The 115,343-nt window shown below is 65.6% G+C and carries 97 protein-coding genes (2 of these 97 only partly in view); 62 read left to right on the top strand and 35 right to left on the bottom strand.

Features of this window, described 5'->3' with window-relative positions:
* Position 1: a 1-nt sliver of an O-linked N-acetylglucosamine transferase, SPINDLY family protein gene (locus KHP16_RS09300; RefSeq protein ID WP_211960047.1), read on the top strand. It extends 2,249 nt beyond the left edge of the window; a 1-nt sliver of its 2,250-nt coding sequence is all that appears in the window; the start codon falls outside the window, past its left edge; only part of the stop codon is in view: it crosses the left edge, with 1 base visible at position 1.
* On the top strand, positions 1–771 hold the 3' portion of the coding sequence (gene rfbF / locus KHP16_RS09295; protein WP_115953400.1) for a glucose-1-phosphate cytidylyltransferase. 3 nt of this gene lie to the left of the window's left edge; only the last 771 of its 774 coding nucleotides appear in the window; the start codon falls outside the window, past its left edge; it ends in the stop codon at positions 769–771. Before KHP16_RS09300 ends, rfbF begins: the two co-directional genes overlap by 4 nt.
* Entirely contained in the window at positions 756–1,847 is a 1,092-nt protein-coding gene (rfbG, locus tag KHP16_RS09290) for a CDP-glucose 4,6-dehydratase (RefSeq protein WP_121491724.1), read from the top strand. Before rfbF ends, rfbG begins: the two co-directional genes overlap by 16 nt.
* Positions 1,844–3,106, top strand: coding sequence for a class I SAM-dependent methyltransferase (locus tag KHP16_RS09285; protein WP_121491725.1), 1,263 nt, complete (start codon positions 1,844–1,846; stop codon positions 3,104–3,106). The genes rfbG and KHP16_RS09285 overlap by 4 nt, the downstream gene beginning before the upstream one ends.
* Positions 3,103–3,663: a dTDP-4-dehydrorhamnose 3,5-epimerase gene (rfbC, locus tag KHP16_RS09280; protein ID WP_115953403.1), complete on the top strand. Its 561-nt coding sequence runs from the start codon at positions 3,103–3,105 to the stop codon at positions 3,661–3,663. Before KHP16_RS09285 ends, rfbC begins: the two co-directional genes overlap by 4 nt.
* A gap of 47 nt (positions 3,664–3,710) precedes the next feature.
* Positions 3,711–4,778: an FkbM family methyltransferase gene (locus KHP16_RS09275; protein WP_211960046.1), complete on the top strand. Its 1,068-nt coding sequence runs from the start codon at positions 3,711–3,713 to the stop codon at positions 4,776–4,778.
* An 8-nt stretch (positions 4,779–4,786) separates the two neighbouring features.
* Positions 4,787–5,596, top strand: coding sequence for an NAD-dependent epimerase/dehydratase family protein (locus KHP16_RS09270; protein ID WP_211960045.1), 810 nt, complete (start codon positions 4,787–4,789; stop codon positions 5,594–5,596).
* On the top strand, positions 5,587–6,240 hold the full coding sequence (locus KHP16_RS09265; protein ID WP_211960044.1) for an LbetaH domain-containing protein: 654 nt from the start codon (positions 5,587–5,589) through the stop codon (positions 6,238–6,240). The genes KHP16_RS09270 and KHP16_RS09265 overlap by 10 nt, the downstream gene beginning before the upstream one ends.
* Before the next feature lie 68 nt (positions 6,241–6,308).
* On the opposite strand, the gene fliE is transcribed toward KHP16_RS09265, so the two are convergent.
* The gene (gene fliE / locus KHP16_RS09260; RefSeq protein WP_109583603.1) at positions 6,309–6,632 is read right to left on the bottom strand and encodes a flagellar hook-basal body complex protein FliE; all 324 of its coding nucleotides are present in this window, start codon (positions 6,630–6,632) and stop codon (positions 6,309–6,311) included.
* 407 nt (positions 6,633–7,039) lie between these two features.
* Here fliE and fliF point away from each other — a divergent pair, with 407 nt between their 5' ends.
* Genes fliF through KHP16_RS09230 form a run of 6 tightly spaced genes read left to right on the top strand, consistent with a single transcriptional unit; the run spans position 7,040 to position 14,092 of the window.
* Positions 7,040–8,722: a flagellar basal-body MS-ring/collar protein FliF gene (fliF, locus tag KHP16_RS09255; protein ID WP_109583604.1), complete on the top strand. Its 1,683-nt coding sequence runs from the start codon at positions 7,040–7,042 to the stop codon at positions 8,720–8,722.
* Positions 8,709–9,722, top strand: coding sequence for a flagellar motor switch protein FliG (fliG, locus tag KHP16_RS09250; RefSeq protein ID WP_109583605.1), 1,014 nt, complete (start codon positions 8,709–8,711; stop codon positions 9,720–9,722). Before fliF ends, fliG begins: the two co-directional genes overlap by 14 nt.
* On the top strand, positions 9,709–10,605 hold the full coding sequence (fliH, locus tag KHP16_RS09245; protein WP_211960043.1) for a flagellar assembly protein FliH: 897 nt from the start codon (positions 9,709–9,711) through the stop codon (positions 10,603–10,605). Before fliG ends, fliH begins: the two co-directional genes overlap by 14 nt.
* The gene (fliI, locus tag KHP16_RS09240; RefSeq protein ID WP_109583607.1) at positions 10,598–12,061 is read left to right on the top strand and encodes a flagellar protein export ATPase FliI; all 1,464 of its coding nucleotides are present in this window, start codon (positions 10,598–10,600) and stop codon (positions 12,059–12,061) included. The genes fliH and fliI overlap by 8 nt, the downstream gene beginning before the upstream one ends.
* Entirely contained in the window at positions 12,054–12,506 is a 453-nt protein-coding gene (gene fliJ / locus KHP16_RS09235; RefSeq protein ID WP_109583608.1) for a flagellar export protein FliJ, read from the top strand. The genes fliI and fliJ overlap by 8 nt, the downstream gene beginning before the upstream one ends.
* 20 nt (positions 12,507–12,526) lie before the next feature.
* Positions 12,527–14,092 (top strand): flagellar hook-length control protein FliK, encoded by a 1,566-nt coding sequence (locus KHP16_RS09230; protein ID WP_115953407.1) that lies wholly within the window; start codon positions 12,527–12,529, stop codon positions 14,090–14,092.
* A gap of 722 nt (positions 14,093–14,814) precedes the next feature.
* On the opposite strand, the gene KHP16_RS28675 is transcribed toward KHP16_RS09230, so the two are convergent.
* The 4 genes from KHP16_RS28675 to KHP16_RS09210 form a co-directional block, all read right to left on the bottom strand.
* Positions 14,815–14,946 (bottom strand): DUF4926 domain-containing protein, encoded by a 132-nt coding sequence (locus KHP16_RS28675; RefSeq protein WP_109583611.1) that lies wholly within the window; start codon positions 14,944–14,946, stop codon positions 14,815–14,817.
* A gap of 344 nt (positions 14,947–15,290) precedes the next feature.
* Positions 15,291–15,638, bottom strand: coding sequence for a hypothetical protein (locus KHP16_RS09220; RefSeq protein WP_109583612.1), 348 nt, complete (start codon positions 15,636–15,638; stop codon positions 15,291–15,293).
* A 444-nt stretch (positions 15,639–16,082) separates the two neighbouring features.
* Positions 16,083–16,481, bottom strand: a complete 399-nt coding sequence (locus KHP16_RS09215; RefSeq protein ID WP_115953409.1) for a hypothetical protein — start codon at positions 16,479–16,481, stop codon at positions 16,083–16,085.
* Positions 16,482–16,765: 284 nt separating this feature from the next.
* Complete coding sequence (locus KHP16_RS09210; RefSeq protein ID WP_146208443.1) at positions 16,766–17,146, bottom strand: hypothetical protein; 381 nt, start codon at positions 17,144–17,146, stop codon at positions 16,766–16,768.
* Positions 17,147–18,551: 1,405 nt separating this feature from the next.
* Between KHP16_RS09210 and KHP16_RS09205 the strand changes: the two genes are divergently transcribed.
* A complete protein-coding gene (locus KHP16_RS09205; protein ID WP_211960042.1) occupies positions 18,552–18,692 on the top strand; it encodes a hypothetical protein in 141 nt (46 codons plus the stop codon).
* Between the two features lie 268 nt (positions 18,693–18,960).
* Here KHP16_RS09205 and KHP16_RS09200 read toward each other — a convergent pair whose 3' ends face one another.
* From KHP16_RS09200 to KHP16_RS09170, 7 genes are all read right to left on the bottom strand, one after another.
* Positions 18,961–26,484, bottom strand: a complete 7,524-nt coding sequence (locus KHP16_RS09200) for a beta strand repeat-containing protein (RefSeq protein ID WP_244835729.1) — start codon at positions 26,482–26,484, stop codon at positions 18,961–18,963.
* Positions 26,485–26,560: 76 nt separating this feature from the next.
* Positions 26,561–27,367 carry a peptidyl-prolyl cis-trans isomerase gene (locus KHP16_RS09195; RefSeq protein ID WP_211960041.1) on the bottom strand — a complete coding sequence of 269 codons (807 nt, stop codon included), beginning with the start codon at positions 27,365–27,367 and terminating at the stop codon, positions 26,561–26,563.
* An 11-nt stretch (positions 27,368–27,378) separates the two neighbouring features.
* A complete protein-coding gene (locus tag KHP16_RS09190; protein ID WP_244835728.1) occupies positions 27,379–29,151 on the bottom strand; it encodes a ShlB/FhaC/HecB family hemolysin secretion/activation protein in 1,773 nt (590 codons plus the stop codon).
* Entirely contained in the window at positions 29,136–31,181 is a 2,046-nt protein-coding gene (locus KHP16_RS09185; protein ID WP_244835727.1) for a filamentous hemagglutinin N-terminal domain-containing protein, read from the bottom strand. The genes KHP16_RS09190 and KHP16_RS09185 overlap by 16 nt, the downstream gene beginning before the upstream one ends.
* A 588-nt stretch (positions 31,182–31,769) precedes the next feature.
* The gene (locus KHP16_RS09180; protein ID WP_109583623.1) at positions 31,770–33,311 is read right to left on the bottom strand and encodes a SpoVR family protein; all 1,542 of its coding nucleotides are present in this window, start codon (positions 33,309–33,311) and stop codon (positions 31,770–31,772) included.
* 39 nt (positions 33,312–33,350) lie between these two features.
* Entirely contained in the window at positions 33,351–34,625 is a 1,275-nt protein-coding gene (locus KHP16_RS09175) for a YeaH/YhbH family protein (protein ID WP_109583624.1), read from the bottom strand.
* Positions 34,626–34,742: 117 nt separating this feature from the next.
* Positions 34,743–36,665, bottom strand: a complete 1,923-nt coding sequence (locus KHP16_RS09170) for a PrkA family serine protein kinase (RefSeq protein ID WP_109583625.1) — start codon at positions 36,663–36,665, stop codon at positions 34,743–34,745.
* Between the two features lie 682 nt (positions 36,666–37,347).
* On the opposite strand from KHP16_RS09170, the gene KHP16_RS09165 reads away from it, so the two are divergent.
* Positions 37,348–38,250: a LysR substrate-binding domain-containing protein gene (locus tag KHP16_RS09165; protein ID WP_211960040.1), complete on the top strand. Its 903-nt coding sequence runs from the start codon at positions 37,348–37,350 to the stop codon at positions 38,248–38,250.
* 36 nt (positions 38,251–38,286) lie between these two features.
* On the opposite strand, the gene KHP16_RS09160 is transcribed toward KHP16_RS09165, so the two are convergent.
* Positions 38,287–39,276, bottom strand: a complete 990-nt coding sequence (locus KHP16_RS09160) for a tripartite tricarboxylate transporter substrate-binding protein (protein ID WP_415831128.1) — start codon at positions 39,274–39,276, stop codon at positions 38,287–38,289.
* A 319-nt stretch (positions 39,277–39,595) separates the two neighbouring features.
* On the opposite strand from KHP16_RS09160, the gene KHP16_RS09155 reads away from it, so the two are divergent.
* The 3 genes from KHP16_RS09155 to KHP16_RS09145 all read left to right on the top strand — a co-directional run bounded on the left by KHP16_RS09155 (position 39,596) and on the right by KHP16_RS09145 (position 43,138).
* Positions 39,596–40,765, top strand: coding sequence for an acyl-CoA dehydrogenase family protein (locus KHP16_RS09155; protein WP_109583627.1), 1,170 nt, complete (start codon positions 39,596–39,598; stop codon positions 40,763–40,765).
* Between the two features lie 21 nt (positions 40,766–40,786).
* On the top strand, positions 40,787–42,175 hold the full coding sequence (locus tag KHP16_RS09150; RefSeq protein WP_109583628.1) for an MmgE/PrpD family protein: 1,389 nt from the start codon (positions 40,787–40,789) through the stop codon (positions 42,173–42,175).
* A 102-nt stretch (positions 42,176–42,277) separates the two neighbouring features.
* Positions 42,278–43,138, top strand: coding sequence for an HTD2 family dehydratase (locus tag KHP16_RS09145; RefSeq protein WP_109583789.1), 861 nt, complete (start codon positions 42,278–42,280; stop codon positions 43,136–43,138).
* 117 nt (positions 43,139–43,255) lie between these two features.
* Here KHP16_RS09145 and KHP16_RS09140 read toward each other — a convergent pair whose 3' ends face one another.
* From KHP16_RS09140 to KHP16_RS09130, 3 genes are all read right to left on the bottom strand, one after another.
* On the bottom strand, positions 43,256–43,501 hold the full coding sequence (locus KHP16_RS09140) for a DUF1272 domain-containing protein (RefSeq protein WP_115953415.1): 246 nt from the start codon (positions 43,499–43,501) through the stop codon (positions 43,256–43,258).
* Between the two features lie 29 nt (positions 43,502–43,530).
* Positions 43,531–45,072: an acetolactate synthase large subunit gene (locus tag KHP16_RS09135; RefSeq protein WP_109583790.1), complete on the bottom strand. Its 1,542-nt coding sequence runs from the start codon at positions 45,070–45,072 to the stop codon at positions 43,531–43,533.
* Between the two features lie 180 nt (positions 45,073–45,252).
* Positions 45,253–46,233: a DUF535 family protein gene (locus KHP16_RS09130; RefSeq protein WP_244835726.1), complete on the bottom strand. Its 981-nt coding sequence runs from the start codon at positions 46,231–46,233 to the stop codon at positions 45,253–45,255.
* Positions 46,234–46,549: 316 nt separating this feature from the next.
* Between KHP16_RS09130 and KHP16_RS09125 the strand changes: the two genes are divergently transcribed.
* Together KHP16_RS09125 and KHP16_RS09120 are read left to right on the top strand one after the other, a co-directional pair.
* The gene (locus tag KHP16_RS09125; protein ID WP_147452842.1) at positions 46,550–46,963 is read left to right on the top strand and encodes a hypothetical protein; all 414 of its coding nucleotides are present in this window, start codon (positions 46,550–46,552) and stop codon (positions 46,961–46,963) included.
* A 124-nt stretch (positions 46,964–47,087) separates the two neighbouring features.
* A complete protein-coding gene (locus KHP16_RS09120) occupies positions 47,088–47,585 on the top strand; it encodes an acyl-CoA thioesterase (protein ID WP_109583631.1) in 498 nt (165 codons plus the stop codon).
* 73 nt (positions 47,586–47,658) lie between these two features.
* Here KHP16_RS09120 and KHP16_RS09115 read toward each other — a convergent pair whose 3' ends face one another.
* The 3 genes from KHP16_RS09115 to KHP16_RS09105 all read right to left on the bottom strand — a co-directional run bounded on the left by KHP16_RS09115 (position 47,659) and on the right by KHP16_RS09105 (position 50,228).
* Positions 47,659–49,086, bottom strand: a complete 1,428-nt coding sequence (locus KHP16_RS09115) for a sensor histidine kinase (protein ID WP_109583632.1) — start codon at positions 49,084–49,086, stop codon at positions 47,659–47,661.
* Positions 49,087–49,400: 314 nt separating this feature from the next.
* Positions 49,401–49,604 carry a CsbD family protein gene (locus KHP16_RS09110; protein ID WP_109583633.1) on the bottom strand — a complete coding sequence of 68 codons (204 nt, stop codon included), beginning with the start codon at positions 49,602–49,604 and terminating at the stop codon, positions 49,401–49,403.
* Positions 49,605–49,658: 54 nt separating this feature from the next.
* Positions 49,659–50,228 (bottom strand): hypothetical protein, encoded by a 570-nt coding sequence (locus KHP16_RS09105; protein ID WP_211960527.1) that lies wholly within the window; start codon positions 50,226–50,228, stop codon positions 49,659–49,661.
* A gap of 285 nt (positions 50,229–50,513) precedes the next feature.
* On the opposite strand from KHP16_RS09105, the gene KHP16_RS09100 reads away from it, so the two are divergent.
* Both KHP16_RS09100 and KHP16_RS09095 read left to right on the top strand, forming a co-directional pair.
* A complete protein-coding gene (locus KHP16_RS09100; RefSeq protein ID WP_109583634.1) occupies positions 50,514–51,035 on the top strand; it encodes a sigma-70 family RNA polymerase sigma factor in 522 nt (173 codons plus the stop codon).
* On the top strand, positions 51,032–51,850 hold the full coding sequence (locus KHP16_RS09095; RefSeq protein ID WP_109583635.1) for an anti-sigma factor: 819 nt from the start codon (positions 51,032–51,034) through the stop codon (positions 51,848–51,850). The genes KHP16_RS09100 and KHP16_RS09095 overlap by 4 nt, the downstream gene beginning before the upstream one ends.
* Before the next feature lie 19 nt (positions 51,851–51,869).
* Here KHP16_RS09095 and KHP16_RS09090 read toward each other — a convergent pair whose 3' ends face one another.
* The 3 genes from KHP16_RS09090 to KHP16_RS09080 all read right to left on the bottom strand — a co-directional run bounded on the left by KHP16_RS09090 (position 51,870) and on the right by KHP16_RS09080 (position 55,509).
* A complete protein-coding gene (locus KHP16_RS09090; protein ID WP_179593983.1) occupies positions 51,870–54,086 on the bottom strand; it encodes a DUF6351 family protein in 2,217 nt (738 codons plus the stop codon).
* A gap of 104 nt (positions 54,087–54,190) precedes the next feature.
* A complete protein-coding gene (locus KHP16_RS09085; protein ID WP_121491747.1) occupies positions 54,191–54,544 on the bottom strand; it encodes a hypothetical protein in 354 nt (117 codons plus the stop codon).
* Between the two features lie 41 nt (positions 54,545–54,585).
* Positions 54,586–55,509: a LysR family transcriptional regulator gene (locus tag KHP16_RS09080; RefSeq protein WP_115953419.1), complete on the bottom strand. Its 924-nt coding sequence runs from the start codon at positions 55,507–55,509 to the stop codon at positions 54,586–54,588.
* A 129-nt stretch (positions 55,510–55,638) separates the two neighbouring features.
* Here KHP16_RS09080 and KHP16_RS09075 point away from each other — a divergent pair, with 129 nt between their 5' ends.
* From KHP16_RS09075 to KHP16_RS09065, 3 genes are all read left to right on the top strand, one after another.
* On the top strand, positions 55,639–56,418 hold the full coding sequence (locus KHP16_RS09075) for an SDR family oxidoreductase (RefSeq protein ID WP_244835725.1): 780 nt from the start codon (positions 55,639–55,641) through the stop codon (positions 56,416–56,418).
* Positions 56,419–56,570: 152 nt separating this feature from the next.
* Positions 56,571–56,810 carry a hypothetical protein gene (locus tag KHP16_RS09070; protein ID WP_244835724.1) on the top strand — a complete coding sequence of 80 codons (240 nt, stop codon included), beginning with the start codon at positions 56,571–56,573 and terminating at the stop codon, positions 56,808–56,810.
* Between the two features lie 3 nt (positions 56,811–56,813).
* Complete coding sequence (locus KHP16_RS09065; RefSeq protein ID WP_211960039.1) at positions 56,814–57,128, top strand: type II toxin-antitoxin system RelE/ParE family toxin; 315 nt, start codon at positions 56,814–56,816, stop codon at positions 57,126–57,128.
* Between the two features lie 83 nt (positions 57,129–57,211).
* Here the strand turns inward: KHP16_RS09065 and KHP16_RS09060 are convergent, their stop codons facing one another.
* Positions 57,212–59,797, bottom strand: coding sequence for a bifunctional aconitate hydratase 2/2-methylisocitrate dehydratase (locus KHP16_RS09060; RefSeq protein WP_211960038.1), 2,586 nt, complete (start codon positions 59,795–59,797; stop codon positions 57,212–57,214).
* 410 nt (positions 59,798–60,207) lie between these two features.
* Here KHP16_RS09060 and fliL point away from each other — a divergent pair, with 410 nt between their 5' ends.
* The 8 genes from fliL (at position 60,208) to KHP16_RS09020 (ending at position 65,529) form a co-directional block, all read left to right on the top strand.
* Entirely contained in the window at positions 60,208–60,693 is a 486-nt protein-coding gene (gene fliL / locus KHP16_RS09055; protein WP_109583641.1) for a flagellar basal body-associated protein FliL, read from the top strand.
* 67 nt (positions 60,694–60,760) lie between these two features.
* Positions 60,761–61,774, top strand: a complete 1,014-nt coding sequence (fliM, locus tag KHP16_RS09050) for a flagellar motor switch protein FliM (RefSeq protein WP_109583642.1) — start codon at positions 60,761–60,763, stop codon at positions 61,772–61,774.
* Entirely contained in the window at positions 61,767–62,216 is a 450-nt protein-coding gene (gene fliN, locus KHP16_RS09045) for a flagellar motor switch protein FliN (RefSeq protein ID WP_109583643.1), read from the top strand. The genes fliM and fliN overlap by 8 nt, the downstream gene beginning before the upstream one ends.
* On the top strand, positions 62,213–62,788 hold the full coding sequence (gene fliO / locus KHP16_RS09040) for a flagellar biosynthetic protein FliO (protein WP_109583644.1): 576 nt from the start codon (positions 62,213–62,215) through the stop codon (positions 62,786–62,788). The genes fliN and fliO overlap by 4 nt, the downstream gene beginning before the upstream one ends.
* On the top strand, positions 62,785–63,597 hold the full coding sequence (gene fliP / locus KHP16_RS09035; protein ID WP_244835723.1) for a flagellar type III secretion system pore protein FliP: 813 nt from the start codon (positions 62,785–62,787) through the stop codon (positions 63,595–63,597). Before fliO ends, fliP begins: the two co-directional genes overlap by 4 nt.
* A gap of 12 nt (positions 63,598–63,609) precedes the next feature.
* Positions 63,610–63,879, top strand: coding sequence for a flagellar biosynthesis protein FliQ (gene fliQ, locus KHP16_RS09030; protein ID WP_109583645.1), 270 nt, complete (start codon positions 63,610–63,612; stop codon positions 63,877–63,879).
* A gap of 9 nt (positions 63,880–63,888) precedes the next feature.
* A complete protein-coding gene (fliR, locus tag KHP16_RS09025) occupies positions 63,889–64,674 on the top strand; it encodes a flagellar biosynthetic protein FliR (RefSeq protein WP_109583646.1) in 786 nt (261 codons plus the stop codon).
* Positions 64,675–64,884: 210 nt separating this feature from the next.
* Positions 64,885–65,529 (top strand): response regulator, encoded by a 645-nt coding sequence (locus tag KHP16_RS09020; RefSeq protein WP_115953422.1) that lies wholly within the window; start codon positions 64,885–64,887, stop codon positions 65,527–65,529.
* On the opposite strand, the gene KHP16_RS09015 is transcribed toward KHP16_RS09020, so the two are convergent.
* Together KHP16_RS09015 and KHP16_RS09010 are read right to left on the bottom strand one after the other, a co-directional pair.
* Positions 65,530–67,107: a phospholipase D family protein gene (locus tag KHP16_RS09015; RefSeq protein ID WP_121491750.1), complete on the bottom strand. Its 1,578-nt coding sequence runs from the start codon at positions 67,105–67,107 to the stop codon at positions 65,530–65,532.
* A 93-nt stretch (positions 67,108–67,200) separates the two neighbouring features.
* A complete protein-coding gene (locus KHP16_RS09010) occupies positions 67,201–68,049 on the bottom strand; it encodes a mechanosensitive ion channel family protein (RefSeq protein ID WP_109583649.1) in 849 nt (282 codons plus the stop codon).
* Positions 68,050–68,226: 177 nt separating this feature from the next.
* On the opposite strand from KHP16_RS09010, the gene KHP16_RS09005 reads away from it, so the two are divergent.
* Positions 68,227–69,438, top strand: coding sequence for a hypothetical protein (locus KHP16_RS09005; RefSeq protein WP_179593984.1), 1,212 nt, complete (start codon positions 68,227–68,229; stop codon positions 69,436–69,438).
* 3 nt (positions 69,439–69,441) lie between these two features.
* On the opposite strand, the gene KHP16_RS09000 is transcribed toward KHP16_RS09005, so the two are convergent.
* Genes KHP16_RS09000 through KHP16_RS08990 form a run of 3 tightly spaced genes read right to left on the bottom strand, consistent with a single transcriptional unit; the run spans position 69,442 to position 73,668 of the window.
* Complete coding sequence (locus KHP16_RS09000; protein ID WP_109583651.1) at positions 69,442–70,926, bottom strand: efflux transporter outer membrane subunit; 1,485 nt, start codon at positions 70,924–70,926, stop codon at positions 69,442–69,444.
* Positions 70,927–70,946: 20 nt separating this feature from the next.
* Positions 70,947–72,530 carry a DHA2 family efflux MFS transporter permease subunit gene (locus KHP16_RS08995; RefSeq protein ID WP_211960037.1) on the bottom strand — a complete coding sequence of 528 codons (1,584 nt, stop codon included), beginning with the start codon at positions 72,528–72,530 and terminating at the stop codon, positions 70,947–70,949.
* Positions 72,523–73,668, bottom strand: a complete 1,146-nt coding sequence (locus KHP16_RS08990) for an HlyD family secretion protein (RefSeq protein ID WP_179593986.1) — start codon at positions 73,666–73,668, stop codon at positions 72,523–72,525. The genes KHP16_RS08995 and KHP16_RS08990 overlap by 8 nt, the downstream gene beginning before the upstream one ends.
* 112 nt (positions 73,669–73,780) lie before the next feature.
* Here KHP16_RS08990 and KHP16_RS08985 point away from each other — a divergent pair, with 112 nt between their 5' ends.
* The gene (locus KHP16_RS08985; RefSeq protein WP_109583654.1) at positions 73,781–74,488 is read left to right on the top strand and encodes a CerR family C-terminal domain-containing protein; all 708 of its coding nucleotides are present in this window, start codon (positions 73,781–73,783) and stop codon (positions 74,486–74,488) included.
* A gap of 3 nt (positions 74,489–74,491) precedes the next feature.
* Here KHP16_RS08985 and KHP16_RS08980 read toward each other — a convergent pair whose 3' ends face one another.
* Positions 74,492–75,142, bottom strand: a complete 651-nt coding sequence (locus KHP16_RS08980; protein ID WP_109583655.1) for a response regulator transcription factor — start codon at positions 75,140–75,142, stop codon at positions 74,492–74,494.
* 341 nt (positions 75,143–75,483) lie between these two features.
* On the opposite strand from KHP16_RS08980, the gene KHP16_RS08975 reads away from it, so the two are divergent.
* The 4 genes from KHP16_RS08975 (at position 75,484) to KHP16_RS08960 (ending at position 78,864) form a co-directional block, all read left to right on the top strand.
* Positions 75,484–76,305 (top strand): alpha/beta fold hydrolase, encoded by an 822-nt coding sequence (locus tag KHP16_RS08975; RefSeq protein WP_109583656.1) that lies wholly within the window; start codon positions 75,484–75,486, stop codon positions 76,303–76,305.
* A 25-nt stretch (positions 76,306–76,330) separates the two neighbouring features.
* Complete coding sequence (locus KHP16_RS08970) at positions 76,331–77,971, top strand: MFS transporter (RefSeq protein WP_211960036.1); 1,641 nt, start codon at positions 76,331–76,333, stop codon at positions 77,969–77,971.
* A 32-nt stretch (positions 77,972–78,003) separates the two neighbouring features.
* Complete coding sequence (locus KHP16_RS08965; RefSeq protein ID WP_109583658.1) at positions 78,004–78,276, top strand: XapX domain-containing protein; 273 nt, start codon at positions 78,004–78,006, stop codon at positions 78,274–78,276.
* 105 nt (positions 78,277–78,381) lie between these two features.
* Complete coding sequence (locus tag KHP16_RS08960; protein WP_309136562.1) at positions 78,382–78,864, top strand: response regulator transcription factor; 483 nt, start codon at positions 78,382–78,384, stop codon at positions 78,862–78,864.
* A gap of 7 nt (positions 78,865–78,871) precedes the next feature.
* Here the strand turns inward: KHP16_RS08960 and KHP16_RS08955 are convergent, their stop codons facing one another.
* Complete coding sequence (locus KHP16_RS08955) at positions 78,872–79,585, bottom strand: YoaK family protein (protein WP_211960035.1); 714 nt, start codon at positions 79,583–79,585, stop codon at positions 78,872–78,874.
* 361 nt (positions 79,586–79,946) lie between these two features.
* Here KHP16_RS08955 and KHP16_RS08950 point away from each other — a divergent pair, with 361 nt between their 5' ends.
* Together KHP16_RS08950 and KHP16_RS08945 are read left to right on the top strand one after the other, a co-directional pair.
* Positions 79,947–83,834 (top strand): protein kinase domain-containing protein, encoded by a 3,888-nt coding sequence (locus KHP16_RS08950; RefSeq protein WP_211960034.1) that lies wholly within the window; start codon positions 79,947–79,949, stop codon positions 83,832–83,834.
* A 10-nt stretch (positions 83,835–83,844) separates the two neighbouring features.
* On the top strand, positions 83,845–84,510 hold the full coding sequence (locus KHP16_RS08945) for a response regulator transcription factor (RefSeq protein ID WP_115953430.1): 666 nt from the start codon (positions 83,845–83,847) through the stop codon (positions 84,508–84,510).
* On the opposite strand, the gene KHP16_RS08940 is transcribed toward KHP16_RS08945, so the two are convergent.
* Both KHP16_RS08940 and KHP16_RS08935 read right to left on the bottom strand, forming a co-directional pair.
* The gene (locus KHP16_RS08940; protein WP_109583796.1) at positions 84,511–85,449 is read right to left on the bottom strand and encodes a helix-turn-helix domain-containing protein; all 939 of its coding nucleotides are present in this window, start codon (positions 85,447–85,449) and stop codon (positions 84,511–84,513) included.
* Positions 85,450–85,506: 57 nt separating this feature from the next.
* A complete protein-coding gene (locus tag KHP16_RS08935; protein WP_211960033.1) occupies positions 85,507–86,160 on the bottom strand; it encodes a histidine kinase dimerization/phospho-acceptor domain-containing protein in 654 nt (217 codons plus the stop codon).
* Positions 86,161–86,411: 251 nt separating this feature from the next.
* Here KHP16_RS08935 and KHP16_RS08930 point away from each other — a divergent pair, with 251 nt between their 5' ends.
* The 7 genes from KHP16_RS08930 to KHP16_RS08900 all read left to right on the top strand — a co-directional run bounded on the left by KHP16_RS08930 (position 86,412) and on the right by KHP16_RS08900 (position 98,682).
* Positions 86,412–87,110 (top strand): hydrolase, encoded by a 699-nt coding sequence (locus tag KHP16_RS08930; RefSeq protein WP_109583664.1) that lies wholly within the window; start codon positions 86,412–86,414, stop codon positions 87,108–87,110.
* 68 nt (positions 87,111–87,178) lie between these two features.
* A complete protein-coding gene (locus tag KHP16_RS08925; RefSeq protein ID WP_179593990.1) occupies positions 87,179–89,047 on the top strand; it encodes an amidohydrolase in 1,869 nt (622 codons plus the stop codon).
* Entirely contained in the window at positions 89,047–89,454 is a 408-nt protein-coding gene (locus KHP16_RS08920; protein ID WP_179593991.1) for a DoxX family protein, read from the top strand. The genes KHP16_RS08925 and KHP16_RS08920 overlap by 1 nt, the downstream gene beginning before the upstream one ends.
* Positions 89,451–90,575, top strand: a complete 1,125-nt coding sequence (locus tag KHP16_RS08915) for a porin (RefSeq protein ID WP_109583667.1) — start codon at positions 89,451–89,453, stop codon at positions 90,573–90,575. Before KHP16_RS08920 ends, KHP16_RS08915 begins: the two co-directional genes overlap by 4 nt.
* 268 nt (positions 90,576–90,843) lie before the next feature.
* Entirely contained in the window at positions 90,844–91,233 is a 390-nt protein-coding gene (locus KHP16_RS08910) for a response regulator transcription factor (RefSeq protein WP_244214621.1), read from the top strand.
* A gap of 16 nt (positions 91,234–91,249) precedes the next feature.
* Positions 91,250–97,033: a trifunctional serine/threonine-protein kinase/ATP-binding protein/sensor histidine kinase gene (locus tag KHP16_RS08905; RefSeq protein ID WP_211960032.1), complete on the top strand. Its 5,784-nt coding sequence runs from the start codon at positions 91,250–91,252 to the stop codon at positions 97,031–97,033.
* A 137-nt stretch (positions 97,034–97,170) separates the two neighbouring features.
* On the top strand, positions 97,171–98,682 hold the full coding sequence (locus tag KHP16_RS08900; RefSeq protein WP_109583670.1) for an MFS transporter: 1,512 nt from the start codon (positions 97,171–97,173) through the stop codon (positions 98,680–98,682).
* Position 98,683: 1 nt separating this feature from the next.
* On the opposite strand, the gene KHP16_RS08895 is transcribed toward KHP16_RS08900, so the two are convergent.
* Positions 98,684–99,877: an HlyD family secretion protein gene (locus KHP16_RS08895; protein ID WP_211960031.1), complete on the bottom strand. Its 1,194-nt coding sequence runs from the start codon at positions 99,875–99,877 to the stop codon at positions 98,684–98,686.
* On the bottom strand, positions 99,874–101,379 hold the full coding sequence (locus KHP16_RS08890) for an efflux transporter outer membrane subunit (protein ID WP_121491758.1): 1,506 nt from the start codon (positions 101,377–101,379) through the stop codon (positions 99,874–99,876). The genes KHP16_RS08895 and KHP16_RS08890 overlap by 4 nt, the downstream gene beginning before the upstream one ends.
* Before the next feature lie 320 nt (positions 101,380–101,699).
* Here KHP16_RS08890 and KHP16_RS08885 point away from each other — a divergent pair, with 320 nt between their 5' ends.
* The 5 genes from KHP16_RS08885 (at position 101,700) to KHP16_RS08865 (ending at position 106,109) form a co-directional block, all read left to right on the top strand.
* A complete protein-coding gene (locus KHP16_RS08885; protein ID WP_115953437.1) occupies positions 101,700–102,032 on the top strand; it encodes a hypothetical protein in 333 nt (110 codons plus the stop codon).
* 17 nt (positions 102,033–102,049) lie between these two features.
* The gene (locus KHP16_RS08880) at positions 102,050–103,225 is read left to right on the top strand and encodes an FAD binding domain-containing protein (RefSeq protein ID WP_211960030.1); all 1,176 of its coding nucleotides are present in this window, start codon (positions 102,050–102,052) and stop codon (positions 103,223–103,225) included.
* Positions 103,226–103,507: 282 nt separating this feature from the next.
* A complete protein-coding gene (locus tag KHP16_RS08875; protein ID WP_109583797.1) occupies positions 103,508–104,413 on the top strand; it encodes a helix-turn-helix domain-containing protein in 906 nt (301 codons plus the stop codon).
* Positions 104,406–104,933, top strand: coding sequence for a DUF3331 domain-containing protein (locus tag KHP16_RS08870; protein WP_109583675.1), 528 nt, complete (start codon positions 104,406–104,408; stop codon positions 104,931–104,933). Before KHP16_RS08875 ends, KHP16_RS08870 begins: the two co-directional genes overlap by 8 nt.
* Positions 104,934–104,957: 24 nt before the next feature.
* Positions 104,958–106,109, top strand: coding sequence for a cytochrome d ubiquinol oxidase subunit II (locus KHP16_RS08865; RefSeq protein WP_211960029.1), 1,152 nt, complete (start codon positions 104,958–104,960; stop codon positions 106,107–106,109).
* 28 nt (positions 106,110–106,137) lie between these two features.
* Here the strand turns inward: KHP16_RS08865 and KHP16_RS08860 are convergent, their stop codons facing one another.
* Positions 106,138–106,614, bottom strand: coding sequence for a Dps family protein (locus KHP16_RS08860; RefSeq protein WP_109583677.1), 477 nt, complete (start codon positions 106,612–106,614; stop codon positions 106,138–106,140).
* A gap of 245 nt (positions 106,615–106,859) precedes the next feature.
* Between KHP16_RS08860 and KHP16_RS08855 the strand changes: the two genes are divergently transcribed.
* From KHP16_RS08855 to KHP16_RS08820, 8 genes are all read left to right on the top strand, one after another.
* Positions 106,860–108,404 carry an ATP-binding protein gene (locus tag KHP16_RS08855; protein WP_115953440.1) on the top strand — a complete coding sequence of 515 codons (1,545 nt, stop codon included), beginning with the start codon at positions 106,860–106,862 and terminating at the stop codon, positions 108,402–108,404.
* A gap of 139 nt (positions 108,405–108,543) precedes the next feature.
* Entirely contained in the window at positions 108,544–109,032 is a 489-nt protein-coding gene (locus KHP16_RS08850) for a VOC family protein (protein WP_115953441.1), read from the top strand.
* Positions 109,029–110,237 carry an FAD binding domain-containing protein gene (locus KHP16_RS08845; RefSeq protein WP_211960028.1) on the top strand — a complete coding sequence of 403 codons (1,209 nt, stop codon included), beginning with the start codon at positions 109,029–109,031 and terminating at the stop codon, positions 110,235–110,237. Before KHP16_RS08850 ends, KHP16_RS08845 begins: the two co-directional genes overlap by 4 nt.
* Positions 110,238–110,262: 25 nt before the next feature.
* A complete protein-coding gene (locus tag KHP16_RS08840; RefSeq protein ID WP_109583681.1) occupies positions 110,263–110,631 on the top strand; it encodes a DUF485 domain-containing protein in 369 nt (122 codons plus the stop codon).
* The gene (locus tag KHP16_RS08835) at positions 110,628–112,199 is read left to right on the top strand and encodes a cation acetate symporter (protein WP_115953443.1); all 1,572 of its coding nucleotides are present in this window, start codon (positions 110,628–110,630) and stop codon (positions 112,197–112,199) included. Before KHP16_RS08840 ends, KHP16_RS08835 begins: the two co-directional genes overlap by 4 nt.
* A 163-nt stretch (positions 112,200–112,362) precedes the next feature.
* Positions 112,363–112,947 (top strand): TetR/AcrR family transcriptional regulator, encoded by a 585-nt coding sequence (locus tag KHP16_RS08830; RefSeq protein ID WP_211960523.1) that lies wholly within the window; start codon positions 112,363–112,365, stop codon positions 112,945–112,947.
* A 4-nt stretch (positions 112,948–112,951) separates the two neighbouring features.
* Complete coding sequence (locus KHP16_RS08825; RefSeq protein WP_109583683.1) at positions 112,952–113,881, top strand: LysR family transcriptional regulator; 930 nt, start codon at positions 112,952–112,954, stop codon at positions 113,879–113,881.
* Positions 113,882–113,980: 99 nt separating this feature from the next.
* Positions 113,981–115,177 carry an MFS transporter gene (locus KHP16_RS08820; protein ID WP_208648239.1) on the top strand — a complete coding sequence of 399 codons (1,197 nt, stop codon included), beginning with the start codon at positions 113,981–113,983 and terminating at the stop codon, positions 115,175–115,177.
* The last annotated feature ends 166 nt before the right edge of the window (positions 115,178–115,343 follow it).

Genomic DNA, 115,343 nt, shown 5'->3' with positions numbered 1-115,343 from the left:
AAAGCCGTCATCCTCGCCGGTGGTCTGGGCACCCGCATCTCCGAAGAATCGCACCTGCGTCCCAAGCCGATGATCGAAATCGGCGGCAAGCCGATCCTGTGGCACATCATGAAGATGTACTCGGCGCACGGCGTGAACGAGTTCGTGATTTGCCTGGGCTACAAGGGCTACGTCATCAAGGAATACTTCGCCAACTACTTCCTGCACATGTCCGACGTGACGTTCGACATGCGCGAAAACCGCATGGCCGTGCATCATCGCAAGGCCGAGCCATGGAGCGTGACGCTGGTCGACACCGGCGAAGACTCGATGACGGGCGGCCGCCTGCGTCGCGTGCGCGAGTATCTGGAGCCGAACGAACCGTTCTGCTTTACGTACGGTGACGGCGTGTCCGACATCGATATCAGCCGGGAGATCGCCTATCACCGCTCGCATGGCCGCAAGGCCACCGTGGCCGCCGTGCAGCCGCCGGGCCGATATGGCGCGCTTGAGCGCACGGGCGAAGACCTCGTCAGCGGCTTCACCGAGAAGCCGCGCGGCGATGGCGCCTGGATCAATGGCGGCTTCTTCGTGCTGCAGCCCGACGTGATCGACCTGATCGAAAGCGACGGCACGTCGTGGGAAGAAGCACCGATGCGCCGGCTCGCCAGCAGCGGCGAGATGGCCGCGTTCGAACATACCGGTTTCTGGCAGCCGATGGACACGCTGCGCGAGAAGAACCTGCTGGAAGATCTCTGGCAGTCGGGTAAGGCGCCATGGAAAATCTGGTGACCACGCCGCTGTCGCCGGACCTGGCCGCCGCTTATCGCGGACGGCGCGTCTTCGTCACCGGGCACACGGGCTTCAAGGGCGCATGGCTTGCCCTGCTGCTTGCGCGTTTCGATGCCCAGGTGAGCGGCTACGCGCTCGCGCCCAACACCCAGCCCAGCCTGTTCGATGTCGCTGGCGTACGCTCGGCGCTGGTCCGGCATACGATCGCCGACGTGCGCGATGCCGGCGCGCTGGTGCGCGCCATGCAGGACGCCCAGCCGGAAATCGTGCTGCACCTTGCCGCGCAGCCGCTGGTGCGCGCGAGCTATCGCGACCCCGCCGAGACGTGGTCGACCAACGTCATGGGCACCGTCAACGTGCTGGATGCCGTGCGCGCCTGCCCATCCGTGCGCGCCGTGATCGTGGTGACCACCGACAAGTGCTACGACAACAAGGAATGGCTGTGGGGCTACCGGGAGACGGATCCGCTCGGCGGCCATGACCCGTACAGCGCCAGCAAGGCCGGTACCGAACTCGTCGCGGCCAGCTATCGCAAGTCGTTCCTGGCGGAGCGCGGCGTGCTACTGGCCACCGCGCGCGCCGGGAACGTCATCGGCGGCGGCGACTGGTCCGAAGACCGCCTGATCCCCGACGCCGCCCGCGCGGCTGCGGCCGGTCGCGCACTCGAAATTCGCAGTCCGCAGGCCACGCGCCCGTGGCAACACGTCCTCGAAGCGCTGCACGGCTACCTGCGGCTGGGTAGCCGCCTGCTGGCCGGTGACGCCGCGCTGGCCGACGCCTTCAACTTCGGTCCGGAACCGCGCGACAACGTGCCGGTGGCCACCGTGCTGCGCGGGCTGCAATCGCAGTGGCCCGAGCTTGAATGGCGGCACTGCCCGCCACCCGGCGCCGCGCCGCACGAGGCCCACAACCTGTACCTCGACGCCGCGCGAGCCCGCACCGTACTGGGGTGGACCCCGCGCTGGTCGCTGGAACAGGCACTGGCCGCCACGGCGCGTTGGTATCGCGCGGTGCAACTGGATCCCGCATCGGCTCGCGCCATCACTGAACAACAGATCGAGCAATTCTGCGCATGAACGCTCAACACCTCGCTAATCACGCCCATGGCGCAAAGTGCCGCGCCTGCGGCTCGCCGCTCGTGCACTCCATGGTGGACCTGGGCCTCTCGCCGGTCTCCAACGCCTTCATCAAGCCCGAGCACATCGCGCAGGGCGAGATGTTCTACCCGCTGCACGCGATGGTTTGCGACAGCTGCTGGCTCGTGCAGTTGCGCGATGCCACGCCGGCCGAGACGCATTTCCACGACGACTACGTCTACTTCTCGTCGTTCTCGACGTCCTGGCTGGAACACGCACGCCGCTACGTCGAGGCGATGACCGCGCGCTTCGGTCTGAGCCGCAGCAGCCGTGTGATGGAGGTGGCCAGCAACGACGGCTACCTGCTGCAGTATTTCCAGCAGGCCGGCGTGCCGTGCCTCGGTATCGAGCCCTCGACCAACACCGGCAAGGCCGCGCGCGCCAAGGGCATCGACAGCCGCGAGCTGTTCTTCGGCGAGCGTACCGCGCGCGCGCTGTGCGTGGAAGGATGGCAGGTGGACCTGCTGCTCGGCAACAACGTGCTCGCGCACGTGCCCGATATCAACGACTTCGTTGCGGGCATGCCCGTCGTCCTGAAGCCGGAAGGCGTGGTCACGCTCGAGTTTCCCCATCTGCTGCGGCTGCTCGAGCAGAACCAGTTCGATACGCTTTATCACGAGCACTACTCCTACCTGTCGCTGACGGCGCTGGTGCCCATCCTCGCGCGCGCCGGCCTGCGCGTCTTCGACATCGAACACCTGCCCACGCATGGCGGCAGCCTGCGCATGTTTGCCTGCCATCAGGGCGCGAAGCACGCCACCACAGCGGCGGTGCAGGCTTGCCTCGACGAGGAGCAGCGGGGTGGTCTGACCTCGGTGGAACGCTACGCGGCATTCGCGGATGGGGTTCGCCGCGCCCGCATCGACCTGCTGGCCTTCCTGATCGACGCGCGCCGTCACGGCAAGCGCGTCGCGGCCTACGGTGCCGCCGCCAAGGGCAACACGCTGCTGAACTACTGCGGCATCGATTCGGATCTGATCGAGTACGTCGTGGATCGCAACCCCGCCAAGCAGAACAAGCTGCTGCCGGGTTCGCGCATTCCGGTGCTGTCGCCGGATGTCATCGACGCGCGCAAGCCGGATTACCTCGTCATCCTGCCGTGGAACATCAAGGACGAAGTCATGACGCAGATGTCCGGCATCCGCACCTGGGGCGGGCGCTTCGTGGTGGCCATTCCCGAGACGGTGGTGCTGCCGTGATCTTCACGCCGGCTCGCATCGCGGGCGCCTGGATCATCGATCCCGAACCGCTCGCCGATGAACGTGGCTTCTTTGCCCGCACCGTCTGCGTGGAGACGTTCGCCGCGCACGGCATCGACGCGCGCTTCGTCCAGCAGAGCGTGTCGCGCAATACGCGCGCGGGCATCCTGCGCGGCATGCACTTCCAGCAAGGCCAGCACGCCGAGGACAAGCTTGTGCGCGTGACGACTGGGGCGGTGCATGACGTCATCCTCGACCTGCGCGCCGGCTCGCCGACGTACCGGCAATGGCAGTCCATCGTGCTCGATGCCGATACGCAGCGCGCCGTTTATATCCCCAAGGGCGTGGCGCACGGCTTCCAGACGCTGACGCCGCTTTCCGAAGTGTTTTACCAAATGACGGTGCCATTCGTGCCTGGCAGCAGTGCCGGCGTGCGCTGGGACGACGCCGACATCGGCATTGTCTGGCCCGACTGCGCGGAGCGTTTGATTTCCGCAAAAGATCTTGCCTTGCCTACGCTGGCCGCGTTGACCGAACTGGCCGCGCGGGCTGGCTGATTTCCGATACAACCTGAACACACTGACTACCCGAAGCGGAGCCACCCATGACGACTGAACATTTGCAGAAGCTTTCCGACGCATTGCGCACGGTGGGCGGCAGCGCCGCCGCCCGCGACAAGCTCATTGCGCTGTGCAAGAACATCGAGCAGGACCTGTCCGGCTACGAAGGCAGCGTGCGCGACGACATCACGGGCCCGATCGTGGATGCGATGTACAACGAGGAGTCGCGCCTGCGCAAGACGCTGGCCGACGGGACCGTGTTCGAGTTTCTCTATCGCACCAAGATCGCGCGCGATTTCCTGATGAGCTCGCCCGCGGCCCCCGATCACGTGTGGGAACCGCAAACCACCAAGCTGCTGGTCAAGCTGTGCGAGCGCGGCGGCCACGCGGTGGTCGGCGGCGCCTACTTCGGCGATCAGGTGATTCTGATGGCGCGCCAGCTGGCGCGCGCCGGCGGCACCTGCCACGCGTTCGAGCCCAACGCCGACCAGCTCGGCATGCTGCGCAAGAACGCCGAGCTAAACAAGGTCGAGAACATCCGCAGCTGGCGCCTGGGCCTGTGGTCCGACAGCACCACGCAACTGCGTTTGGTCGGCCACGACTCGTTCGCGCATGCCGAGCATACCGATCAGGGCGGCGATGACAGCTTCAAGACCGTGACCATCGACGACTACTGCGCGCAGCAGAACGTCGACAAGCTGAGCCTCATCATGCTCGACATCGAAGGCGCGGAACTGAACGTGTTCAAGGGCGCCGCCCGCCAGCTGGCACGCCCCGCCGGCGAAGCGCCGAACCTCGTGTTCGAAGTGCACCGTCATTACGTTGACTGGAGCCGTGGTCTGCAAAACGCCGAGATCATCAAGCTGCTGCAGGGCTATGGCTATCACGTCTACGCCGTGCGCGACTTCAATTCGAACGTCGACATGCAGGGCCGCCCCGTGGAACTGGTACCGGTGGACAACGTCTACCTCGAAGGCCCCGCGCATGGCTTCAACATGGTCGCCGTCAAGCAGCCGGAACTGCTGCAAGGCCAGGGCTTCGCGGTCGTGCCGGGCGTGAGCCCCAAGCTGCTCTGGCACCGCGATCCGGCGCTGCACCACCCGGTCAACTAAGGAACGCGATGCGCTGTACCGTTATCGGCGGCGCCGGTTTCGTCGGCCGCCGTCTGGCCGACACGCTGCGGCGTGCCGGCCATGAAGTCTGGGTGCCCGAGCGCGGCGACAGCGCGCTGTTCAGCCGCGACCTCGGCCACGTCTACTATTGCGCGGGGCTGACCGCCGACTACGCGGCGCGCCCGTACGATACGGTGGCCGCGCACGTCACGCTGCTGTCCGACGTCCTGCGCGCCAATCGGTACGACCATCTGGTCTACCTGTCGTCGACACGGCTCTACGATACATCGCAGCTGCCACAGGGCGACGAAGCCGCGGCGCTGACGCTGCAACCGGCGAACCCGCGCGCGCTATACGACTTCTCGAAGGGGCTCGGGGAAAACCTGTGCCTGACGGTGGCCGCCGGACGTACCGCGGTGGCGCGATTGTCCTGCGTGTTCGACTGGACGCCGGACTCCCCCGGCTTCCTGTCCGAATGGCTCGTGCGCGCCGCCACGGAGCAGGCGTTCCAGCTCGACAGCGACGCGGGCTTCGTGCGCGATTACATCCACCTCGATGACGTCGTGGACGCGTTGATCGGCATCTCCACGCGCGGTGCCGGCGGCATCTTCAATGTGGCCAGCGGTGAGAACGTCTCGAACGGCGAACTGGCCGAACTCTTCAACGCGGCGGGCTGGCACATCACGCTCGCGCGCAAGTCCCCCACGCAACGCGCCGCGGAATGCAGCACCGCCGCCCTGCGTGCGCTGGGTGTCTCGCCCCGTGATGTGCGCACGGTCGTCAACGGCTATCTGGCGGGAGTACGCCCATGGAACTGATCGGACAGACCCGGGAATCGCTGGCCGCCTACACCTGCGCGCAGGTGGCCAACCTCGTGCCGGACGGCCGTCATGACGCCTTGCTGCCCGTGGTGACGCGGCACCTCGACGAGGCGCTGGCGCGCACCGGGCGCTGCATCGATGCCGTCCGCATGTGGCGGCCCGGCCAGTTCAACTATCTGCACTCGTCGCAATACTGCCAGTACCTGTATTACCTGGCGAATACGATCTGGCGCAACGAGCGCGACGGGGAGACGTGCACCAGGCTGTTCCTGCTCAACAAGGCGCTGAACGCGATCGATCTGTTCTACGAGATCGAGATGCCAGAGGTGTTCTTCATCGGCCATTCGGTTGGCATCGTGCTCGCCAGGGCCACCTATGGCAACTACCTTGTGCTGTATCAGAACTCGACGGTGGGCAAGAATCACGGCGTGGCGCCCGTCATCGGCGACGGCGTGGTGATGTATCCCAACACGGCCATCATCGGCCGCAGCCATGTCCGCGACGGATCGGTGATCGCGCAGGGGGTGAGCGTGCTGAATCGCGAGACGCCCGGCCATTGCCTGGTCTACGCCGGCCAGGCGGGCGACCTCGTGTGCAAGCCCGCGCGCGAACGGGCCGCCGAGGAGTATTTCCGCGTTTAAGTTTCGTTACCGGAACGAAGAAAGCCCGCATCGCGGGCTTTCTTACAGCTGCTTCCCTTCACACCGGATCACACCGGCATGTTCATCATTTCCTGATACGCGGCGGCCAGGCGGTTGCGCACCTGCACGGCCGTCTGGAACGACACGTTCGCCTTCTGCAGGTCGATCATCACGTCGTTCAGCGCCACGCCGGGCTTGCCCAGTTCGAACGCTTCGGCCTGCTTGCCGGCATGGTCCTGCGCCGCGTTGACGCGAGCGAGCGAGCGTTGCAGTTCGCCGGCAAAGCCGCTCGTGGTGGCCGCCTGCGCCGAAGCGGCGCCGCCGCCGGCCGCGGTCTGGGCCAGGCCGCGCAGCTGTTGCAGCATGCTTTCGATGGAAGAAATCGTGGTCATGTCGGGAGATCGGTCCAGCAAAGGTTGGAAATCGGGGCAAGACCGTCCGCGCATTGCAATGAAGCGCTCAATTGCGTCCAACGCATCACAAAGGGACGGTTTCCCACCTGTTTCGGCCTTCGCACTGTAGACCCGGCCCGTCTCCATCCAAAGGTTGAAATCACACGAAAAACCTCGCCTATTCAGTCGATTGTGGATCGACCGTTTGGCCGATGATCGCTACCGTGCCGAATCTGGCTTGCGGTCGTGTGTGTGCCAACCGCTCGCCTTGGCGACTATCCATAACCTTCGCGGGGAGTGCGCGTGTTTTTTCAGCAGCGTAATGAGAGCCGTGCCGATATGACTAACGGCAAGACCAGCCTGAGTGGCAAGGGCAGGGTTTCCCCGGCCAATCCGGAGACGCGTGCATGAACGCCGCCGCAGCCCTGCCGGGCGGCTCCGCGCTGCTCGACAAGATCAAGACCAATCCGCGCCTGCCGCTGATGCTCGGCGGCGCGGCGCTGGCCGCCGCCATCGCTGTCGGCGTGATGTGGTCCCGCGCCCCCGACTACAAGGTCCTGTACTCGAATCTGTCCGAGCGTGACGGCGGCTCCGTCATCGCCTCCCTCCAGCAGATGAACGTGCCGTACAAGTTCGCCGAAGGCGGCGGTGCGGTCATGGTGCCGGCGGACAAGGTGCACGAGACCCGCCTGCGGCTGGCTTCGCAGGGCCTGCCGAAAAGCGGTACCGCGGGCATGGAGCTGATGGACAACCAGAAGTTCGGCATCAGCCAGTTCGCCGAGCAGGTCAATTACCAGCGCGGCCTCGAAGGCGAGCTGTCGCGCTCGATCGAATCGATCGCCGCCGTGCAGTCAGCGCGCGTGCATCTCGCCATTCCGAAGCCGACGCTGTTCGTGCGCGAACGTCAAAAGCCGACGGCCTCGATCGTGCTCCAGCTGTACCCGGGCCGCGCCATCGACGAGGGCCAGGTCGCCGCCATCAGCCATCTGGTGTCGTCGAGCGTGCCCGAGCTGACGCCGAAGTCGATCTCGATCGTCGATCAGCACGGCAACCTGCTGTCCGGCAACAACGATCGCTCGCTTGACGCCACGCAGCTCAAGTTCGTGCAGCAGATCGAACAGAACTACGTCAAACGCGTCGAAGCGATCCTCGCGCCGATCGTCGGCAAGGACAACGTTCACGCGCAGGTGACCGCCGACGTGGACTTCTCCACCGTCGAACATACCGACGAAAGCTACAAGCCGAATCAGGACCCGACGCGCGCGGCCATCCGCAGCCAGCAGACCAGCGAGTCGAGCCAGGAAGGCGCGGCAGCGGTAGGCGGTGTGCCGGGCGCGCTGTCGAACCAGCCTCCCGCCGCCGCGCAGGCGCCGGTCGCCAACCCGCAGCCGCCCCGCCAGCCTGGTCAGCCCAATCCTCCGCCGGCGGCCAATCAGGCCTCCACGCAGACCGCGACGGCCGAGAAGACCGGCCCGCGCAGCAACCGTCGCGACGCCACCACCAACTACGAACTCGACCGCACGGTGCGCCATGTGCAACAGGCACCGGGCGGCGTCAAGCGCCTGTCGGTCGCCGTGGTCGTGAACTACCGCCAGAAGGCCGATGCCAAGGGCAAGATGGTCGCCGAGCCGTTGCCGGCCACGATGCTGACGCAGATCGAGAACCTGACCAAGGAAGCGATGGGTTACTCGAACGAGCGTGGCGACTCGCTGAACGTGGTCAACAGCCCGTTCACCGACGACCGCGTGATCGAGCCTGAAGTGCCGCTGTGGAAGCAACCGCAAATGATCGATCTCGCCAAGACCGGCGTCGGCTACCTGCTGCTCGCGATCCTCGCGCTGTTCCTGTGGTTCAAGGTCGCGCGTCCGATCGTCCGCAAGCACACCGCCCCGCCGCTGCCGGCACCCGCAGAGGCCGATACCGCCGCGGAAGCCGTGCTCCTGCCGCCGGAAGAAACCACGAATCCGGAGCTGCTGCGCCTGGCGGCCAAGTACGAAAGCGATCTCGCCCTGGTGCGCGACGCCGCGCAACGCGACCCGCGTCTGGTCGCCAGCGTAATCAAGCAATGGATGGCCAATGACGAACGCTAAGACCACCTCCCCTGACAAGGGTCTGCAGAAGAGCGCCATCCTGATGATGGCGATCGGCGAAGATTCCGCAGCCGAGGTATTCAAGCATCTGTCGCCCCGCGAAGTTCAGGGCCTCGGCTCGGCCATGGCCAGCCTGTCGTCCGTGACCCGCGAGGAAATGGCCGAGGTGCTCGCCGAGTTCCGCGGCGAGACCGAGCAATATCTGGCGCTGAACGTCGATTCGAGCTCGTTCATCAAGAGCGTCCTCAACAAGGCACTGGGCGAGGAACGCGCGCTGTCCGTCATCGAGGACATCCTCGAGTCCCGCGACCCGGGCGGCGGCATCGATTCGCTCAACTGGATGGACGCCACGTCGGTGGCCGAGCTGATCAAGGACGAACACCCGCAGATCATCGCGACGATCCTTATCCACCTGGACCGCCAGAAGTCGTCCGAAGTGCTGGGCTTCTTCACCGATCGCCTGCGCAACGACGTGATCCTGCGTATCGCGACGTTCGGCGGCGTACAGCCGGGCGCGCTGCAGGAACTGACCGACGTGCTGACCAAGCTGCTGGCGGGCCAGAGCCTGAAGCGCAGCCGCATGGGCGGTGTCCGCACGGCGGCCGAGATCATCAACCTGATGAGCACGGCCCACGAGGAAGCGGTCATAGACGGCGTGCGTACCCACGACGCGGACCTCGCGCAGAAGATCATCGACGAGATGTTCCTGTTCGAGAACCTGCTGGAAGTGGACGACCGCGGCATCCAGCGCGTGCTCAAGGAAGTGGCAACCGAGTCGCTCATCGTCGCGCTCAAGGGCGCGCCGCAGGAGCTTCGCGACAAGTTCATCCGCAACATGTCCACGCGTGCCGGGGAAATGCTGCGCGAGGACCTCGACGCGCTCGGACCGGTTCGTGTGTCGCAGGTGGAGGCCGAGCAGAAGGCCATCCTGCAGGTGGTGAGACGCCTGGCGGAAGCCGGCGAAATCCAGATCGGCGGAGGCGACGATGCCTATGTCTGAACGCAGCTTTGCCGCGGGCCGGGGTTTCCCCGGCAGCAAGAATCCGGCCTTCCAGTCGGACCGCGATCTCGATCGTCAATTCGATCGCCCCTTCGATCGCCAAGCAGATCGTCAATCGGACCGGCAGCCCGCCCGGCAGCCGGAGCGCTCGCTGGATCGCGGCGGCGATGGTTTCCAGGCATTCGACGCGCCGCGCGGCGGCTCGCGCGGCCGCGGCGACAGCTGGCAGCGCTGGCAGATGGTGTCGCTGGACCCGCGCGATCGCCTCAAGGCGCTCGAGACCCAGTTGCCCGTCGAGCCGCCGCCTCCGCCGCCGATCGACTTCGAAGCCCTCGATGCGATGCGCGAAGGCGCGCGCAAGGAAGGCTATGCACAAGGCTACAGCCAGGGGCAGACGCAGGGCTATGGCGACGGTCACCGCGAAGGCTATGCGCGCGGGCTGGAATCCGCGCGCAGTGAAGCGGCCCGCCTGCAGGAACTGGCCGGCAACTTCCGCGATGCGATTGGACAGGTCGATGCCGAGATCTCCGACGCGCTGATCTCACTCGCCCTCGATGTGGCGCGCCAGCTCGTGCGCAAGACGATGGAAATCGATCCCGCCGCGCTGCTTCCGGCCGCGCGCGAACTGCTGAAGGCCGAGCCCGCGCTGGCCGGCTCGCCCGCCCTGCTGCTGAACCCGGAAGACGTCCCGCTCGTCGAAACGCATCTGCGCGGCGAACTCGAAGCGGCTGGATGGACCGTTCGCCCGGACCCATCCGTCGCGCGCGGTGGCTGCATCGCCAGCGCCGCCAGCGGCGAACTCGATGCGAGCCTCGCCACCCGCTGGAGCCGCGTCGTCAAGGCGCTTGGCCGCAACGATCCGTGGGAGCCGCCCCATGCATGATGCGCAGGCGAACCCGCAGGGCGCCGCGCCCTCGCCCACCGCTGCCTCGCAGCACACGCGACTCTGGCGCGATGCGCTGACGTCGGCATCGTCCGGCCTCACCGATCTCGACAGCAAGCGCACCTGCGGCCGCCTCACGCGCGCGGCGGGTCTCGTGCTCGAGGCCGTGGGCCTGCGCCTGCCCGTGGGCAGCGACTGCCTGATCGAACTGCCGGCGGGCCAGCATGGCCACGGCGGTCCGCGCACGGCGGAAGCGGAAGTCGTCGGCTTTGGTGCCGACCGCCTGTTTCTGATGCCCCAATCGGACGTCGTCGGCCTCGTGCCGGGCGCCCGTGTGTATCCGCTGGAACCCTCGCCGCTGCCGGCCGGTGTGGCCACGCCGCGCGAGCCCGGTTCCAAGCGCCTGCCCGTCGGTGAGGGCCTGCTGGGCCGCGTGCTCGATGCCGCCGGCCGTCCGCTCGACGGACTGGGCCCGATCACCGCCGCGAGCGAAGTGCCACTGGCCGGCGCGCAGATCAATCCGCTGACGCGCGCGCCGATCGAAACCGTGCTGGACACGGGTGTGCGCGCGATCAACTCGATGCTGACCGTCGGCCGTGGCCAGCGCATGGGCCTGTTCGCGGGCTCCGGCGTCGGCAAGAGCGTGCTGCTCGGCATGATGGCGCGCTATACGAACGCCGAGGTGATCGTCGTTGGCCTGATCGGCGAACGCGGTCGCGAAGTGAAGGAATTCATCGAGAACATCCTCGGCGAAGAAGGCCGCAAGCGTTCGGTCGTGGTCGCCGCGCCGGCGGACACCTCGCCGCTGCTGCGCATGCAGGGCGCCGCCTATGCGACGCGCCTCGCCGAATATTTCCGCGATCAGGGCCGCCATGTGCTGCTGATCATGGATTCGCTGACGCGTTACGCGATGGCGCAGCGCGAGATCGCGCTCGCCATCGGCGAACCGCCCGCCACCAAGGGCTATCCGCCTTCCGTGTTCGCCAAGCTGCCGACGCTCGTCGAGCGTACCGGCAATGGTCCCGAAGGCGGCGGCTCGATTACCGCGTTCTACACGGTGCTGACCGAGGGCGACGATCAGCAGGATCCGATCGCCGACTCGGCCCGCGCGATTCTCGACGGCCACATCGTGCTGTCGCGTAGTCTCGCCGAAGCCGGGCACTATCCGGCCATCGACGTGGAAGCATCCATCAGCCGTGCCATGACGGCATTGATCGACGCGCCGCAGTTTGCCTCCGTACGGCGCTTCAAGCAGCTGATGTCGCGCTACCAGCGCAATCGCGACCTGATCAGCGTCGGGGCGTATGTACCCGGCAGCGATCCGGAAGTGGACCTCGCGATTCGCCTGCATTCGCGCATGGAGGCCTTCCTGCAACAGGACATTCCCGAGCGCGCGGATTACGCGAGCTCGGTTGCCCACCTGCATCAGCTATTCGAGAGGATGGAACATGCCTAAGCCCTCACCGCTGAATACGCTGGCCGATCTGGCCCAGGACAGCACCGACAAGGCCGCGCGAGAGCTCGGCAGACTGCAGGGCCTGCGCACCCAGGCGGAGCAGCAGCTCACCGCACTGACGCAGTACCGCCAGGAATATCGCACGCGCATGCAGGCGATTGCGGCGGAAGGCATGACGTCGAGCCGCTGGCAGGATTTTTCGCGTTTTCTCGACTCGCTCGATCAGGCGATTCGCCACCAGACGAGCGCGCTCGCCAAGGCAGAGGCGGACCTGATCGCGGGCCGCGCCAACTGGCAGCACCAGAAGCGCCGTCAGAACTCGTTCGACACGCTTATCACGCGCGCGGAAGCACGCGAGCAGCAGATCGTCGCGCGTCGCGAGCAGCGCGCCAACGATGAATACGCGGCGCGGATCGCGCGCCAGCCGGCCAACGGCCAGAACTGAACACCCATCACCTGCCAACCATGATCGATATCAGCAAGATTCTCGGCTCGGGCGCCGCCAAGGCTACCGGTACCGCCGGCATCGGCGGCAGCACGATCGACGCTGCTTTCCAGGACGCGCTTTCCCGCGCGCGCGAGCAGGCGCCGCGTCAGCAGAAAAACGCGGCGTCGCAGCCCGTCAATGTCGGCGCGGGCAAGTCGTCGAGCAAAGTTGCCGAGAAGGCGAACCAGAAGGCAAGCGAGAAGCCCGCGGACAAACCGGCCGCGCAGGATGCCAGCAAGTCCGCCGGCAAGTCCTCGACCAATGCGCCGGACAAGTCCGAGCAGGCAGCCGAGAGCAAGACCGCCAAGGCAGACGAAGACAAGAAGGACACTGACACCGCGCAGAGCGCTGAGGACGCCGCCAAGGAGGCCGCCGCAGCAGCAGCCGCGCTGGCGCTTGCGATGCTCGGCCAACCCGCGACGCAGCCGAATACCGTGGCCGGCAATGCGGCCGCCGCGACCGATCCCGCGCTGGCTGGCGTGAACGGTCTGCCCGGCGCCAACGGTGGCACGGCGAACGCCGCGCTGCAGGGTGCCGTCACGAACCAGACCACCGCCACGTCCGCCGCCGCAGCGGCTGCCGCGACGACGGCCGCGACGCAAGCCGATGCCGCGCTCGCGCAGACGGACACGACCGCCGCGCAAACGACGCTGCCGGCCGAGGTCAGCCTCACCAAGTCCACCACGCCGAGCCCGGCGGACACGCTCGCGACCATCGCACAACAACGCGCCGCCGCGCAGGCGACGACGAACGCCGCTGCCGACAAGCCGGCACAGGCGTCGGTCACGCCTTCCGCGCTTGCCGGTCAGGATGCCCGTGGCGGCCAGATGGGCGGCCATTCCAGCGGCCAGCAATCGCAGGCCGGACTGGGGCAATCGGCACAGACCGCGCAACCGCAGGCTGTGGCGAGCACCAACGCTGCCGGCGCCACTAACGCGAGCTACGCCGCGGCGCAAACCAGCGCACGCACGGGCGAAGGCGCCGACACCGGCGCCACGAACCCGAGCAGCGCGGCCACGCTGGCGTCCGCCATCGCCGCCCAGAACCAGACGCCCGCCGCGCAAGCCACCGCCGCTGCCGCCGCGCGCGCATCGATTGCCCCCAACCTCGGCGACAGCCAGTGGTCGCAGGCACTGGGTCAGCATATGGTCCGCATGTCGACCCAAGGCAGCCAGACCGCCGAACTCGACCTCAACCCGCCCAACCTCGGCCCGCTGAAGGTGGTGCTGAACGTGGTGAACGACCAGGCCCAGGCCCAGTTCGTGTCTCCGCATCAAGCCGTCCGCGCGGCAGTGGAATCGGCGCTGCCGCACCTGCGCACGTCGCTGGCGGAAAGCGGCATCCAACTCGGCCACACGTCGGTCGGCGCGGAGAGCTTTGCGGGACAGGCGGGCAACGGCCAACAGCAACAACAACGCCAGTCGTTCGCAGGCGGCCAGAGCGGCGGCTTCGGCCAGACGACGAACTTCGGCAACGAACCGGCCGCACCGGTGGCACGCCCGCAGCGCGTGCTGGCACAAGGCGAAGTGGATACGTTCGCTTGATACCTTCTCGCTGATACTGCCCCACCGAGGGCATGAAGAAAGCCCAGCCTATTTTGGCTGGGCTTTTTTGTTGACCCCTTTTAAGCGTTCGTCGATTTCGCGTCCGCACCGGCCCTGCTACTGTCGCGCTCGCGTCAAAACGTTCCCGTCTTGCGCCGTAGAAATCGAAATGAACGCACGAGATATCGAAGAGGCCTTACTGAAGCGCTGCGCGGCGGCCGCCCGAGACGTAGCGCCGATCGCTCGCGACCAACGCGAAGCCAACGTGTTCCGATTGGCGTCAATGATATTGCGCTCCACGTTGCCAACGGAAGCGAAGAGGCTGATGGTGGCTAGCGAGAGGTATTTCCTAGAGTACCCAGACCAATTTGTGGCGAGCAGCGACATCCTCAGGATCGGATGGGTCCAGAGCCTGCCTCGGTTCAGAGCCATGCTGACTATGGTGCTTCGCTTCGAGAGAGAGCGATGAAGGCGAAGCGCAACGACAGCAGTGGCGAGGGCGCTCGCCAACTTCGCGCAGGGCAATCCCTTCTACGTCTCCGGATACTCCAAGGGGATTCGTCGGGATTCATCTCGCTGACGACCGGCGACAGTTCGTTCGCTTCGAACTGCGGGGCAAGCACGTCGAGGACGACGCCGTGCAAACGATATCCGGCTCGCCACGGGAGTGGTAGCGCCTCCCCAAAAACGACGAACCCGGCCGTAACCGGGTCTGTCTACTCCTAGACTTCCAACAGCGTTAGATCCCGATTCTGGATCACAGCTTGTACGCTCGTTGTGCCGTCAGCATTGGAGAACTCGACTTCGTAGTGGCCATCACCATAGTCTTCGATAACGTATCCGATATCTCCCACGCTAAGTCCGTCCTATGCGTCTTCCCGACCAACATATCGCACGCGGCTGTATATGGAGATATTAATTGACGCCCCCTTCTAAAGCCAAGAGAAAGGTGAATTCAACTTCAGTTAGCCGTTCCAACGAGCAGGACGCGCCCACAGGCTGGCAGATGCGCCAGTCTCGCTATGAAACCAGCGTGCAATTGCAATCGAGTGTGATGCTGTCCATGGAAAGGCCAACTCAGCTATGGGCGCCGGCATCAAGGTTCCCCTATTGGCAGCGGAGCCATCCCGCCTGCGCCACGGCGTTTTGCGCGGCCAGCGGGTCCGTGACCATCCCAACCTCTGCCGCGTTGCATCGCTTACTCAGTCCGAATCAACCACCAGCGGCACTTGATCTCCGGCGCTAAGGTCACGATGGCCTCAGCTTGCGCACCATGAATATCAAAGCACGCGCGCACCCCATCTCCTGATGAGTCTCGGTATAGCTCGATCTTCGTCGTTCGTTCGCTCACGAGGTTGATGACTTCATGCCCTGAGCAATACAGAAGCAACTCGAAAGTCTCTTGGACTGCACTGAACGTGAGCAGCAACTCCAAATCCCGCTCCTCGGATCGCACTTTGTAGCGACATAGCGCCAGGGAAGGATCCTCTTCCATTGGTTCGATACCGAAAGCCTGGAGAAACTGGTTTTTATCTGGGAAAACCATTTCACTTCCCCGTTTGGAATGGAATGATTGTACTGAGCCTTCGACTCCCGTCTGCTGCCTGGCCAGACGGATCGATAAACAGCGAGTTTCGAACCTCGAGGTTCACCTCTGGTTGGAGAACGTACGAGAAATTGCCATACGCCGCTGCGCCAACAGCGATGGCGCCAAGGATCCGCGACAGCCATCGATCCGCCGTATCCAGAGATTGGCCGCTCAGCGTCTGCCCCGTCACCGTCTGGTACAGCATCGCCGCCGAACCATAGTACGGCAACAGAGAAGCGTTTCCTTGACGGCTGGCGACAGTTCGTGCGCTTCGACCTGGACGGCGAGCACGTCGTCGACAACGTGCACACGGTATCCGGACCGTCGCAGGAGCTGTAGAGCAACGCCTGCAGAAGCGAAGAGCCCGGCCGTAGCCGGTTTCTTCCGCGCCACTAATAACAACTACCACCACCGTTCGAACTCTTTGAACTGAAGCGCTACATGGGCAAACGTATCGGTATCAATCGGAGAACGGAACGTGGCAGTAGTAATGGCTCCAGAGATATCAGGCTTCTTCATTTCCCACGCTAGCTCCAAGCGTCCACTGACCACGCCGAGCGTCAACGTGAAGTGGTCACCCATATCAACAAGAGAGACCTTCGTTGTATCAGGCGCCGCGGCCAGCCCCTGAACAAACGCATCCCACGTTGCGCAGTCGAACCATGCATTACCCCTATACGCAAGCTTATGTCCGAACTGCTGCACATCAACTGCGATCTGCATCCTCATTGACGGAACATGTTCATCCGTCTCGACAACGTCAAGGCACAATCGCAAAGGCTTTTCAATATTGACAATCATGGCTTGTATTACTTTCCTGTGGGAAGTGCATGGATAAGACTTGGCATTTTCCCGGGCTGTCGCGGCGGGGCAAACTTCAACTCCTATCTAATGACACCCTCTACACTGTCGTTGTTTGGCACGTCCTGCGCAGCGCGCCCAAGAAGGGCGAGCCGTCTGCCTGCATTAACCCTTTCGCGATAGAAGGCGATCAGGCCAACAGTGAAGCCGTTGGTTCTTAATCGCTGAGGGTTTAAAGTGCTGCGCGGCGTGGATTCTGGCATCTTTGGGCAGCAGACGGTAGCTCAAACAACCTCATACACTTCGTCATCTCTGAATAATACAAACTTTGAAATGCAAGAGATTGACGCAAGTTTATTGCACGTTGTCGCCCTATCCAACGTCCCTGATATCTCGACGGTATCCATATATACGGCAGGCCCACCAACCCAAATAGGAACCAATAACTCCAGTCTTCTCTGCAATCCCGGAAAAAAAATCTCGATGTTGTCATTGGCCGATACATGCGACATGGGCGAGGTGAGATAGCACTCAGCACCTTTGAGTACAAAGGTAGCCTTGATTGTTAAAGTGCTGCCATAGAGATTTTCTAGAGATTTGACGTCACCATCAAATTCAATATAGTCACCCAAAGTCTTACCTCCACGTAAAAATCGCTTGGCCATCACCAACCGGTCTCCGTTAGCTTCAACACTTGCTCGGGCGTCAAGTTGCTCATCTTGGCTAGCGTTGCTGCCGCCTCCACCTGGCGTACCTGAGTACCAGTCAGAGGTATCGCCGCGCGAGAAAACGCCCGGCTAACCAAACGTTGCGAGCCGAACTGTACGCAGGCAGATTTCAATCGCATCGACCTCCTTGGGAGGTCGCATTGTTCAGCGCCTCGTTTTGCGCCGCCAGCGCGGCCGACGTCGCATCCGATCCGAGCAATGCGCCAATCGACCCGCCGATGAGCGAGGAAAGGCCGACCGTGAAGCCCTGACGGATCTTGTCCTCTTCGTAATGGACGACGTTCGTGTCCGCATAAACCCAATCGCGAATCAGCGGTGCCGTCAGGGCACTGGCCGCCCACCAATGGCACCATCTGTGCAGTCACCTGACGACCCCGTGCGACACAGCGACCCATTGCGCAAGGAGTCACTGCCTATTTTTGCGGACGAAACTCGATAGATGAATCTGGGCCCAGTTCCCGCTCAAGTCGCCGACAAAGTTCCAGTCCACGTCGATTATGCTCAATCCGGTCACTATCCGCGGGGAAATGTGAATCTGGAGGGTAATCCTCGCAAAAGGTTTCCTGATACTCTTGATTCCAAGCCGCTAGATCGGCAAGAAGTGATTGGCTTAGCGGTAGCGACTCTGGTTCTACATACCCCATGTTGTCAACATCAGCACAAAAGATTGGCGGCGCGCCATAAACAGCGCCTACGCGAACATTTTTCATTTGACGGCCTTCCACGTACTAACAGGGTTCGTTCGTACGATGTACCCGTTTGAACCAACTCCCACTGAGACTGGCCGCGCCGCCATTGGCACCACCAGCACATCTGCACCCGGTAGCTCTTTTGTCGCGCCAGAAACGACGAACCCGGCCGAAGCCGCGTTCATTTTTCCAGGACGACTACTCAAGCAATCCCATTTCCCCGCCCGCTTGCCGCAATTCTTTCGGATGCGCTATCTGCTGTTTGTCGAGCACAAAGGTTAGTAGCTCGTACGCAACCCCATATTCGCCATGGTCCAAGTACTCGGACACATGCGTTTTATCACGTTCAGATAGGGCGGCGCCGGCCTGATCTAGGGCGCCACGGAGTAGGTTCTCGAGCTTCGCGTAATGGTTGGGGTCTGCGGTCACTTTGGGTTCCTCGGAACGTTTGTTGGAAACGCAGTGACGATTCCTTCCCCCTTGCTTAGGGGCTCGAGCACTACGCGAATGTCAATGCCGTCGCGCGTGCCATCCTTCACGATTCTTCCATTAGGCTGGACGGTACTGGGAATAGACCGATCAGTAGCCATGGTCAACGACGACAATGACGAGGCCGTCCCCTCGTACTTCGCGCGGGGCACCCCATCTACGCCTTGCCCCCCGACACCCCCAAGGGGCTCGTCGAGAAGCGTTTCCACGACGGTCGGCGACAGTTCGTGCGATTCGCCCTGGACGGCCAGCACGTCATCGTCGATGACGTGCAGACGGTATCCGACTCCGCATTGGAACCGTAAAGCAACGCGCCGCAGAAACGACGAACCCGGTCGAGGCCGGGTTCCGCAAATCTATCTTGGGTCTTCACTCTTGGCTGCGTGGACAGCCTTTAGCCAATCGTCCCATTGAGTGGGATCGTTTGTACTACCGTCAGCCCAAATCGTCTGCGCCATCCCGCTCAGCATTACTGCGATGTCATCGCTTCGGCAACCATCCCTCTCGTAGTACCGCTCCAAGAAGATAAACATCGCACGATAGGCTTCATTCACTGTCAACATTTCATTCATTTCATTTACCTGGCCTTGTAGGAGACGCTAACCCGGTTTGAGGATTGAATTGCTTCGGCGTCTCGTTGACCCCGCCATAACTCACTTTTCCACCTCGAATCCCAACCCATGTCTGCGTGCCATCTGGGTTCAACTTTGCCGCCCAAGTAGTCCCATATTTGTCAGTACCCAACATAGCCGAAGGATCATTCGCAATAGTCTCAAGAAGTTGTCGATTCGCCGGAGTATCACTAATGTGCCCCTCCGAATCGCGAAAGATATGCTGTGCCCGAGATTCATCGATACCGATTTTGCTTCCGCCGTTCGCACTGGATCCCGTCGCACCACTATTCGGGTCTTTGTTACTGCTGTCACTAGATAGGTTCGCATTGTCCGGGGCCCCCGGCGCGGCGATCGGAGGCGTCATCACGCACGGCCCACCGGGCGTACACGCTGCCACTGGCGGAGTCACCACGGCACCGCCCGTCGCCGGGGGGTTGCCACCGTTCGTCGCGTCCGCCAGAGGATTTGCTTCTGTCGGCGGCGTCTGCCCTGGCAGCATACCGAGGAACTCCTTGCCCCAACGTGCCAAGTCCCCAAGAGGATCTTTATAGGTCTCCTTGGCCCATTTCGCCACCTTGTCGGACGTGGAGTTGTTCAGTGCCTCATTCTGTGCCGCCAGCGCTGCCGCCGTGGCGTTGGTGCCGAGCAACTGCCCGGCAGAACCGCCGATCAGCGTTGCCAGCGCCACCGTCGCCGCGTTGTAACCCGTATTCTCGTACTTGATAGTCTGCGTGCCGTCACCATTGTCCACAACGGTCTGCGTACCGTCGTACAGCCCGTCCCGGATCAACGGCGCCGCAATCGCACTGGCCGCCCCACCAATGGCACCCCCCGCGCAATCCCCCCCATTCAAGCTCTGCGCCGCACACCCGATCAAGGCGTGCGCCGCGGCGTTGGCGATGATGCTGTCCGTCGTCGCGTCCACCGCGCCAATACCCGGCAGTTTCACACCAGCCGCATTCGCCGCAAGTGCCGCTGCGTCCCGAACGAGGCCGCCGGCGAAGGACTGGCCGAAGCTGCCGCCATATACCGCCGTGCTGATACCCGCGCTGATGGCCGAGCGCACGATGCTCGCCTGTGCGTAGTTTCCAAGTTGACCAGCCGCTTGCGTCCAGTTGCCCTTGGCAAGGTTGTCGCCAATGCTGCCAATGCCAGCATTACTTAGGTCCATTGCACCGAGGGCACCCCGCGTCAATCCCGCTGTCAGGCCCGAAATCGCACCTGCCTTAAGCGCCGCGCCAATATTTAGCGAGCCGGTCGTGATCACTTGGGTCACCATGCTCGACAGCGTGCCTGCAATCAGACCGTCGATTGCCACGGCCAACGCCGCCTGCATCACGCTCATTTCTGCCAGCGCAACGCCCATCAGAGCCGCCCCCGCCCCGGCCGTCATGATCGAGATCGCCACCGCGGCCGCCATCGCCACGATCTGCCCAAGGATCCCGAATCCCTTCTTCTCCTTGATGAACTGCGTATGAATGTCGTCGGCGACTGTGCCTTCGGTGTAGTTCAGCCCAAGGCTCTCCTTGAGTTGGGCGACCAGCGCCGCGCTGGCGTCATCGTCGACCGAGCCGTCGGCGCGGGTCACACGGAACGCATCGTTGATTGCTCGGATGCTGTCGGCCTCGATGTCCATGTGCATCGCCGACAGGAAGCCGCCGGGCTGCACTACAGTGCCCGTGACGACGTTCCAGCCGCCCTGCGCCTTGTACGCATTGGTGCCGATGGACACCACGTTCGGGCTCAGGTCGATGCTCTGGGCCTTCACGGTCAGCGTGTCGCTTGCGACGATCTGGCCGGTGTTACGAAGCTGCCCGTCTACGGCGATCTTGATGTTGTCGCCGCTGATCGTGCCGCCTGTCGGCACCGACAGCGCCTGCGCGTAGCCTTCCGGCAGGTAGACCTGCGGAACCAGCGCGTTGACGCTTGGGCAAACGCTGGTTGCGGCGGTGCATCGCGGATCGGGTACCGCTTGTTCGACGTACCACAGCATCGGCGCATCGAGCGCCTTGACTTGATCGTCGGTCAGCGCCTGACCGAGCGTGATGTGGTTCGTCTTGGCGTACTCGGCCGCGTTGTTGTACAGCGCCAGTTTCTGCTGGTCGTTGACCGACAGATTGTTCTGGCTGTCCCATGCCAATCCGTTGATGAACGTCTGCTGGCCTGTCTGCGCCAGCGCCGCTTGCTGCAGCTGCTGCGATTCGGTGTACGGGTCGTAATAGAAGGACACATTGCCCGGACGAAGCTCGGGCGGAAGCTGCGCGAGCAGGCTGTCCGGCGTCACGCCCGCGAGGACCGCCGTTGCAGCGTTCGGACTCACGTACTGCGCGCCGCCGCCCGGCGTGGTGATAGGCGTACCGGTCGGCTGGGCATTGAAGTGCCAGTCGACGGTCGGCACGGTGCCCGTGACCGGAGCGCTGGGGGCCGCGACGATGACCGGTGTGAACTGCCATGGTTGCGTCGGATCGGCAGTCGCCGTCGTGGCGGGTAGCGATCCCGCGGGCACGGGTGCCGGTCCGAGCGAGATCACCTGCCGTGGCGTCGCCCCCGACGGCGTGGGCTGGTTCGGGCTGGTGATGCCGTTCACGAGAGAAGCGCCCGTCAGGTCGACGTTGGCGCCAAGCAGATTCCCCGTGTTCACGATCTGGCCGCCGGCATTGACCGACAACGCATTGCCAGCCTGAATGCCCGAGGCAATATTGCCGATCGTCGCGCGGCCGCCCGTATCGTGCCAGCGGTCACCGCCGCTGCGCTTCTCCTGCCAGCGGCCGACCCAGTCGGCGTTCAGCGCGATGGCCGTGTTGTCTACTCCACCGCTTGCCTGCACGCTGACGTTGCGGCCGCCGCTGATCAGCGCGCCGTTGTTCGCAACGGACCCGCTCTGAATCGTGACATCGCGCGCGCCCGAGATGACCGCGGCGGGTCCTACAGCCGCGTCTTCCGTGGCCGCGCATTGGCTGTTGCCGTAGCTACCGCCGGGATTGCACCCGCCCGCGTAGGACGGATTCTGGCCACCATAGCTCTTGTGAAGCTGCACCGGGTCCAGCGACTTGTTGACCAGAGAGGCTGCGGTGATGGACACATCGCCGGACAACGATTGGATCGCTCCCGCCTGATTGGTGACCGTACCCCCTGTCGTGATGTCCACCGTACCCTGCGCCGCGAGCGTCGCGCTCAGGTTCTGTACGTTTCCGGCATGGATCGTCAGCGTGTTGCCGGCGGCGATCGTGCTCGGCGTCTGCTTCCACGCCACAGACTGGACCGTCGGTGCGCTGTCGTCCGGGCAATCGCCACCGGGCACGCATCCCTGAGCGGTCGTCACGTTGACTTCGTGCACGCCCTTGTTGGTGAACGTACCAGGCGTCGTGATCTTGATGTTGCCCGCCGCGGCGATATCGCCCGCGTTGGTCAGGTCACCCGTGCCGCTGAGCGACAGATTGCCGCCCGCCGTGATCTGCCCCGCCTTGCCAAGCTGGTGACTCACCGTGGTCTGCGTCGGTGCCACGACCGCGGCCCCGTTGACGTCGGCACCGACGTTCATCTGCGCAGCGGTCTGCGGCGGCGCGCCGCAACTATCGCCCTCACATGTTGGGGGGATGGTCCCGTACATGAGCTGGCTGTAATTCGTCTTGACCCCTGTGTACGGATCGACTTCCCCCAACGCCTTGAGCCGCGCGACAAGCGCATCGAGCTCTGCCTGATTGACGGTATCCGTGACGACGTTGGACAGCGTCGCGGAGCGACTGTTGTCGAGCGTGCCGACCGTCAGTGTGGCATGACGCGCGGCGGAGATAATGCCGCCCCGATTCGATAGCGTCGCGGCCGCGATGTCGAGATTGCCGCCCGTGACGATCTGGCCGGCCACGCCGTCCGTCTGCTGGACGACGGTACGGTCCACCGTGGGCAACGCGATAGGCTGGCCGCTATCGTTGCGCGGCGCAGTACTGGTCGCATCGATCAGATGCCATGCCGGGACATAGGTGTAGCCTTGCTCGCCGCCCGGAGAGTACGGGTAGTAGCCGACTTCGGGCGTAATGGCCGTACCGTCGGCCGTGTGGCGAACGCCGCCGAGCGTGACATTGACCGGCGTGCCCGGCTTCGGCTGCCCGGAACACGTTTCGCAGCCGCTTTGCGAATAATCCCATGGCGCGACACTGCCAATGATCGTCGAGCCGAGCAACGCATCGTTGGTGACCTTGCCGGAGGTGGTGCCTCCATCGACGGGCCCTGTGCGATCGTTGACGATGGCCCCCGCGGCGATATGCATGTCGCCATTGGAGCCGATCACCCCCGCGACGTTGCCCACCGTACCGCCGATGTCGATCTTCAGCGTGCCATTCGCCTGCGTGCGCGCGCCGGTGTTGTCATAGTTGCCGCCGGTAATGGCGAGGTTTCCCAATGCCTCGACAACCCCACGGTTAGTGACGTTGCCATCGAGCGCGAGATCGCCATTGGCGTGCACCGTCCCGGTGTTCGAGAGATTGCCGGCCGATAGCGAAACGCCCGCCCCGCCGACGACCTGACCGGTATTGATCAGCGTGCCGCCCGTGGCAAGCGACAGGTCGCCGGACTTCTGGATCGTTCCGGTATTGGTGATGCCCTGGCTCGCCGTGAGTACTGCCTTGCCGCCAGACACGGACCATGTGCCCGAGTTATGGATGGCTAGCGCATCCAGCGTCAGGGTGCCGTTGGCATCGAGGCTGCCGGTCGTGGCGGCGGACGGATCGAACACTTGATTCGGCGCATGAATCGCGAGGTCATTGCCCGCGAGAATCTGACCTCCGGCGTTGTTGAAGCTGCCATTGGCACCCGATACCGTCAGACCGAGATTGCCAGTGAGCGGCGTTCTGCCGCTGAGATCGCCGGCGAACAGCGTGCCGCCCTGGTTTGCAGCGAGGGAGCCAACGGTGAGCGTCAGCGCCTGTGCGCCCGACAGCAGGCCACCCGCGTTGTCCAGCGCATTGCTGACATTGCCATTCACGATCTGTCCGCCAATGACACCGCGATTGGTGACATTGGCAACGTCGAACGCGACCCTGTTGCCGGCGAGCGTGCCGGCATTGGTCACGTTCCCGCCGTTGACCGACAGTTGCTGAACCGCGACGGTGCCGCCCTGATTGCTGATGCCGGCCGCGGCAAGGCTGACGTTATTGGCGGTCGTATCGCCGGTCAGCGTCAGGCCGCGCGTGGCCGATGCATCCAGCGTACCGCTCACCGCGTTCTGCTTTCCGGCAGGGGCGCCGATGGCAACATCGCCGCCACGCAATGTCGCGTTGCCTCCCACCCACGTCAGGTCCGCGACATCGAGCGTGTTGCCCGCTTTGGCATCGAGGTTACCGCCAACCATCGTGGTGCCGGTAAGCCTCGTGTCCTGCCCCGCCGATACGCTCGCATTGCCGATGGTGGTCAGCGCACCGCTGACGGTCGCCGATCCGCCCGTGGCCGTCACGCTCGAGTTCCCGCCGCTCGACAGACTGCCCGACACCGAAGCGTTGCCGCCCGCTGAAAGCGTCGTGTCGCGGTCCGATGTCACGGCGCCGTTGACCGCCACATTGCCACGCGTCGCGACGATCGAGGTATCGGCGGCACTCTGCACCTTCCCGCCCACGGTCACATCCTGCGCGGCGGACAGCGATACGCCCGCGTTGCTGCCTATTTGCCCCGTCGTCGAAATACTGCCACCGCGTGCGGTAACGTCGAGGCGGCCAGTCGATACGAGCTGTCCTCCGAGCATCGCGTCCTGCCCTGCCGATACCGTCAGCTTGCCTGGCGACACTACGTTGCCCGATGTCGTCACGCTGCCATCCACGCCGGTCAGCGAGACATTGCCAGCGGTGCTGCCTGCCGCGCCCCGAATGGTCAGGTTGCGTTGCGATGCGAGCGCAAGATCGCCGGCGGACACCGCGCTGCCGTCGATGACGGTATCGCGCGCGGCCTGCAGCTGGATCGTCCCCGGCGACATGACATCGCCGCCCAGATGAATATCGCCCTGGCCATCGCGGCCAGCGGCTCTGACGGCGATCGACGCACCACTAAGCGCGCCACCGACATCGACGTTGGTGGCGGCGTCCATCCTGACGGCGTCCTGTGCCTTGACGCCTCCCGTGCCCGTGATTGCGCTCCCCGACGTCACGGAAACCGCACGCCCTGACTCAAGCGAGCCACCGAGCCTGACATCACCGGATGTCGAGATGGTGTAACCCGCTTCCGCGACGCCGTTCCCCGCTGCCTCCAGCGCGCCCGCCGCATTGAGCGCCACACTCTGCTTGCCGTAGGTGCTCCCGACATGGACGTTGCCGGCGGCATCGATCGTCAGGTTCCCTGCGGACGCCGCGAGATTGCCGTCGGCACGCACGCCGACGCCGGCCGCCGTGCTGACGATCCGGATCTGTCCCGCGTTCATCGCACCGAATGCTGTCGCGTCGATCGCCAGGCTACCGGCCGTCGTGTTGCTCGCGCCCGCAGGTGTCGTCGTGAAGGCGTCGCCATCCGGCTTGACGAGCTGGCGGCCCGCGACGAGGTTGATCTGCCGGCCGGCATGGATCGCCGCGTCCACGCCGATCGTTTCGGCGATGAGGTTGATGTTGCCGACCGTGCCTTCGATGCCCGTGCTCGCCGCGCCAGGTGTCGGATTGCCGATCTGTACGCGCCCGCCCTCGACCAGGTAACCAGCAGCCGCTGCCGCATCGAAACTCGTCGGGGCGCCGGTGGACGACAGCCACTGAGGGGCGCCCGTGGTCAGCGTGACCTGCGACGTATTGGTAAAGCCCGCTCCGTTCGTATAGACCCCGCCCGGCGCGGCGATGACGACGCCGGCCGTTGCGCCGAACACCTCGACCGTACCGTTGACCTGCGCGGGCGCGCTGGTCGTCACCTGGTTTACGATCAGCCGCGCGGGCCCGGTGGCGGCAAGATTCGCATTGGCGCTCACCTGACCGCCGAGGAACGTCCCACCGCCCGTCGTGCTGTTGTTGAGGATCAGACCGATCGGATCGACGACGAACGAGCGATACTGGTTCAGCGAGATACCCTGCGCGTTGGGCGTGGTGATGCCGACGACGGGCACGCCTCCCGCAGGGGCGGCCGGTCCCGTCGTGACCGAAATGTTGGGCGTAAAGCGGATCGGTGCGTTGGGATCGGTGATCGGCGCGGCAACGGCCTCCGCTGGGCCGAAACGCAGCACCACCGGCAACTGCGCGAACGCCCAGTCGCGTATCCGCTGCCGTACCGCGCCACCTTGCACGGCAAAGGCATCGATCGGCAGTGCTCCGGCACCGATGGCCCCCGCCGCCTGCTGCGACTGCTGCATCGTGATCGACAGCGGGCCCATCCATATCGTGATGGCGACAAACGCCGACAGCGCCCTGGCGAGCACGCTGCGCCGTCCGCGATCGGCAAGTGAAACGTCCGGAGCGTCAATGTCCGAAGCAGTCGAGGGCACTGGTGCGGGCAGCGTGGCCTGATGGTCGCGTTGCGAAGTCATTGCGGGCAGTCGGTTCTTACAGGGCGAAGGGAATGGGCAGCGGTCACGCGCGCCCGGACGTTGGGAACTGCCGCGACTACTGGGTAATCTTTGCCTTGCTCAGCAGCCCGGTGACGAGCGAGAGCGTCGCGCGCTCCAGTGCCTGCGCCTGCAAGGCCTGGCGGATGCCCGGTGCGGCGGTCTCGAACGACGGGATCTGCGTGGGGCGCACGGCATCCACCTTGATCACGTAGCGGCGATCGCCAAGTGCGACAGGCGCGGGGGTGACGGCACCTTCGGGCAGCGATGCAATCGCCTGCGCAATGGCCAGCGGGAGGTTTTGCGTCTTGCCTTCCTGCACTGGCACCTTGAAGCTGATCCAATCCATCGCACCGCCAGCGGCCTTTGATGGCGCGAGACTCAGTTGTTGCGCAACGTTCCCGAAGTCCTCGCCGGCCTTGATGCGAGAGAGCGCCGCGCTGGCCGCTGCGTCGTTGGCCAGTTCGATCACGCGCGCCTTGAACTCCTTGTCGCCCAGTGACGCCACGATGCCGTCGTAGCGCGCCCGCACTTCAACATCGGTGACGGGCGCAGGCTTGATATGGTCTTTGAGCCATGCTTGCGTCAGGATCTGATTCCGCGCGTCGGCGATCAGCGCCTGAACGTCCGGGCGGCGCTCCAGCGCCTTGTCCTTTGCCGCCTCCTGCCGGAACAACTCCCTGGCGATCAGCTGTTGCTTCACCGCTTCACGTGCCTGCGGGGTGTCGGGCAGCTGCGCCGCGCGCAAACCGTCCGCAATCGTGGCATCGGGAATCGCTACGCCATTGACGGTGGCGGCATGCGCCAGTTGCAGCCCAATGACGGCGGCGACGGCCACTGCCATGCGAGTGAAGTTGGCAATCATCGAATGCACTCCTAGTAAATCCAGTTCAGGGTGGCCAGCACAACGCCGTGCCTGGGTCCAAGGGCGGCGGGCTGCGCAAGCGGCGCGCCCACGAGTATTTCGCTGGTGAAGATCTGTCCGGCCCATTGCGCCGAAAGGCGAACGCCGGCACCGGTGCCGACGACCGCCTGCCATTGCCGCGTCGCGACGTATTGGGTCTCGCCCCCGTCGAGAAACAGGTACGGCTCGACGCGTACGCCCGCGATGAGGGGCGCGTTGGCCCAGGCGATTTCATTGCGCAGATAGGCGCCACGGTCGCCTGCAATCACACCTTCCCGAAAGCCGCGCACCGTGCTCATGCCACCGGCGTAGATCTGCTCGGAGCCAAACAGCGCGACATCGGTCCACTGCCCCACGAGTTGCGCGCGCCATGCCAGCTGCACGCGATCGGCCAGGGCCAGCGGCAGCTGCATCGTGGTGCTGGCGTCGAGCTTGTTGAATTGCGCGTGCGCTTCGTCGCGATGGATGTCGCGGGGGTCCTGCGTCGCGTGAAATGCCGGCAGTCCGCGCGAATATCCGGCTTCCGCCGTGACATATCCCTGCTGCCCGCTCGCCGAGAAGCGCCACAGTCCGCTCCACGCCGCGCGCAGCACGGCCAATCGCTGGGGATCGAGCTGAAGGTCGTTGATCTCGCGCCCACTCTTGCGCCATGTCAGCGTGAGGTCCAGCGCCTGCCGTCCCGTCTGATTGCGCGCGATGACGCGGTTCCAGCCAAACGTATGGCCGACGCTGCGGCCATAGAGCAGCGCGGTGTCGCCGATGGTGTTCTGATACTCGGATACCGATGCCGTATAGCTGAACGTGTCGTATCCGAAAGGAACCGCGACCGACGCGACGGCGGCGTTGGTGTCGACCGTCCCGACATAGCTGACGCCGAACGATTCCTGCAGCCCGAGCGCGTTGTCTGCATCGATCCCCAGCCGCGTGCGGGAGATACCCGTCACCCGGCTGCCATAGTTGTCGACGCCGGCATTGAAGCGAAAGCGGTCACCCGGGTCGTTCGTCAGGGCCACGATCGAACCCCCGGGCGTCTGGCCGGGAAGGATCTGCATCTCGGCACGATTGCGGCGCAGCCGATTGATCTGGTCAACGCCCTGCTCGAGGTCGGCCAGCCGCAGCGTGTCGCCAGGTGGGGGAAACTGCCATACGGTGCCCGCGTCGGTCAGCCACCCGCCTGCCGATGAATCGAACCACCATTGCGACCCCGGACGAAGGGTTCGCCCGTTCAGCTGGAACGACTCGACGCGTCCCGGCACCACGGTGACGCGCAACACGCCGCTGGCAAGGTTCTGCGGGCCGAGGTACGCGCGCGTGGTGATATACCCTTGCGCCACGAACGCTTCCGTGAAGCGGCGCAGCAGCAGGTTGATCCGGTTCGCACCCAGCCGATGGCCAACGAACGACTGGGTGATGGCGGAAAGTTGGGCATCTGAAAGGACGGTGTTGCCCTCCACCTCGATGCGATGGATCTCGAATGTGGTCGCGGTCTCCTCGACATCTTCCACACGGGTGTCGGGGGCCACGGCAACGCGGTTGTCGATCTGCGCCGGCGGCTGGGTAGCCTCCCTCTGCAATTCGCGTTGCCGCTGCTCGCGCAGCAGCCGCTGGGCGGGGTCCTCCGGGGGCAGAGGCCCGGTTGCCGGAACCTGCGCGATCGCCGGTGCGGCGATGACCGTCAGCCACCACGCCACGGCGACCCCGAGACGTGAGAGATGTAGCCCCCACGCGCTCATCGCCACAGCCATGACGTCATGCCAAGGTGGCTTTCCACCGAGACCGGCTCGATCTGACGCGGACGTACGACGAGCGTGTTACCGGCGATGCTGACATCGCCATCAAAGCTGCCGCCGGTCACGACGGCGTCGCCGCCGATGCGGGTGCGTCCGGTCGCCATCCAGCTGCCGCCGATATCCATGGCGTAGAGCCGGGCCCACGTATCGCCAAAGAACGCCTTGAAACCGCGGTCGCGCGCAATGGCGGTATAGCCCGCCACGCCCGTGGCATAGGCGACGGGTGCGTTGACGTTCAGGTCGCCCACCGCCAGCACCCGGCCGCCCACGTTGATGGCAGCCCTGCCGGCGTTGATGTCGATATTGCCGGCCGCGGAGAGGAGGCCGCCCACCACGGACGTATCCGAGGACGACGACGTGCGGCACACGATCATGCACGTACGTGTGAAGTGCGCGGATCCCGTGGTCACACCTTCTGTCCGGAACGTGTCGGCGGCGCGGATCGTGATCGCACCGTCGTTGGCATAGATCTCGCCGCCGATATTGAGGACGTTGCGGCCGCTCAATGTCGTACCGGTTTCGGAAAGGAGATAGGCGCTCTGCCCCGGGCGATCGACGGTGCCGTAATCGACATCGAACGTACTGCGACGCTTCGACAACACCAGCCAGCGCCGCGCCGATGTGGCGGCAACGACTGGATCGCCGCCGGTACCCGCCTGCTTGCCGATCTCGTTGATCAGGTCGCCCGTGGCGGCAATGTCCAGCGCGGCGTTCGACAGAATGCGCGCATGGCGATTGACGACATCGCCTCCCGCACGCACGACAACGTCGTCGCCGGCGCCGAACAGGATGCCTAGATACTGTGGCGTGGATTCGTTGAGAAGCGACGCGCCCGCGCGCACGGTTACGGCGCCAGCCGATGCCTCTGCATCCGCGATCCGACGCTGTCCCTGTATCAGGCCTCCCAGATTCTTCAGGTCGCCGTCCACCTCGATCAGCACGGCACCTCCGTTTGCCACGAGGGTCGATTGGCGGGTGATGGAGGTCAGGCTCGCCGAGGCGGCATGCAGTTCTACGTCGGCGGCGGCCAGCACATCCGCATCCTGTTGCGTCCATGCACCATCTGCCCGCAAACGAATACTTCCGCCAGACGCCGTGATGGCGGCATCGTGCAACGCGATGTTGTTGGCGACCAGCACCACATCACGCGCCGCCTGGATCTTGCCCGAGGCCAGTTCGAGGTTGCCGTTGCCCTGGATGACGAAATCGCCCGCTGTGGCGAACGCCGCGCCGGCGTGCCTGACGCCCGCGCCCTGATCGGTCACGATCAGCTCGACGCGTCCACCGATCAGGCTGCCTGCCGCGGTGATATCGAGTGCCATGGCGGGCGTTGCGGCGCCGTTGCCAGCGCTGTATGCGATCCACGGCGTCAGGTTGTCGTTGGGCGATACGCTGGTGTCGATTTCCGCGTGGCTGTCGCCCAATACCGCACGGATGCGGGAGTTCGGGGAGTCGAAGGTGTTCTCCACCTTGCCCGCCACGCGCAGTCGCTTTGCGACCAGTTCGAGGTTCAGCAGCGTGCCGGAGAGCCCGCCCGCGCCGATGTCGATCGCCCCCTGATTCGTGCTCAGTACGAGATTGCGTTGCAGTTGGCCGTTCGCCGTGAAGTCGTTGAACGACACCTGCCCCGTGGTCAGCGCGAGATTGCCGACATTGCGCACCACCATGCCGTCCACGCTGATGCCGTTCGGGTTGGCGATCACCACGTTGGCGCGCGGCCCGAGCACGCTGAGCGGCCCTTCCAGCAAAGAAGGGTTCGTACCGGTGACCTGATTCAGGATCGTTCGGGCGCGCGCGGTGCTGTTGTCGAGATCAACACCCGCGCGCGGGACATTGAATTCCCGATAATTGTTAGTGGACACGCCACCCACCGCCGCCGCGACGTTGACCGTGATATGCCCACCGGCAGCCGTGGTGACCGTCGTCGCCGTACTGCCATCCGCAACGACACCCGCCGCGAAGCCATGCGCGGCGATGACGCCCAACAGACATCCAACCGCCGCGCCGCGCGCGCGACGACCGACCGCTGGCGCGTGCGGCCGGACACGAACAACCGGAACTCGATACAACGACCCACCCCTCTTCTTCTTTCAACGACGCGGGCCACTATTCGTTTGCTTGTCAGCTTGCGGCGCACGCGTGCCAATTGGCGTAACAACTGCGGCGCAACGATAACAAACGAGAAATTCGTCGAAAAGTGCCGAAGGCTTCGTGTTTGGCATTTGTCAAAATGCCGCGACTTTCGCTACACGACGATTGAAGAGTTTTGGGGATTCATATCGGCCCGATAGGCCGACGGTCGCGCAGGTGTTGGCGCGGAGACGCTCGACAGCGCGGAGGATTAGCGATGGCGCGGCATTCCGGGCGATTCGGAAAAATCGTCTGGCTCAAGACAAGCCATCGCGTGCCGTTATTCTTCGAAGCGGCGTATTTCGCGAAAATCGCTCAAAACCGGTGTCACGCCGGATGCTTCTTATCGATACGGCCGCCGCCTACTGAAGTGGGATTGTCACGATATTGCATCGCGACCGGCACCGCCACAGGAGGCAGCGCCGGCCGCGTCATACGAGTCATCAGGCCGCCTTCCTATGCTGCCCATGCCGCCGTTCCGGCTTGCACTCGTATTTCATTTCCTTGCGGCCATCCTCGTAGCCGACCTCGAGTCGGACGGTGAAGCCCCACAGGCGGGTGACGTGGCGAATGACTTCGTCGAAGTTGGTGGCCAGCGGGCGGCGGTCGTTTTGCATGTGGCGCAGGGTCAGCGAGCGGTCGCCGCCGATGTCCACGCCCGTCACCTGAATGTTGGGCTCCATGTTCGACAGGTCATACTGGTTCGCCAGCAACTGGCGAATCGCGCGGTAGCCTTCGTCGTCGTGGATGGCCGTGACGCGGAGTTTGCCTTCGCGGTCGTCGTCCAGGACGGAGAACAGCTTCAGTTCGCGGATCACGCGCGGCGACAGGAACTGGAGGATGAAGCTCTCGTCCTTGAAATTGCGCATCGCGAAGTCCAGCGTCTCCCGCCAGTTGCTGCCCGCGATCTCGGGTGCCCAGCGGCGGTCTTCGTCGTCCGGGTTCTCGCACATGCGGCGCAGGTCCTGGAAGATCAGGAAGCCAAGCGTGTACGGGTTCAGCCCGCTGTAATAAGGGCTGTGATACGGCGGCTGATAGATGACGTTGGTATGCGCCTGCAGCAGCTCGAGCATGAACGCGTCGTTGACCAGCTTCTCTTCGTACAGCTGATGCAGGATCGTGTAGTGCCAGAACGTGGCCCAGCCCTCGTTCATGACCTTGGTCTGCCGCTGCGGATAGAAGTACTGCGCGATCTTGCGCACGATGCGCACGATCTCCCGCTGCCACGGCTGCAGCTTCGGCGCGTTCTTCTCGATGAAGTACAGCAGGTTCTCCTGCGGCTCCGGCGGAAACGCGACCTCCGGTTCGAAGCTATCTTCCTCCTCGAGCCGCAGATGCGGATGCCGATGCTTCGGCAGCGTGCGCCACAGGTCGTTCACCTGCATCTGGAGGTAGTTCTCGCGCTCGGCCTGCCGCGCGGCTTCCTCGGTAATCGACAGCTTCTTCGGTCGCTTGTACCGATCCACACCGTAGTTCTGCAGCGCATGGCACGAGTCGAGCAACAACTCGACTTCCTGCTCGCCATAGCGTTGCTCGCACTCCGCCACATAGTTCTTCGCGAACAGCAGGTAATCGATGATCGCGTCCGCGTTGGTCCACGTGCGGAACAGGTAGTTGCCCTTGAAGAACGAGTTGTGCCCATAGCAGGCGTGCGCGATCGTCAGCGCCTGCATCGGCATCGTGTTCTCTTCCATGAGATACGCGATGCAAGGGTTCGAGTTGATCACGATCTCGTAAGCCAGCCCCATGTACCCGCGCTGGTAGCTGCGCTCCGACGCGAGGAAGTGCTTGCCATACGACCAGTGGTTGTAGCCGACGGGCAGCCCCGACGACGCATACGCATCGAGCATCTGCTCGGCCGTGATGATCTCGATCTGGTTTGGATACGTGTCCAGACCGAACTCGCCCGCAATGCGGGCAATCTCGCGGTCGTAGCGTTGCACCAGTTCAAAGGTCCATTCGGAACCCGTGGAGAGGTAGGCCATATGCTTCCCCAATGACGACGCCGGCCACGCCGGCGATGACTACCGCGCCGGCCAGGCCGCGCGCTTCTGGAAGAGATCGTGCAGCACCGGATAGATCTCGTCGGCGCCGATAATCCGTTGCATCGCGAAGTGCTCGAACTGGCCCTTCACGGTCATGTACTCCTCCCAGAGGTTCTGTGGTTCCTCCGATGCGACCTCCACGTACGCGTAGTACTGCACCAGCGGCAGGATCGCCTCGCGCAGCAGGCGGCCGCACAGCTCGGAATCGCCTGCCCAGTTGTCGCCGTCCGATGCCTGTGCGCAGTAAATATTCCACTGCCCCGGCGGATAGCGATCGTGGATGACCTCGACCATCAGCTTGAGCGCGCTCGACACCACCGTGCCGCCGGACTCGCGCGAATGGAAGAAGTCTTCCTCGTCGACTTCCTTCGCCACCGTATGGTGACGGATGAATACGACATCGATGCGCTCGTAGTTCCGCTTGAGGAACAGATAGAGCAGCATGAAGAAGCGCTTGGCCAGATCCTTGCGGCTCTCGTCCATCGAGCCGGAGACGTCCATCAGACAGAACATCACCGCCTGGGCCTGCGGACGCTTCTTGAGCACGCGGTTGTTGTAGCGCAGGTCCAGCTTCTCGATGAAGGGCACACGATCCACCTGCGCGCGCAGATGCTTCATCTTCTCCTGCAGCGCCAGCGCATGCTCGGAGTACGGGTCTCCGTTTTCGAGCACCTCGGCGTATTCGAGCTCGAGGTCGCGCAACCGCTTCTGATAAGGACTCGACAGCGCGATTCGCCGCCCCAGCGAACTGCGCATCGTGCGCAGGATCGACAGATTGGACGGCGTGCCATCGATGGAGTACCCCGCGCGCACCTTGCGCACGTCGGTAATCTTGGCGAGGTGACGCTTGGCCAGGTCCGGCAGCGCCATGTCCTCGAAGAAAAAGTTCAGGAAGTCCTCGCGCGATAGCGTGAAGACGAAATCGTCCTCGCCCTCGCCGCTGTCGCTGGCACGGGAACCGCCGCCACCGCTGCCCTGCTGCTGGCGATCGAAGCTGTCGCCGCGGACGAACTTCTTGTTGCCGGGATGGATCCACTCCCGCCGGCCGCCCTGACCGTGATGGAAGATGGGTTCGGAAATGTCCTTGACCGGAATCGAGACCTGACCGCTCTGCTCGATGTCCATGATCTTGCGGCCGGACACCGCCTTCGCCACCGCTTGCCGAATCTGCTCCCGGTACCGCTTGATGAAGCGTTGTTGATTGACGGCGCTTTTATTGCCGCCGTTTTCGCGCCTGTCGATGACCGTAGCCATAAGCCGCCTTTATGGAGACCGTCCGGAAAAGCATCTGGTCTTGTCAGAACTGCTTCGCTTCATTCCCGGACGGTCTCGTGGAAGTGCATTCAAGCCCAATCGCAGTGGGTCAGGAGATCAGGACGATTTCCTGACGCGCAGATACCACTCCACCAGCAATCGCACCTGCTTCGGCGTATATCCCTTCTCAACCATGCGGTTGACGAAGTTCTCGTGCTTGTCCTGATCCTCCCGCGACGACTTGGCATTGAACGAGATCACGGGCAGCAGATCCTCCGTCGTGGAGAACATCCGCTTCTCGATCACCATCCGCAGCTTCTCGTAGCTGGTCCAGACCGGGTTCTTGCCGCCGTTGTTCGCCCGCGCGCGCAGCACGAAGTTGACGATCTCGTTGCGGAAGTCCTTGGGATTGGAAATCCCCGCGGGCTTCTCCACTTTCTCGAGCTCATCGTTCAGCGCGTTGCGGTCAAGGATTTCGCCGGTATTCGGATCGCGGTATTCCTGGTCCTGAATCCAGAGATCGGCAAACACCACGTATCGGTCGAAGATGTTCTGTCCATATTCGGAATAGGACTCCAGATAGGCGGTCTGGATTTCCTTGCCGATGAACTCCACGAACGGCGTGGTGAGGTACTCCTTGATATACGACAGCAGCTTGGCTTCCTGTTCCGGCGGGAACTGCTCGCGCTCGATCTGTTGCTCGAGCACATAGAGCAGGTGCACCGGATTGGCCGCCACTTCGGTATTGTCGAAGTTGAAGACCTTCGAGAGTACCTTGAAGGCGAAACGCGTCGACAAGCCGTTCATGCCCTCGTCGATGCCCGCGTAGTCGCGATACTCCTGATACGACTTCGCTTTTGGATCCACGTCCTTCAGGCTCTCGCCGTCATAGACCCGCATCTTGGAGAAAATGTTCGAGTTCTCGGGCTCCTTGATCCGTGTGAGCACCGCGAACTGCGCCATCATCTTCAGCGTGTTCGGCGCGTTGGGCGCGGCAGATAGCGAACTGCTGCGCAACAGCTTGTCGTAGATCTTCACCTCGTCGGATACGCGCAGGCAGTACGGCACCTTCACGATATAGATCCGGTCGAGGAAAGCCTCGTTGTTCTTGTCGGCCTTGAAGCTCTGCCATTCGGCTTCGTTCGAGTGCGCGAGGATGACGCCGTCGAACGGAATCGCGCCAAAGCCTTCCGTACCCTTGTAGTTGCCTTCCTGCGTGGCAGTCAGCAGCGGGTGCAGGACCTTGATGGGCGCCTTGAACATTTCGACGAACTCGAGCAAGCCCCGGTTGGCCAGGCAAAGTCCGCCGGAATAGGAATAGGCATCCGGATCGTCCTGCGGGAAGTCCTCCAGCTTACGAATGTCAACCTTGCCGACCAGCGAGGAGATATCCTGGTTGTTTTCATCGCCAGGCTCCGTTTTCGCGATCGCGATCTGCGCCAGTACCGAGGGACGCAGCTTCACCACGCGGAACTTCGTGATGTCGCCGTTGAACTCGTGCAAGCGCTTGACCGCCCAGGGCGAAGGAATGGTATTCAGGTAGCGCACCGGAATGCCATAGTCCTCCTCCAGAATCTTGCCGTCTTCATCGGGCGAGAACAACCCGAGCGGCGATTCATGGATGGGCGAGCCCTTGAGCGCGTAGATGGGTACCTCCTCCATCAGCGCCTTGAGCTTTTCGGCCAGCGACGATTTGCCGCCGCCGGGAGGCCCGAGGAGATAGAGGATCTGCTTCCGTTCTTCCAGGCCCTGCGCCGCGTGCTTGAAGAACGAGACGATCTGCTCGATCGTGTCCTCCATGCCATAGAAGTCGCGGAATGCGGGATATACCCGGATGACCTTGTTGAAGAACAGTCGCGACAACCTCGGGTCGTGGTGTGTGTCCACGAGTTCGGGTTGTCCGATTGCGGCGAGCATGCGTTCCGCAGCGGTCGCATAGGCAGAGGGATCCTTCTTGCAGATCTCCAGATATTCCTGGATCGTGTATTCCTCTTCCTTGCGTGCTTCGAACCGCGTGGCGTAGTGGCCAAAAATGTCCATACCTCACTCCCGTCAGAGTCCCACCAGAGTCCACCTCCGAGGCGAAGAAGATGTTCTACCCCCAGCAGACTTCGCGGCAACGCTGACTCCATCACCCCGGCTTGACGGACTTGCCATGTTGCGAAGTCTTTACTTCATCATAGTCAAATAACGGCAGAGGTGAGACCGGAGTTGACGCATGCATCATGACGAAAACACCAACGACATCATGACGACAACACGCATCGGAAAAACCTGACACTCGCGATCCTGACTCGCACGCGACGGGCCATTGACCATGCTTGTGACACACCTTACACCTTTCCGGTACAAGATGCATATCCGGAAAAGGCTAACGGTTTGTAACGTGCCCACTCAAAACGTTCCCCGCCTACAACGCTTGTCAGCCATTTCCCTACAAGCATGATGACCATACGGTGGAACGCGATCATCGTGCGGGCTCGCTCGAATGGCCGAAGGTCGGAGAGATCCGCCTTTGCTGAAACGCACGATGTCTCGCAGCCCGTTGCACCGCTTGCACAACTTGCGGGGCATGCACGCACCGGTAGGGTGCGCGCTCGGCGTCAGGCAGAATCCTGTCTGCGGTACAGCAGATTGCATGCCAAAGGCGCCAGCGACGCTGCAACGCAACATCGCCCTCATGGAGACCCCGGTGCGAAGCCGGGTATAACGTTATCCGCCAATGCATTACGACCTTACCGACCTGCGGCTGTTTCTGAACGTGGGCGAGACCGAGAACCTCACGCGCGCGGCCGAGCGCAGCTTTCTTTCGCTGCCCGCCGCCAGCACCCGTATCAAACAGCTCGAGGAAAATTTCCAGACCCAGCTGCTCATCCGCCAGGTGAAGGGGGTCCGACTGACGCCGGCCGGCGACGAACTGCTGGGACACGCGCGCGAAGTCTTCCGGCAGCTCGAGTGCCTGCACTCGGACCTGCGTCCCTATGCCAAGGGCGTGAAGGGCCGGGTGCGGTTGCTGGCCAACACCACCGCGACCAACTCGTTCCTGGCCAACGCGCTCTCGCGCTTTCTTTCGGAGAACGCCGATGTCGATATCGAGCTCGAGGAACACCTGTCGGCGGAGATCGTCTCCGCGGTGAGTGCGGGCGCGGCGGACCTCGGCATCGTCGCGGGTGAGGTCGCTACCGCCGACCTCGACGTCATGCAGCTATGCAGCGACGAGCTCATCGTGATCGCGCCGGTCAATCACCCGCTGCCGGCGTTCAAGCATCTGCACTTCGCGGATCTGCTCGACACGTGCCGCTTCGTCGGTCTGAATCAGTTCTCGGCGATCCAGAGCTTTCTGGACCGCATCGCGAGCGGCATGGGCAAGCGGATCAGCCTGCGCATCCAGGTGGGCAGCTTCGACGCGGTGTGCCGCATGGTCGAGGCGGGCGCGGGGATCGCCATCGTACCGAACAGTTGCGCCCGGCGTTATGCGAGCCGCAAGGTGCTGCGGTTCATTCAGCTGGAAGACGAATGGGCGCGGCGCGAACTGCGCCTTGTGCGCCGTCCGGGCCGCGAACTGCCGCAGTTCGCGGAGACGCTGGTGAAATATCTGGTGGAAGCGGCGCGCGAACCGGTGTGAGGTCCGCGCGCGAGGACGTGATGGGACGTTTTCCGGTCAGTCTGCTTTCACGCCGGCCGCCTTGATGATGGGCGACCACTTGTCGATCTCCGACGCCAGCCACGTACGCAGCCCTTCCGGCGTCTGCTTGTCTTCCGGCACGATCACCGCACCGAGCTCCTGCATGCGGGACACCACGGCCGGATCTTTCAGCGCGGCCTTGAGCGCGCCGTCGAGCTTGTCGATGACGGCGGGCGGCGTGCCCTTCGGCGCATAGATGCCATGCCAAACCTTGACCTCGAAGTCCTTGAGGCCGCCCTCGCGCAGCGTCGGCGTGTTCGGCAGGGCCGCGATGCGCTGCGCCGTCGTCACGCCGTAAAGCTTCACCTTCTCCGCCTTGATGTGCGGCAGTGTCTGCGTCGTCTGGTCGCACAGCACGTCTACCTGCCCGCCCAGCAGCGCCGTCAGCGCCGGCGCGGTGCCCTGATAGGGGATGGTCTGTAGTTCGACGCCAATGGCCTTCTGGAACAGCATGCCGCATAACTGCGACACCGCGCCCAGACCGGCATTGGCGAGGTTCACCTTGTTCTGGTTCTTCTGGATATAGCTGACGAGCTCGGGCAGCGTGTTGGCGGGCAGGTCGTGCCGGCCCAGCAGCGTCATGGGGACGTCCGCCACCTGGCCGACGAACGAGAAATCGGACAGCGGCTTGTAGGGCAGCTTGGAGTAGAGCGCCGGCGCCGTGGCCATGCCGTTATGGTGGATCAGGATCGTATAGCCATCCGGCGCGGCCTTGGCCACGTACGACGCCGACACCGTGCCGCCCGCCCCTAGCCGGTTCTCCACCACCACGCTCTGGCCCAGCGACTTCGACATGGCGGCCGCGACGGAGCGGGCCACGACGTCGGTCGGGCCGCCCGCGGCGAACGGCACGACCATCGTGATCGGCCGCGAGGGGTACGGGTCGGCGGCATGGCCGATGCCGGGTATGGCGAACGCCGTGGCGGCGAAGGCGAGGGCCATGCGGGGAATGCGCGAGGCGGTCATGAGGTCTCCTGTTGCTGTAATGACGTATGGCGCGAGGGTGGAAGGAATCGCCATGCCGCGCAATTCCGATTTCCGGAAGGGTGCGCACGCCCGCGTGAAAACCAAGGGTTGTCCCCAGAGGCGCCCAAGCCGCCTTAAGGTGTCTCCGAGGGCGTCCCCAAGGGTGTCCCTAGGGGTGTCCCTGGGGGTGCCCCTAAGGGTGTCCCTAAGCCGTGCTTTCGGAAATCCGAATTTCCGGCAAACGGGCGGGCGGGAATAATGGCCGCATCCATCCCTCACCCGTCACGTCGCCGACACCGACACGGATACCCACACAGACATGAACGCAGAACAGGACCACGACCAGATCTATCCCGAAATCCGGGAAGCCGTACGCGACCTCTGCCGGGGCTTCGACTCCGCCTACTGGCAGCGCGTGGAGGAACAAAGTGCGTTCCCCGAGGACTTCGTGCAGGCGCTGACGCAGGCCGGCTGGCTGTCCGCGCTGATCCCGGAGGCCTATGGCGGCTCGGGGCTGCCGCTGACGGCGGCATCGGTGATCATGGAAGAGATCAACCGCAGCGGCGGCAATTCCGGCGCCTGCCACGGCCAGATGTACGTGATGGGCTGCCTGCTGCGGCACGGCTCCGAGGAACAGAAGGCGCGCTGGCTGCCGGGCATCGCATCGGGCGAACTGCGCATGCAGTCGATGGCCGTGACCGAGCCGACGACGGGCACCGACACCACCAAGCTCAAGACCACAGCGGTCCGCAAGGGCGATCGTTACGTCGTCAACGGCCAGAAAGTGTGGATCTCGCGCGTCCAGCATTCGGACCTGATGCTGCTGCTCGCGCGCACGACGCCGCTGGATCAGGTCAAACGCAAGTCGGAGGGGCTGTCGGTCTTTGTCGTGGACCTGCGCGATGCCATCGGCAACGGCCTGACGGTCCAGCCCATCCGCAACATGGTCAATCACGAGACCAATGAACTGTTCTTCGACAATCTCGAGATTCCTGCCGAGAACCTGATCGGCGAGGAAGGCCGCGGGCTCAAGTACATCCTCGACGGCCTCAATGCCGAACGGATCCTGATCGCGGCGGAGTGCATCGGCGACGGCTACTGGTTCGTCGAGCGCGCCAGCGGCTATGCGCGCGAGCGGATCGTCTTCGACCGGCCCATCGGCCAGAATCAGGGCGTGCAGTTCCCGATCGCCCGTTCGTTCGTCAACGTCGAGGCGGCCAGCCTGATGCGCTATCGCGCCGCGCAGTTGTTCGACGCCGGCAAACCCTGTGGCAAGGAGGCCAATATGGCCAAGCTGCTGGCGGCCGACGCGTCGTGGGAAGCCGCCAACGTCTGCCTGCAGACGCACGGCGGCTTCGGTTTTGCCGCGGAATACGACATCGAGCGCAAGTTCCGCGAGACGCGCCTGTATCAGGTGGCGCCTATCTCGACGAACCTGATCCTGTCTTACGTGGCCGAGCACGTGCTCGAGCTGCCGCGCTCGTTCTGAGCTGCCGAGGAGACGCACCCCATGACTTCCAACACCGCCAACGAGACCACTTATCCCACGCGTCAGCTCTGCGAGTTTCTGGCGAACCTGAAGCTGTCCGACGTGCCGGCGCCCGTCGTCGAGCGCACAAAGGACTTATACCTCGACTGGATCGCTTCCGCCATCGCGGGCAAGGACGCGCCGGCGATCCGCCGCCTGCAGGAGTTCGCGGGCGCCATGGGCCCGGGCACCGGCGACGCGGAGGTGCTCGTCGACCGGCGCCGCACCTCGCCCTATTTCGCGGCGCTGATCAATGGCGCGTCGTCCCACGTGGTCGAGCAGGACGACGTGCACAACGGCTCCGTGCTGCATCCGGCCGCCGTCGTGTTCCCAGCCGTGCTCGCCGCCGCGCAGGCGGAAGGCCGGAGCGGCGCGGACGTGTTGCTCGCCTCGATCGCGGGTTACGAAGCTGGCATCCGCATCGGCGAATTCATGGGCCGCTCGCACTACCGCGTGTTCCACACCACCGGGACGGTGGGCACGCTGGCTGCGGCGGCGGGCGTCGCCAAGCTGTTCGGGCTCGATGCCGAAGGCATCAACCAGGCGCTCGGCACGGCTGGCACGCAGGCGGCGGGTTTATGGGAGTTCCTGCGCGACGCCGCCGACTCCAAGCAGTTACACACGGCAAAGGCTGCTGCCGATGGCCTGCAGTCCGCGTGGCTCGCGCGCGCGGGCTTCACGGGCGCGAAGCGCATCCTCGAAGGCGCGCAGGGCATGGCGGCCGGCATGTCGAGCGACGCCAACCCCGCCGCCCTGACCGATGGCCTGGGCACGCGCTGGGCGACGGCGGAAACCTCGTTCAAGTACTTCGCCTCGTGCCGCCATACGCATCCGGCGGCCGACGCACTGGCCGCGCTCGTGCGCCGCGATGGCATTACCGCGGACCAGATTGCACGCGTCACCGCGCATGTGCATCAGGGCGCAATCGACGTACTGGGTCCCGTCGTCAATCCGACGACGATCCATCAGGCCAAATTCTCGATGGGCACGGTGCTGGGGCTTGTGGCCGTGCATGCGCACGCGGGCCTCGGCGAGTTCGAGACCCAGGCCCTGCAGGATGCACGGGTGGCCGCGTTCCGCGACAAGGTGGAGATGGTGCTCGATGAGGAGATCAACGCCGCATATCCGCGCCAGTGGATCGGACGCGTGACCGTGCATACCCATGATGGGCGCACGCTCGAGGCCCGTGTCGATGTGCCGAAGGGCGATCCCGACAACACACTCTCGCGCCCCGAACTCGAGGCCAAGGCCATCCAGCTCGGGGCCTTCCGCCACGGCGCCAGCGAGGCCGAGATGCGCGCCATCATTGCGCGGACGTGGCGGCTCGAGGGCGAAGCGAACGTGCGCGACTGGCTGCCAGCTGCACGATGACGGCCCCGGTACGGAGACGCCGAGACGCCGAGACGCCGAGACGATAGACGATAGACGAACGATAGAGGACAGGGGCCAAAGCCGGCCCTACCCACGATGACCATGACCGAAGACAAAACGCTGGACCATCTGCGCACATGGATCGGCCGCAGCGAGGCGCGCACGGAGACGCTTGCGCCCGAACCCGTGCTATCGCTGGCCGCCACCTTCAACCTCGATGGCGACGCGCTAGCCGCGGGTCCGCTGCCGCCGTTGTGGCACTGGCTCTATTTCCTGCCACGCGCGCCGCAGGAAACGCTGGGCCCCGATGGCCATACACGCCTCGGTGGCTTCCTGCCGCCCGTGCCCCTGCCCCGCCGCATGTGGGCCGGCAGCGAGATCGCATTCCACGCCCCGTTGCGCGTCGGTGATACCGTCACCCGAACCTCAACGATCCGCGATGTCACGCACAAGAGCGGCCGATCGGGCGAGCTGTATTTCGTTACCGTCGATCACGCCTTGACCGTGAACGGCAAGACGGCCATCGACGAGCGCCACGACATCGTCTATCGTGCCGCCGCCGAACCGGGCGCGCCGATGCCGCCGCGTCCCCGGCTCGAACAACGCGCGCGATGGCAGCGTACGCTCCAGGCGGATCCCGTGCTGCTGTTCCGTTACTCGGCGCTGACGTTCAACGGGCATCGCATTCACTACGATCTGGACTACGTGCGCGATGTGGAGGGATATCCGGGCCTGATCGTGCATGGCCCGTTGCAGGCCACGCTGATGCTGGAACTACTGCGCGCGGAGCAGCCCGACGCGCGCGTGAAGACGTTTGGCTTCCGCGGCCTGGCGCCGCTGTTCCATATCGATACGGTCACAGTGGGCGCCGCGCCCGATCCGGCGACGCCCGGCCGCGTGCTGCTGTGGACCGGCGACGATGCCGGCGGTCAGGCGATGCAGGGGTGGGCGACGATCGGTTAAGGCTGCGGGGTTGGGGCCGCAGGTTAGGGCCGCAGGTTAGGGCCGCAGGGTTAGGGCCGCAGGGTTAGGGCCGCTTGGTTGAAGCCTCTCGGTTCAACCCACTGGGTTGCGCCCTCTTCAGGCGGCGCCGCAGCCCGCCGGCTTTAACACACGCTCCGTGGACGCCGGCGACGTCGCGAGCTTGGCGGCGGGCCGGCGCGGCCGCGCCACCAGCTCGCCGCCGCAGTTCGGACAGATTCCGCGCAGCTTGTTCGTCGCGCAATCCGCGCAGAACGTGCACTCGAATGTGCAGATGCGCGCCTCGGTGCTATCGGGTGGCAAGTCCTTGTCACAGCATTCGCAGCCGGGCCGAAGTTGAAGCATGCCTGCCTCCTGTGCTTATCGCTATACCGTCAGATCACGAGTTCGATCAGGAACGGACCCTTCCGCTGGTTGGCCATGCGGAACAGATCGTTGAACGTATCCATATCCGTCGCACGCGCGCCCTCGACGCCCATGCCGTTCGCAAGCTTGACCCAGTCGAGGTCGGGATTGCCGATATCGAGCATGTCGAGCGCGGTCTTGCCCGCGTTCGCGCCCACACCCGCGAGTTCGCCCAGCAGGATCGCGTACTTGCGGTTGGCCAGCAGCACGATGGTCACGTCGAGCTTTTCGCGCGCCATGGTCCAGAGCGACTGCAGCGTGTACATGCCCGAGCCATCGGCCTGCAGCGACACCACGCGGCGTCCCGGCGCGGCGATGGCGGCGCCCGTCGCGAGCGGCAGGCCTTCGCCAATGGCGCCGCCCGTCAGCTGCAGCCAGTCGTGCGGCGCGGCGTGGGCCGTCCCCGGATAGAACGCGCGGCCGAAGCTCACGCTCTCTTCGATCACCACGGCCTGTTCGGGCAGCAGCGCGGTCAGGGACTGCGCCACCGCTTCCGAGGTAATCGCGCCGGAGGCGGGCGAATGCGTCATGGCGGCGGTGGAAGGCAGTTCGGCCTTGCGCGCGCCCAGCTCGTCGGCCAGCCGCGCCAGCGCATCGCCAAGGTCCTGCTCCGGACGCGCCAGCACGTGGATCGTGGCATCTTCCGGATACGGACGCGGCGACTTGCCCGGGTAAGCGAAGAACGTCACGGGCGGCGGCGCGCCGACCAGCACGACATGGCGGATACCCGCCAGCTTCGTGCGCGCGATATCGCCCGAATAAGGAATGCGATCGACCGCCAGCCGGCCGCGGCCCCGCGTGACGCGCGCGTTGGACATCGGCGTGATGAGGCGCGCGTCGGTCGCGGCGGCGATGCGATGCGCATCGGCAAGCGCGCCTTCCAGCAACGCGCTGCCGGCCAGCACGATTAGCGTCGATTGGCCGCTGCGCAGCACGCGCGCGGCGTTCTGGACCGCATCGGGCGACACCTGCGGCACAGGCAGCGGCGGCAGCGGCGCGGCCACCTGACCGCCTTCGTCCCAGCACACGTCGGACGGCAGAATCAGGCTCGCGACGCCGCCGGGTGCGCCCATGGCGGCCTGCACGGCGACGGCGGCATCGGCGCCGACCGAGGCGGCCGAGGTCGCGGTGCGGGTCCAGACGGAAACGGGACGGGCCCAGCCTTCGGTATCGGCCGTGAGGGGCGCGTCGAACGGACGGTGATAGGTGGCCTGGTCGCCGATGATGTTGACGATCGGCGTCTGCGCGCGGCGCGCATTGTGGAGGTTGGCGAGGCCGTTGGCGAGGCCGGGGCCGCAGTGCAGCAGCGTGGCGGCGGGCTTGCCGGCCATGCGCGCGTAACCGTCGGCGGCGCCGGTGACCACGCCCTCGAACAGGCCGAGCACACAGTGCATGCCCGGAATGCGGTCGAGCGCCGCGACAAAGTGCATTTCGCTCGTACCGGGATTGGCGAAGCAGGTATCCACACCGCATGCCAGCAACGTCTTGACGAGGCTCTCCGCCCCGTTCATCGATCCTTGCGTCGCCTCGCGGCCACTAGTCACGCCATCGTTCACACTCACGGTCTTCGTCTCCATTGCGGTGATCCGTCACGGTCGAGGGGAGACGCATAGTGTAGCGGCATCGATGCGCGGCGGGCGCCCCAGTGGAGCGCGCCGCCAGAGGTTTGCGTGCGAATGCCGGACGCGCGCTCAGGCGCTGTCGCGCAACGTGTCGCACACGCGCGCGCGAATCGATTCGGCGACGGCTTGTTTGCGCCGCCAGGCAGAACGCTTCTTCGATGGGATGTCTGCGATGTCGCGCACGGGCTGCAGCACCGGGATCGACATATTGCCGTCGGGCAGGTCCACGGCGTGGGATTCGCGCCAGAATGTTTCGTAGTCCGCCTGGATCTCGCGCGGGGTATTGCGCTGACGGCCGACATGATTGGCGCGCGATACCGCGACGATGCGGCGCGCGCCGATATGGCCCGCGAGCGCGAGCAGCGCTTCCATGACGGCATCCTTCGGACGCACACCCTCGCACGACTTCGTCGAAACACGGATGTATTCGCGGCTTGTCTCGCCCTTTGGACCCTGCAGGCCGCCGATGAACACTGCCGGGCCGTCATATCCGTGGGTGAGATAGAAGCTCAGTTGCGCGAGGCACGTGTCGGTCGCGCTATCGACCCAGTAGAAGGCAAGCTCGCCTTCCTTGGGGTTGGGGCCCGAGTCGCCGAGGCGCAGCGTATAGCGGCCATCGTCACCGAACTGCCATGCGACGCCGCCATCGAGGTAGACGCGCTCGCATAGCGAGAGGGGCAGCGTGGCATGCATGACGCCGTAGTGATCGGCCACGAGACTGGCGCGCTCGTGGAACGTCATGCCCAGTTCGCCGAGCGGCCGATACGGACGCTCGAGCAGCGCCGGCCGCTTCGCGATTACGCGTTGCAGCAATGCGCACGACCCGGCCGCGCGGAGCCACGGGCGGACGGCGCCCTCGCGCAGTGCAGACATTGCCACCATGCGGGCGCGCCGCGTCCAGCAGCGGCGCGTGCCGGCGGGATAGCAGGCTGCCGACACCGTGATCATGGCGCCCAGGTACTTGAGATAACGCAGCGGACCGTGGCCCCACGGACTGCCGCCTTCCCGGACTCGCGTGAGTCCCTGCCACATCGGAAAGAATTCCTGCACGACTGACTGCTCCCCTGTCTTGCCCTGCCGTTATGTCGGCCACTTCCGCTGTCTGCCCGTCTTTGAACCGTCCGCTGAACCGTCCGCTGAACCGTCTGGTGCGCGAGCTAGTAATGATCCGTAACGGATTGAAATAATCCTGCGTTGACAGGGGAAACTAGGATTTTTTGGGCATATAAGGGCACTTATGCACCATAAAGGGCAGCATGCGGCAACCCACACTGGGAAACAACTTGAAACGTGCGCGAGGCGCCTCGGCTGATAATCTGGGTATATACGAGCCCATGTGTCCAATCCGACAAACAGGGAGTCCACGATGCCTCGTTCAGCCGCATGTCTCGCCCTGGCCCGTTGCTGCCTGTCGTGCTGCCTGCCGTGCTGCCTGTTGATGGCCGCTTCCCCGGCGCTGGCGGACGCCCGCGCGCGGGCTACCGCCGAATGCCGGAAGGCGGTCAAGCAGCAGGGTCACGAGAACGCCAGATTCGACGCCATCAATGCGATGGAGGGCCGAACCAGCATGGCCGTGATCGGCGAGATCACGGACGGCGGCAAGCGCTTCGCGTTCCAGTGCAACTTCGACAAGGCGCTGAAGGTCACGGACCTGCCCATGCGCGAACTACCCGCATCCGCCGCACCGAGCGCACCGAGCCCACCTGCGGCGTCGCCAGGCACCCCGCCTACCACGTCGCAGGCCGCTCCGCCGTCTCCCGCCGCGCAAACCCGGAAGTAGCCTCCCCTCCACGGCACGCCCCCGCCGTTTCTCACGTCAAGCCAGAATGCGTCATGCCCCGCACCTTTCCCCGGGGCACGCGCTGGCTGCCGCGTTGCAGCCTGACCCATTCAGGAGCTTTTCCATGTTGATGCGTGACGTGATTCCCCAAGTGCTCAATCGCGGTACCGCCCTGCTCGACCAGGACGCGCTGGAAACCACCCCGCAGAAAACCTTCCACCATGCCATCGATATCTACCTCAAGGACTCCAATGCCTTCATGAACACCTACTTCGCCCGCTATTTCGAATGGCAGGGCATCTGCCGCGAGCGCTGGTTCCACGAATGCATCCACGGCAACCTCCTGGCGGCCGGCGGCGTGTTCGTGACAAAGCGCGCCCATCAGGAATATGTCGAGGAAACGTTCCCGTTCCAACGTGTGGACTGCCACCTCAACACGTTCCAGGTGCGGCAATGTTCGGCGTACCTGCTGTTCCGCTTCAGCGTCGAGGGCCGTCCCGTGTCGCTGGGCTACCAGCAGATCGTCTTCGCGGACAGGGAAAAGCGCATCTCGCGCTTCCCGCGGGAGATCATCGAGCGGGTCAAGGAATACGAGCTCGTGCTGCCGCCGTTCGCAAACTGAGCCGTGACCCAGCTTTGTCGGAATTGTGTAGTTGAGAGGGTCTAGCTGAAATGCGTGCGCGCCGCCGGAGCGGTCAGCCGGCGGCGCGCGTGCGGAAACGCTCGTCGGGCCGATCGCCGAGAGGGTGGAAACGCGGCAGGCGCAGCGTGAAGGTAGTGTGAATACCAGGGCGCGACGCGCATTCGATACGGCCGCCGAACGCCTCCATCACGCGCCGGCAGAAGGCCAGACCAAGACCGTTGCCACGGCCATGCGCCTTCGTCGAGAAGAACGGTTCGAAGATGCGCGGCAGCACGTCGGGGGGAATGCCCGGGCCCGAATCGGTAAAGCGCAGCAGATAGAAGCTGCCCTCGATGCCGCCTTCGATGCGGATCTCTCCACTGCCATGCGTGCGAATGGCGTAGAGGCCGTTCTTGAGCAGATTGAACAACACGTACACGAGCAGCGTGTCGGAGCCCACGAAGCGCCAGTCCGGCTCGAAACCGTGCACGCGCACTCGCTCGCGTTCCTCGGGCTGGAACGGATAGCGCTCGATCGCGGCGTCGACGCAGGCAGCCACGCCATGGGGAGCAAACGTGCTGCGGTCCAGCCGCTCGAGCGTCACGGAAGCAAGCGCCATGTCGATGACGGTGCTCGTGCCGTCGACCTCGCGCGTGATGCCGCCAATCAGCTGGCTCATGCGTTCGATCTGGCCGGGACGCATGCGGTCCTCCATCAGGCCATGATCGACGGCAAGCCGATACCCCTGTAGCAGGCGCGGCCACGCCAGCGCGATTTCCTGCACCTGCATGCGGATGGTCGCAAGCGGCGTGCGTACTTCATGCGCGACCGTCGCCGCCAGCGAATACGGATGCATCAGGTCGTAACGCACCACGCTCAGCGCAAGAATGCCAAGGCTCAGCGCGATGAAGATCGCCCCCGGCGGATAGAACGTCAGGCCGTAGTTCACGCCATAGTCGACCGCGGCCACCGAATACAGCCCCAATGCGAGCAGGCACAGATTGAAACGCCGGCGCCGCTCGGCCGTTGCATTCTTGCGTGCCGTCATCAGCAGCCACGCGCAGCGCAAAGCCAGCACCACCGTCTGCAGCACGTGCAGAGGATGAAGCGGCCCGGCTTTGGGATACTCGCCGAAGAACAGCGTGTAGTAGCCCGATACCACCTGATGCGTCGTCAGCAACAGCACCGACAGGATCAGGCTCATGCCGTACGACACCAGCAGCGCGGGCCGTTCGCCGCGGCACTCGGTCGCTTCGCAGATGAAGTGATAGAACGTCGTCGGCAGGAACAGGATGAACAGATAGCCGACGCGCGCGAGCAGCATCGCCACGTCGGGATGCTCGGCCTGGAACAGGAAAGCCCAGGTGCCCTGCCACGCGAACGTCGTCGCGCACAACAGGAAGAACGACGTCGATACGCGCGTGACGCCCTGGGTCACCAGCACATAGAGGCCGTAACCGAGGAAGATCGACGAGACGAAGGCGGGCAGGATCGCGTACATGCGGCACCACGCCTACGACAGCGCGCGGCCGAGAATGAGTTTGAGACGCCAATGGGAGCCGCAATCTTAAGACGCGATGGAAGCGCGCCGTACTAAATTCGGCGATATTCAGTGCTAATTAATGCTTAATTCGTCACGCAAAGCCATCACAACGGCCGATAACGCGGCGTTTACACCACAATTTGTGGCATTCCGCGTCCCCAAGGCAGAAGAGCTCCCCACTTGAGTCGGGCATTCAAAAAAAGACAAACGGGGCCGAAGCCCCGTTGCCTGCGATGCACCGTCCGCGCATCGACTTTCGCGACGCTGGCGGATTACCAGCGCGTGTCGCGTTCCCAGGCCTTCATTTCTTCCTCGGCGCGCTCCTTGGTGTAGCCGTAGCGCTCCTGGATGCGGCCGGCGAGCTGGTCCCGCTTGCCGTTGATGACCGTCATGTCGTCATCGGTCAGCTTGCCCCATTTTTCCTTGATCTTGCCCTTGGCCTGATCCCACTTGCCTTCGATTTGGTCCCAGTTCATATCGGACTCCTAAAGTTGGTGTCGATGGTGTCGGTTAGCGAGGTTGCGCGCGGATTAGCGTGCGTACTTGGCCTTCACGTTAGCCTGGCACTTGTCCTTGGCGTCGCCGGACATGGCATCGCACTTTTCCTTGTCAGCCTTGTAAGCGGCGTCCGTGGCGTCCTTGCGGGCATCGGCACGCGCTTCGGCCACATCGGTACCGGTGCCCGTGGCGGCAGCCTTGGTCACCTTTGCCGAACCCAGAGCTTGCTCATGGGCGGCCTTGGCCTGCTTCACGCAGACGTCCTTGTCGTTGCCGGACTTGTCGTCGCACATTTCCTTCGCCACGTCGTAGTCGCGATCGGCCTTGGTCTTCAATGCCTTGGCATGTGCCTTTTCGGTGCCGTCGCGCTTGGCTTCGGCGTTGGCCTTGGCCACGTCACGGTCACGCTTGGCCTCGGCCTTGCAGACGTCCTTCGCGTTGTCCTTCAGCGCATCGCACTTGGTGTTCGCGGTCTTGTAGTCGGCGTCGGCCGTCTTCACGGCTGCGTCGTAATCGGCTTTCGAGCCGGCTTGTGCGTAAGCAAAGCCTGCCGGGGCGGCCACCATCATCGAGCACACTGCGGCGCAGAGCAGTTTCTTCATGGTCATGTCGTTGCTCCTTCTCTAAGGGGATTTCTCTTCCGGGCCAGGCGTTTCTTTGCGTGGCCACACCGTAGTTGAAGGTTATGTTTTGGCACCGATATGAAGCAGCGGCCCCCTTCCGAAATGTACGTAAGACAATTCCCACACCTCGCCCACACCTCGCCCACACCCCGTAGTTGGTGTGGCATCGCACGCTCCATCAATTTTTCGCGCACGCGTGGAATAATCGTCCGGGCCGTTCGTCTTCCCTGCAGTTGAACCCGAAAGCCTATCCGGCTGACAGACATGAGCAAGGACTTTACCGATGACGAACTGCGCGAGGTCATTCCGCGGCTGCGCCGTTTCGCGCTGTCTTTGACGCGCCAGGAGTCCAGCGCCGATGACCTCGTGCAGAGTTGCCTCGAGCGCGCGCTCTCGCGACGAGAGACGCGCCGTGACGAGGGCGACCTGCGTGCGTGGCTGTTCTCGATCCTCTACCGCGTGTTTCTCGATGGCCAGCGGCGCGCCAAGCGCTATGCGGGCCTGCTATCGCTGTTCGGCGTGGGTCACGACGAAGATATGGCGCCCTCGACCGAGGACGTCGTGCTGGCGCGGTCGGCACTCGACGGCTTTCATCGACTGCCCGTCGAACAGCGCGCGCTGTTGCTGCTCGTGTCCGTCGAGGGACTCAGCTATCAGGAGGCCGCGGATACGCTCGGCGTGCCCATCGGCACGGTAATGTCCCGCATCTCGCGCGCGCGCAAGGCGCTCCGCGATCTGACCGAAGGCCGGGTCGTCGCTCAACCTTCCCTGCAGGTGATGAAATGAATGCCCTGATGCCCACCGAACCCGAGCTCCACGCGTATGTGGATGGCGAGCTCGACGAGACGCGGCGCAGCCAGATCGATGCCCTCCTCCCGTCGCATCCGGAAATCGCCAGCGAGATCGAGCAGATCCGCCTGGGCGCGCAACGGCTGCGCGCGAGCCTGGAGCCACCGCCGGCCGACACGCCCGCCCGGCTCGACCCGTTCCGCATTCGCCGCACGCTGCGCGATCGCTCGCGCCAGCGCATGTCGATTGCGGCCTCCGTGATGATGGCCCTCGTCGTCGGCGGCTTCGGCGGCTGGCAGTCGCGCGAGTACGCGATGCGGCAGAACTATCTGCCGATGGCCGATGCGGTGCAGGCCTATCGTATGTTCGCTTCCAATGAGGCGCGACCAGTGGCTGCGGGCCCTGACGATCACGCGGTGTCCACCCCCGCGGTGGCGACCGACGACATGATGGCCGATATCCGCACGACCGATCCGCGCCAGCTGCAGGCCTGGCTCGACCACCATTTCGTGCAGCCCGAGCCGTTGCCCGATTTCAGTGCCTACGGCTTCAAACCCGTGAGCGGCCGGCTGATGTCCGCGCAGCAGGGCACGGCCGCGATGGTGCTCTATCGCAACGCGCAGGGGCAATCGATCGTGTTCTACGTGCGTCCCCCTGGCGATGTGTTGCACTTTGCCAATGGCAACCGCAAGGATGGCAACCTGCTCGCGCAGTACTGGCGTCAGGGGCGTTACTTCTATGCGGTGGTGAGCCCGACCGATACGCCGGCCACACGGCCCGTGCAGCAGGCCGTGGAGCCGACGCGAAGCTAGCGCGGTTTGAACGCTGACTTCAGGTCTTGGTGATGTCGTACACCACGTTGACCGGCGATGGGCCGAACGAGCCGTTCGGCACCACGCCGGTCTGGTTGACGCCCGGCTTGCTCCAGTCGCACACGCCATTGGGGAAGATCTGCTGCAGACGCGTCATCTCCGCACCCGAGAACATCACCGTGTAATCGGAAGCGGTAATCGGCTTGAGCGTGCATTTGATGACGTTGGCCGCCACCGGTCCGCCCGCCACGATGCGCGGCGCGGTCCACGACGGGAACAGACCGTTGCACGTTGTGTTGGCGATCGGGCTCAGCGTCTGCGTCTCCGTGACGAACGCGGTGGGGCTCGACCAGCAGCCGTCCACTGCCGCCGCGGGCTTGTACGCCACGACCTTGTCCTTCTGCGCGGTCGTGGTCTTGTCGGCCTTGTACGCGGCCACCCACTGGATAAACGTGCTCCACGCGGTGTCCGCGGGCACCGGGTTGCCGCGCCACATCACGTGGTTCTTGCTATCGCCGTTGGCCTGCACCATGCGCTCGCGCACGGCGAAGTGGAACCACTGGTAGTGATAGCCGGAGTCGTCGTTGTAGATGCCCGTGACGTCGAACACCGGAATGCTGGCGAGACCGCCGTTCGTGCCCAGTTGCAGACCGCTTTGCTGCGCGCGCAGGATCGCGCCCGCATCGCCCACGCTGCGCGCGGTGACGTAGTTCGCATCCTGATCGTAGCCGCCGATCTTCTCGTTGAGATCGAGGAACTGCGTGGTCGTGATCGTGCCCGCATTGAGCGCCGCCAGTCCGTATTGCACGCCGACGTTGTCGAACGGCCGCAGCGCGAATCCCGTTGCGGGGTTCACGCCGTAGATGTTCTTCGATGCGTCGTATACGGTGCCGCGGATACCCGTCGGATTGGATGCCGGGTCGTACCGTAGCGAGGTGGGGACAATCGCGTTGAACGGCGCAGAGACATAACCCGCGTAGTCCACGCGATTCGGTACGGGGTCCGTGCGGCCTGCCTGGTTCGCGGCATCCTCGAACGCCTTGCGGCTCTTGTAGCCCGTGACCGCGGCGATCTGCGCATCGGTGAACGCGGAGGGATTGACCGTGATGTAGTGCGTGATCAAATGCCCATCGGATCCGGAGAAGGCGATGCCGAGCGGATCGGGGAACGTGCACAGCAGCATCACGCCATCGAACAGGCCCGGGATGCGGTCGGCCGGTTGCGCGCTGCCGTAGGAGCCGCCCGAACATCCGGCGCTGACCGTGAAGTCCGGCACGCCGAATGTCTTGATCGTGGCTTCTTTCGACATCATCGCGGCTTCGCTCGCCAGCACGGCATTGCAGTTGTTCGACGCGTGCTGCAGCGTGTTGGCGAACATCGCATACCCTTCCGCGAGGCGCTGCACGTTGAGCAGGCTGAAATCGAAGCCCGCGCTCTGGATGTTGCCCTGCGCGCCGCCCTGCACGTACCACCCGCCGGGGCAACCGAACCCTTCGATCGCGATCATGCGGCGGTTCCAGGCCTTCGGCGGCTTCAGCGGCGTGGGAGCGCCCTCCGTGGTGGGATCGTGCAGCACCGCGTTCTGATAGATGCCGCGGTCGACGGTGCCTGTCTCCACCCGCACGATGAACGGCACCTGCTGCCCCGCGAGCGTGGTGACGGTGGCCACATCGGCGGGCCGCGACGTCGTGCTCGTCATCGGCTTGAGCGTGCCGTCGGTGGTCGACCGGTACATGTACGTGACGCGCGTGGCCGCCGAGCAGTTGGCGTCGAGGGCGGCGCCGAGTGTCGAGCCGTCGGGCAACTGGAAGGTCGAGGTCTGGCAGATGAACGGCTTCTGCCACGGGCCGGAGATCACGGGTCCCGTGATCGGATAGTTCGTCATCGTGATCGTCGATGACGCCTTGCCCACGCTGGCGACTACGCTGTTGAGGCCGTTGGTCAGTCCGGTTACGACCGCTTGCCGATGCGAGCTGTCCGTGGGACTCGGTTGAAACTGTGAGGTGACGTCGTTGCCGTTGAGCGTGATCTGCAAAGGCCGTTTGTCATTGACGGTGGTCGGTACCGCCACGTCGATCAAGGCGGTGCCGCCTGTCACGTAGTCGGGTTGCGACGAAAGCAGCTGGACCGTGGGCGCGACGCCCGGATCGTCATCGTCGCTTCCGCCGCAGGATGCAAGGCCGATAGCCAGCATGCCCGCAAGCGCGGCGCTGCACCATTTTCTGGACGCGTTCATGAGTGTCTCCAATCTCTTTGTGGAACGAATCGCGTGGGCAGGTCGCACAGCCAGCTTAGATCGCGGAGACAGCGATTACCAACCGTATCGATGAAAGGCGTTGTTTATTCGCCGAGCGCGGCGTCGATCATCGCGCCCGCGAGACCGATGAGCAGTGCGATGGCGGAGGCGATGAACCAGCGCACGGTGCGGCGATATTCGGGCACGGCGTCGTCCTCGATACGCAACGCGCGGAACAGCGCGACGATCTGCAACGCGACGGCCAGCAGCAGGCAGAGGCTGGCGAGGATCGATAGCCAACCCCATCGGCCCGGGCTTTCCAATCCCCAGAAGCGCCAGAACGCGAGCGAGAAGCCGAGCAGCACGGTGATCGCGGTGATGATGCCCTGCCGAAAGCCCGACGGCACGGTCGGGGGAGCGGCGGGGGGCGCGGGGCGCTCGTCGGCGGGTTCGGTCATGGTGCGGGCCACGCGGATGGAGTGTGACGAGTATAGATGCCTCAACGCCCGTCAAAACGCCGCGCGATACCGCGCGTGCGAAACGCATCCATCACGAAGTCGATGAACACGCGGGTGCGTGCCGGCAGCAGCGTCTTGTTCGGGTAATACAACGAGATGGGACCGTTGTCGGCACACCAGCCGGGCAACAATCGCTGCAGCGCGCCGGACTCGAGCCACCGCGCCGCGTGCGGCATTGGCAGCAGCGCAATGCCCAGGCCCTGCATCGCGGCGTGCGCCATCGCCTCGGGATCGTCGAAGATCGCCCTTGTGCGATGCACGACAAGCGCTTCCTCGCCCACGGCGCTCCGCAATGTCCACGCACGCACGCGTCCGGTCGAGGCGGACCGCCGGGCAATGCCGTCGAGTTCGGCGAGGTCCGAAGGATGGCGCGGCATCGGCCGGCCCTTCATGTACGCGGGCGAGGCGGTCACGACCACATGCGTGCGCGCGAGCTCGCGCGCGATGACGCCTTCGGTCAGTTCGATGCCGCCGCCGATCGCCGCGTCGAATCCGTCGCGGATGAGATCGACGGCGCGGTTGTCGAAATGCCAGTCCGGCACGATCGCGGGATACCGTTCGAGGAATTCGTTGAGCAGCGGCAATACATGCTCGCGGCCAAATGCGAGACCCATGCCGACCTTGAGCACACCGGTCGGGTTACCGGCGTCCTGGGCGGCGCCGGCGAATGCATCGCGCAGGGTGGCGTAGGGGTCGGACACCTGCCGGAAGAACTGTTCGCCCCCTTGCGTGAGCGTGAGCCGGCGCGTGCTGCGCTGGAACAGCCGCAAACCCAGATGCGATTCGAGCCGTGCCACGTTCTTGCTCACCGCAGCCGGGGTGAGGCCGAGCCGGCGCGCGGCCGCCGAAAAGCTGCCCGTATCGGCGGACTGGACGAAGGATTCGAGGAGGTTCAGGGCTTCCATGATGGCATCGAGCTTATCTCATCTTATACCTTTGGTTGAAAAAGTTTCTGCGCATCGATTACTACCGGTAAGGGAGTTCGCCGACCATACTCCGTTCACCTTCTACTGATTTCCGAACGGGAGTTAAACATGAGCACGAACCAGAACACCGCCTCTAACGCCAACGTGGCCCGCAACCTGACCGGCAAGGTCGCCTTCGTAACCGGCGGCGCCCGCGGCATCGGCGCGGCCATCGTCCGCCGTCTCGCCAGGGAAGGCGCTGTGGTCGCCTTCACGTACCAGCAGTCGGCAGCGGGCGCCGAAGCCCTGGCCGAATCGATCCGCGCCGAGGGCGGTCGCGCCCACGCCTACAAGGCCGACGCCGCCGACTCGGCAGCGCTGGCCAAGGCCATCGACGACGTGGCACGGGAATTCGGCAAGGTGGACATCCTCGTCAACAACGCGGGCGTCCTGCGCCTTGGCCCCGTCGAAGCGTTCTCGCTCGAAGATTTCGACGCAACCCTGGCCGTCAACGTCCGCGCGGTCTTCGTCGCCGCTAAGGCTGCGCTGCCGTACATGGGCGAAGGCGGCCGCATCATCAACATCGGCAGCACCAATGCCGACCGCATGCCGTTTGCCGGCGGCGCCGCCTACGCCATGAGCAAGTCCGCCCTCAAGGGCCTGGTCCAGGGCATGTCCCGCGACCTCGGCCCGAAAGGCATCACGGTGAACAACGTGCAACCGGGCCCGGTAGACACGGACATGAACCCCGAAACCAGCGACTTCGCCAAATCCCTCCACGGCCTGATGGCCCTCCAACGCCACGGCCGCCCGGAAGAAATCGCGGGCATGGTCGCTTATCTGGCGAGTCCGGAAGCGGCGTTCGTGACGGGGGCGAATCTGAATATTGATGGCGGGTTCGCGGCGTAACTCCGGACGGTTGATAAAAGCCACGCACAGTAATGCGCGTGGCTCTTTATGGAGGCAAAAATCGCGGAACAGCGATAGAGGGTAGCGCATGACTCCTCTACGATCGTCGCAAATAGTGCTTCTGGAGGCGCTGAGGGCGCGGGAGAACGAAGATGATGACGGGACTATTCACACCATTGGTAGAATGCGGCATGGCTCGTCCGACTCCTCCTCGCTCACAGAAGTATCTGCTGCCGCGTGCCGCCGACGCTGTTGGTCCGCAGAACGAGGCTGAGCAACGCTTGTATGAACTCATCATGCAAGGGCTCAACAGCGGCGAAGGAACCGAGTACGCGCATGTGGACGACTTCGCTGCCGAGTTCCGCGCGCGCCTGCAAAAACCCAAGCGTTGAGCTGTGGCGCTGCGCCTGAAGCTGCGTCCCAGCGCGCGCGGGGACGCGGATGCGGCCCAGGACTGGTACGACAAAATCGCGCCCGGGCTTGGTGAAGCATTCACCGATGAACTCCTGGGCATGCTGTCCTTTCTGGCCCAGCATCCGAGCGTGGGCTCTCGCCGCTACGCACATCTTCTGCCAGATGCATCCTTGCGCCTCTGGCCTCTCGATCGCTTTCCGTTTCTAGTCTTCTACCGCGTAAGTGGTGCGGTGCTGGACGTGGTCCGCGTTCTGCATGAGCGTCGCGACATTGACGCTAGCCTGATCACGCATTGACCGTGCAGAAGGCAGCGACCAGCACGCAATAAAAAAACCCCACGCGCATCGCTGCGCGTGGGGTTTTCAATCAGCCCTGAAGCTTAGGCCGTGACGGTGTCCGCCACTTCCTTGAAGTCGTCGATCTTGTCGAAGTTCATGTACTGATAGATCTTGTCGCCGTTGGCGTTGATCACGCCGATGTCGGTCATGTACTCCTCCTTGGTCGGGATGCGGCCGAGGCGGGAGCAGATGGCGGCGAGTTCGGCGGAGCCGAGGTACACGTTCGTGTTCTTGCCCAGACGGTTCGGGAAGTTACGCGTGCTCGTCGACATCACCGTGGCGCCTTCGCGGACCTGGGCCTGGTTGCCCATGCACAGCGAGCAGCCCGGGGATTCCGTGCGGGCGCCGGCCTGGCCGAAGACGCCGTAGTGGCCTTCTTCAGTCAGCTGCTTCTGGTCCATCTTCGTCGGCGGGGCGACCCACAGCTTCACCGGGATGTCGCGCTTGCCCTCGAGCAGCTTCGACGCGGCGCGGAAGTGGCCAATGTTGGTCATGCAGCTGCCGATGAACACTTCGTCGATCTTGGCGCCCGACACTTCGGACAGCGTCTTCACGTCGTCCGGATCGTTCGGGCAGGCCACGATCGGCTCGTGCACGTCCGCCAGATCGATCTCGATCACGGCGGCGTATTCGGCGTCGGCGTCCGGCGCCAGCAGTTCCGGCTTGGCCAGCCAGGCTTCCATCGCCTGGATACGGCGTTGCAGGCTGCGCGCATCTTCATAGCCCTGCGCGATCATCCACTTCAGCAGCGTGATGTTGCTGTTGATGTATTCGATGATCGGCTCCTTGTTCAGGCGCACCGTGCAACCGGCAGCCGAACGTTCGGCCGACGCGTCGGACAGCTCGAAGGCCTGTTCCACCTTCAGGTCGGGCAGACCCTCGATTTCCAGGATGCGGCCCGAGAAGATGTTCTTCTTGCCCTGCTTGGCAACGGTCAGCATGTCCTGCTTGATCGCGTACAGCGGAATCGCGTTCACCAGGTCGCGCAGCGTCACGCCGGGCTGCATCTTGCCCTTGAAGCGGACCAGCACCGATTCCGGCATGTCCAGCGGCATCACGCCCGTGGCCGCGGCAAACGCCACCAGGCCCGAACCTGCCGGGAAGCTGATGCCGATCGGGAAACGCGTGTGCGAGTCGCCGCCGGTGCCGACGGTGTCGGGCAGCAGCATGCGGTTCAGCCACGAGTGAATGACGCCATCGCCCGGACGCAGCGAGATACCGCCGCGCGTGCTCATGAACTTCGGCAGCGTGTGGTGCGTCTTCACGTCCACCGGCTTCGGATAGGCAGAGGTGTGGCAGAACGACTGCATGACCAGATCAGCCGAGAAGCCCAGGCAAGCCAGATCCTTCAGTTCGTCACGCGTCATCGGACCCGTGGTGTCCTGCGAACCCACCGACGTCATCTTCGGCTCGCAATACGTACCCGGACGCACGCCCTTGCCTTCAGGCAGGCCAACCGCGCGACCCACCATCTTCTGCGCCAGCGTGAAGCCCTTGCCCGAGTCGACCGGGTTCTGCGGCAGACGGAACAGCGTGGACGGGGCCAGGCCCAGGGCCTCGCGTGCCTTGGCGGTCAGGCCACGGCCGATGATCAGCGGAATGCGGCCGCCGGCGCGCACTTCGTCGAACAGCACGTCGGACTTGACCTTGAATTCGGAGATGACCTGGCCGTTCTTCAGGGCCTTGCCATCGTACGGACGCAGTTCGATCACGTCGCCCATTTCCATCTGCGACACGTCGAGTTCGATCGGCAGCGCGCCAGCGTCTTCCATCGTGTTGTAGAAGATCGGAGCGATCTTGCTGCCCAGGCACACCCCGCCGAAGCGCTTGTTCGGCACGTACGGGATGTCTTCACCGGTGAACCACAGCACCGAGTTGGTCGCCGACTTGCGGCTGGAACCCGTACCGACCACGTCGCCGACGTAGGCCACCAGGTTGCCCTTGCTCTTCAGGTCTTCGATGAATTTGACCGGACCGCGCTTGCCGTCTTCTTCCGGCGTAATGCCGGGACGCGCGTTTTTCAGCATCGCCAGCGCGTGCATCGGAATGTCGGGGCGCGAGAACGCGTCCGGTGCCGGCGACAGGTCGTCGGTGTTGGTTTCGCCGGTCACCTTGAACACGGTGATCGTCAGGCTCTGCGGCACTTCCGGACGGCTCGTGAACCACTCGCCCTCGGCCCAGCTCTTGATCACGGCGGCGGCGTTGGCGTTGCCCTTGTCGGCCTTTTCCTTGACGTCATGGAAGGCATCGAACATCAGCAGCGTGGTCTTCAGGCCGTTGGCGGCCACGGCGCCCACTTCGGCGTCGTCGAGCAGTTCGATCAGCGGCGAGATGTTGTAACCGCCCAGCATCGTGCCCAGCAGTTCGGTGGCGCGGGCGCGCGAGATCAGCGGCGTCTTCTCGGTGCCGAGCGCGACGGCGGCCAGGTACGAAGCCTTGACCTTCGCGGCGTCATCCACACCGGCGGGAACACGGTAGGTAATCAGATCCAGCAGGGTCTGCTCTTCGCCGGCCGGCGGGTTCTTGATCAGTTCGATCAGGTCGGCGGTCTGCTGCGCGGTCAGCGGCAGCGGAGGGATGCCAAGCGCAGCGCGTTCGGCGACATGGGCACGATAGTTATCAAGCATGGGAACCTGCTGGTAATAGGGTTTCGGTCTTCTCTGTCTCGTCGCAGCGATCGGCGCAGCCGACCGTGCCGCCGTGATTGTAATCCGAAGTGGGTGAGAGATCAAATGTCTTATATCTTATATAAGAGTAAGAGCCGCAAACCCTTGCCCAGCCTTGGCCCCGTATCGAAAACTGCATGAAGTGGGAACCCACCCACCGCCAAGCGTTGTTTTCGCGACACGGGCGTCTTAAGTTCCGCGCGCGGCATTCGTTAACCAGTGCATGCAGGGTCGAATGGCACACACTCGCCAGCGCCCCGCCACGCCCGTTCGGCTCAAACGGCCAAGCTGAGCGGGTTTCCCCCTTTTTATCGGCCCTTTGCTTGCCTGCGATTCCGGAAGAATGGCAGGCAATTCGACACAGGCTTCTCATGGCGAACACGCTTTCCCCCTCCCAGACTGGCGGCAACTCCAAGCGCGGCCGACTGCTGCTGATTGGCGGCGGCGTGCTGGTGGCAGCGTTGGGCGTTGGCGGCTTCGTGCTCGGCAGCGTCTTCGGCGGCAATCACGCACCGGCGGCTCCGGCCGCTCCGGTCGTGCCGCCGCCGATTTTCGTGCCGCTGGATGCGTTCACCGTCAACCTCAAGAGCGAGGACGGCGACCGCTTTCTGCACACCGGGCTGTCGCTGAAGGTCGCGGATGGCGAGACGCAGGCGCGCCTGGCGCAGTACCAGCCGGAAGCGCGTAGCCGCATCCTGCTGATCCTGTCGGCACGCCAGCCGGGCGATCTCGCGACCGTGGAAGGCAAGCGCAAGCTGGCGCAGGACATCCAGCAGGCGGTGAGCCAGCCGTTCGCGACGGGTCTGCCGCCGCAGAAGATCCTCGATGTCTTGTTTACATCGTTCGTGGTGCAGTAACGCAGCGGCGCCCCGCGAACACAAGCACTTCGATATTCACATAGCCGTTCATGGGGCAGGACACTAGATGGCCTACGACAAGTTCCTCTCGCAGGACGAGGTTGACGAACTACTGAAGGGCGTCTCGGGCGAAACCGATTCGCCCGAAGCCAGCAGCGCACCCGCGGCCGACGAGACCGGGATCCGTCCCTACAACCTCGCGACGCAGGAACGCATCGTCCGCGGCCGTCTGCACACGCTCGAGATCATCAACGAGCGTTTCGCACGCTCGTTGCGCTCGGCGCTGTTCAACTTCATCCGCCGCGGCGCGGACATCTCGGTGGGCACCGTGCGCATCGAGAAGTACGGCGACTTCGTGCGCAATCTGCCGGTCCCGACGAACCTGAACCTGGTCCACATGAAGCCGCTGCGGGGTACCGCGCTCTTCGTGTACGACCCGAACCTGGTATTCCTCGTCGTCGACAACCTGTTCGGCGGCGATGGCCGTTTCCACACGCGTGTGGAAGGCCGCGACTTCACGCAGACCGAGCAACGCATCATCCGGCGCATGCTGGACCTGACGCTCAACAGCTACGGGCAAGCCTGGCGCACCGTGCATCCGATCGACCTCGAATTCGTCCGGTCGGAAATGCATACCAAGTTCGCCAACATCGCGATTCCGACCGAAATCGTCGTGACCACCGCGTTCCACATCGAGCTCGGCGCCGTCGGCGGCCAGCTCCATGTGTGCTTCCCCTATTCGATGATCGAGCCGGTCCGCGAACTGCTGACCAACCCGCTGCAGGACGAGGTCGAGGTGGACAAGCGCTGGCTGGGCCAGCTGTCCGACCAGCTCCGCGCGGCGGAGGTCGAGCTCGTGGCGGAGTTCACCCATATCGAAAGCACCGTGGGCGACGTGCTCGCGCTGCGCGCCGGCGACGTGCTGCCGATCGAACTGCCGGAACAGTTGTTCGGCAAGGTCGACGGCGTGCCCGTCATGCAATGCGGCTTTGGCACGATGAACGGCCAGTACGCATTGCGCGTAGAACGGATGATCAATTACCAAGACACCGATTCCAACAAGGAAACCGATCATGACTGACGGCAAAGAGGACAAGCCGGTCGATCCGATGGACGATTGGGCCAGCGCCCTCGCGGAACAGACCAGCGCCGAGGCAGCACCTGCCGCCACGCCAGCACCTACCGCAGCAGCGCCCGTGGCAACGCCGGCCGCCGCCGCGGTGTTCCCGCCGCTGGCGCAGGATGCACCGACCGGATTCCACAACGATATCGGGATGATTCTCGATATTCCGGTGCAACTGACGGTCGAACTCGGCCGCACCAAGGTGCCCATCAAGAACCTGTTGCAGCTCGCGCAGGGTTCGGTGGTGGAACTCGACGGCCTGGCCGGCGAACCGATGGACGTGCTCGTCAACGGCTACCTCATCGCCCAGGGCGAAGTGGTGGTCGTCAACGACAAGTTCGGCATTCGCCTGACGGACATCATCACGCCGTCGGAACGTATCCGGAAGCTCAACAAATGACAGCCGTATCGCGCCGGTCGCCCGCACGCCTCGCGCGCGCGGGCCTCGGTGCAATCCTCGCCAGCGTCGCCTGCGCATCCGCGCATGCCGCCGACGCGCTCGTGCTCAGCACGGCAAGCGCCGCCAGCAGCGCGACGGCCGCGACGGCCAGTCCCGCCGCCAGTCATGGCGCGGCACCGGCCATCAGCACGGGCGGCAGCCTCGCGCAAGCGGGTCTCGGCCTGTTTGGCGTCATCGCGCTGATCCTCGCCATCGCCTGGATCGCGCGACGCACCGGCCTCGTTCGCCATACCACCGGCGGCGGAGCGATGAAGGTCGTCGGCAGCCTCATGCTCGGCGCGCGCCAGCGCCTCGTGATGGTCGAAGTGGGCGATACCTGGATCGTGCTCGGCGTCTCCGCCGGCGAGATCCGCCCGCTCCATACGATGCCGGCACCGGCCGACCGCGCCACCCAACCCTACCAAAGCACCTACGGCGCGCCCGCCACCGGAACGCAACCGCCGCAAGGCATGTCCGGCTCGTTCACCGAGCGGCTGCTGCGGTCGATGCAGGAAAACCTGAAGAAGTCATGAACCACGTGCGTCCCGCGTCCGTGCGGCGCCTGCCACGCGCAGGAGCCGCGACTCTCGCCGTCCTGACGCCGAGCCTCCTGCCGGCCGCGCTCGCGCTGGTCGCCGCGCTGGCGCCCGACCTCGCATCCGCGCAAGGTCTGCCGGGCGTCGTCAGCAAGCCCGCACCCGGCGGCGGCCAGATCTGGTCCCTGCCGATCCAGACGCTGGTGCTGATGACGTCGCTGTCGTTCCTGCCGGCGGCCATGCTGATGATGACGGGCTTCACGCGCATCATCATCGTGCTCGGCCTGCTGCGCAACGCGCTCGGTACCGCATCGTCGCCGCCGAATCAGGTGCTCGTCGGCCTGTCGCTGTTCCTGACCTTCTTCGTGATGTCGCCGGTGTTCGACAAGATCTACACCGACGCCTACAAGCCGCTGTCGGAGAACAAGATCAGCCTCGAAGCCGCCGCCGGCAAGGCCGCCGCGCCGCTGCGCGCGTTCATGCTGCGCCAGACGCGTGAAAAAGATCTCGCCATGTTCGCGCAAATGGCCAAGGCGCCCGAGATGCAGGGCCCCGAAGACGTGCCGATGTCGATCCTCGTGCCAGCCTTCGTGACCAGCGAACTGAAAACCGCGTTCCAGATCGGCTTCACGATCTTCATTCCTTTCCTCATCATCGACCTCGTCGTGGCCAGCGTGCTGATGGCGATGGGCATGATGATGGTCCCGCCCGCGACGATCTCGCTGCCGTTCAAGCTCATGCTGTTCGTGCTCGTCGATGGATGGCAGCTGCTGCTCGGCTCGCTCGCGCAGAGCTTCATGAACTGACGGGGAGCCGCCATGACGCCAGAGATAGTAATGACCATCGCCACGCAGGCGATGAAGATGACGCTGATGCTGGCCGCGCCGCTGTTGCTGGTGGCGCTGGTAGCCGGCCTCGTCGTGAGCCTGTTTCAGGCAGCGACGCAGATCAACGAAATGACGCTGACGTTCATCCCCAAGCTGCTCGCGCTGTTCATCACGATGGTGCTGGTCGGTCCCTGGATGATCAACACCTACGTCGACTACATGCGGGAAGTGTTCGAAAGCATTCCCGCGATGGCGCGCTGAGCGGCCGCCATGCTCGACGTCAGCACCGACCAGCTTTACGGCTGGATCGCCGCATTCCTGTGGCCCCTGTTCAGGCTGCTGGCGCTCATCGGCACGGCGCCGCTGTTCGGTGAATCGAGCATCCCCCGGCGCGCCAAGGTCGCCCTGGCCGCCCTTCTCGCGGCGGTCGTTTCACCGACCATCCCCAATATTCCCGCGGTCCCGGCGTATTCGTACGAAGGGCTGCTCATCGTCCTCAACGAGGTCGGCATCGGCGTCGCGATGGGCTTCACGATGCGACTGGCGTTCGCCGCCGTGCAGGTCGCCGGCGAAGTCATCGGCCTGCAGATGGGCCTCTCGTTCGCGGCGTTCTACGACCGCAACGCCGGCGGCCAGACGATGGTGCTGTCGCGCTTCCTGAACCTCGTGGCGATGCTGATGTTCCTCGCCATGGATGGGCACCTGACCATGCTGGCCACCGTCGTGGACAGCTTCAACGCCTTGCCGATCGCGGCCTCTCCGCTCTCCGGCCACGGCTGGGGCGCCGTGGCGCGCGCGGGCGCGCAGGTCTTTGCGTGGGGCACGCTGCTCTCGCTGCCGATGATCGCGACCCTGCTCACGCTGAACCTAGCGATGGGTATCCTGAACCGCGCCTCGCCGCAGTTGTCGATCTTCGCGGTCGGCTTCCCGGTCACGCTCGCCGGCGGCATGCTCGTTTTGATGCTCGTGATGCCGCAGATGGGCGCCTACATGCAGCACCTGCTCGAAGCCGCACTGCAGACGATGACGAACGTCCTCGAGCAGTTCGCCAACTAGCAGACCTCCCCCCCGCGTACGCACGCAGAATCTGCGTGCGCGGAGTCTCCCCCCGCAGGACCGCCGTTTCTTTAGTATCACCAAGCGATTTAAGGATTTAAGCAAAGGCCTAGCTTAGTTTCCTAGGAGAAATCCTATGATTGGGGCCGCTCGCCACCTGGCTTGTCACCCCCCGCTTGTCTCCCCATTTTGCTGCGCCAGAAATACGTCATGATCAAGGTCCTCGTCGCCGACGACCATCCGGTGGTGCTGGATGGCATTTGCAGAGCGCTCTCGCAAGGCAACGGTGTCGAGATCGTCGGCCACGCCGCTAACTCCACCGCGCTGGTCGCGCTGCTCGACACCACGCCGTGCGACGTCATCGTGACGGACTATGCGATGCCGGGCGGCAAGTTCGGCGACGGACTGCCCATGCTCCAGATGCTGCGCCGCCGATATCCGACCACGCGCATCGTTGTCATGACGATGCTCGACAATGCCGCGCTCATCCGCAATATCTGGAAGATCGGCGTGTCGTCGATCGTCAACAAGTCCGATGAGGTGGAGCAGTTGTTTCCGGCCATCCGCGCGGCCTTTCGCGGGCAGCATTACGTCACGCCGCGCGTGCAATCGATGCTGTCTCTCGCCCATTCAGACCGGCCCGAACCGGGCCCGCGCCTGAGCCGGCGCGAACTGGAGGTGTTGCGCCGTTGCGCGCAGGGCATCCCGCTCGTGGAGATCGCGCGCGCGGCCAACCGCAGCGCCAAGACCATCAGCGCGCAGAAGAGCGTCGCGATGAAGAAGCTCGGGCTCACCAACGACTACGAGCTGTATGAATACGCCAAGGCCAACGGCCTGCTCGGCGGCGCGGAATGATTACAACTCGTCCTCGATCGGAAGGAGACGCAGCAGGTTGATGCCGATATGCTGGAACGTGCTCATGCCCGGTTCCTTGTCCACGGTCACCAGCTTGCCCTGCTCGCGCGTCGTCCACGTGAGCGTCTCGCCGCCGTTCTCGTCCTTCCTCAGATCGACCTTGTAAGACACATCCAGCAGCGTCTTGTCCATGTTGTCGGCAAAGCGCTGGCTCAGCGTGGGACTGTCGAGCACTACGCCCATCTCGGTGTTGATCCGGATCGAACGCGGGTCGAGGTTCAGGGAGCCGATGTACAGGCGCTGACGATCGACCATATAGGCCTTGGCATGCAGGCTCGCGCGCGAGGACGCGAACATGCGCGGCTTCTTGGTCGTGCGCGTCAGGTCGCCGAACGCGGTCGCCTTGAGCTCGTAGAGCTCCACGCCCGCGCGCAGGAGCTTCTTGCGCCAGGGCGCGTATCCGGCATGCACGGCGGCCACGTCGGTCGCCTCGAAGGAGTTGGTAAGCACGCGGATATGCACGCCGCGCCCGATTTGCGCCTTGAACCACTCGATGCCGTCGTCGTTCGGCACGAAGTACGGCGACACCAGCACGAGGTCCGTCTTCGCCTGCTCGAGCAGCTTGCGCAGTTGGGGCCCGCCATGCGACGACGAATCGTCGGGATCTTCCCTGATCTTCTCGGGACGGTCGGCAATGACCGTTGCGCCGCCGACGTACCCGGGCAGCCGGCCCGCCTCGATGCCCTTGGCCAGGCCCGAGTCCAGCAGTTCCTGCACGTACGGGCTGGCCTTCGCGGCCTCGCCCTCTTCCTGAATCTGCTTCCGCATGGCGCGCATTTCGGCGGGCGCCTCCTTGCCTTCCGGCACGAGGGTCGCTACCGCATAGGCGCTCTGGTCGTTCCAGTACTGGTCGAAGGTCGCCGAGACGGCCGGCACCACCGGACCGGCGACCATCACGTCGAGGTCGGAGAAATCGACATCGGGGCGCGCCGAGAAATAGGCATCGCCGATGTTGCGGCCGCCGACGATCGTCACGAGGTTGTCGATCGTCATCTGCTTGTTGTGCATGCGGCGGTTGAGCCGGCTGTAATCGGCGAGCAGCTGGAGCCATCGCCCGCCGCGCTGGGCGAACGGATTGAACAGACGGACCTCGATGTTGGGATGCGAATCCACCGCGGCCCAGACCTTGTCCGACTTGTCGGTATGGAGGTCGTCCACGAGGATGCGCACGCGCACGCCGCGGTCTGCGGCATCGATGATGTCGCCGATCAGCGCCTTGCCGGTATGGTCCGCGTCGAAGATGTAGTACTGGAGATCGAGCGACCTGGTCGCGGCCCGGGCGAGCGCAAGACGCGCGGCCAGGGCATCGGGTCCGGTACCCAAAGGGTAGAAGAGAGACTGTCCCGGCGTGCGGGCCAGCCGCGGGGCCAGCGCCTTGCCGAGCGCGGTATCGGCGGTGTCCGAGATGGCGACGGTCTGTGGCCGGCCCTCGTTGGGCGGCAGGCTCGAACAGCCCGCCAGTACCGCCGCCGCCAGCAATGCCGCGGTCCACGACCGACCCCAGAACCCAGACGCCATGATGCGCTCCCCTCGCCATCGTTTGACCCACCAGCGGGCCGCGATTCTCGGCGCGGCTAATCGAACACTACACCGGGACGTGACTTTGGGGAATCATCCAGCGTCTGACACGCGCGTTTCTGACACTTCGATCGCTCGCGCGCTGCGGCGATAGTAAGCACGAACAATCTTCTGCGCGACGGGAAGGCGGGAGCCGATGGGCACCGGAAACCTGACCACGGCGTCGTAGCGGGCCGCATCGACGGGGTCGAACACCACGCGCGGCTCGAACTGCGACAGGTCGACAAACCGCATGTCGCCGTAGCGCCGCAGTTCCCTGCCCGCCTCGTCCATGAAAGCGGCGCAGGCCTCGCGCGCGGCGACGAGCAGATCCGCCTCCACCGCATCGGGATCGACGCCGAGCGGCAGGGGAATGCGCACCATGTCGAGGGCGTAACCGCCAGCCTTCGAGTGGTTGCGCACGGCAGTGGTGAGCAACATGCTGTTGGGCACCTGCACCGTGAACCCTGTGTACTGGCGGGCGGGGGCGACCTCGACAAGCGTCGTGGACAGCACGTCCATGTCGATGACTTCGCCCGCGTGCGGCCCGATCTCGACCAGATCGCCGAGCTGGAACGGGCGCGAGACCATGCGCATGAACGCGCCCAGGAAACACATCACGAGTTCCTTGCCGACCAGCAGCATGGCAGCCGCGAACGCCGCCAGAGAAATGGCCACGCTCTTGAGCTCGGATACCCAGATACCGAGCAGCAGCATGAACACGATGGCCGCCACGAGGTTCCGTGTGGCAACGGTCCACGCTCGATAACTGCCACGGTTGTCCGCCTGTAGCCGTGCCTGGAAGAAGCGGTTGACGAGCTTCATGATAAGCGTGCCGACCAGCACGATGAGCGCGCTCGCCACGATATTGACCAGAATGCTGTCGTTCGCGTTGAAATGCATAGATAACCGGAGGCGGTGAGAGTGCCCCGCAGTTTACTCCCGCCGCGACGGCGCAATTGGCAATTGGCAATTGGTAATGAGCAATTGGCGCGACGGCGATTGAGCCCGTCGCTACAGCCGTCGTACCGTCGGTCTCTTCGACATCGCGATACTTCGCACCCGCCGATGGACATTCTCATGCTGATGCTTGCCAACGCCCTGGCCCAGCCCGCCGCGACGCCCAATATCGCTCCCGATGCGCGCCGGCATCGCGTCGTGGCCTGTCTGCAAAGCCTTTCGGACCGCACGGACAGACGGACGCTCGGCACGCGGTGTGGCGGCCCCGGACAGGACCCCGTGGCGGATTACGCGGCCGCCCGCGCTTGCGCGCGCGTATCCGCCTGGCGCATGCACCGCGCTGGCGCCCGCGAGCGCCGGGATACCCCGCTCTGCTCGGTAGTGCGCGTGCAGTTGCTGATCGCGCTGTACCGCCTGATGACCAGCGACCTTTGGGATATCGCGGCGTTCGATGCGCTCCTGACACGCGTAGGTCTCGGCCAGCCCGCCGACATCGGCAGTCCATGGGCTGTCCAGTTCGAGCACACGGTCCGCGATCATATGCGCGACACCGGCACGTCGTGGCGAGATCCGCTTCACCTGGCATTTCGCTATGCCGCCACCGTGGCAGCTGGCTTGCAGGTCGACGTCGTTCCCCCAAACCCGCCCATGCCACGAGAGTTTTGCGCGAGCCCCGGCTGGCGCAACAGGGCACTCGTCCACCCGTTCACCCTCGACGCGGCCGGAAATCGCATGCCGCTGGAGCGCATCCGACTCGATCTCGTGCATTTCGAAATGGACCACGTGGAGGAATGGCAGGCCCGCGATGCCGATCGCGATTCGAGGCTGCTACGCGCCGTGGCCAGCGCGTGGCATGACGAATATGCCCGCGCCGCCGCGGACGAGACGCATCCCGCGGCCGTGCGCGCGCTGGCGCGCGCCAGCCGCTGGCATGCCTTCATGGTGCGGGAACAGGTGCCGCTGCAGGATCCGAGCGAGGTCTATCTGCGCCTGTCGATCGACGGCGAAACCCTCGCCATCCTGCGCGCCACGACGATCGAAGATCCCGATGGCCCGTCAAACGTCAGGGACTCGATCATCGAAGATATCCTGCTGGCCCCGGCTCATGCCCTGACGTTGCCGGGCCAGTCGCGCACGTTCGACCTCGACAGTTTTGCGATCCAGGCTTACCTCGATTTCGCCGAACAGGAGCGACATGCCACGGTGACACTGCCGGCATCGAACACTACCGAAGCCGATCGGGCTTACCGCAATGGCTTCCGTGAGGTTTGCGAGGACGCCAGCACGGCGCCCCCCGCATCGGAACGACCGCGCAACGACGACGAACTCTGACGATCAGCCGCCGGCGGGCGTCCAGCCCAGCCCGAGCGACTTCTGCAGCGAGACGTAGTCGCGCAGCAGCCCCGCGTCGCCGGAGATCCGGTCCTGCTGCGCCATCACGCGCGTGCGTTCCACGTCGAGCCATTCGAGCATGCTCGCGGTGCCGGCGCGATAGCGCTGCTGCTGCAGCGTGGCGGCGCGCTCGGCCGACGCTTCCACGCGGCGCAGCGTCACGACGTTCTCCCGCTGGTGACCGTAGCGCGACAACGCAATGTCCGCATCGCGCAGCGCCTTGAGCACCGTGCTCTCGTAAGTGGCGTGCGCCTCGTCCCGGCCGGCTTCGGCGCTATCGACATTGGCCGCCACGCGGCCAAAGTCGAGCACGTTCCATTGCAGGCGCGGCAGCGTGAGCCATGTTGCGTTGTCCTTGCGAACGAGGTGGCCCGGCACCGCGGCGGAATAGCCGAGCGAGCCCAGCAACGACACCTTCGGGAACCAGTCGGCCTTGGCCGAGCCGATCTGGGCGGTACGCGAGGCGAGCCGGCGTTCCGCCGCGCGGATGTCGGGGCGGGACTTCAGCAACGCGGCGGGATCGCCAACGGCGACGGTTTCCGGCAATTGCGGCAGCGGCTTCACGTCCGTGAGCTCGGCGTCGAGCGTTCCGGGGCCACGGCCGGTAAGCTGCGCGAGCTGGTCGCTTGCCTCGACGATCGCGGCTTCCACGGGCGCGATGCGCGCGCGTGTGTTTTCCAGCTGTGTCAGCAAACGTTCCACTTCCAGCTGCGAAGCCACGCCACGCGCGCGGCGTTGCTCCGTAAGGTCGAGGATGTCTGCTTCCAGCTTCTCCGACGCGCGCAGGTGGGCGAGGCTCGCCTGCTGTTCGCGCAGATTGACGTACGCCTGCGCCACATCGGCGGCCAGCTGCACGTGCGCATCGGCAAGTTCCTCCGATGAAGCCTCTGCCTCGGCCGAGGCCGCCTGCACCGCGCGCCGGGTGCCGCCGAACAGGTCGAGTTCCCAGCTCGCGTCGAAGCCGGCGATATAGAGCGTGAGCGGGCCGCGACCGCCGCCACCGGAACTCGAGCCGCCGTCACCCGATTGCGACGAAGTCAGCGCCGACAGGTCGGGAGAACGGGTGCGCAGCATCGCCGCATCGATGCTGGCCGTCGGCAGCAGGTTGGCTTGCCGTCCGCGCAGGCCGGCACGCGCCTGACGGACGCGGGCCTGCGCCGCGCGGATATCGGGGCTGTTGGCCAACGCCGTGGCGATCAGGCCATCCAGCTGCGGGTCGTTTAACGCGTGCCACCAATCGGCCACGCCGGGCGCGGTGGTGGTGCGCACGGGCGCGTGCGGGAAGGCGGGCGCGGCCAGCGCGTTGCCGGCCACTTCGGGCGCGCCGTGGTAGTCCGGACCGACGGTGCAGCCTGCGGCGGCCAGTACGGCGGCCACGGCGGCGGTAGCAACGGCCAGCTTGCTGAGGGCGAAAGAAGAACGTGTCATGTCTGGGACCGGCTTCGGCATCAGTGGCCAGAAGAAAGAGGTGCGCCGGCGCGGGGCGACTTGAGCATGAGCGCCAGCGGGATGCAAAGCAGCAGCGCGACGCCGAGGGCGTAGAAGGTTTCGGAGAACGTCATCACCGCGGCCTGCCTTGCAATTTCGCCCGACAGTTGCGCGATGGCCTGGAGCTTCGCGTGCGCGGCATCGCCATGCTGTGCGATAAAGCCGCCGATGCTCTGCGCCATGTGTTCCTGCCCGATCGTGCTGTTCGCGGTGACGGACTCGCGAATCACGGCATCGTGATAGGCGTTGCGGCGGTCGATCAGCGTGCCGAGCAGCGCCAGGCCGATCGAGCCGCCGAGATTGCGCGCCATGTTGTAAAGCCCGGCCGCGTCGCCCGCTTCCTCCGCGGCGACGGCCGCCATCGACGCCTGGTTCAGCGGCATCATCGCGAGGATCTGGCCGAAGCCGCGCAGGATCTGCGACAGCGCGAAGTCGTGTCCGACGCTGTCCGTCGTCAGCGAGATATCGAGCATGCAGCTGGCGAAGTACAACACCAGGCCGGTGATCACCAGCCAGCGGCTGTCCACCTTGCCAAGCAGGCGCGGCAGGACTGGCATCATCAGGAACGCGGGCAGGCCCGAGAGCAACATGATGCCGCCGGCCTGCTCGGCGTTGTAGCCCGAGATGGTCGAGAGGAACTGCGGCAGCAGATAGGCCACGCCATAGAGGCCGGCACCGACCGTCGAGACGATCAGGATCACGCTCGCATAACTACGGTTGAGCAACAGCCGGAGCCGTACGATCGGCTGCTTCGCCGTGAACTGACCGACCATCATCATGCCGATGCCGACGGCCGAGATCACCGACAGCCACACGATCATGTGCGACTCGAACCAGCGCTCGCGTTGCCCTTCCTCGAGCACGACGGTCAGCGAGCTGAGGCCGATCGCGAGCCCGATGATCCCGAGCCAGTCCGCGTTGACGAACGTGCGGTAATTCGGCTTTTCCGCCTGCAGACCGAAGTACAGCAGCGGAACGAGCACCAACGTGATCGGCAGGTTCAGGAAGAAACACCAGCGCCAGCTCGCGTTCTCCGCCAGCCAGCCGCCGACCACGGGCCCGAGCAACGGCCCGAGCAGCACGATCAGGCCGAACATCGACATGCCGATGGGCATCTGATGCCGTGGTAGCCGCGTCCGCACGATGGTCTGCGCGGTCGGGATCATCGCGCCGCCGGCAAAGCCCTGCCCGATACGGCCGACCACCATCTCGGTGAGCGAATGCGACATCCCGCACATGATGGAGAACGCGGTGAACAGCACCGCGTTCCATAGCAGGAACCGGCGCAGGCCGAATACGCGCGTGAGCCATGCGGTCAGCGGAATGATCACGATCTCCGCCATCAGGTAACCCGTGGAAACCCACGTGCCCTCCGTCCCTGCCGCGCCGATCTGGCCCTGGATCTGGGGCAGCGCGGAGTTCGTGATGGAGATGTCGAGCGTGGCGAGCAGCGCGCCGAGCGAGCCCGCGGCGACGGCGATCCAGTCGCCCGTGCTCGCGTTGGGCTGCCGGCCCGGCGTGGCCGCGGCGGTGGCGTCAGCCATGCGTCGCTCCGGCAGCGGCGGTCGCGCGTTTGCCCTCCGTGCGCGTATCGACATCGACCACGACGGAGAGGCCCGGCACGAGCACGGGGCGCGCCTCGTTCGGAACGTCGACGTGGATGCGCACGGGCACGCGTTGCACGATCTTGGTGAAGTTGCCCGTGGCGTTCTGCGCCGGCAGCAGCGCGAACTGCGAACCGGTGCCCGGCGACAGGCTGTCCACGGTGCCATGCAGGTCCTCGCCCGGCAACGCATCCACGTGGATCGTCACGGCTTGCCCCGCCCGCATGCGGCCGACCTGCGTTTCCTTGAAGTTGGCGGTGAGGTAGAGCTCCTGCACGGGCACGACCGTCAGCAGGCGCGTGCCGGGCTGCACGAGCTGGCCCACGCGCACGCCGCGGTCCCCGACGCGGCCGGCCTGCGTCGCGCGCACAACCGTGTCGTCGAGGTCCAGCTTGGCCTGCCGCGCGCTGGCCTCGGCCACTTCCAGCTGCGCGCGCGCCTGTTCCAGCCGCGCCTGCAGCGTGGTCATCTGGGTCTGCTCGACGCGCAGCGACGCCTCATTGGCATGGAGCGTGGTGGCGGCGCGCGTCTGCGCATTGCGCAGTTCCGCGCTGCGCTCCTCGGTTTCGGCACCGGACTTGACGAGGGGCGCGTAACGCGCCACCTGCGATGCCGCGTAGGTGGCATCGGCGCGCGCGCCCTCCACCTGCGCGCCGGCCTGCGCGATGCGCGCCTTCTGCTGCGCGAGATCGGCCTCGGCGCGGGCAACGTCGGCCTGGCGCGAATTGACGTTGGCCTGCGCCTCGTCGAAGGCGGCCTGGTACTGGCGATTGTCGAGGCGGACGAGCGGCTGGCCCACCGTCACCTGCTGGTTGTCGCGGACATACACCTCGGCGACATAGCCCGTCACCTTCGGGGCCACCGCCATGCTGTCCGCCTGGAGATAGGCGTCATCGGTGCTTTCGATGAAGCGGCCGTAGGTCCACCAGCGCACGCCATAGATCGCGGCGGCGACGAGCACGATCACGCCGGCGACGATCAGAAAGCGCCGGCGACCGGATGCCCGCGCGGGCGCGGCCTTGGCGGGAGTATCCATGGAGGAGGCGGGAACGGTTTGCGAGGACGGAGAGGCCGACATGTGGGGTGCGTCGTGCATTTGCGATAGGAGCGCACAATTATTCCACTTGGAAAAAATGTGTCAACTGTTATATTTCGGCCTGTAGCGAAACACCATAAAAGGAAAGGGACACATGGCGCGACACCGGCCCGCGGCGGAAGGCGGCTACCAGCGTGGGGAAGAAACCCGCGCCCGGATCATCGAAGCCGCCATCGAACTGTTCGGCACCCATGGCTTCGACGGCGCTTCCACACGCGACATCGCGCGCCACGCAGGCGTCAACGCGCCCGCGCTCCAGTACTACTTCGACAACAAGGAAGGGGTGTACCTCGCGTGCATCCAGTACATCGTCGACAGCATCTGGGTGCGGCTGGAGCCGAGCGTGTCGGCGGCGGAGGCGGTGCTCGCGCGGGCCGATGCCGGCGACGAGGCGTTGATGGATGCCTATCTGGCCATCCAGGGGGTGTTCGTAACCTTCGCGTCCGACTGCGGCGAGCTCTCGCCGTCGCGACAGTTTCTCGCGCGGGAGCGGGCTGGGCTTGGGCCGCCGGCCGCGTTCGAAGTGTTCGACCGCGGACTCAACCAGCGATTATTTGGCGTGACCAGTTCCCTGATTGGGCGTCTGACCGGGCGGCCGGCCACCGACGAAATCACCCGTATCCGGACGATCGCGATCGACGGACAGGGTGCGGCGTTTCCGACGAAGAAACGCAACGTGCTTCGGCTGATGGGATGGGATGCGATCGGCGCCGACGAGGCGGCGCGCATCCAGAGCGTGATCCTGGAACAGACGCGCATGCTGTTGCGCGCGTTTGTCCAGGCACGCGACGCCGGGAAGTAAACCCTACTCGGTCTTGCAGATACCGATCTGCTGGGCCATCAGCACGAGGTCCGCGAAGGTGCGGGCCTTCATCTTGCGCATGGCCTGGCCGCGGTGGATCTTCACCGTGACCTCGCTGATGCCGATCTCCCCGGCGATCTGCTTGTTCAACAGCCCGGCCACCGCCATGCCCATGACCTCCGATTCACGCGGCGTCAGGGTGGCGTAGTTCGCGCGGATCTCTTCCACCTTGCGCAGGCCGCGACGGCGCAGCCGGTCTTTCTCGAGCGCGGCGGATACGGCGTCCAGCAGGTCCTGGTCGCGGAACGGCTTGGCCATGAAATCTTCGGCACCGGCCTTCATGGCCGCCACCGTCATGGCGATATCGCCGTAGCCCGTCATGAAGATGATCGGGATGTGGATGCCCATCTGGCCGAGACGGGTCTGCAGGTCGAGACCGCTCGGCCCGCGCAGCCGCACGTCGAGAACGAGGCAGCTGGGCACGTCCGGCATCTTGTATTCGAGCAGTTCGGCGGCCGAGCCGAACAGCATGACCGGCATGCCGACCGAACGGAACAGGTTACCCAGCCCCGCGCGCAGCATGGCGTCATCGTCGACGATCAGCACCATGGCGTCGTCGTTGGCGACGGCAGGCTCCCCGCTCTGCGATGTCACGATTTCTCTCCGTTCCGCTTGTGGGCATGGTGTGCGGATTATATACAGCGGATCGGGCGGCACAACGCGCCAGCCCGTGACGGTCGCCCTGGCCGTCCGGCGTGCATTTCAACACACTGACGCCGCGGCTGCCACCCATACCATCGGCTGAGTCGGGTGTCCCGCGCCGACGATTGCCATGGACCTTCCCGTCCAGCACTCCCCGCCCCGCCGACCATCCAAAGCCGGCCGCCGACACGACAATGGGTCGTCCAACTAATACGAAGGGCCAATGGTTGCGGTGCTTCCCGGAGCCTAGTCTTACCTTCCCTCCTCCCAGGACTTTCAAAGGATCGATCGCCATGAGCTACGTTACCACCAAGGACGGTACCCAAATCTTCTACAAGGACTGGGGCTCTGGCCGTCCGGTCGTCTTCTCCCATGGCTGGCCGCTGAACGCCGATGCCTGGGACGCCCAGATGCTGTTCCTCGTGCAGAAGGGTTTCCGCGTGATCGCTCATGACCGCCGCGGCCATGGCCGGTCGGACCAGCCGGCACAGGGCAACGACATGGACACGTACGCCGATGACCTCGCCGCCGTGCTCGACGCGCTGGACATCCAGGGCGCCACGCTCGTCGGCCACTCGACCGGCGGCGGCGAAGTCGCCCACTACATCGGCCGTCACGGCACGAAGCGCGTGGCCAAGGCCGTGCTGATCGGCGCGGTGCCGCCGATCATGATCAAGAGCGAAACCAACCCCGGCGGCCTGCCGAAGGAAGTGTTCGACGGCATTCGCAAGGGCGTCGCCGACAACCGCTCGCAGTTCTTCCAGGAACTCGCGCTGCCGTTCTTCGGTTTCAACCGTCCGGGCGCCAAGGTGTCGCAGGGCACCATCGACAGCTTCTGGGCTCAGGGCATGACGGGCGGTGTGCTGGCGCATTACCTGTGCGTGAAGGAATTCTCGGAAGTGGATTACACCGAGGACCTGAAGAAAATCGACGTGCCGACGCTGATCCTCCACGGCGACGACGACCAGATCGTGCCGATCGACGATGCGGGCGCGCTGTCCGCCAAGATCGTGAAGAACGCGACCTACAAGGTCATCAAGGGCGGTGCGCATGGCATGTGCGTGGTCCGCGCCGATGAAATCAACGCCGAACTGCTGGCCTTCCTGAACACCTGATCGCAACGAGACGCCACCCGCATACATGACTTCGACGACCGCCAGACCCGCATCGGGATCTTTCGCACCGCTTGCGCAACCGACGTTCGCCATCCTGTGGGTGGCCACCATTCTCGGCAACATCGGCAGCTTCATGCGAGATGTGGCCAGCGCGTGGCTCGCCACCGATCTGTCGACATCGCCCGCGGCGGTAGCCACGATCCAGGCCGCCGCCACGCTGCCGGTATTCCTGCTTGCGATTCCGGCCGGCGTGCTGTCGGACATTCTCGACCGCCGCCGCTTTCTCATCGTCATCCAGATCGGCCTCGCCATGGTCAGCGGTTCCCTCATGCTGCTCGCATGGAAGGGCGCGCTGACCATCGAACTGCTGATCGGCCTCGCGTTCGTCGGCGGTATCGGCGCGGCGATGATGGGGCCGACGTGGCAGTCGATCGTTCCTGAACTCGTGCCGCCGAGCACGCTGCGGCAGGCCGTGGCGCTGAACGCGCTTGGCGTGAACATCGCGCGGGCGATCGGTCCCGCGACGGGCGGCCTGCTGCTCGCCGCCTTTGGCGCATCGGCGACATATGGCGCCGACCTTCTCAGCTATATCTTCGTCATCGCCGCGCTAGTCTGGTGGCGGCGACCGGTGCAGCCGCCCGATCCGCTGCGCGAGCATTTCTTCAGCGCGTTCCGCGCGGGGCTGCGTTTCACGCGCGCTCACAGCAAGCTCCACATCGTGCTGCTGCGCGCGGCTGTGCATTTCGCGTTCGGTAGCAGCATCTGGGCCCTGCTTCCGCTCGTTGCGCGGCAACTGCTGCATGGGGGCGCCGGCTTGTATGGCGTGCTGCTTGGCGCCGTTGGCGCGGGCGCGATCGCGGGCGCACTCATCATGCCGCCGCTGCAGAAGCGGGTCGATGCCGATGGCATGGTGCTGTTGTCCGCGATGGTCACGGCGGTTGTCATGGGCGTGCTCTCGTTCGCTCCGCCGGTATGGCTGGCACTGCCGCTGCTGTTGCTGCTCGGCGCCGCATGGATCATGGCGCTGACCACGCTTGGCGGCGCCGCGCAGGCCATTCTCCCGAACTGGGTGCGCGGCCGCGCGCTTGCGGTGTATCAGATGGTATTCAACGGCGCGATGGCGGGCGGCAGCCTGCTGTGGGGTTTTGTCGCCCAGGCCATGGGCACGCCGCATGCGCTGCTCGTCACATCGATCGGTCTCGTGATCGCCGCCGCCCTGCTGCATCGCGTGCGGTTGCCACGCGGCGAAGAGGACCTGGTGCCCGCGCAGCACTGGCCCGAACCGGAAATGGCGGATGGCATGGCCGACCGCATCACGCACGATCGCGGCCCGGTGATGATATTGATCGAATACCGCGTGCTGCCCGCGAATCGCGACGACTTCCTGCGCGCCATCTACAAGCTGTCGGAGGAACGGCTGCGCGACGGGGCGTTCAACTGGGGCGTCATGGAAGATCCGGCGGATCCCCATCTCATGACCGAGTGGTTCCTCGTGGAATCGTGGGCCGAGCATCTTCGCCAGCATCGCCGCGTGCCGAACGCGGACGCCGACGTGCAGCGCGACATCGCGCAATTCCATTCGGGCAGCGAGCCGCCGCGCGTGCGGCATTTGCTGGGCGTCGCGTTGCCGCCCAACGCGCCGGTCAATGCGACAGACCATCGCTGATCGATTCCTTTCAAACTATTTGCATTCGAATCATGAAACTCTATCTCGTCTCTCTCGGCGCCGGCGTGCTCGTCGGCATCATCTACGCGCTGATGCAGGTGCGCTCGCCCGCGCCGCCCGCCGTGGCGCTCATCGGTCTGCTCGGCATGCTGATCGGCGAACAGGTGGTACCGCCGATCAAACGAATGCTGGCGGGCGAGCCGGTTACGATCGCCTGGTTCCATTCGGAGTGCGTCCCCAAGATCACGGGCACGCCAGGGCCGCTCGCCGCGCGCGAGTCCGGCGACAAGGACGGGGCGCACTGATCCGCATGGCACCGGTCGTGCACCAGCATACGCCGTGGCACGTTGGAAATACAAAGTAAGCAACAGCACCCAATTGTGGGATATCAACAATGGGCGCGTGACAGTATGCTCACCTCTGGTGGCGACAGGCGCGAGCCCATCGATGCTGCCGCCGCCCTGAGGAACCTTGAAGGATTCCGTGTGACTGCTGTTTCCGGTGCCATGTCCCAGACCGATTCTCCCGCTACACCCGCCATCGCCATCGTCGACGATGACGAAGCCGTGCGTGTCGCGGTTGGCCGCCTGCTGCGCTCGTTCGATTACCGCGTGGAGCTCTACGCCAGTGGTCCGGACCTGCTGGACGCGCCGTGCATCGACGCCCTCTCCTGCATCATCAGCGATGTGCAGATGCCCACGATGAGCGGATTCGCCATCTGTCAGGCCTTGCGTGCGCGCGGATGCGAGGTCCCGGTGATCCTCATGACCGCGTTCGCCGGCGACAACATGGAACAGAACGCGCGCGCCGCCGGGGCGACGCAGTTTCTCTCGAAGCCTTTCGACGAGGACGATCTGATCCACTGTATCGAGCGCGCGCTCAGCGGCTGCTGAATCGGCCTCATACGGCCGTATTGACGGGAGCCGCCGCGCGCACACGCGCGCCGCTCAGCGTCGCGAGCACGACCACCGGCACCCACGCGGCCCAGTAGCCCACCCACAAATAAAGACGCGCACCGAGAATCGCGCCCACCGCGAACGCGAGCACGCCCGGCACCATCTTGGCCAGCCGCGCGCGAATCGGCGCTCGCTCGGCCGGCGCGGCGGACAGCAGATCCACCAGATCGATGACGACCTGCGTCGTGTTGCCCGTCATGATCGTCGTGGGGCCGAGATCGACGAGCGCCGTCCGAGACAACGCGTTCTGCACCGCCATGGCCGTCACGGCGAGCAAGCCGGTGACGGTGCCCAGCCAGACGGCTGCCGTGCCGGACTTGCCAGTCAGGGCGATACCGGCAATGGCGAACGATGCCAGCAGCATGCACTCGATGGCGACGAGCATCGCCACCGCATGGCGCTGCCGCCCGACGAGCCGCTTCTCCGTGATGCGCACGAGCGCCACGGCGACGACGAAGGTCGGCAATGCGAGCACCTTGAGCGCGAGCGACTCGGCCTGGCCCACCGATGCGACGCCGATCATGATCAGGTTGCCCGTGACGTGCGCGGTAAACAAACCCGCGAGCGCGATAAAGCCGATGACGTCAATAAAGCCCGCGACGAACGCGAACGCCGGTACGTGGTACTGAGGAGAGGGGGGTTGAGACGTGGGCGACATACTTGGCTCCGGGGATGTCATTCAATTTGGCGCAATATAGTCGCCGCAGCGACACTACGAATAGGACAGGAATATAGGCCCTGCGCAGGCAGCGAAGCCGATTTTTCGTCGAACGCGTAATTCAATTTTTTTGAAGTAAAATTCTGCCCAGCGCCTACCATTGCCACTGCAGTCGCCGACAAGACGGAGAACATAAAGACCGTGCAGCTTGTAGGGGAAAGTCATCCGACAACCCCCTCGCCTGTTAAAAGCTTGCGAAGTAAAAGTTTGCAGGCGTTGCGCCGGACACCGTCCGGCGGCGCGATTGCCTCGATCCATCCGCGAGTGGCGGATGTTGTACTGGATTGCTGACGCTCGGACGATGTACGCCTCTTCATTTCTGGACGCACGCCGCGAATCTGGCTTCGAGATCTTCTGGGAAGATGCCGACGTTATTTTCGGCAAGTTCCGCCGTCCCGACGCGGACGGCCGCTGGCACCCCATGCTGGCGATCTGGACGCTCAGCGACAACCCCGCGCCCGCGACGCTGTGCCGGCTGTCGCGCGAATACGCGCTGCGTGAGGTGCTCGACAGCGCGTGGGCCGCGCGCCCCCTGGCCTGGCATCGCGAGCACGGACATGGCGTGCTGCTGCTCGAGGATCCGGGCGCCACGCCGCTATGCCGCCTCACGGGCACGCCGATGGAGGTCGACCGGTTTCTGCGGCTCGCGCTACCGATCGCGTCCGCGCTCGCCGGGCTGCACGATGCCGGCCTGCTCCATCGCAATATCAAGCCCGCGCACATCCTCGTGGATGCCGCGGATGGCGCGGCGTCTGGCGCGCGCGCCTGGCTGACGGGGTTCGGCATCGCCACACACGCGACCGGCGGCGGCGACCCGCAGGCGCCGCTCCAGGAGATCGCCGGCACGCTGGCGTATATGGCGCCGGAACAGACCGGATGCATGGACCAGCCCGTCGATGCGCGCAGCGACCTCTACGCGCTGGGCATCACGCTCTACGAAATGCTGGCGGGCGCGCTACCGTTTCGCGCGCATGACGCGCAGGACTGGGTCTATAACCACGTTGCGCGCACGCCCGCGCCGGTCGATCAAGGGCGGCCATGGATTCCCGCGCCGCTCGCGCAGATCGTGATGAAGCTCCTGGCCAAGGCGCCCGAAGACCGCTACCAGAGCGCGGCGGGCCTCGCCGCTGACCTGCGCCACTGCCTCGAAGCGTGGCGCCACGGGGGCGACATTGCCCCGTTTCCGCTGGGCCGCGAGGACAGGACCACTCGCCATCGCGAGGATCGTGTTCGGGCGTCTGCCGCAGCGCCCGGCAAGGCGCGGACCGAAAAGACGGCGCCTCCGCGCGACATCCCGGAAGCGGAACGCCGGTTCGCCGCGCTGATCGCGGCCAATGCCAACCTGTTCGAACTGGCCGCCGCCACGCGGATGCTGCTCGAATTGCTGATGTCGAGCGACCAGCGCGAGCGCGCGGTCGCCGTTGGCGTCGCGTACCTCGAACGCGCCGAAGGCGGCTGGAGTGCGCATCCGCGCGCGGAGGATGTCGAGCGGGAGTTCGGCATGCTGCGCCAGCGGCTTCGCGAGCGGCTGGGAGACCGGCCCATCTCCGACCTGCTAGACCTGCCCCCGATGACCGACCGCGTGGCGCTGGGCACGATGGATGTGCTGATGGCGCTGATGCCGCCCGCCTGGTACACGGACGAGTACCTGCGCACGCGCGTGATCCTCCGGCTGGTCAACCTGAGCCTGACACACGGCAGTGCGGATACCTCCGCGCTCGGCTATGCGTGGCTCGCGATGATCCTCGAAAGGGCCTCGGGGAACGCCGAGAACTTTGCGTTCGCGCAACTGGCGATCGCATTGGCCGACCGCCGCGGCATCGGGGGTGTGCAGGCGCGCGTGTACCAGGTAGTGGGCGGACACGTGCTGCCGTGGCGTGAGCCGCTGCCCGTGGCGACGGGCGTGCTGCGCCGCGCGCTCGGCGCCATGACCCGCGTCGGCGACGTGACCTATGCTTCGTTCATCTACAACAACCTGATCACGCATGCGCTCGTCGCTGGCGACGCGTTGGCCACGGTGCAACCGGAAGCCGAGGCCGCACTGGCCTATGCACGCCAGGCGCGCTTCGGCCTCGCCACCGACCGCATCGCGCCACAGTTGCAGCTGATTCGCACGTTGCGCGGCCTGACACCGGTGTTCGGGTCCTTCGACGAGCCCGTTCAACCCGGCAACCATCCGGGCCGCGGCGGCCAGAGCGGCTTCAACGAGTCCGCCTTCGCGCAGCGCGTCACCGGCGACGCAGGCCTCGCGCTCGCGGCGTGCTGGTACTGGATCCGGCGCCTGCAGGCGCGCTTCTTCGCGGGCGATATCGATGCGGCGGTGCATGCGGCCGCACAGGCCGAACAGCTGCTGTGGTCCTGTCCGTCGTTTCTGGAGCAGGCGGAGCATTGTTTCTACGCGGCGCTGGCGCTCGCGGCACAGCGCGACAACGCGGCCGACGCGCAGCAGCGGCGGGAGGCACTGGCCGTCTACCATCTCCAGCTACAGGCCTGGGCCGCCCACTGCCCCGCAACGTTCTCCGACCGCGCCGCCCTCGTCGCGGCCGAGATCGCGCGGATCGAGGGCCGCGACATGGAAGCGATGCGGCGCTATGAAGCCGCCATCGAGGCCGCGCGCGACCATGCGCTCGTGCACCATCAGGCGCTGGCGAACGAACTGGCGGCGCGGTTCTATCTATCGCGTGGGCTGCCCAAGGTGGCGCGCATGTATCTGCGCGAAGCGCGGCGCTGCTATGGCCACTGGGGCGCAGACGGCAAGGTGTGGCAGCTGGATGCGCTCTACCCGCGCCTCACCGACGAAGACCGCCCCGCCGCGCTGACCGGCACCATCGGCGCGCCGCTCGAGCATCTGGACCTTGCGACCGTACTCGAGGTGTCGCAGACGATCTCGCGCGAGATCCATCTGGACAAGCTTGTCGACACGCTCATGCGCACCGCGCTGGAGCAGGCCGGCGCTACGCGCGGCATGCTGATCCTGCTGCGCGACGGCCGCCCGCGGCTCGCGGCGGATGCCTTCGCGGATGACGAGGGCATCGTCGTCCGGACGCCCGAGGCGGAGGCCGACGCCGATGTTCACGCGACCGAGGCCATGGTGCCCATGGCCCCGGACACCGCGCCGATGCCGCTGATCGAGCAGGTACTCGCCACGGGCGAAAGCGTGGCCGTGGACAACGCGCCCAACCTGTCCGCCTACATGACCGACGTGTATGTGCAACGGCATCGGCCCCGCTCGATGCTTGCCCTGCCGCTGTTCAACCAGGCGACGCTGGTCGGCATCCTGTATGTGGAGAATCGCCTGGCCCCGCGCGTGTTCGTGCCCGCGCGCGCGGCGATGCTCAAGCTGCTTGCCTCCCAGGCGGCGGTCGCGCTCGAGAACAGCCGCCTGTACCATGAGCGCCGGCGCGCGGATGCGGCCCGGATGCAGGCACAGTGCGAACTCGCTCACGTGTCGCGGGTCATGACGCTCAGCGCGCTTGCATCGTCGATCGCTCACGAGGTCAGCCAGCCGCTCGCCGCCATCATCGCCAACACGAGCGCGGCCATGCGCTGGCTGCGCCGCGCGCCACCGAATATCGACGAGGCGCAAGCCGCATTGCAAGGCGTGGCCGCGCAGGGCGAGCGCGCGAGCGCGGTGATCGTGGGCATGCGCTCGCTATTGAAGAAAACGGCTACCGCGCAGGAATGCGTGGACCTCAACGCGGTCATCGAGGATACGCTGCCGCTGGTGCGCGGCGAGGCCACCCGCCGGCGCTGCGCCATCGCCATGACACTGGCTACGGACCTCCCCCGCGTGGCGGGCGACCGCGTCCAGCTGCAGCAGGTGGTACTCAACCTGCTGATGAATGCGATCGAGGCGAGCGCCGAGGGGGAGGCCGAGGCTAACAGACCAGGCGACCGAAACAGCAAGGGAGGCAAGCCGCGCCGGCGCCGCGAGATCCTCGTGCGCACGGCACGAGCCGACTCGGGCGGCGTGCTGGTGGCGGTTCACGACGAAGGCGTCGGGCTGCATCCGGACCAGGCCGAGCAGCTGTTCGAGGCCTTCTACACCACCAAGGCGCAGGGACTGGGCATGGGCCTTGCAATCTGCCGGTCGATCGTGGAGTCGCATGCGGGCCGGTTGTGGGCATCGCCGAATCACCCCGCGGGGGCGATCTTCCAGTTCGTCATTCCGCCTGATCCAAAGCTTTAAGTATCGACATATGGAAGCCACCTACCGATTCTCAGAATGGACCGAAGACGCGGCGAACGAGTTTCTCGTTCTCGTCGTGGACGACGACCCGGCCGTGCGCGAGGCGGTATCCGGTCTCTTCGCATCGATTGGCCTGCGCGTGGTGCAGCACACGACGGCCGAGGCGTTGCTGGCCGCGCCCATGCCCGATCAGCCGAGTTGCATCGTGCTGGATATCTCGCTCGACGGGCTCAGCGGCCTGGACCTGCAGGCGCGCCTGCGCGAGGACGGTATCGAAACCCCGATCGTGTTCCTGTCCGGGGTGGGCGACGTGCCGATGACCGTGGCGGCGATGAAAGCGGGCGCGATTAACTTCATCGCCAAGCCGTTCCGCGATCAGGAACTGATCGATGCCGTATTCGAAGCGCTTCACCTCGACGTGCAGCGCCGCGCGGAGCTGGAACGCACCGCGGCACTGCGCATCGGCTTCGCGAGCCTGACCCCACGCGAACGCGATGCGATGACGCTGCTCGCGCGCGGGCTGTCGAACAAGCAGGTAGCGGACATGCTCGACATCAGTCCCGCAACGGTGAAGACCTATCGCGCGCAGACGATGAAGAAGATGCAGGCCCGGTCGTTCGCGGAACTCGTCACGATGGCGCGGGCGCTGGGGCTGGTCGCCGCGGAGGCGGACTGATCAGCCGGCGGCGCCGCGGCGCCAGACGCCCGGCGTAACGCCGGTGGCGCGCGAGAACACGCGGGTGAAGTGGCTCTGGTCGCAGAACCCGCAGGACACGGCCACCTCGGCCAGCGGCAGGTCGGTGTCGCGCAGCAGCGCATAGGCGCGTTCCAGCCGGCGCTCGATGAGCCACTGGTGCGGCGTCTGTCCCGTGGATTCCCGAAACGCGCGCGTGAAGTGGCTGCGCGACAGCTGGCACGCGTCGGCGACCTCGCCGACCGACAGATTGCCGTCGAAGCGCGCGGCGAGCATCTCCTTAGCGCGCTCGACACTGCGCGGCGGCAGGCGCCTGAGCGACTTGCCGCCGTCCTCGGGCAAGGCCGTTCCGTGTCCATAGCGATGCACCAGATGCGCGCCGATCGCGAGGCTCAGCTGATCGACGAAGAGTTGGCACGCCTGCTCCGGATGCTGCAGCAGCGGCACCATGGCGTGCGCCAGATGCGCGAGCACTGGATCGGCATGGGCCGCCAGCGGCTGGAGTTCGGGCGTCGCCGCGCCACGCTCGATCGCCACGCGCTCGATGAACGTGCGCGAGATCTCGACGAGCATGAAGTCGAAGTCGCTGCAGAAATCCGCCTTGTAGTCGACCGCGAGGCTGCGGAGGTAGATCGCGCCGTTATCGAAGTCATGCGTGCGGCCATGCCTGCCGTCGAAAATGCGGCGGCGATGGCCGCCCCGCAGCGAGACCCCCAGCAGCACGCCGCGGTCGGTCGCGGGCATTTCTACCTGCGTCGCGCGCTTGCCCAGCGAGCTTTTGCGATAGAACTGGACGTCCTTGCCGATCAGCGCCTGGTCGTCGCTGAGCCGGTCAGCCGTGCAGCCGAAAGGATCCACGCCCACCGGGCCGGGCGCCTGAGGCAACGGCGGGTGCGCCGTTCGAAGGGCAATCGCGGGCATGAGATTCTGGAAGTCGTGCGGCATAAGACCACCAGAGGATAGCAGGATGCGGTGAAGTCATGCATGCGCACCCGCACCGACGCATGATGCGGGCGACACCGGACGGACCGGGAGCGCCGCAATGCGGAGGGTCTGGCCGTCGAGCATGAGCGCCATGGTGACGCTGCCCTGCGCGTCGCTGCGCGCGGCAAGCTCCAGCCGCGCCGCACGTGGCGGGACCGCGCCCAGGCCATCGAGCGTCTCCGCCAGCAGGCCGAGCACCGCGTGCTGGACGCGCGCGTGTTCCCCATTGACGCGCGAGACCGACGGCTCGACCTCGACATGCAGGTCCAGTCCGGCGTTGTAGACCGCGGCGCGCGCGAGCGGCACCACGTCATCGATCGCCTGGCCGAGGTCGAACGCCGCGAGGCTATCGCCGGGCACACCGCCCGACAGCCCGTGCTCCGCCAGCATGAGCGCCTGCAGGCAGCGGATCTGCGCTTCCGCGCGCGTGGCCTGCTCCTGGATGCGGCGGAGGCCTTCCCGCAGTTGTTGGGCCACCTCGGGTTGACACGGCAGATCGGCGTCCCCGCCGCGCAGCACGCGCTGCACGGCGCCCGCCTCGAGCCCGATCGCGGTGAGCGGCTCACGCAGGGCATGCGCGATCGAAGCGGCCAGCGCAGCCAGCGGGCCTTGGCCGGCGGCCGGATCCGTGCGGTTCGAGCGGGTCATGAGGGCACCTTTCCTTATGCAACCGTCAACGGTCCGCCGACGGGGTCTGTCCAGGGGCCGCGGCAACTGGCGACCCGGTGGCAATGTACATGCCGCACTGCATCAACCGATAGAACGGCTGTGCGGTTTTTGTACAAACGTGTGCAGTCCTCCCGTTAGTGGATAGCGCTAATACGATGAGGGGATGGTCGCGACGGGGGCTCGCACATAGTCTTCGGTTTCCTGCCCAACCCGTCGCAAGGAGTGACATCATGTCCAATCCCAAGCTCGAAGTGCTGACCCCGCACAACAGCCAGCTGATCATCATCGACCATCAGCCGCAAATGGCGTTCGGCGTACAGTCGATCGACCGCCAGACGCTCAAGAACAACGTGGTGGGCCTGGCCAAGGCCGCCAAGATCTTCAACGTGCCGACCACGATCACGACCGTGGAAAGCGAGTCGTTCTCCGGCTTCACGTACCCGGAACTGCTCGACGTGTTCCCGAATGCGAAGACGCTGGAACGCACCTCGATGAATTCGTGGGATGACCAGAAGGTCCGCGACGCGCTGGCCGCCAATGGCCGCCGCAAGGTCGTCGTGGCCGGCCTGTGGACGGAGGTGTGCAACACGACCTTCGCGCTGTGCGCGATGCTGGAAGGCAACTACGAGATCTATATGGTGGCCGATGCCTCCGGCGGCACGACCAAGGACGCGCATGACTACGCCATGCAGCGCATGGTCCAGGCCGGCGTGGTGCCGGTGACCTGGCAGCAGGTCCTGCTGGAATGGCAGCGTGACTGGAAGAACCGCGACACGTACGATGCCGTGATGGCCGTGGCGAAGGAACACTCCGGCGCCTACGGCATGGGCGTGGACTACGCCTATACGATGGTGCACAAGGCTGCCCAGCGCACCGCCACCCCGCACGAGTCGATCGCTCCCGTGCACGCACCGGTGATCGAGCGCTGATGCGTCGCCGTCAGTTCCTTGCTTCGGCTGCCGCGCTGGGCGCGGCAGCCTCCTCGGAGATCTTCGCCATGTCCCCGTCCCAGACGCCAGACCTGATCCTCGTCAACGGCAAGTTCACGACGCTCGACCGCTCGCGTCCGCAGGCGGATGCCGTCGCCATCCACGATGGACGGTTCGTCAGCGTCGGCACGCGCGACGAGGTCATGAAGCTGGCCACGCCGCAGACGCGCGTGATCGACCTGAACGGCCGCCGCGCGATTCCCGGCCTGATCGACAGCCACATGCACATCATCCGTGGCGGGCTGAACTACAACATGGAGCTGCGCTGGGATGGCGTGCGCTCGCTCGCCGACGCCATGCGCATGCTCAAGGCGCAGGTCGACCGCACGCCCGCGCCGCAATGGGTGCGCGTGGTTGGCGGCTTCACCGAGCATCAGTTCGCCGAAAAGCGCCTGCCGACGATCGAGGAACTGAACGCCGTGGCGCCCGACACGCCCGTGTTCATCCTGCATTTGTACGATCGCGCGATCCTGAATGGCGCCGCGCTGCGCGCGGTGGGCTACAACAAGGACACGCCAAACCCGCCGGGCGGCGAGATCGTGCACGACGCGCAAGGCAATCCCACCGGCCTGCTGCTGGCCAAGCCGAACGCGACGATCCTCTACGCGACGCTGGCCAAGGGCCCGAAGCTGCCGCCCGAATACCAGAAGAACTCCACGCGCCATTTCATGCGCGAGGTGAACCGTCTGGGCGTGACCGGCGTGATCGACGCCGGCGGCGGGTACCAGAATTACCCAGAGGACTACAACATCATCGAGGAGCTGCACGAGGAAGGGCAGCTCACGGTGCGCCTCGCCTACAACCTCTTCACGCAGAAGCCCAAGGAAGAGCTCAGCGACTTCAAGACGTGGACGTCCACGGTGAAGCCGGGTCAGGGCGACGACCTGTACCGTCATAACGGCGCGGGCGAAATGCTCGTCTATACCGCGGCCGACTTCGAGGACTTCCGCGTCGAGCGGCCCGACATGCCGCCCTCGATGGAAGCGGACCTCGAACCCGTGATCCGACTGCTGGCCGAGAAGCGCTGGCCGTGGCGCCTGCATGCGACGTACAACGAGACCATCTCGCGCGCCCTGGACGTGTACGAGAAAGTGGCCAAGGACATTCCGTTCACGGGCCTGAACTGGTTCTTCGATCATGCGGAGACCATCACCGACCGCAACATCGACCGCATCGCGGCGCTCGGCGGCGGTATCGCCGTGCAGCACCGCATGGCGTACCAGGGCGAATACTTCGTCGAGCGCTATGGCGCGAAGGCCGCCGAGGCCACGCCCCCGGTGAAGAAGATGCTCGAGCGCGGCGTCAAGGTCGGCGCAGGGACAGATGCCACGCGCGTCGCCTCGTACAACCCCTGGGTGTCGCTGTACTGGCTCACCACCGGCAAGACCGTGGGCGGCATGTCGATGTACCCGCAGGCCAACCTGCTCGATCGCGAGACGGCGCTGCGCCTGTGGACGGAAGCCAATACGTGGTTCTCGTCGGAGGAAGGCAAGAAGGGCCGCATCGCCGTGGGTCAGCTGGCCGACCTCGCGGTGCTCTCGGCCGACTACTTCTCGGTACCCGGCGACGACATCCAGGACATCACCTCGGTCATGACGGTGCTCGGCGGCAAGGTCGTCTACGGTGACGGCGAATTCGGCAAGTACTCGCCGGACCTGCCGCCGGCGATGCCCGACTGGTCGCCCGCGCGCCACGGCAGCCGTTATCAGCCTCGCCCGACCGCGCAGACGAAGCTGGCGATGAATACCGCCTGCGGCTGTGCCTCGTCGTGCGGCGTGCACGGGCACGCGCATGCGCGCGCCTGGACCTCGAGCGTGCCGACGAGCGACGAAAGCTCGTTCTGGGGCGCGCTCGGCTGCTCCTGCTGGGCGTTCTGATGCGCGACGGATTTCCGCCCAACTGGGTGCGCACGCTGGCGCTGCTGCTGATCTGCGCGGCCTACCTGCAAGGCGGCCTCGTGAAGCTGTTCGACTTCGGCGGCGCGGTCGGCGAGATGCAGCACTTTGGCATCGCGCCGGCGGCGCCCGCCGCGGCGTTGGTGATCGCGCTCGAACTGGTGGCGCCGGCGATGATCGTGCTGGGCTTCTGGCGCTGGCTCGCCGCGCTCGCGCTGGGCGCCTTCACGCTCGGCGCGACGTTCATGGCCAACCGGTACTGGGATGCTCCGCCCGAGGCGCGCTTCATGCTCATGAACGCGTTCTACGAGCATCTTGGCCTGTGCGGCGCGTTCCTGCTGATCGCGTGGGACGACCTGCGCCAGCGTCGCCGGGCGGCCGCGTCATGAGGCGGACCGTGACACGATGGCGCCGGCGTACGCTGGCGCCGGTATTGATCGCGGTTGGCGGCACCGCCGCGGTGTCCGGCTCCGCCATGGCGGGTTCGCTCACGGTCTACGGCCGGCTGAACACCGCCATCGAATACTCGCGCGCGAGCACGGCCACCGACGGCACCGCACTCGGCAGCGTCGTGCGCCAGACCAACTACCGTTCGGTGTTCGGACTGCGCGGCGAGGAGGACCTTGGCGGCACCTTCAAGGCAGTGTGGCAGATCGAGAGCAATATTTCGCTGGACACCGGCCAGGGCGTGATCGCGAGCCGCAACTCCCGCGTGGGCCTTCAGGGCGACTATGGCCTGATCTTCGGCGGCCACTGGCACACGCCCTACACCGAAGCGACGATGGGCTACGACCCCTATTACCCGACTACGGCCGGCTACATGGCCCTGATCGGCAACGGGTCCACGTCGACGTCGAATAATATCGACGACACCAGCTCGTTCGATCGCCGGCAGAAGAACATCGTGCAGTACCGGTCGCCGTCGTTCGGCCCGGTGAGCGTCTGGCTCGGGGCGGGCCTGCCCGAGGAGAAGACCACCGTGGCGCGCAACCCCGCGCTGTACTCGGCGGCCGTGGTCTACGACTCGGGGCCGCTGAACGCAACGGTCGCCTACGAGGTGCACCAGCACTATCAGGCGGCGAGCCGCAACGACGACGCGCTGAAGTTCGGCGCGGCGTGGCAGATCGTGGCAGGCACGCGCGTCGCGGTCGTCTACGAGCATCTGCATTACCGCACCGATACCGGCGATCTGCAGCGCAACGCGTACTACGCTTCGCTGGTGCAGCAGGTGGGCGTGGGCAGCGTGCGCATCGGCTTCGGTCTGGCGGCCAACGGCACCGGATCGTCCACGGACACGATCGGGTTCTTCCGCAGCGGCCCGGATACCGGCGCGACGCAGATCACGATCGGGTACGACTACCCCCTGTCGAAGCGCACGGCCTTGTTCGCGTTCTACAGCCGCATCAACAACCGGAGCCGCGCGATCTATGACTTCGCGATCAACGAACTCGGCGTCAGCGCGGGGGCGGATCCCCAGACGCTGGCACTCGGCATGCGGCACAACTTCTGACCATGTCAGGTCACGAATGACGATGTGGGGGATGGTGACGACTAATACCAAGGTATTAACCGACACTGTTCATGGGCGAGTGCCGTCGGTGCTCCGGAACGGGGTTCCCGCGCCCGGCGTCGGGTATGGCAAACGGTACGGTGTGTCAGCGGGGCGACGACAATACCACCGTATGATATGGGCCGCAGGCCCACGGGACTATCCTGTCTGCAAGCGGTGGAGGGTGTCGGACCCTCGTCACCGCTCAAGACGACTCCAAGGATTTTGTGTGACTGCCACCCCCGTGATTGCCATCGTCGACGACGACGCTTCCGTCAGGCATGCCATGGGACGATTGGTGCGCTCGTTCGACCTGGATGTGGAACTCTTCAGCAGCGGTCCAGAGCTGCTGCAGTCCGCGTCGATCGACCACATTGCATGCCTGATCACCGATATCCAGATGCCCGCCATGAACGGCTTCGCGTTGTGCGAAGCGCTGCGTGCCCGCGGCTACGACATGCCGGTGGTCTTCATGACCGCTTTTGCCCAGGAAGGCTACGAGCAGCGCGCCCGCGACGCGGGTGCCTCGTGCTTTCTGAACAAGCCGTTCCAGGACACTGATATCATCCGCTGCATCGAGAATGCCTTGCTTCCACGCCTGAGACCACCGACCGCCTGACGCCCTGCGCCGCATCATGACGAGCGAACGAATTGGCTTACCGGAGCGGGGCCTGCCTGACGTTACCCCTGTCACCTCGCCCGACGCCATCGCGCTGCCGGAATATCGTTTCGAGACGATCCATCAGGATGGCATCGTCGCGTTCGCGCGCGGCGTGCACCCCGGCACCGGCCATACGATCTTGCTGGCTCACGCCGCGTCGGCCCAAATGGAAGCCGAGGCCGCGCGCCGGCTGGAGAACGAATTCGCGCTGCGCGCGATGCTGCGTCCCGAGTGGGCCATTCTGCCGCGCGGACTGACGCGTTACCGCAACGGCGTGGCCGCCATTTACGACGATCATTCCGGTACGCCGCTGACCTTGCTGATGGCCGAGCGCCAGCCGCTCGCGCGCGTGCTCGCCATCGCGCGGAACGCCAGCGCCGCGCTCCGCGCCGCGCATGAGTCGGGACTGGTGCATTGCTCGCTCACGCCCTGCAGCCTGCTCGTCGAATCCGACGACCGCTGCCGTCTCGGCCGCTTCGATTTCGCCCAGCATGCCGGTGATGCGGAAACCCGGCCGCCGGCAGGTGGCTACTATCCCGGCGGATTCAATGGCGGCGCCAGGATCACGATCGCGGATCAGGCGCCAGCCTACATGTCGCCAGAGCATACCGGCCGCACGCATCATGCGATCGACGTCCGCAGCGACCTGTACTCGTTGGGCGTGGTCCTGTACCAGTTGCTCACGGGCCAGTTGCCCTTCAGCGCGCGCAATCCATCGGACCTCACCGAATGGATTCATAGCCATGTCGCCGGCACGCCGGCGCCACCGCGCGAGATCGCGCCCGATGTCCCGGAGATGCTCGCGCGCATCGCGCTGAAGCTGCTCGACAAGCGTCCCGCGCACCGCTACCAGTCCGCGGCGGGACTCGAGGCGGACCTGCGGCGCTGCGCGGAAGCGTTCGCCGCGAATGGCCGCATCGATCCGTTCGAACCCGGCATGCGCGACCGGCCCGGCGCGCTGGAGCTGCCGGACCAGATCTACGCACGCGAGGCAGAACTCGCGCAAATGGAAGAGTTATGCGCGCGCGTGGCCGCGAACTCGCGGCCCATCGTCGTGGCGCTGACGGGTCCGTCCGGCATCGGCAAGTCGGCGTTGATGCGAAGCTTCGCGCAGGGGATGCCGCAGCGGCGCGTGTGGTGGGCGGCCGGCAAAGCCGATCCGATCCGCAGCGACGTGCCCTATGCCGTGCTGGCCGACGCGTTTCGCGGGCTCGTGCACCAGATCCTCGGCCTGCCGGAAGACGCCGTGCGCATGTGGCGGCTGCGGCTGGAACAGGCACTGGGTGCCTATGGCAGCGTGGCATCGAGCATCGCGCCCGCGCTGCGGTTGCTGGTACAGGATTTTCCGGACTCGCCCGCAACCGAGTCCGTCGAGCCCGACATGCATGTCGATCTCGCCATGCGTTGCCTGATCCATGCGTTCGCGCAGCCGGACCGCCCGTTCGTGCTACTCATCGACGATATCGAATGGCTCGACCGTCCGACGCTCGCGCTGCTGTCGCGGCTCGTGGGCGGCACGGGACCTTTGCGCCTGCTGCTCGTCTGCACGGCGCGTGACGCCGACGCGCCGGCGCTGGCCGCGTTGCGCGAGCATGTGACCGTGAGCGATATCGCCGTCTGCGGCCTGTCCGTCGATGCCGTGGCGGCGATGCTCGCGCAAACGCTGCGCGCGCCCGATGCCGCGATGCGTCCGCTCGCGGAGGTCGTCCACGCGAAGACCCTTGGCAGTCCGTTCTTCGTGCGGCAGTTCGTGAAGACGCTCGCGGACGAGCGACTGATCGCGTATGCCGCCGACAATGCCGCCGACAATGCGGACGACAATGCGGGGGGATGGCGCTTCGATCTCGCTGCGGTCGACGCGCGTACGTGCACGGACAACGTCGCGGACTTCAGCCTGCGGCATCTGCAGCAGTTGCCCGGCGACACACGCAGCCTGCTTGGCGGCATGGCGTGCCTCGGCAGCGTGTCGTCGTTCGAGCTGTTGTGCGACACGTTCGCGCTCGATCCCGCCACGCTGCACGCGCGGCTGGCGCCAGCCTGCGCGGCGGGCCTCGTTGTGCCGACGCGGCATGACTACCTGTTCGCCCACGATCGCATTCTCCAGGCCGCGCACGCGTGGCTCGACAGCGACGAGCGCGCGCGCGTCAGCCTGCGCGCGGGCCGTCTGCTGGCCCGCACGCTCGACAGCGGCGCGGGACCGGAAGCAGAAGCGGGCGCGTCGGGTGCCGGCGAGGGCCGGGACGGCACCCATGGCGACGGCATGCGCGACGACGTGCTGTTTCGCGCGGCGGGCTTGCTGGCGCAGGCCAACGCGCTGGCATCGTCGGCGGCGGAGGCCTTCGATTCCGCGCGGCTGTTCCTGGTGGCCGCGAAGCGCGCGCGGCGCGCGGCCGCCTACGAGGCCGCCCTGCGTTACGTCAGCAACGGTATCGATTACCTGAAGCAGGCCGCGGCATCCCTGGACGGCAACCTGCTGTATCACGCTTTGCGCGAGGAACAGGCCATGTGCTGGTTCCTGCAGGGGCGCCTCGATGCGGCGCTCGTGCTCGTCACGCAGCTCATCGAGGGCCCGGGCGACGTTCTCCAGCGCGCCAGCGTGTACCGACTGAAGGTGGAGATGCATTCGCGCCGCTCGGAAAACATGCTCGCGGTGGAAACCGCGATCGCGGGTCTGCGCCTGTTCGGCATCGATCTGCACGCCCATCCGTCGGCCGCGGCGTGCAACAGCTTGTATGCCACCATCCAGCCGATGCTCGCGGCAACCACGCTCAGCGCCATGCTGGCGTTACCGGTGATGAACGATGCGGACACCGAGGCCGCCATGAGCCTGCTCGCCGCGCTGATGGTGCCCGCCAGCTTCACCGACGAAAACCTCGCCTTCCTCAGCCTGTGCCAGATGCTGCGCCTGACGCTGCGGCACGGGATGACTGCGGCCGCCACGTCCGCGCTCGGCTGGCTCGGCGTACAGGTCTGCCATCGGTTCGACGCCTATGCGGACGGTTTCCGTTATGGCGAGATGGCACGGCGGCTCGTCAATCATCATGGCTACGCGGCGCACATGGCGCGCGTGCAGCTGCCCCTCGACCAGCTCAGCGTGTGGACACGGCCGCTGTCTTATTCGATCGAATGCGCGCGGGCCGGATTCGCCGCCGGCGTCGCGCACGGCGACGTGACCACCGCATGCTATGCGTGCTGCCATATCGTCGCCGCGATGCTGGCGCGTGGCGACCGCCTCGACGACGTCGCGGTAGAGATCGCGCGCGGGCTGGACTTCGTGCGCCGCGCGGGCTTCCACGACGTGGAGTCGATCCTGCTGGCGCAGCAGCGCTTCGTCGACGGCCTGCGCGCGGGCGCCGATGCGCAGGACACCGCCGCGCACCGCTGGATGGACGACATCGGCCCCGACGGCGAAAGCCTGGCGCGCGGCGAGCGACTGTCCACGTTCCAGTTCTGGCATTGGCTCTATCGCGCGACCATGCTGTTGCTGGCGGATCGTCACGAGGCGGCGGCCATGTGCCTCGATCGCGCGGCAACGTTCGCGTGGTCGGCGCCGGCCCATATCCACCAGCTCGACCTGCGCCTGCTGCGCGCGCTGACGATCGCCGCCGCACCCGACAGACCGGACGGACGGGACGCCGAAGCCTCGAGTACGCTGCGTGCCGATGCGCGCAAGATTCGTGGCTGGGCCGCCGCGAATCCCGTCACCTTCACGGACAAGGCGCTGCTCGTCGAAGCGGAAATCGCGCGGCGTGAAGGCGATGCCATGACCGCGATGACGAAGTACGAGCAGGCGATCGCGCATGCGACCGCGCATGGCTTCGTGCAGATCGTGGCCCTCGCGCACGAGCGCGCGGCGCACCACTGCGCCGTGCTCGGTCTGGCCGCGGCGGCGCACGCGCATCGCCGCGATGCCCGCGATGCGTATGTGCGCTGGGGCGCGATGACTAAGGCCCGGCAGCTCGAGGCGCGCTTCCCCGAACTCGTCGATCCGAAGCAGCCGCGCACGTGGCAGCTGGGCGAAGGGTTCCACACCGTCGATATCGAAAGCGTGATCAAGGCCTCCCGCGCGCTGACGGAAGAGATCCGGATCGAGGGCCTGATCGACAAGCTGATGACGATCGCGCTCGAGTACGCGGCCGCCCAGCGCGGCCTGCTGATCCGCATCTATCCGGAAGGGCCGCTCGTCGAGGCCATTGCCGATACCGCCGTCGATGGCGTGCGCGTGCGTATCGCGCAGGACCAGCTGCGCGCCGACATGCTGCCGCTGTCCATGTTCCACACGGCCACGCGTACGGCGCAGGTCGCGATGGTGGGCGCGTCCATGCGCGCCAGCCCGTTCGCGATCGATCCGTATCTGGCGCAGCAGCCGGACTGCTCCGCCATCTGTATTCCGATGGTTCGCCACAAGGAGGTCATCGGTGCCCTTTACCTCGAGAACCGGCTGGTGCGCGATGCTTTCACGCTCGATCAAACCCGGTTGCTCGAACTCGTCGCCGCGCAGGCCGCAATCTCGCTGCGCACCGCCCGCCTTTATGACGACCTGCTCGTGGAGAACGAGCGGCGCCAGCGCGTGGAGCGCGAACTGCGCACGAGCGAGGCAACGCTTGCCATGGGCGAGAGCGTGAGTCACACCGGCAGCTGGCGCTGGGACGTCGACGAAGATCGTTTCTACTGCTCGGACGAGCTGCTGCGCATCTACGACCTCGATCCATCCGAACGCGAGTCGCCGTTCGAAGTATTTCTGTCGCGCATGCATCCCGAGGACCGCCCGGCCATGAAGCGCCTCGTGGAGGTCAACACCGCGCAGCGTCTGCCCGTGCAGGTGGAGCATCGGATCGTCCGTCGCGATGGGTCGATCGTGCACGTCGCAGTGATCGGCAAGCCGATGCCGCCCGATAACATGGCGGCCGGTGTCGCCGCCGGTGCCACCAATGCGAGCGCGGACGGCGGCGAGGAACCGTTGCGATATTTCGGCACCGTGACCGATATCACGGCACGCCGGCACGCGGAGGACGCGGTGCGCAACGCGCAGGCGGACCTCGCCCGCGTTGCACGTGCCACCACGGTGGGACAGCTCACCGCCTCTATCGCCCACGAGATCAACCAGCCGCTGATGTCGATCGTCTCCAACGCCGGCGCGAGCCTGCGTTGGCTCGCGCGCGCCACGCCGGACATCGACAATGCGCGCGAAGGCCTTGTCGCGATCGCAAGCGAAGGCCAGCGCGCGGGCGACATGATCCGCAGCCTGCAGAGCCTGACGCGAAACGCCGCGCCGGTACTCGCGCCGGTGGACATTCACGAGGCGATTCGCCATATCCTCGCGATCTCCCGCAGCGAAATCGCGCGGCGCAGCGTGACGGTGCAGCTCGAACTCGGCGCGGAGCCCTCGCATGCGTTCGGCGACAGCGTGCAGCTGCAGCAGGTCATCCTCAACCTCGTCGTCAACGCGATCGAGGCGATGGGCGACATCGAAGACCGCCCCCGAATCCTGCGCATCGCGACGCGCGTGTCGCATGGCGAGGCGGCAGGCGATGCCATCGAAGTCAGCGTCGGCGACACCGGTGTGGGCATCGGCGCTGAACTGGTCGAACAGGTATTCGAGCCCTTCTACACGACCAAGGTCAACGGCATGGGGATGGGCCTCGCGATCTGCCGCTCGATCATCGAAGCGCATCGCGGCCACTTGCGCGCCGCCGCACTGGTCCCTTATGGCAGCGCGTTCTCCTTCACCATTCCGATGCACGCGCCGGCCGGCTGACCATACCCGCCCTACCATACCAACACGTGTGAGCGCTTAGACCAATGGAGGACTGACGTCCCGGCGCGCCACGGATATGCTCCAGAGCACATGTGTTGCCATGGGATTGGCGACCGACGTCATTTCAGGAGCCACGGATGCCGGCCGTCCCGCTGAGCGCGCTGCCCACGCTGGGCCGGCCCGCCGTCTTCATGCTCGGCCTCGCCCTCGGTTGCGCGGCCGGCGTGGACTTCATCGCCACGTCGATGCTGGCGACGGGGGCCGTGCATATCCGCGCGGGGGTGTATGCCACGCCCGACGACTTTCTCTGGTGCCTGACCGCCTACGCGGGCGCCGCCGTGGTTGCCAACCTCATCCTGCGCGGCGTGGCGGATTTCATCAGTTATCGCGGGGCTACGCTGCTCGGGCTCGTCATCGCGTTCGCGGGCGCGTTGCTGTGCGCGCTCTCCGAGAACGTCTTGCAGCTGTCGCTGGCGCTTGCGGTCCAGGGACTCGGCGCGGGCGGATTGTTCGCGGCCTCCCGTACGCTGATCCAGCTGCTGACCGCGCCCCAGGAACGTTCGAAGCTGCTGTGGCCGTTCGTCATCGGGGCGCTCGGTCTCAATGCCACGGCGCCTTGGACCACGGCCACGCTGATGCTCGATGCGGGCTGGCGCATGATCTTCGTGCTGCAGGCCGTCGTCATCGCCTGCACGTGGCTGCTCGTCGCCAGTACCTACCCGCGCCGCGTGCGGCCGCCCGTCCTGCCCGATCTCGATACGCTTGCCGCGCTCGACTGGGTCAGCGTGATCGTGCTCGGCGCGGGTGCGCTGATCACGATTCATGGGCTCGCCAACCTGCGCATCTACACCGCGCTCGATACGCCCGAGGTACTGCTGTGGCCGCTCACGGGCGTCGCCCTCGTGGTGCTTGCCTTCGCGCGCCTGCGCCAGCGTCCCGATGCGTGGCTCAATCCGCGCCGGCTGGGCGGCAAGCGGTATCAGACCGGCGTGCTCTTCTATGCCATCTATGCGGTGTTCGGCGGGCTATGGAACTACCTCATTCCGAACCTGCTGCAGCTGGGCTTCGGCTTCACGTTCGAGACCAGCGGGCGCATCCTGACGCTGACGGAGGCCTTCGGCGTCTGCATGTCCATCCTGTTCATCTGGTATGGCATGCGGCTGCCCGGCACGCGGCGATATCTCGCACTGGGCTATCTGATGACGGCCGCCGCGGCCTGGATGTTTTCCACGCGCATCGAGACCGATCTATCGATGGCGCGCATCATGCCCGTGCTGCTGCTGCAGGCGGCATCGCTGCCGTTCACGCTGCTGATGGTCGCCCGGCTGTCGTTCCTCGATACGTCGCTCGAAGACTTTCCGCACGCCTATCAATTCAAGAACATCGTGCGGCAGCTTGCGACAGCCGCTGGTACCGGGCTGGCCGCGCAGGGGCTGCAGTTTGGCGAGGCGGTCGCGCGGACGCAGCTCGTCGATCGTGTCGATCCATTCCGGATGGGCGGGATACCGCCGGCGACGTCATTGGCCACGATCTCGCAGCAGATCGACCAGCAGGCCACGCTGGTCGCCACCGCCAATCTGCTGGCCATCGTCGGCTGCGGGTGTCTGCTGGTGGCGATCTTCGCGGCGTGGCAGCGCTGGCTGCGCTGAATCAGCCGGCGTTGGCCGCGATGATCTTCGCAATGTGCGCGTCGGCCTCCCGGGCCACCTCCGCGTAGACGTCGGTGCGCAGCGGCGTGAGCGGGGGCAGCGTGGACAGCGAGGCGCCCTGATCGTTGCGCGTATCGACCGATACGCTCATCGACAGCCCGATGCGCAGCGGATGCGCGGCTAGTTGGGCCGGCTCCAGGGAGATGCGCACGGGTAGCCGCTGCACGACCTTGATCCAGTTACCGGTGGCGTTTTGCGCGGGCAGCAGCGAGAACGCCGCGCCCGTGCCTGCGGAGAAGCCGGCCACCTTGCCGTCGTAGCGCACGCGCTGGCCATACAGGTCAGCATAGAGCGAAACCGGCTGGCCCACACGAACGCGGCGCAGCTGGTTCTCCTTGAAGTTGGCGTCGACCCACACCTGGTTCAGCGGGACCACGGCCATCAGGGGCGTGCCCGGCGCGACGCGCTGCCCCACCTGCACGGCGCGGCGGGCAATGAAGCCGTCGACGGGTGCCGGCAAGGCGGAGCGTGCGAAGGCGAGGTACGCGGCGCGGTAGTTGGCGGCGGCGCGGGCGACGTCCGGATGTTCCGCCAGCGTCGTGCGGTCGGTAAGCGCGCGGTTGGACACCAGTTGCTCCTGGGCCGCGCGCAGGGCGGCGGCGGCGGTGCGGACGGCCGTTTGCGCGTGCTCGACTTCCTCGGCCGAAACGGCTCCCGGGTTCGTCACCGCCTGCCGGCGCCTTAGATCGTCCTGCGCGCGGGCGAGATCGGCCGCGCGCAGGGCGATGTTCGCTGCCAGCGTGCCGTTGTTGACGTAGAGCGTGCGCACCTGCCGGACGGTTGCCGCCAGCTGCGCGGCGGCCTGCTCCATCGCGACCGCGCTGTCCGCGGGATCGAGCTCGACCAGCGGCTGGCCCTCGCGCACGTACTGCGTGTCGTCGCCTGCGATGGATACGACCGTGCCGCTGGTGAGCGGGGTCACCTGCACGACGTTGCCGCCGACGTAGGCGTCTTCGGTCGAGGCAAACTCCTGCACGTCGCGCCACCAATAGACCCCGCCCGCGGCGCCCGCCAACACCAGGACCGCAGCCAGCACGGCGGCCTTGCGGCGGGAAATACGAGGCGGCGTGCCGATCGGCGCTGGCGCTGGTGCCGGTCCCGGTGCGGGCGCGGCCGCCGGATTCTGTGTGGTCATGGCGTCTCCGCAAGTTGCGGGCGGGCGTCATCCTCGTATCCCCCACCCAGATTCCAGACCAGCGCCATCATCAAATCCACCTGCTGCCCCCGCAATTGAGCCGCCTGCCGCTGTGCCGCGAGCACGGCCGTCTGGGCGTCGAGGACCGTGAGCTGGTCCGCGAGCCCCACGTGCCAGCGGTCGGTCGCCAACGCCCACGCCTGGCGCGATAGTTCGAGCGCCTGGGCCTGCTGCGTCCGTGCGGTGGCCACCGCATGCAAGCTGCCGACGGTATCCGCGGTCTCCCGCAAGGCATCGACGAGCGTCTGGTTGTAGTCGGCCACCGCCGCGTCGTATTGCGCGTACCGTCCGTGCAGGTCCGCACGCAACTTGCCGCCCTCGAACACCGGCAACGTCACCGAGGGCCCAAACGAGAACGCCCGGCTCGCGCCGAGCAGGAAGTCCGAAGGCGTGATGGTGGTGAGCCCGCCCATCGCGGACACGCTGATATCGGGCAGGAACTCAGCCTTGGCCGTCTCGATGTCCTTCGACGCCGCCTCCACCCGCCAACGCGCCGCCACGAGGTCGGGCCGGCGCGACAGCAGGCCGATGCGCGCGTCGTCCGGCAGCCTGTCGAACGGTCCCGCCTGAGGTCCGTCATGGGGTGCGCCCTGGGGAGCACCCAATAGGGTAGGCCGCGCGATGGCCAATCCGCGATCGGGCCCCTTGCCCATGAGCGCCGCAATCTGGTGCCGCGTGACGTCGATTGCATCGTCGAGCTGCGTGAGCTCGGCCTCGATGCTCGCCACGCTGGCGCTCTGGAGCGTAATGCCGACCTGCGTATCGAGGCCCGCCACGTGACGCGCCCGTTCGAGCCCCGCCAGATCGCGCCGCTGTGCAATCGTGGTCGCCGTCACGTCACGCACCGCATAGAGCGTGGCGAGCCGGGCGTACACGCGCGCGACGCTCGTTGACAGCAGGAGCCGTGCGGATTGCTGCTCCGCATCGGCTTCGCGCACGGTGGACAACGCTGATTGCAACGCCGAGCGGTGCTTGCCCCAGAAGTCGAGGTCGTAGGTGAGTCCCGCGCTCAGGTGGACCTGATCGAACCATTTGCCCGCGAGCGACGTCCCGCGCAGGACGTCCGTTTCGGAAATGCGCTCGCGGGCAATACCGCCCTGGACGTCCACATGGGGATACAAGCCGCTGCGCGCCCCCTGAGCGAGCGCCCGCGCCGCCTCCACCCGGGCCATCGCGGCCTGCAGCGTGGGACTGTCCGCCACCGCCTCATCGACGAGGGTGCGCAGTTGCGGATCGCCGAAGCGGTCCACCCAGCTGGCATCGGGCCACGCGCCGTGCTCGGCAGGCAGGCTCCGCGCCGTGCCGGAAACGGGGGCGAGGGTCTGGGTGGTGCGCCCCGCGCCGAAATCGGCGCAGCCGCCGAGGGCCAAGACAATGAAGGCGATGGCGGCCCATGCCGTCCATCGTGGCGCAAGACGCCGGTGAGTGGCCATCGAGGCCATTGTGGGCTCCTGTCGTCCGCCAGCTATCGCGTGCGGGTGTATCGAAAATGAAATCGATGCCTGCCGGACGCCGGCTTATGCGGCGCCCATACGACGTCAGCGCCATTGTCGAGGCCACCCGGCAAGGCCATCTTCGCGATCCCGACGCCATTTTCAAATGGAACGACTTCGGACCATTGGTGCCGCGTCAACTGCACGAGGTTTCCCTTGACTCATACCTTCGTGTAACGCCCCACCGACCACGCGCCAATTGTTGCCACCATGCCCGGGCTCCTACGATTCCGTACAACCAGCACACATATCGCAACGGAGGTCCGAACATGACGTACCGGCATCTTTGGCTCCAGCTCCTGATCGGGTTCGGCGGCGCCGCAATCGTCTCCATGGCCGTCGCCGCATGCCTGACCACCGAGGCGTCTATCGGCGGGAGCGCCATCGGCACGCACCGGAATGGTGAACACACGAGCCCGGCGTCGCTTGCCGCCGATCGCAATGTCAACCCAAACATGGACATCGATATGCGCGCCCTGCGCCCGGCCGACCTTCGCGTCTACGTCAGGGCCACGCCCATGCGGGTCTCGGCCTGGGACGACGCCGCGGACGCCGGCAGCCGCGCCACCATCGCCCGTCTGCACGACGGCGTTGCACGCTAACTCACGGATACCCTGACATGCCGCTCTTTCAACGTCCTCGCGCCATCATCATCGGCGGCTCGCTCGGCGGGCTCTTCAGCGCGGTCTGCCTGCGGGCGATCGGCTGGGACGTCGAAGTCTTCGAACGCTCGCCGCGCGACCTCGACAGCCGTGGCGGCGGTCTCGTGCTGCAGCCCGATGTCACCGATGCACTGGATTTCGCCGGTCTCGACCATGGCCCCGACTTCGGCGTGCCGTCGCGAGACCGCATCTTCGTGTCCCGCGACGGCAGCGTCCGCCGCATGTACATGCCGCAGGTGCAGATCGCATGGAATGGCTTGTATCTGCGCATGCGCGAAGCGCTTGGCCCTCTGGTCCATGCCGGCGAAACCTTTGTTTCCCTTACACAGGACCCCGCACAGACCTCGCCGACGGGCTCGCCCCGCGTCACCGCCTGCTTCGCATCGGGGCGCAGCGCGCAAGGGGATCTGCTGATCGGCGCCGACGGTCCGCTTTCGAGCGTCCGCGCGCAGTTGCTGCCGACCGACGCGCCTGTCTACGCCGGCTATGTCGCATGGCGCGGCGTAGTCCCCGAAATCAACCTCGGCGCGCAAAGCCGCGCCCTGCTGGACGACGCGTTCGCGTTCCAGGATGGCCAGGGCCATCAGTTCCTCACGTATCGCATCCCCGGGGAGAACGGCAGCGTGCGTCCGGGCGATCGGCGCCAGAACTGGGTGTGGTACCGCCCGATCGAGCGGGGCCCGGCACTCGAGGCGCTGCTGCAGGACCGCACCGGCCATCGGCATACCCATTCTCTGCCGCCGGGCGCGCTGCGGGACGCCGAGATGCATGCGCTGCAACACGATGCCTCCAATGCGCTGGCGCCGGCGCTCGCGAGCCTCGTTACCGCAACGCCCGATCCGTTCCTGCAACTGATCCAGGACTACGAGGCGCCGCGCATGGTATTCGGCCGCGTGGCGCTGCTGGGCGATGCCGCGTTCGTCGCGCGTCCGCATACGGGCGCCGGCGCGGGCAAGGCCGCGGGTAATGCGCTGTCGCTGGCCCGCGCGCTGCAGAACGTCATGCACGAGGTGGAAGACATCGACGGCGCGCTGGCCGGCTGGGAGCTCGCACAGTTGCCCGCCGACCGCCGCCTCGTGCGCTGGGGTATCGCGCTGGGGCGCCGGATCATGGAAGTGGAGCAACCGGCGTGAGCGCGATGAATGCCGGAGAAGGAAGCCAGAAGCCTGGAGCCATTGTGATGAACGACAACGAAAGCCTGTTGCTGATGTACGGATGGATCGCCCTTGCAGTGATGAATCTGGTGCTGATTGCCGTTGCGTTCATCCAGTACGCGGACTGACGTCCGTCACCGAAATTACGGAGTTTCTCCCATGAAAGACGTTTCGATGCCGGTGCCTGTCACGCCCGCATACCTGCCCCACCCGCCGCGACGCGATGGTGTGCCCACTCTGGACCTGACGCGTGCCGCGCGCATGCCGGACCCGGTCCAGCCCGAACGCGCATGGCGTTACCCGCCCCAGGCCGCGCCGAGCGAACTCGACACGATCCTTGTCTCGCGCTGGAAGTGCGAAGTCGGCGAAACGCAGACGGTATCCCATCCCGGCGACGCGCGCTGGCATTGCATCAGCCTGAACCTGCGCACGAGCTCGGTGCGCCTGCTGTGCGGCGGCAAGCCAATCTTCGATGGCCGTCTCGCGCCGGGCGCGGTCCAGATCACGGCGCCGGGCGTGGCGGCGACCGCGACCTACGACGGCGCCTGCGACGTTCTGCATCTGTTCGTGCCACAGACCGTGATCGCGCGCTGCCATACCGACCAGTTTGGCCATGCGCCCGAGGGCGACGTGATCCTCGACGACCCGTTCCTCCATACCGACCCCGCCCTCGAACGGCTCGGCCAGGCGCTCGCCGTGGCCCAGACGCAGGACCCCGGTCTCGGCCGCATGTTCGCGGACAGCGTAGCGCTGGCGATCGTTTCCCGCGTCGTGGCGGCGCACTTCCACCGCGCGGCCACCGGCCAGCGCACGCGCGCCAAGCTGCCGCAATGGCGCCTGCGCCGCGCGCTCGAATACATCGATGCCAATCTCGACACGCCCATCGGCCTCGCCGATATCGCGGAGAGCACGGGCATGACGCGCATGCATTTTGCGGCGCAGTTCCGCCGCACGACGGGCATGCGCCCGCACGAGTACCTGCTGCGCCGACGCATCGAGCATGCACAGGATCTGCTGCAGCAGACCGAGGGCAGCGTGCTCGACGTAGCGCTGCGCTGCGGCTTCCGCTCGCAGGCGCACTTCACCACGGTCTTCAAACGCTTCGTTGGCGATACGCCGCACTGCTGGCGCGTCAAGGCAGCATCCACCGGGAGCTCCCATGCTTGATTCCGCATACGCCGCGCTCGACGCCACCCGTGAGTCGTCCGACCCGCAAGAGATGCATGACATTCATCGAAGCACCGCGCATGACACGTGGTCGCGCACCATCGCCCTGCTCGCGCCGCAACGCATTCCCGCCGGCGCGCTCGCCTCGATGACGGCCCACGCGGCCGACGAGGATGCCCGCCGCGCGCAGCGCGCCCAGCGCCCGCACGCGCCAATGGTCACCGTGATCGAACGGCCCAGCCCGACGCTCGCGATCGTGAGCTGGCGCGATGCCACGCATTGCCGCTATGGCGAGCAGATCTGGACGGCCGCGTCCGCGCGCTCGTCGGGGACGTGCGCACTCACTGGCCGGCCGATTGCGCGCGGCGAGGCGATCTTCCGCCCGCAGCGCTCGCGACCCGCCGCGCTCAACGCCGGTTCGATGATCCTCGCGGCCGCGCTCGAACAGGCATGCCACGTCAACGAGCCCGTGCGCGATGAACCGCGCCCGGTTTTCCGCTATCGCGCGCACGGACGCTGATACGGACCCTACCGGACGCCCGCGATGGACTCCTTTCCCCATGCGTTGCTCGTTGACGCCTGGTTCTGCATTCTTGCGCTCATGGCCGCGTGCTACGTGGTCTCGGACGGTTTCGACCTGGGCATCGGCATCCTGAGTCTGTTCGCGCCGGACCGGCCGACGCGGGAAGCGATGCTGGGCGCGATCGTGCACGTACGCGACGCCAACGAGACCTGGCTCGTCGTCATCGGCGGCGGCCTCTTCGGCGCGTTTCCCGCGGCCTACGCGATGCTGCTTCCGCAGCTCTACGTACCGCTCATCACGATGGTCCTTGGGCTCATCCTCCGCGGCGCGGCGGTCGAGATGCGGGGGACTGCGCCAGAGACGGGCGCACCGGGAATGATTGCCCCTGGCGCGCCGCGCCACACGCGCCTGAGCCTTCCCGCACTGGACCGCATGCTCGGCGTCGGCAGCCTCGTCGCCGCTGTCTCGCAAGGGGCGATCCTGGGCCGTATCCTCACCGGATTGCGACCCGGTGCCTGGCACGGTGTCCTCGTGGTGGCCGCCGTGATCGGCGTTGGCGCGGGTTATGCGCTGCTCGGGTCAACATACCTGCTGGGACGCAGCGCACCGGAGGTCGATGTAGGGATCGATGTAGGGATCGATGCAGGGGTCGATGCAGGGGTCGATGCACGGGTCGAGGGACTGGTCGCCGCGCACGCGCGGCGCTGGACGCTGAGCGCCTTGTGGCTTGCCGTGTCGAGCGCCGTGCTGCTGACCGCCGATCTCATGTCGCACCACCTCGAAGCCGACCACCTTCATGCGATGCACGGCCTGCCGCTGCTGCCACTCGGATGCGGCGCGATAGCCGCCGCGGTCGCGTTGTTTCTCGCCCGCCGCATCGCATGGTCGCGCCAGCAGTCGCAGGGCGGGCCGCGGCGCGAACCGGACGGCTCGCCGCGGGCGCCGTTCGGCCTCGCGGTATTGCTGACGCTCGTATCGCTCGCCGGACTCGCGTCAAGCGTGTTTCCCTATATCGTGCCCGGCCGCCTGATGCTCGCGGAGGCATCGTCGAACGATCGTGTGCTGGCGCTGATGCTCGCGGGCGTCGGCGTGCTGCTGCCGATCATGGTCGCCTATACGCTGTATCGCAACCTGCGGAGCATGACCCGCCCGTCTGCGGGCCATGTCCTGTAGCAGCCTCCGGCAAGACGCCGGCGGCCAATTATTTCGCCGCCTCGGCGAGGAACCACGCGCGGCGCTGCGCTTCGTCGATCCAGTTCTCGAGCAGGCTCGCCGTCGCGACGTCCGCATGGTCGTCGCAAAGATCGTGCGATTCCAGCATCGCGGCAACCAGCGCCAGATTGTCGGCATGGAGTTCGCGCAGCATGGCGTGCGGCGTCACCGATTCTTCATCGTTGTCGCGCAGGCGTTGCAAACGCGCGATATTGCCGATCGAACGCAGCGTCGTGCCGCCGATCTTGCGCACGCGCTCGGCGATATCGTCGGTGATCGCGAAGATCTGGTCCGACTGCTCGTCCAGCATCAGGTGATAGTCGCGGAAGTGCGGGCCGGACATATGCCAGTGGAAATTCTTGGTTTTGAGGTACAACGCGAAAACGTCCGCCAGCAGTCGATTGAGAGAATCGGAGAGTTCGGTGACGGCAAGGCCGGGATCGCCGGCGCGCGAAGGGTCTAGCATGAATGACTCCAGGTAGTGGTGCACGCCGATAGTGCGCCCTCTCCATGACAGGCGCTTTGCATCGGCGGGGCGGATTTCGCAATCGCCCGAATACGCCGCCGGATGCCATCCGAGCGCGACCCCTGGATGCCTCGCCATGTAGACAGGTAGTCATACCTTCATATGATTACAACTTCCGACACATTGGCTTAGTATCACGCTCGGGTCATGGTATTCACGCCAAACACAGACGATTTGCCTGCCGCATGCGTAACGAGACGACCAACCGACTACTGATAAGCGCCGCGTGCGTGCTGGGGCTGGCCGTCTTCCTGATCGACGCGTTGACGACCCTCGACTTCGCGATCGCGGTGCTCTACGTGCTCGTCATCCTGATGGTAGCGCTGACGGGCTCCATCCCCGCCACGCGCCTTGCCGGCGGTGCGTCGGCCGTGCTGACGCTGACGGCGTTCGGGGTCGCTCCCGCGCACATGGACGACCAGGGCCACCTCGTGCGCTGCCTCTTCGCGCTGCTGGCCATCTGCACCACCACGCTGCTCGCGCTGCGCATGCTCGCGGACATGGCGCAGCGCCGGGTTGCCGAAGCCGCGCTGGCACGCAGCGAAGCCTTCCTGGCGGAAGCGCAGAAGCTCAGCAAGACGGGCAGTATCTTTATCCGGTTCCCTGAAGGCGCCATGGCGTGGTCCACGGAGTCGTACCGCATCTTCGGCTATCCGAGCACCGAGGAAGCGCACCTGAACCGCATCATGCCGCGCGTGCATCCTGACGACCTCGCGGAGGTGCAGCGCACGCACGCCGCGATGCTCGGCGGGGCGCCGCTCATCGAACTGAAGCATCGGCTGCGCATGCCTAACGACGACGTCCTGCACGTGCACCTCGTTGCGCGCCGCACGGTCAGCGAGGGCGATCGCCACGAATACGTCGGCGCGCTCATGGATGTGACGGAGACCGTACGCACGCAGCAGGCGCTACAGGGCACGATGGCCGAACTCGCGCATGCCGCGCGCGTGGCTACGCTGGGCCAGCTCGCCGCGTCGATTGCGCACGAAGTCACCCAGCCGATGGCCGCCGTGATCGCATGCGGCAACTCGGCGCTGCGCTGGCTGCGCCGCCCGCAGCCGAACATCGAGGAAGCCGCGGATTCCGTCGAGCAGATCGTGCGCGATGCCAGCCGCGCGACGGAGATCATCCAGCGCATTCGCGCGATGGCGCGCAAGTCCACGCCGAAGTACGAGCAGATCGACGTGAACCGGCTCGTGGTCGGCGCGCTCGAGGTCGTTCGCCGTGAACTGCAAGACCACCGCGTCGCTGCCGATATCGACCTCGCGGCGGAAAGCGCGACGATCCGTGGCGACTGGACGCAACTGCAACAGGTACTGGTCAACCTGATGGTCAATGCCGTGCAGGCGATGACCGCGATACCCGGCCGCAGGAGACTTACCGTATCGAGCCGCATCACGCCGGACAACGCCGTGACCGTGATCGTCAGCGACACGGGGCCGGGCATTTCTCCCGAACACATGGCCCGGCTGTTCCACGCCTTTCACACCACCAAGTCCAACGGCATGGGCCTTGGGCTGTCGATCTGCCGCGGCATCGTGGAGCGCCATGGCGGCACGATCGAAGCCGAGTCGCCACCCGGCAGCGGCGCCACGCTCATCGTCCGCCTGCCTTTGTCCACTGGCGAGAACGCGCAGCCGATGGCTGTCGTGCCCAGCGACGTGCCCATCGAAAAGTCCGGCGCGAAGTCGCACGAGCGGCCCACCAGCGACGCCGAGCGCCCCGGTTGAGCCGCCCCCGTCATTTATCGATCGAAAAATAATACCGCTATCGGGGAAACTACTCCCCCGGTAAGGCTTGGCGTTCCCGATACTCGCCTCTATATTTATCAAACGATCACTAATCGATTGATAAATTAAGGAGGCTTCCATGGCCCTCACCAGACTGGCCCATTACTCCATTCGCACCACCGACCTCGAGCGGTCATGCGCGTTCTACGAACGCGTGCTCGGGTTCCGGCGGGGCTATCGCCCGCCCTTCGATTTTCCCGGTGCGTGGCTCTATCTCGGCGACGACGAGCGCGACTTCGGCACCGTGCACATCATTGGCGTCGATCCGAACGACAGCGCGGGGCTCGCCAGTTACCTCGGGGACCGCGCGTTGCCGGCATCGGGTACCGGCACGCTTGACCACATCGCCTTTCTCGCGACCGGGGTCGCCCAGATGTGGGAGCGGCTGCGCGCGGAGGGCATTCCATGGCGTGACCGCACCGTACCGAGCCTCGGTCTCCATCAGGTGTTCATCGAGGACCCGTCGGGCGTGACGATCGAGCTCAACTACCCGGCGGCCGAAGTCGCGGGGCTCGCCCTGCCGGGCGCAAGCGCCGCGGCGAAGCCGGCGGCGGAGGTCACGCCATGACCGCCCGCCGCGCAATTGTCGTCGGCGGCTCGCTCGGCGGTTTGTTCGCCGCCAATATGCTGGCCCGCGACGGCTGGGATGTCGACGTCTTCGAGCGCACGCCGGAGGCCCTCGCCGGCCGTGGCGCCGGCATCGTCACCCATCCAGAGCTGTTCGATGCGCTCGCCGCGGCGGGCATCGACGTCGACGACGGCATCGGCGTCCAGGTCGATACGCGCGTCACGCTGTCGCGCGAAGGTACCCCGCTCTCCGAGCGGCCGCTGCCGCAAACGCTGACCGCGTGGGGGAAGATGTACGAGGTATTGCGGCGCGGTTACACCGGCAGCTACCGGTCCGGAGCGGCGGTATCGCGCGTGGAAAGCCACGGCACGCAGGCCACCGTCACGCTACAGGACGGCTCGCGGCACCATGCGGACCTGGTCATCGCGGCGGACGGCTTCCGGTCCTGCGTCCGGGCACAGCTGCTGCCCGAAGTCGATCTGCAATACGCGGGCTACATCGCATGGCGCGGCCTCGTCGAAGAGTCGCGCCTTTCGCCGCAAACGCACGCGGACATCTTCGGCAAGTTCGCCTTCTGCCTGCCGCCGCGCGAACAGATCCTTGGGTATCCCGTCGCGGGCGATGCCAACAGCATCGCGCCGCGCCAGCGCCGCTACAACTTCGTGTGGTATCGGGCCACGCGCGAGGAAGACCAGCTGCCCGACCTCCTGACGGACGCCACGGGCAAATACTGGGCGCAGGGCATTCCGCCGGGCCTGATCCGGCGCGACGTCCTCGACGAGATGGAGGAGGCCGCCACGGCGCTGCTGGCGCCGCAATTCGCGGAGGTCGTAACACGCACCGCGCAGCCGCTGTTCCAGCCGATCTTCGATCTCGCCGTCCCGCGCATGGCATTCGGACGCGTGGCGCTGCTCGGCGATGCCGCCTTTGTCGCGCGGCCGCACTGCGGCATGGGCGTGACCAAGGCAGCGGGCGACGCTCTGGCCCTGGCCCAGGCACTGCGCGGCACGCAATCGGTCGCGGAGGCATTGGAGGCGTACGACGCCACGCGCGTGCCGACCGGTCTCGCCATCGTCGAGCATGCCCGCCATCTCGGCGCATACATGCAGGCGCAACTCAAAAGCGATACCGATCGCGCGATGGCCGAACGCTATCGCACGCCGGAAGCCGTGATGCGCGAAACCGCGATCTCGCGCCGGTTCTGATCTTCCATATGGACGGAGACAACCCATGACCCATACCGCCCCCTCCATGCCGGCTGCAGTCCGGCCCCCTCGGGACGCCGTGCCGCCACCGGTCGCGCCGCATCCGATGCTCGGGCAGCCGGCCTTCGAACGGCTGCATCGCGCGCGCCGGCGTTTCTCCTGGACCCTGACGGCCACGATGCTCGCCGTCTACTTCGGCTTCATCCTGACGCTGGCGTTCCGGCCCGCGTGGCTCGCCACGCCGGTCGCGGCGGGATATCCGACGACCATCGGCATTCCCATCGGCTTCGGCATGTTCGTCCTGACGTTCGCGCTCGTGGCGCTCTACGTGCATCGCACCAACACCGTGTACGACCGCCAGATCGCGGCGCTGCGCGAAGGAGCCGCATCATGAGCATCGGACAAGGACTCAATACCCTCGCCATCGGCATGTTCCTCGTGTTCGTGATCGCCACGCTCGCGGTCACGCGCTGGGCGGCGCGGCGCAACCATAGCGTGGCGGATCACTATGCGGCGGGCGGCAGAATCACCGCGATGCAGAATGGCTGGGCCATCGCTGGCGACTACATGTCCGCGGCCTCGCTGCTCGGCATCTCCGCGCTCGTATTTACCAGCGGTTACGACGGACTGATCTATTCCATCGGCTTTCTCGCGAGCTGGCCCATCATCCTGTTCCTGATTGCCGAACCGCTGCGCAACCTCGGGCGCTACACCCTCGCGGACGTGCTGTCATACCGGCTGCGCCAGCGTCCGATCCGCGCGTTCTCGGCGTCGAGCTCCATCGTCATCGTGTTGCTCTACCTGGTCTCCCAGATGGTTGGCGCGGGCAAGCTGGTGGAACTGCTGTTCGGCTTCAGCTACACGTCGGCCGTGGTCATCGTCGGCGTGCTGATGGTCGTCTACGTGTTCTTTGGCGGCATGCTCGCCACCACCTGGATCCAGATCATCAAGGCCGTGATGCTGCTGGCCGGGGCCGCGTTCATGGCATTCATGGTACTGAGCCGATTCGGCTTCAGCCTGGACAACCTGTTCTCCAGCGCGATCGCCGCGCATGCCAGGCACGAGGGCATCATGCGCCCCGGCGGGCTCGTCTCGGATCCCGTGTCCGCGGTCTCGCTCGGCCTCGCGCTGATCTTCGGTACGGCAGGGCTGCCGCACATCCTCATGCGCTTTTTCACGGTCGGCGACGTCAAGGCCGCGCGAAAGAGCGTACTCTACGCCACCGGCATCGTCGGCACCGGCTACGCGCTGATCATCGTGATCGGCTTCGGCACGATCGCGCTGGTGGCGAACGATGCCAGTTATCACGACGGCGCTGGCAAGGTGATCGGCGGCGTCAACATGGTCGCGGTGCACCTCGCGCATGCGGTGGGCGGCAACGTGTTCCTCGGCTTCATCTGTGCCGTGGCGTTCTCGACGATCCTTGCCGTCGTCGCCGGCCTGACGCTCGCTGGCGCGTCCGCCGTGTCGCACGACCTGTACGCGACCGTAATGCGCGGCGGCAAGGCCTCCGATCGCGACGAGATGCGCGTGTCGCGCCTGACCACGCTGGTGCTCGGCGTACTCTCGATCCTGCTCGGCATTCTGTTCGAGAATCAGACCATCGCCTTCATCGTGAGCCTCACGTTCTCGATCGCTGCAAGCTCCAACTTCCCGGTGCTGCTGCTGTCGATCTACTGGCGCGGGCTCACCACGCGCGGCGCCGTGGCGGGCGGCACGCTGGGCCTCGTCACCGCCGTGGTGCTGACGGTGCTGAGCCCGACGGTCTGGGTGCAGGTGCTCGGCCATGCGAAGGCCGTCTATCCGTACGAGTATCCGGCGCTGTTCTCGATGGCGATCGCCTTCGCGGGCATCGTCCTGTTCTCGGTGACGGACCGGTCCGCGCGCGGCGCGTGGGAACGTGCGGCTTACCAGAACCAGCGCGTCGATTGCGAACTCGGCAAGCTCGACGCCGCGGGCTGATGCCGCCGGAACGACCCAAGGGGGATGACGAACGGTAGAATCCGTACGTCATCCCCATCGCCAGAGGTCTACACCCATGGAGTCCAGCAACGCGCCCGCCCGCGACGACGGCACCGCCAAGTCCACGCGGCGGCTCTTGCCCGAGGCGCGCGAGCAGCAGATCGTGGAAAAGGCGATCGAGCACTTCACGCGCAACGGGTTCGGGGGCAGCACGCGGGAACTCGCCCGGCAGATCGGCGTCACGCAGCCGCTGCTGTATCGCTACTTCGACAGCAAGGAAGCGTTGATCGAGCGTGTGTACAACGAGGTGTTCCAGTGGCGTCCGGTGTGGGAGCGGCAGATCGCGGACCGCTCGGTACCGCTGACCGAGCGGCTGCATGCGTTCTATGTCGACTACTCGACAGTCATCCTGCGGGAGGAATGGATCCGGCTGTTCATCTTCGCCGGCCTGACGCACGAAGGCATCAACAACAAGTACCTGAGCAAGCTGCGCAACAAGGTCTTCCTTCCCGTGCTCGCGGAGGTGCGCGAGGCCTATGGCATCGGCGCGCCGCGCGGTGCCGCCGAGACCGACGCGGAAATCGAGATGATCTGGAGCCTGCATGCGGCGATCTTTTATATCGGCGTGCGCAAATGGATCTACGGGCTCAAGGTGCCCACCGATCTTGACGCCGTCATCCGCCAGAAAGTCGACATGTTCCTGCACGGCGCCCCCGCTGCCATGCGCAAGCTGCGCGACGGCAAGTAAGCCGATGGACAAGCTGCTTGCATTGAAGATGTTCGTCGAAACGGTCGACGCCAAGGGGTTCTCCGCGGCCGCGCGCCGTCTGCAACTGGCCACGTCTTCCGTGACCCGCGCGCTTGACGGCCTGGAGTCGTCGCTTGGCGCGGTGCTGCTCAACCGCTCGACGCGCCAGGTCACGGTGACGGAGGCTGGCGCCGCGTATTACCGGCATGCGCGCGGCATTCTCGAGGCCGTCGAGGAAGCCGATGCGATGATCGCCGATCGGGGCGACCTGCCGGTCGGCCAGTTGCGGGTATCGATTCCGGTGGCGTTCGGCCGCCGCTGCATCGCGCCCTATCTCGGCGCATGGCTCGCCGCGCATCCGCAACTGGAACTCGAGGTCACGCTCACCGACGACATCGTGGACCTGCTTACCGCGCGCATCGACGTTTCCGTGCGCCTGGGCGGGGCGGCAGCGTACGACAACGTGATCGCGCGGGAAATGGGCCGCTTCCGCCGCCGCGTCGTCGCCACGGCCGCATATCTCGCGCGCCATGGCACGCCGGAGACACCGATGGACCTCGTCGAGCACCGCTGCCTGCGCTTCAGCTACGGCGCGCGCGATCAGGTCTGGACGTTCCGGCAGGGAGAAGCGAGCGAGATCGTGCCCATCACGGGACATTTCCGCAGCAACAACACCGAGGTGCTGCTGGAGGTGTTACGCGCCGATGGCGGCATCGCGCTGCTGCCCGACTGGCTGGTCGATGACGATATCGCCAGCGGCCGCGTCACGGCATTATTCGGCGACTGGGACGTCCATCCGGACCAGTCGATGTCCGTCGTGTCCGCGCTGTACCTGCCCAATCAGCGCGGTTCGCGCCGCGTTGCCGCGTTCCTGGCGTTCCTGCAAACCCTGCCAACGCTGCGGCAGCCGCCGTCCGCGCGTAGCCCTGCCTGAGCGCTTTGCGCTACCCGCAACGCTGATTTGCCAGGCGTTGCGATTCTCTCCCCGCGCGCGAGGCTCTACGATCCGGTCATCGTCCTTCGGATCCCAGCCATGCATCCCACCTCCCCCACCTCACCGGCCCTTGGCCATGCCGGCATGTCCGGCACGCTCGTCGCGCTGTTCTCGCTATGCGCGGGCCTGCTCGTCGCCAATCTGTATTACGCGCAACCGATCATCGAACTGATCGCGCCGTCTGTCGGGCTCTCCGTGCCGAGCGCAAGCTTCATCGTCTCGCTGACGCAGATCGGCTATGCCATCGGCCTGTTCTTCCTCGTGCCGCTGGCGGACCTGCTCGAGAATCGGCGCCTGCTCGTGATCAGCGGCGTGGCGACCGCGGCGAGCCTGATTGGCGCGGCGATCTCCTCCCATCCGGCCCCGTTCCTGCTGGTCTCGCTGCTGCTCGGCCTCAGTTCGGTGAGCGTGCAAATCCTGATTCCGCTCGCCGCGCACCTCGCGCCGGAAGCGCAGCGTGGCCGCACGGTCGGCACGATCATGGGCGGCCTGCTGACGGGCATCCTGCTGGCGCGGCCGCTGTCGAGCATGCTCGCGCAATATCTGGGCTGGCGCGCGGTGTTCGTCATCGCGGCGGCCCTGACGCTGATGACCGTGGCCATCATCGTGCTGACGCTGCCGCGCCGCGTGCCCGGACATCGGGCGGGCTACCCGGCGCTGCTGATCTCCCTGTGGCATCTGTTCACACGTCATGCGGTGCTTCGCCAGCGCGCGCTCTTCCAGGCGCTCCTGTTCGCGGCCTTCAGCCTGTTCTGGACCGCCGCGCCGCTGGAACTGGCCGGCCATTACGGCCTGTCGCAATCGCAGATCGGGATATTTGCGCTGGTAGGCGCCCTGGGCGCGGTGGCGGCGCCGATCGCGGGCCGGCTTGCCGATGCGGGCCACACGCGCGTGGCGTCCTATGCCGCGATGACGCTGGCCGCGCTCAGTTTCCTGCCCGGTCTCACCGGCGGCGCGCTTGGCCTCTATGCGCTGGCACTGACCGGCATCGTGCTCGATTTCGCGGTGCAGATGAACATGGTGCTGGGCCAACGCACGATCTACGCGCTCGACCCCGCCAGCCGTGGCCGGCTGAACGCGCTGTATATGACGTCGATCTTCGCAGGCGGCGCGCTCGGCTCGGCGGTAGCCAGCGGGCTGTATGCCCATGTGGGGTGGCACGGCGTGGTGGCGGCCGGGAGCGGTCTGGCGCTGATATCGCTGGCGGCGCTGGCGTTGTCTTCCGGCCGGGATTGATGATCTTGCCGACCTGAACCGCCCTCGTCGCCCCGACACACGCGGCGAGGGCGAGTTAGAGCAACCCCTCTAAACTTCGTCCTTGCTTATCTATCTAGTAGTAGATAATATTCAGCCCATCGACGCACCTACCTAGCAGTAGATACATAAGGGTGGATGCCCAACC

The sequence above is a fragment of the Cupriavidus plantarum genome, from assembly GCF_905397285.1.
Lineage (GTDB): Bacteria > Pseudomonadota > Gammaproteobacteria > Burkholderiales > Burkholderiaceae > Cupriavidus > Cupriavidus plantarum.
The sequence above is the reverse complement of the archived record's forward strand: the minus strand, read 5'-3'. Positions and strand labels throughout refer to the sequence as shown.

What these genes read in the sequence shown, in the direction of transcription:
- rfbG (WP_121491724.1), top strand. Translation starts at nt 756, where the DNA reads ATGGAAAATCTGGTGACCACGCCGCTGTCGCCGGACCTGGCCGCCGCT.
- KHP16_RS09285 (WP_121491725.1), top strand. Translation starts at nt 1,844, where the DNA reads ATGAACGCTCAACACCTCGCTAATCACGCCCATGGCGCAAAGTGCCGC.
- KHP16_RS09275 (WP_211960046.1), top strand. Translation starts at nt 3,711, where the DNA reads ATGACGACTGAACATTTGCAGAAGCTTTCCGACGCATTGCGCACGGTG.
- KHP16_RS09270 (WP_211960045.1), top strand. Translation starts at nt 4,787, where the DNA reads ATGCGCTGTACCGTTATCGGCGGCGCCGGTTTCGTCGGCCGCCGTCTG.
- KHP16_RS09265 (WP_211960044.1), top strand. Translation starts at nt 5,587, where the DNA reads ATGGAACTGATCGGACAGACCCGGGAATCGCTGGCCGCCTACACCTGC.
- fliE (WP_109583603.1), bottom strand. Translation starts at nt 6,632, where the DNA reads ATGACCACGATTTCTTCCATCGAAAGCATGCTGCAACAGCTGCGCGGC.
- fliF (WP_109583604.1), top strand. Translation starts at nt 7,040, where the DNA reads ATGAACGCCGCCGCAGCCCTGCCGGGCGGCTCCGCGCTGCTCGACAAG.
- fliG (WP_109583605.1), top strand. Translation starts at nt 8,709, where the DNA reads ATGACGAACGCTAAGACCACCTCCCCTGACAAGGGTCTGCAGAAGAGC.
- fliH (WP_211960043.1), top strand. Translation starts at nt 9,709, where the DNA reads ATGCCTATGTCTGAACGCAGCTTTGCCGCGGGCCGGGGTTTCCCCGGC.
- fliI (WP_109583607.1), top strand. Translation starts at nt 10,598, where the DNA reads ATGCATGATGCGCAGGCGAACCCGCAGGGCGCCGCGCCCTCGCCCACC.
- fliJ (WP_109583608.1), top strand. Translation starts at nt 12,054, where the DNA reads ATGCCTAAGCCCTCACCGCTGAATACGCTGGCCGATCTGGCCCAGGAC.
- KHP16_RS09230 (WP_115953407.1), top strand. Translation starts at nt 12,527, where the DNA reads ATGATCGATATCAGCAAGATTCTCGGCTCGGGCGCCGCCAAGGCTACC.
- KHP16_RS09220 (WP_109583612.1), bottom strand. Translation starts at nt 15,638, where the DNA reads ATGGTTTTCCCAGATAAAAACCAGTTTCTCCAGGCTTTCGGTATCGAA.
- KHP16_RS09215 (WP_115953409.1), bottom strand. Translation starts at nt 16,481, where the DNA reads ATGATTGTCAATATTGAAAAGCCTTTGCGATTGTGCCTTGACGTTGTC.
- KHP16_RS09210 (WP_146208443.1), bottom strand. Translation starts at nt 17,146, where the DNA reads ATGGCCAAGCGATTTTTACGTGGAGGTAAGACTTTGGGTGACTATATT.
- KHP16_RS09200 (WP_244835729.1), bottom strand. Translation starts at nt 26,484, where the DNA reads ATGACTTCGCAACGCGACCATCAGGCCACGCTGCCCGCACCAGTGCCC.
- KHP16_RS09195 (WP_211960041.1), bottom strand. Translation starts at nt 27,367, where the DNA reads ATGATTGCCAACTTCACTCGCATGGCAGTGGCCGTCGCCGCCGTCATT.
- KHP16_RS09190 (WP_244835728.1), bottom strand. Translation starts at nt 29,151, where the DNA reads ATGGCTGTGGCGATGAGCGCGTGGGGGCTACATCTCTCACGTCTCGGG.
- KHP16_RS09180 (WP_109583623.1), bottom strand. Translation starts at nt 33,311, where the DNA reads ATGGCCTACCTCTCCACGGGTTCCGAATGGACCTTTGAACTGGTGCAA.
- KHP16_RS09175 (WP_109583624.1), bottom strand. Translation starts at nt 34,625, where the DNA reads ATGGCTACGGTCATCGACAGGCGCGAAAACGGCGGCAATAAAAGCGCC.
- KHP16_RS09170 (WP_109583625.1), bottom strand. Translation starts at nt 36,665, where the DNA reads ATGGACATTTTTGGCCACTACGCCACGCGGTTCGAAGCACGCAAGGAA.
- KHP16_RS09165 (WP_211960040.1), top strand. Translation starts at nt 37,348, where the DNA reads ATGCATTACGACCTTACCGACCTGCGGCTGTTTCTGAACGTGGGCGAG.
- KHP16_RS09160 (WP_415831128.1), bottom strand. Translation starts at nt 39,276, where the DNA reads ATGACCGCCTCGCGCATTCCCCGCATGGCCCTCGCCTTCGCCGCCACG.
- KHP16_RS09155 (WP_109583627.1), top strand. Translation starts at nt 39,596, where the DNA reads ATGAACGCAGAACAGGACCACGACCAGATCTATCCCGAAATCCGGGAA.
- KHP16_RS09150 (WP_109583628.1), top strand. Translation starts at nt 40,787, where the DNA reads ATGACTTCCAACACCGCCAACGAGACCACTTATCCCACGCGTCAGCTC.
- KHP16_RS09145 (WP_109583789.1), top strand. Translation starts at nt 42,278, where the DNA reads ATGACCGAAGACAAAACGCTGGACCATCTGCGCACATGGATCGGCCGC.
- KHP16_RS09140 (WP_115953415.1), bottom strand. Translation starts at nt 43,501, where the DNA reads ATGCTTCAACTTCGGCCCGGCTGCGAATGCTGTGACAAGGACTTGCCA.
- KHP16_RS09135 (WP_109583790.1), bottom strand. Translation starts at nt 45,072, where the DNA reads ATGAACGGGGCGGAGAGCCTCGTCAAGACGTTGCTGGCATGCGGTGTG.
- KHP16_RS09125 (WP_147452842.1), top strand. Translation starts at nt 46,550, where the DNA reads ATGCCTCGTTCAGCCGCATGTCTCGCCCTGGCCCGTTGCTGCCTGTCG.
- KHP16_RS09120 (WP_109583631.1), top strand. Translation starts at nt 47,088, where the DNA reads ATGTTGATGCGTGACGTGATTCCCCAAGTGCTCAATCGCGGTACCGCC.
- KHP16_RS09115 (WP_109583632.1), bottom strand. Translation starts at nt 49,086, where the DNA reads ATGTACGCGATCCTGCCCGCCTTCGTCTCGTCGATCTTCCTCGGTTAC.
- KHP16_RS09110 (WP_109583633.1), bottom strand. Translation starts at nt 49,604, where the DNA reads ATGAACTGGGACCAAATCGAAGGCAAGTGGGATCAGGCCAAGGGCAAG.
- KHP16_RS09105 (WP_211960527.1), bottom strand. Translation starts at nt 50,228, where the DNA reads ATGAAGAAACTGCTCTGCGCCGCAGTGTGCTCGATGATGGTGGCCGCC.
- KHP16_RS09100 (WP_109583634.1), top strand. Translation starts at nt 50,514, where the DNA reads ATGAGCAAGGACTTTACCGATGACGAACTGCGCGAGGTCATTCCGCGG.
- KHP16_RS09095 (WP_109583635.1), top strand. Translation starts at nt 51,032, where the DNA reads ATGAATGCCCTGATGCCCACCGAACCCGAGCTCCACGCGTATGTGGAT.
- KHP16_RS09090 (WP_179593983.1), bottom strand. Translation starts at nt 54,086, where the DNA reads ATGAACGCGTCCAGAAAATGGTGCAGCGCCGCGCTTGCGGGCATGCTG.
- KHP16_RS09085 (WP_121491747.1), bottom strand. Translation starts at nt 54,544, where the DNA reads ATGACCGAACCCGCCGACGAGCGCCCCGCGCCCCCCGCCGCTCCCCCG.
- KHP16_RS09080 (WP_115953419.1), bottom strand. Translation starts at nt 55,509, where the DNA reads ATGGAAGCCCTGAACCTCCTCGAATCCTTCGTCCAGTCCGCCGATACG.
- KHP16_RS09075 (WP_244835725.1), top strand. Translation starts at nt 55,639, where the DNA reads ATGAGCACGAACCAGAACACCGCCTCTAACGCCAACGTGGCCCGCAAC.
- KHP16_RS09070 (WP_244835724.1), top strand. Translation starts at nt 56,571, where the DNA reads ATGATGACGGGACTATTCACACCATTGGTAGAATGCGGCATGGCTCGT.
- KHP16_RS09060 (WP_211960038.1), bottom strand. Translation starts at nt 59,797, where the DNA reads ATGCTTGATAACTATCGTGCCCATGTCGCCGAACGCGCTGCGCTTGGC.
- fliL (WP_109583641.1), top strand. Translation starts at nt 60,208, where the DNA reads ATGGCGAACACGCTTTCCCCCTCCCAGACTGGCGGCAACTCCAAGCGC.
- fliM (WP_109583642.1), top strand. Translation starts at nt 60,761, where the DNA reads ATGGCCTACGACAAGTTCCTCTCGCAGGACGAGGTTGACGAACTACTG.
- fliN (WP_109583643.1), top strand. Translation starts at nt 61,767, where the DNA reads ATGACTGACGGCAAAGAGGACAAGCCGGTCGATCCGATGGACGATTGG.
- fliO (WP_109583644.1), top strand. Translation starts at nt 62,213, where the DNA reads ATGACAGCCGTATCGCGCCGGTCGCCCGCACGCCTCGCGCGCGCGGGC.
- fliP (WP_244835723.1), top strand. Translation starts at nt 62,785, where the DNA reads ATGAACCACGTGCGTCCCGCGTCCGTGCGGCGCCTGCCACGCGCAGGA.
- fliQ (WP_109583645.1), top strand. Translation starts at nt 63,610, where the DNA reads ATGACGCCAGAGATAGTAATGACCATCGCCACGCAGGCGATGAAGATG.
- fliR (WP_109583646.1), top strand. Translation starts at nt 63,889, where the DNA reads ATGCTCGACGTCAGCACCGACCAGCTTTACGGCTGGATCGCCGCATTC.
- KHP16_RS09020 (WP_115953422.1), top strand. Translation starts at nt 64,885, where the DNA reads ATGATCAAGGTCCTCGTCGCCGACGACCATCCGGTGGTGCTGGATGGC.
- KHP16_RS09015 (WP_121491750.1), bottom strand. Translation starts at nt 67,107, where the DNA reads ATGGCGTCTGGGTTCTGGGGTCGGTCGTGGACCGCGGCATTGCTGGCG.
- KHP16_RS09010 (WP_109583649.1), bottom strand. Translation starts at nt 68,049, where the DNA reads ATGCATTTCAACGCGAACGACAGCATTCTGGTCAATATCGTGGCGAGC.
- KHP16_RS09005 (WP_179593984.1), top strand. Translation starts at nt 68,227, where the DNA reads ATGCTGATGCTTGCCAACGCCCTGGCCCAGCCCGCCGCGACGCCCAAT.
- KHP16_RS09000 (WP_109583651.1), bottom strand. Translation starts at nt 70,926, where the DNA reads ATGACACGTTCTTCTTTCGCCCTCAGCAAGCTGGCCGTTGCTACCGCC.
- KHP16_RS08995 (WP_211960037.1), bottom strand. Translation starts at nt 72,530, where the DNA reads ATGGCTGACGCCACCGCCGCGGCCACGCCGGGCCGGCAGCCCAACGCG.
- KHP16_RS08990 (WP_179593986.1), bottom strand. Translation starts at nt 73,668, where the DNA reads ATGTCGGCCTCTCCGTCCTCGCAAACCGTTCCCGCCTCCTCCATGGAT.
- KHP16_RS08985 (WP_109583654.1), top strand. Translation starts at nt 73,781, where the DNA reads ATGGCGCGACACCGGCCCGCGGCGGAAGGCGGCTACCAGCGTGGGGAA.
- KHP16_RS08975 (WP_109583656.1), top strand. Translation starts at nt 75,484, where the DNA reads ATGAGCTACGTTACCACCAAGGACGGTACCCAAATCTTCTACAAGGAC.
- KHP16_RS08970 (WP_211960036.1), top strand. Translation starts at nt 76,331, where the DNA reads ATGACTTCGACGACCGCCAGACCCGCATCGGGATCTTTCGCACCGCTT.
- KHP16_RS08965 (WP_109583658.1), top strand. Translation starts at nt 78,004, where the DNA reads ATGAAACTCTATCTCGTCTCTCTCGGCGCCGGCGTGCTCGTCGGCATC.
- KHP16_RS08960 (WP_309136562.1), top strand. Translation starts at nt 78,382, where the DNA reads ATGCTCACCTCTGGTGGCGACAGGCGCGAGCCCATCGATGCTGCCGCC.
- KHP16_RS08955 (WP_211960035.1), bottom strand. Translation starts at nt 79,585, where the DNA reads ATGTCGCCCACGTCTCAACCCCCCTCTCCTCAGTACCACGTACCGGCG.
- KHP16_RS08950 (WP_211960034.1), top strand. Translation starts at nt 79,947, where the DNA reads ATGTACGCCTCTTCATTTCTGGACGCACGCCGCGAATCTGGCTTCGAG.
- KHP16_RS08945 (WP_115953430.1), top strand. Translation starts at nt 83,845, where the DNA reads ATGGAAGCCACCTACCGATTCTCAGAATGGACCGAAGACGCGGCGAAC.
- KHP16_RS08940 (WP_109583796.1), bottom strand. Translation starts at nt 85,449, where the DNA reads ATGCCCGCGATTGCCCTTCGAACGGCGCACCCGCCGTTGCCTCAGGCG.
- KHP16_RS08935 (WP_211960033.1), bottom strand. Translation starts at nt 86,160, where the DNA reads ATGACCCGCTCGAACCGCACGGATCCGGCCGCCGGCCAAGGCCCGCTG.
- KHP16_RS08930 (WP_109583664.1), top strand. Translation starts at nt 86,412, where the DNA reads ATGTCCAATCCCAAGCTCGAAGTGCTGACCCCGCACAACAGCCAGCTG.
- KHP16_RS08925 (WP_179593990.1), top strand. Translation starts at nt 87,179, where the DNA reads ATGTCCCCGTCCCAGACGCCAGACCTGATCCTCGTCAACGGCAAGTTC.
- KHP16_RS08920 (WP_179593991.1), top strand. Translation starts at nt 89,047, where the DNA reads ATGCGCGACGGATTTCCGCCCAACTGGGTGCGCACGCTGGCGCTGCTG.
- KHP16_RS08915 (WP_109583667.1), top strand. Translation starts at nt 89,451, where the DNA reads ATGAGGCGGACCGTGACACGATGGCGCCGGCGTACGCTGGCGCCGGTA.
- KHP16_RS08905 (WP_211960032.1), top strand. Translation starts at nt 91,250, where the DNA reads ATGACGAGCGAACGAATTGGCTTACCGGAGCGGGGCCTGCCTGACGTT.
- KHP16_RS08900 (WP_109583670.1), top strand. Translation starts at nt 97,171, where the DNA reads ATGCCGGCCGTCCCGCTGAGCGCGCTGCCCACGCTGGGCCGGCCCGCC.
- KHP16_RS08895 (WP_211960031.1), bottom strand. Translation starts at nt 99,877, where the DNA reads ATGACCACACAGAATCCGGCGGCCGCGCCCGCACCGGGACCGGCACCA.
- KHP16_RS08890 (WP_121491758.1), bottom strand. Translation starts at nt 101,379, where the DNA reads ATGGCCTCGATGGCCACTCACCGGCGTCTTGCGCCACGATGGACGGCA.
- KHP16_RS08885 (WP_115953437.1), top strand. Translation starts at nt 101,700, where the DNA reads ATGACGTACCGGCATCTTTGGCTCCAGCTCCTGATCGGGTTCGGCGGC.
- KHP16_RS08880 (WP_211960030.1), top strand. Translation starts at nt 102,050, where the DNA reads ATGCCGCTCTTTCAACGTCCTCGCGCCATCATCATCGGCGGCTCGCTC.
- KHP16_RS08875 (WP_109583797.1), top strand. Translation starts at nt 103,508, where the DNA reads ATGCCGGACCCGGTCCAGCCCGAACGCGCATGGCGTTACCCGCCCCAG.
- KHP16_RS08870 (WP_109583675.1), top strand. Translation starts at nt 104,406, where the DNA reads ATGCTTGATTCCGCATACGCCGCGCTCGACGCCACCCGTGAGTCGTCC.
- KHP16_RS08865 (WP_211960029.1), top strand. Translation starts at nt 104,958, where the DNA reads ATGGACTCCTTTCCCCATGCGTTGCTCGTTGACGCCTGGTTCTGCATT.
- KHP16_RS08860 (WP_109583677.1), bottom strand. Translation starts at nt 106,614, where the DNA reads ATGCTAGACCCTTCGCGCGCCGGCGATCCCGGCCTTGCCGTCACCGAA.
- KHP16_RS08855 (WP_115953440.1), top strand. Translation starts at nt 106,860, where the DNA reads ATGCGTAACGAGACGACCAACCGACTACTGATAAGCGCCGCGTGCGTG.
- KHP16_RS08850 (WP_115953441.1), top strand. Translation starts at nt 108,544, where the DNA reads ATGGCCCTCACCAGACTGGCCCATTACTCCATTCGCACCACCGACCTC.
- KHP16_RS08845 (WP_211960028.1), top strand. Translation starts at nt 109,029, where the DNA reads ATGACCGCCCGCCGCGCAATTGTCGTCGGCGGCTCGCTCGGCGGTTTG.
- KHP16_RS08840 (WP_109583681.1), top strand. Translation starts at nt 110,263, where the DNA reads ATGACCCATACCGCCCCCTCCATGCCGGCTGCAGTCCGGCCCCCTCGG.
- KHP16_RS08835 (WP_115953443.1), top strand. Translation starts at nt 110,628, where the DNA reads ATGAGCATCGGACAAGGACTCAATACCCTCGCCATCGGCATGTTCCTC.
- KHP16_RS08825 (WP_109583683.1), top strand. Translation starts at nt 112,952, where the DNA reads ATGGACAAGCTGCTTGCATTGAAGATGTTCGTCGAAACGGTCGACGCC.
- KHP16_RS08820 (WP_208648239.1), top strand. Translation starts at nt 113,981, where the DNA reads ATGCATCCCACCTCCCCCACCTCACCGGCCCTTGGCCATGCCGGCATG.